We start from the raw sequence: 93,707 nt of genomic DNA, 5'->3' as shown, positions 1-93,707 counted from the left end.
GCCGCACCGTCGCTCCCACAGGGGTTAGTGGGTGTACGCAAAATCTGCGAGCAACCGAAATCACTGTGGGAGCGAGCTTGCTCGCGATAGCGGTGGGTCAGTCACATCGATGCTGGCTGTAAGGACGCTATCGCGAGCAAGTCGGATCGCCGCACCGTCGCTCCCACAGGGTTAGTGGRTGTACGCAAAATCTGCGAGCAACCGAAATCACTGTGGGAGTGAGCCTGCTCGCGATAGCGGTGGGTCAGTCACACCGATGCTGGCTATAAGGACGCTATCGCGAGCAAGCTCGCTCCCACAGGGGTTAGTGGRTGTACGCAAAATCTGCGAGCAACCGAAATCACTGTGGGAGYGAGCCTGCTCGCGATAGCGGTGGGTCAGTCACACCGATGCTGGCTGTAAGGACGCTATCGCGAGCAATCTCGCTCCCACGACTCAGGCGGTTTGTGGATGCTGATCGTTGATCTCGTACCAATCCGCTTTCGAGCCGACACAAACATGTTTTTGCTTGCGTGTTCGTAGCGGCGTATCCAGCGAGCCGAGGGCAATCGAAACCCACTCGGAAAACGCGCCTGTCGAGTCAGTCCAGAACAGCGAAGATCCGCAGCGGGAACAGAACTGCCGCGTGACACCTTTGGACGATTCAAACGCCTGCAGCGAATCTGTGCCGGTCATGATCGACAGCGTCGAGGCGGGTGCGCTCGCGTAGGTCGCAAACGCAGCCCCATGGCTCTTTCGGCATTGGCTGCAATGGCAATGGGTGACGGCATTCAGCTCGGTCGACAAGCCATATTTGATGGCGCCGCAGAGGCAACTGCCTTGGTGAAATTCATCCATGTAATGTCATCTCCTTGTCGATAGTATTTTTGTTTCCTGCCGTGTTTTCTGCTGGTCGAAATCGGTCTAAAAGCCCGGTTGGCAACTGTGCCTGTTTTGCTATCCTCAACCTTGTAGGTGAAGACGCAGACTGATGCGCAAAAGGATAGCAAGGAGACGTGGGGCGCGTTCCGAAGGGTACACGGTTAGAAAGATCCCCGCGCTGGGATCCAGCCCTTATGCCGTGTGAAGCAGAAGAGTTCCATTACAGTTTCACGGCTCTTTTGTGGGAGGCCTGATAAACCTTGTAAGCCGGAGACCAGCACCGGCCACCTACTTACATTCACCCGCGAAGCCCGCCCAGTGCGGGCTTTTTAATGCCCGCAAAGTCGGTCTGGCCAGTGGTTCAGGGCGCGCCAAACAACATTGTCCAGTAAACACCGTTGTCGCTGCGCGCGTTGGCGGCGTAAGCGGCGCCGACCTGGGTGAACATCGGGTTCATCAGGTTGGCGCAGTGCCCGGGGCTGGCGAGCCAGCCGGCCATGGCCTTGCTCGGTGAACCTTGCCCGGCGGCGATGTTTTCACCGATCTGCCGGCCACGGTAACCAGCGGCTCTGGCGCGGTCGTAGGGCATGTCGCCGTCGGGGTCCTGGTGGGCGAAATAGTTGCCATAGGCCATGGCCTTGCTATGGCCCTGGGCTGCGGCGCCGAGGGAGGCGTTCCAGGTCAGCGGCCGCGCGGCGGCGAAACGCTGGCGACCACACAGGCGCGGTTTGGCCCGGGCTGCGTTGACCTGTGCCAGCAACGCCTGGCCGGCGCTGCGAGGATCGCTGGTTTGCCCGTCGAGCACCGGCCGTGCCAGCACCACTTGCCACTCACTCCCGGCGCGGCTGACGCCGATGTCGGCGTATTGGTTGTCGAGCAGTGCGGCGCAATGCTCGTCCTGGAACATATCAAAGGCCTCTTCGGCATCCCGCGCACCCACCACACGGATCGACCGCACCATTGTGGCCTGATAGCCGGAAGCCTTTAACCGGTCCCGCAACCCACCGCCATAGCCAACGGGCAGGGCCAGGTTCGATTTGAGCGTCAGTGGAGATAAACGTTGCGCGGGTCGCCGGTCGCAGCGTTGCGGATGAGCACGATAGTCGTTGATGGCGTCCACCAGTTGCCGTTGCCCATCGGCGTGGGCGGGGCTGGCAAAAACGGGGAACAGGGAAAACAGGCACAGCGAAGAAAAGCGCAAGGCAACGACAGTTTGGCGCATGGACGGACAACTCGGATGAGATGACGACGATAGGAGGGGAAAAATGCTCGGGTATGACCGGGGTCTGGAGACAAGGTTCACGGCGTGAGCGAACCTGTTTGTGGCCGGAACCGAATGTCCGACGAAGGGTAGGACTTCTGTGGGAGCGGGCTTGCTCCGGGCGGCGTTCCGACGAAGGCGGCGTGTCAGACGACATTGATGCTACCTGACACACCGCTTTCGCGAGCAAGCCCGCTCCCACAGGTTTTGTGTACACCAGTGACCCGCAGCGGTCCTGAATCGATCAATCCATGCAGGCGTACACCACCAGTTCCACCAGCATTTCTTCCCGGGCCAGCCCTGCCACCACCATGGCGGCGCGGTTAGGGTAGGGCGCCTGGAAGTACTCGGCGTAGACCGCATTCACGGTTGCCAGGTAGCTGCGGTCGGTCACGTAGATCAGCACTTGAGTGACCGCGTCCAGCGAGCTGCCGGCGGCTTGCAGGGTGTGGCGCAGGTTGTCCAGGGTCTGCCGGGTTTGCGCTTCGATGCCGCCGTTCACCACCTGGCCCTGGCGGTCGATGGGGATTTGCGCGGTGTACAGCGTGCCGTTGCCGACAACCGCCCATTCCAATGGCGCGCGCGAGGCAAAGAGGTCGGTCTTGATTGCCTGTTTCATTGATGCTTCCTGATGCGGGTTTGAGGGTTTTACCGGGCGTCGCTGCCTTCGCCGGCTCCACGGCGACGGGATTCTTCGGTGCTTTCCACCAGCACCCGTTCACCCAGCTTCTTCAACTGGGCCCAGACTTCATCATTGACCTGAAGCCCGCCCGCGGGTGTCGGCTGACTGTGTTCAAACGTCGGGGCCGCGTCTTCGGCACTCAGGCGTGGCAGCAGCGCGAAGTGCCGGGAAATCAGCACGTTGATGCTTTGCTCATCGCCCTGCGCTGGTTGCGGCAGGTCATACACCCGCAAGGCCGGGCTGGTGTGGCCGGCGCTGAAGGTAGCCACCAGTTCTTGCCGGGCATCGCGCCAGTACACACAAAAATTCAGACCTTGTCCGGCACAGCGCGCCAGGTAGCCCAGCAGCAGAATGCGGTTGTGACAATGGCGGACGCGGATCAGCGCACTGCCACCGCGCAAGGCCTTGCTCACCCCCAGTTCGATGGCCTGGGCGGCGCAGCGCAACACGCTCTGGCCATGGGCATCGAGCGTCAGTTGCGTGGCGTCTTCGTAGCAGGTTTCGATGGGGCGATCGACTTCATCGTGAAGGAAGTCCAACGCCTTTTTCAGCGCACCGATACCATCGAGGCCTTGCTGTTGCAGCCTGGCGATCATCTCGGCGGCGTCGTCGCAATCACCGGGTGCAAAACCGATGCCTTCGAAGGCCTTGCGGCAGATCACCTGGATTTCATTGAGCGATACACGCATTTCAGAGTGCTCCGGCAGCGTTGGTCAGTTCAGGCATGACGGCAAAATTCCAGTCGTCAGGGAACGGCTGGCCGATCTCGCTGACCAGCGGTGCCCCCTGAAACAAGGTGATGCGCACCCAACGGCTGGACTTGGGATCGAACTTGCCGGCGCCGAAGAACGCCAGTTTGCAGCGCAGCAAGTGGATCGGCAGCATGCTGCGGTCCATCAGGTTGGCGCGGATCTCCCCGAAGGCGCAGCGGGCCATGCCTTGCAGGCGGCAGACAGTGCCTTTGAACTGCGGCAGTTCCAGCAGAAAGTGTGCGGTCAATTGCCGTGGGTGTTGCTCGCGGTAGGCAAGCAGGGCGCGATGACAACGTTGAATGTTGTGCGCAATCCCCAACTGCATTTCTTTCTCGGCACCTGGCTCCATGGCCCGTTCACCCAGGCGTGGTTCTTCCTTTTCCGCCGAGCGATACCAGAAAAAGTGGTTGGCCTCGGCACCGCTCAAGTCGTACTCGAACGCCCAGCGGTACTCGGTCTCGATGAGGTCGCACAGCTCTTCCAGCGGCATCTCGGCGTTCAGGCGAAAACCCTCATTGACTGACATCTGCTCCGCCAGGGGATCGACCTGTTCGGGGTACAACTCCAGCAGCAGGCTGACCACCAGCTCCTGGCAACCCGCGCCGACATTCACTTCGGCCCAGGCTTGCAGCCGCGACCACAAACCCGCGTTGACGGACTGGCCCGTGAACCACTCGGCCAGTTGTTCGAGATCGGCCAGCGTCTGCTGGTCGATGCCGCTTTGCCGTTGGTCCTCGGTGCTGGTTTGCTGCAAGTGCTGACGGGCCCGTTGCAGCAACGCCTGAAAGCGCTGGGTATGAGGCAAGTCGGCCGCTTGCGCCACCACTTGTGCCAGTGCGGTCTCCCTGGCCCACACCCATTGGTCGACCAGTTGCGGGTGATTGATCAGGAACGGCGCCATGCCCAACCCCGTGGAATTGCCGACCCCAAGGTAACGCTGCAGGGCGGGATCCAGACCCACTGCCCGCTGTGGGTTGCGCGCCCGGGCCATGTGCTCGATCTGCTCGATGCTGAAATGCCGCAACAGGTACACGGTAAACATTTGTGCGCTGAACGGTTGTGTGAAGTCCGCAGTGCCTTGCAGGCAACTGAAGTCGGCGATGCCGAACTTGCCGTTGCCGTACACCGCGGTGGTGCGATACAGGTAGCCGACCTCGGCCAGTTGCCGTGGGTCTGGCTGACAGCCTTCGGCCAGCGCTTCAAGGAAACGCTCGAAGTTGCGCAGGCTGCGGTTGGCCCGTGACAGCACCAGCACTCGCGAATCAAAACGCCCGGCTTCCTGTAGCGGTACATTGCGTCGCAAGTCGGCCAACTGCTGTTCGTCGACATCACCGGCAAGCAGGACAAAACTGACATCCCACTGATCGGCGATGACCCGGTCGCTGCGCTTTTCCGGCGGCAGGTACATCGAGAAAATCACGCAGTGATAGTGGGCACTGGCGGTGTCGATGCGGTAGATCGCTGTCCCGAAGCCCTCGGCATCCAGGTCGAAGCAGGTGCGCTGGATGCGCCACTGCTCGTTCATCATCCGCCGCATGCTGCTGCGCACGAAACTCAAGCGGCTCTGAAAGTGGCTGCCCAGCCGCTCCAGGTCCATGACCCGGGCGGCGGGCCGCAAGGCCGAAGAGGTGTCTGTGTCGGTGTGCGACATCATTGCTATTCCTGAACTGTTCATCATCAGACTGCCTGTTCGCGAGCCATCTGCCGGGCGATGCGCAGTGCATCCCAGAGCGACGGCAGGATCAGCAGTGAAACCGGTACGGCGGTGATTACGATAAAGGATTGCAGCGCCGTGACCCCACCCGAACCAATGGTGATCAACACCACGGCGGCCAGGCCCATGCCGATGGCCCAGAATGCGCGCAGCCATGCCTTGGGCTTGTCATTGCCGGGCTCATCATTGCGGGACATGGCCATCGCCACGGTGAACGCCATTGCATCGCCGTTGGTGGCCACGGAAATGAAGCTCAGGAACAGGAACAGCGCCGAGATCAGGCCACCCAGGGGCAGGTTCTGGGTCACGCCCAGCAGCAGGTCTTCGGGCTGCGCGCCGTGGGCGGTGACGATGCCCGGCGTCTGCAACTCCATGCCGATGCCGGCGCCACCGACCACGGTGAACCAGAACATGGTCACCAGCGGGGCGATGATCGACAGGGTCATGATCACTTCGCGGATGGTCCGGCCACGGGAAATCTTCGCCACATACAGGGCAACCATCGGCGCGTAGCCAATGAACCAGCCCCAGTAGAACACCGTCCACCAGTCGAGCCATTTCGGATCGGCGCGGAACAGGGTCATCGGAATGAACTGCTCAAGGTGCAAGGCAAACGCGGTGGGAAAGCCGCCGAGAATGAACGCGGTGGGCCCGAGCAGCACCATGAACACCGCCAGGCCGATCATCAGCCAGACGTTGATCTCACTGACGAATCGGATGCCCTTGAGCCCGACCAGGCAGGACGTGGTGTACATCACCGTGACCAGCACGATGGTGATGGATTGCACCACCAGGTCATTGGGAATGCCCCAGACCGAGTGCAACGCGCTGCTGATCTGCAGGCCGAGGAAACCGATCGGGCCGATGGTGCCGGCGACGACGGCGATGATCGAGGTGGCGTCTGCCAGGGTGCCGATCGGTCCCTTGAGCGCGCGTTCGCCGAACAAGGGATAGAGCAAGGTGCGCGGTGCCAGTGGCAAGCCTTTGTCGTAATGCAAATGCATCAGCACGATGGCCAGCAGGCTGCCCAGCACTGCCCAGGCCAGGAAGCCCCAGTGCACGAACGATTGCGCAAGCGCAGCGTGTGCGGCGGCTTCGGTGTGCGGTTGCACCCCGGCGAACAACGGTGGTGGGCTGGCGAAGTGCATCATCGGTTCCGCTGCCGCCCAGAAGGCACCGCCGCCGGCGAGCAGGGCGCACATGATCACGGCGATCCAGTTGAAGGTGCTGGAGTCGGGCCGCTGATCAACGCCGCCCAGTCTGACGCGCCCGCACTTGCTGAAGCAGATGATCAAGCTCATGGCAAAGGTCGCGAGCATCAGGATCTGCCAGTACAACCCGAAGAACTTCGTCGACCAGGCGAACAGCGTGTTCACCAGCAGCGACACGCCATCGATGTCGACCAGTGCCGCGATCAGGAAGGCGCCGAGGAAGCCGCCACTAATGAGGAACAGCGGCCAGTCGATGTCTTTTTTTGGCGGTGCAAGGTCCAGTGGCTGGACGTCGGCTTGCAGGGTGTCGGATGTTTTCATGATGCCTCCAAAATACGCGCCTGGGGCTGTGCATCGCCGGTCGGGGAGATGAACGGGAGGCTATTGTTGTTATTTTTCATGCTGTCCTCACGGTGTCGATCAAGAGTCAGTTTTGCGCCGTCGTAGCGTTTTCCAGCAGGCGCAGCCAGTTGAGTCCCATGATGTTGCGTACCTCGTCCTCGGCGAAGCCACGGTCGCGCAGGCCCTGGGCGATCACCGGGAAATCCCGGCTGTCGCGGAACCATTGCAGCGGTGCCGGCCAGTTGGCGTTGTCCTTTGATCCTTCGCCGTAATCCTTGTCTTTGCTCCAGCGCCCGTTGCGCATCCATTCGAGCACTTGCAGGGGTTGTTGCTGGCACAGGTCGGTGCCGATGCCGATGTGTTCGACGCCCATCAATTCCGCGGTGCTGGCGACCATGTCGCAGAAGGATTCCAGGGTGCAGCCCGACGCACCCTTGAGGTGGAACGGGTAAGTGCTGAAGCCCAGCAGGCCACCGGACTCGGCGATACCGCGCAACACCGCGTTGGATTTGTTGCGCTTGGCCGCGTGGAAACTCGACGGGTTGGCGTGGGAGACGATCACCGGCCGGCTCGACAGCTCGATGGCTTCCAGGGTGCTGCGCTCGGCGCTGTGGGACATGTCGATCAGCATGCCGACGCGGTTCATCTCGCGAATCACCTGGCGGCCGAAACGGCTGATGCCATTGTCTTCGGTCTCGTAGCAACCGCTGGCCAGCAGGCTCTGGTTGTTGTAGGTGAGCTGCATGATCAGCACACCGAGCTGGCGGAAAACCTCCACCAGGCTGATGTCGTCTTCAATCGGCGAGCAGTTCTGGAAGCCGAAGAAAATCCCGACGCGGCCTTCCTGATGCGCCAGACGAATGTCCGAAGCCTCGCGTACCGGACGAATCAGCTGCGGCCAGGTTTCGAAGCGGCGGTTCCACTCGCCGATTCGCGACAGGGTTTCCCGGGCGTTCTCGTGGTAGGCGATGGTGGCGTGTACCGCGCTCAGGCCACCTTCCTGCATCTGGCGAAAGATCTCTTCGTTCCAGTGGGAATATTGCAGGCCGTCGATCATCAATAAGTCGTGCATGCTGATCTCCCTTTCAAGGTCGCACGTAGGTGGTCTTGACCACCGTGTAGAACTCGCGGGCGTATTGCCCTTGCTCGCGTGGCCCGAAGCTGGAGGCTTTGCGGCCGCCGAACGGCACGTGGTAATCGGTGCCGGCGGTGGGCAGATTGACCATGACGCAACCGGTGCGGGCCCGGCGCTTGAAGTCGCTGGCATGACGCAGCGACTGGGTGATGATTCCGGCGGTGAGGCCGTATTCGGTGTCGTTCAACACGGCGAGGGCTTCTTCGTAATCGTTGACCCGGATCACACAGGCAATCGGCCCGAAGACTTCCTCGCGGTTGATGCGCATGTTGTTGTGACTGTTGATGAACAGGGCGGGGCGCATGTAGTGCCCGGCCGGTTGCAGGTTCAGCAATTCGCCGCCCTCGACCAGGGTCGCACCTTCGTCTTCGGCCAGTTGCAGGTAATGAAGGTTCTGCTCCAGTTGTCGGGCTTCGGCCACCGGGCCGATCTGCACCCCTTGTCCGAGGGCATGGCCGACTTTCAACTGACGCATGCGCGCCACCAGTGCTTCGACGAAACGGTCATGGATGCCGTCGCAGACGATCAATCGCGAAGAGGCCGTGCACTTTTGCCCGGTGCCGAAGAAGGCGCCGTTCAACGCGCATTCCACGGCGATGTCGAGGTCGGCGTCATCGAGCACTACCAAGGCGTTCTTGCTGCCCATTTCCAGTTGGCAACGCACCAGATTGCTGGCGGTGGCGACCGCGACGCGGCGACCGGTTTGCAGGGAACCGGTGAAGGTCAACGCGTCGATGTCGGCGGACTGGATCAGGCTTTCGCCGACCACAGCGCCGCTGCCCATGACCAGGTTGAAGGTGCCGGCGGGCAAGGCCTGACGGCTGATGATTTCAGTCAGGGCCCAGGCGCTGGCCGGCACCAGGTTGGCCGGTTTGAACACGACTGCGTTGCCGAAGGCCAGGGCCGGTGCAATCTTCCACGCGGCGGTGGCCATGGGGAAATTCCATGGCGTGATGATGCCGACTACGCCCACCGGTTCACGCTGGACTTCGATCTCGATGCCGGGACGTACCGAGGCGGCCGTCTCGCCCATCTGACGCAGCACTTCAGCGGCGTAGTAGTGGAAGAACTGCGCGGAGCGATTGACCTCGCCGATGCCCTCGGCCAGCGGCTTGCCTTCTTCCCGGGAGAGCAGTTCGCCGAGCTCTTCCTTGCGCGCCATCAACTCGTTGCCGATGGCCATCAACACGTGCTGGCGCTGTTCCAGGCCGCTGAGGGCCCATTGTGGTTGGGCGTTGCGGGCGGCGGCGATGGCATCCAGCGTCTGTTCGGCGCTGGCCTGATGGTAATGGCCAATGAGGTCTTGAACATCCGAAGGGCTGTGGTTGGCGATGACGCCTTGGCCTTCGCACCAATTACCGCCGATGTAGTTTTTGCAGGGTTGCAGTGCCATGGGAACCTCCGATTGCGTTGGCTCCATCTTGAGAGTATTAGTCTGCAAATAAAAATTAATAATAAATATGAAACGATAAGGAAAACTAACCATGCTGCCCGAACTGAAGATTACCCAACTGCGCTATTTCGTCCTGGTTGCCCAGTTGAAAAGCTTTCACGGCGCGGCGAAGCAGGCCTATCGCACGCAACCGGCACTGTCCCTGGCCGTGCGCGAGCTGGAGCAAAAGCTCGGCCAGCCGCTGTTCGAAAAGGGTGGCAAAACCGAACTGACGCCATTCGGTGAGCACTGCTTGCCGCTGTTCCAGGATTTGCTCGCGCATCACGACCGCATCGCCCGCGAAGTCAGCTTGCTGGCGCGGCATGAAATCGGTCAGGTGAGCATCGCTACGGTGCCTTCGGTGGCCAGTCGGTTGTTGCCGCATCTGCTCGCACGGTTTGTCAGCGAGCACCCGAAAATGCAGATCAGCATGCAGGATGGCAACGCCGACAGCGTCCAGCAGTTGTTGGTCCAGGGGCAGGTGGACTTTGCGATCAGCAGCGTTTGGGCGGCGGACGAAAACATTGAGTTCGTGCCGATCCTGAGTGATCGGGTGGGAGTGGTCTGCCGCCACGATCATCCGTTGGTTGCGAACGGCGAGGCATTGCATTGGTCGAGCCTGCAAGCCTACCCGCTGGTGCGCAATGGCACGTCGCGCTTGCTCGCAGGCACGGAAGCGGCGGGGTTGCTGGACAGCAGTCTGCTGTTCGTCTCCAACATGATTTCGCTGATCGCGATGCTGGAAGAGGGCATCGGTATCACGACGCTGCCGTCCCTGGCGTTCCCGCAGGGCAATGAGAAACTGGCGTTCCTGCCGCTTTCTGAACCACGGGTGGAACGCCAGATCGGCATCCTGTGCCGTAAGGGGCACAGCCTGTCGCCGGCGGCATCCGAGTTGATGAGGTTTCTCAAAGCGAACATGCAGATAGTCGATCTGTAGGGTCAGTCTCCGAGTGGCGGCTCCGGGCTTTCTGTCGGTCGCAGCCTGAAGCGACAGACATGCCCGCCGCGCACCATGCATTCGCTGTGCTCGACTTCACCGCCGCCCAGTGCGCCGATCAAGGCCAGGTCCAGTTCGCAGACCACCGGGTGCTCGGCGGCCAGGCGATGGAACACGCAGTTATGGGCGACGATTTCCGGGGTGCCGCCTGAACGAAAAAACACCTCGGCTTCGTAGCCCGCCTGGTTCATGTGCTGGACGATCCTGGCTTCATCCACGACCTGTTGTTCCCGGTCCAAAGCCAGTTTTCGGCCCATGCTGCGCATCAGTGAAGTCAGGGCTTGAGGACCGATGATGCCCGCTACTTCATCAATCAATACGCTGGCCAGTAGCTGATAGTGGCGAGGGAACTGCTCCCGCGCGTGGTCGGTGAGCCGATACAGCTGCTCCGGACGACGGCCCGTCGGACGGGTGTCGCCGCGCAGCACCAGATCGTCACGCTCCAGCGCCGCCAGATGTTGGCGGATCGCCGTGCGCGTGACGGCCAGATGTTCAGCCAACTCGTCAATGCTCATGCCGCCCGCATGGTGCAGCAGTGCATTGAGCAGGTCCTGCTGTGTTCGGCCCAGTCCTTCCAGCATGGGATGCCCTCGCGCGGTATCAGAACTTGTCCGGGAATTGCTTGACCAGCGCGCCGGTCAACGCGTCGGCCAGGGCCAGGATGTGCGTGCGCATCATCGCCCAGGTGCGGGCTTCGCCGGTGTAATCGTGCGCGGCAAACTCATCGATCTGGGCGACGTGGTGACCGCCATGGGCTGACAACATGTTGACCAGTGTGGCTTCAGGCAGATTGGGGTTGGCGGTGGCCAGGAAAGCCGCAATCGCCTTGGCATTGCTGGTCAATTCGGTGACCGCAGCCTGCTTGCCTTTCGCGTCTTTCGCGACGGTGGCGTCACTGTAGTGTTTCACCGCGCCCCAATGACCGGCAAGCAGCTTGAGCAATTGATCCGCCGCCGGTTGGCCGTAGAGCGGGGCGATGCTGTTGGCGATTTTGGTGGCGTTGTCGACGACCTGGTCCGCCGCGACTTTGGCTTGCTTTTTGTCGGCGGATTGGTTGGCCAGCGCGTAGTTCCTGATCCAGAAAATGTGTTCGACCCAAAGGTCTCGCAAGGCCAGGCGCGTGGTCAGCGCGGGGCTATCGGCAGCGGCAGCGGCGGGGGATACGGGGGGAGTCTGGCTCCAGACCGGTTGCGCACAGAAAGCCAGCAGGAGCAAAGCCAGGGTTTTGATATTCATGACGGCACCCTCTGAGAGTGGGAACGTTCGACAATATCAATATAGGCATAAAAATATGTTTTTATTGGGTGGAGGCGAATTCTCGGATGAACGGCCACAAAAACTGGTGTTCCCGTTACAACCCTTCCTTCAGCGCCTTCAAGTACTCCGGGCTTTCGCTGATCGAGTTATGCTCCGTACCCGGTATCACCTGCAGTGACGCCACGCCTTTGGCGAAGTGTGTGTACAAACGCTCGGTGCTCGAACGCGGAATCACTTCATCATGCTCGGCGGCAATCAGGCGAGTCGGCACCGTGATACGGGAGGCGTACTGCCAGGACGGGTATTTGTCCTTCAACAACCAGCGCACCGGAAACCAGCGGAACTGTCGGGCGGCGAGCCCTTCGAGGCTGTTGTAGGGCGTGATCAATACCAGCCGTGCCACCGGGCGCTGGCTGGCCAGGCGCACGGCAACGCCCGAACCCAGGCTGCGTCCGACCACCGCCACATGCGGATGGCTGGCATGCACCTGGTCGAACAACGTGATGGCGTCGCGGGCAATGGCCTCTTCGGAAGGCGAGCCGGAACTCCCGCCATAGCCACGGTAATGCAGCAGGTACAGGGCGTAGTCAGGGAACGCTTGGGAGAACTCGGGCAAGTTGCGCGAGACGTCTTCGGCATTGCCGCCAAAATAAATCAGCGCGTTGGGACCCTCGTGAGGGCGGACGGAGACCAGCACCTGTGCGTCCGCGACCGGCAGGGTGAGCAGCGCCCCGGATGTCCCGACGGCGCGAGGCTGCGGGTAGTAAATAAGTGCCCGTTGAAACACGAACAGCGCCACGCACAGCGCCAGGTACAACGCAGCGACGATGACGACGAGTAACACCAGGGGGCGCGACATTCGACTAACGTTAGTGGGCGGCATTGACTGCTCGGGGTTAGAACGCGGCTACTGCCGGAAGGCTTTCAGAGTGTAGTCAATCGACTCATGGCGCGGGTTATCCGGAGTGTCGACGCGATGGACCGAATCCCGGCGACTGGTGAGAAGCGTTTTATGAGCCATCCTGAGGGTTGACCCATAGAGAAATACTCACGCTGACTGCCGGTGCTTCGGCGGTCTTCGGCAGGTGCGCAACTGGCGCCGTCGACGGGAACAGGAGGCTAGACCATGCAGACCCGCGCCATTCCTTCCAGCAACGAGTCCTTGCCGATCGTAGGGTTGGGCACTTATCGCGGATTCGATGTCGAGCCTTCGCAACCGGCCTGCAAAGATTTGCCTGCAGTGCTGGATGCGTTGTTCGACAAGGGTGGCAAGCTCATCGACAGCTCGCCGATGTACGGTCGCGCCGAACAGACCACTGGTCAATTGCTGTCGATCCATGAGCCGCGCTCACCGGCGTTCCTGGCCACCAAGGTGTGGACCCGCGGGCGCGAAGAAGGCATCGCGCAGATGGAACAATCCTTCGCCCTGTTGCAGACCGACCGGATCGACCTGATGCAGATCCACAACCTGCTGGACTGGCAGACGCACTTGCCGACCTTGCGCCACTGGAAGGAAAAAGGGCGCATTCGCTACATTGGCATCACCCATTACACGGCGTCGGCCTATGAAGAAGTGGAAGCGGTACTCAAGGCCGAGCCGCTGGATTTCTTGCAGATCAACTACGCGCTGGATGATCGCGGTGTCGAGAAACGCCTGCTGCCGTTGTGCCGCGAGCGTGGGGTGGCGGTGATCTGCAACCGGCCGTTCGGCGGTGGCGGCTTGTTAGCCAGGCTGAAGGAAAAACCGCTACCGGGCTGGGCGGCGCAAGTCGGGGTCAAGAGCTGGCCGCAACTGGCGCTGAAGTTCCTGCTGTCGCATTCGGCGGTGACCTGCGTGATTCCGGGCACCGGCAACCCGCGCTACATGGCGGAAAATGCCCGGGCCGGTTTTGGCCCGATGCTGACCGATGCCCAGCGCCAACAACTGATTGCGCTGGTGGGCTAGCGACTTGTTCAACCCGTTCCGGCGAGTCGTCGAACCTCTCCTATACTGATTCGCGTCCATGCCGCGGGAAGTGCATTCACTGTTCTGGCGGCGTCCCTGTCCATCACTGCAAGGAGATCGAACATGGCAATCCGCATTGGCGACGAAGCACCGGATTTCACCGCCGACACCACCGAAGGCACACTCAATTTTCACCAATGGATCGGCGATGGGTGGGCCATCCTGTTTTCCCATCCCAAGGATTTCACCCCGGTATGCACCACCGAACTGGGTTACCTGGCCAAACTCAAGCCGGAATTCGACAAGCGCAACACCAAGGTCCTCGGGCTCAGCGTCGACCCGGTCAGTGACCACAACCGTTGGGTCGGTGACATCGCCGAGACCCAGGGCACGGCGGTCAACTATCCGCTGATCGGCGACGAAAACCTGGTGGTGGCCAAGCTCTACGACATGATCCACCCCAATGCCAGTGGCGGCGCGCGCACAGCGGTGGACAACGCCACGGTGCGTTCGGTGTTCATTGTCGGCCCGGACAAGAAGGTCAAGGCCATGCTGATCTACCCGATGAGCGCCGGGCGCAATTTCGATGAAGTGCTGCGGCTGCTCGACTCTCTGCAACTGAATGCCAAGCATACCGTTGCCACGCCGGTGAACTGGCGGCCGGGTGAGGATGTGATCATCCCGACGTCGGTGTCTGACGAGGACGCGAAGAAGAAATATCCGGATGGTTTCAAGACCTTGAAGCCTTATCTGCGTACCGTGGCGCAACCGAAATAGTCAGCAGCAGTGATACCGCCATCGCGAGCAAGCTCGCTCCCACAGTTGACCGGGTTGGAATGTATGTTTATGAACGACTCGAAACCCCTGTGGGAGCGGGCTTGCCCGCGAAGGGGCCGGAATTGCAGGCCGAGTAATTTCTGTCAAACCAGATACTTTTTAAACCACCCCAACGTCCGCTCCCACGCCAGTTTGGCTGCCGCCTCGTCGTAGCGCGGCGTGGAGTCGTTGTGGAAACCATGGTTGCAGCCCGGATAAATGTAGGCCTCATAGATCTTGCCCCCGGCCTTCAACGCTTTTTCATAGGCGGGCCAGCCTTCGTTGATCCGCGTATCCAGTTCGCCGTAGTGCAGCATCACCGGGGCCTTGATCCGGGGCACTTCCTCGGCCGTTGGCTGGCGGCCATAAAACGACACGGCGGCGCCCAGTTCCGGATAGGCCACGGCGGCTGCATTGGTCACGCCACCGCCGTAACAGAACCCGGTGATGCCGACTTTTCCACTGGCGGCAGGGTGTTTCATCATCCACTCGACGGCGGCGAAAAAGTCGTTCATGAGCTTTTCCGGGTCGACCGTGGCCTGAAGCTCGCGGCCCTTGTCATCATTGCCGGGATAACCGCCGACCGAACTCAGGCCATCCGGGGCCAGAGCGATGAAACCGGCCTTGGCCAAACGCCGGGCCACATCTTCGATGTACGGGTTGAGCCCGCGATTCTCGTGCACGACCACCACCGCCGGCACCTTGCCGGTGGCCTTGGCCGGGCGCACCAGATAACCGCGAACCTGGCCATGGCCCTTGGGCGACGGGTAGGTGATGTATTCGGGAACAATGTCCGGATCGGTGAACTCGACCTGCTCGGCCAGCGCGTAGTTGGGGCTTAGAGCCGCGAGCAGGGCACTGGCGGTCAAACCTGCGAAGGCAAATAACGCCGCACGATCGAGAAACTCCCGACGATCGATCTTGCCGTGGGCGTAGTAGTCGTACAGTTCCAGCAGTTCGGGGGCGAAGTCTTTGGCAGTTAGGCGGGTCATCGGTGCAACTCCTCTCTGCTGGTCTAACACGGACCCCTGTAGGAGCGAGCAGGCTCGCTCCTACAGGGTGGAAATGGTGATGCCAAAATCTCATTTCACGCACTGCGCCCCGGCCTTCGCTACCTGCGCATCCTGCTCGGCCTTGACGCCCGACACGCCGACTGCACCAATCACCTGGCCATCGAAAACAATCGGCACGCCACCCTCCAGCGAGGTCAGCAACGGTGCTGACAGGAAAGCGTAGCGCCCGGCGTTTACCATGTCCTCATAACTTTTCGATTCGCGCCGCCCGAGGGCCGAGGTGCGCGCCTTTTCGGTGGCGATGTAGGCACTGCCGGGCGCGCAGCCGTCGAGGCGTTCGAGGGCCAGCGGGTGGCCGCCGTCATCGACCACCACTATGGTCACGGCCCATTGATTGGCCTGTGCTTCGGTGCGCGCGGCTTTGATGATCTGCTGGACTTCGGTCTGGCTCAGGACGGCTTTGCGGTTCATGGGCAGCTCCAGTATTCGGTTAAGGCAGGGCGGCTTCGACCAGTTCGATCCAGTGCCGCACCGGGGTTCGGCCCGCGCCGTCGAGGTGCGACTGGCAGCCGATGTTGGCCGTGACAATGACTTCGGGATGGCCGCTTTCCAGGGCGTTTAGCTTGTTGTCGCGCAGTTGTCGCGACAGTTCGGGCTGGGTCAGCGAATAGGTGCCCGCCGAACCGCAGCACAGGTGCCCGTCGGGGACGGACGTCAGGTTGAAACCGAACCTGGTCAGCAGTGCTTCCACGGCACCGCCAAGTTTTTGCCCGTGTTGCAAGGTGCAGGGGCAATGGAAGGCCAGGCGTTGCGAGGCGTGGATGCCGAGCTTTTCCAGTGGTTCGTCGCGCAGCACTTCCACCAGGTCCCGGGCCAGCGCACTGACCCTCTTGGCCTTGTCGGCATAGGCCGGGTCGCTGGCGAGCAGATGGCCGTAATCCTTGATGAAGGCGCCGCAACCGCTGGCAGTCTGCACAATCGCTTCGGCGCCTTTTTCGATGCCCGGCCACCACGCGTCGATGTTGCGTCGGGCGCGATCGAGGCCGGCGGCCTGGGCGTCCAGGTGGTAGTCCACGGCGCCGCAGCAACCGGCTTCGCGGGTCGCGATGACACTGATCCCCAACCGGTCCAGCACCCGCGCCGCCGCGGCATTGGTGTTGGGCGACAGGCTGGGCTGTACGCAGCCTTCGAGCATCAGCACCTGACGCTCGCGCAAGGTCGTTGGCCGCGGCTTGGCCGGGTAGACACTGCGCGGCAACTTGCTTTGCAGGGTGCCGGGCAGCAGCGCGCGGAACACCTGACCGCTATTGATCAAGCCCTTGAACACATCGGGACGCGGCACGGTCTGACGCAACCCCTCGCGCAACAGGCGCTGACCGAGCGGGCGCGGCACCGCCGCATCGACCACCGCCCGCCCGATGTCCAGCAGGTTGTGGTAATCGACGCCCGACGGGCAGGTGGTTTCGCAGTTGCGACACGACAGGCAGCGGTCCAGGTGCTGTTGGGTCTTTTGCGTGACTTCGTTGCCTTCCAGCACTTGCTTGATCAGGTAGATGCGGCCCCGTGGCCCGTCCAGTTCATCGCCGAGCAATTGATAGGTCGGGCATGTGGCATTGCAGAACCCGCAGTGCACGCAAGTGCGCAGAATGCTTTCGGCTTCTGCGGCACGGGGCAAATGGCTGGCGCTTTCGCTCAAGGTCGTCTGCATGGTTCAAAGCTCCGCGTACAACCGTCCGGGGTTGAAGATGCCCCGTGGATCGAGTTGTTGTTTCAGGTTGCGGTGATAACGCAGCAGCGCCGGGGGCAGCGGATGGAACGGGGTGTCGGTCAGGCCGTGGCTGAAGCAGGTGGCATGGCCGCCGACCTCGTCGACGACCTTGCGGATGAACGCCGCTTCGGCATCGGATTTCAGCCAGCGCTGGGCGCCCCCCCAGTCGACCAACTGGCGACCCGGCAGCGACAGGCTCGGTGTGTTGTGCGGCAGGGACAGGCGCCAAAGCGGCTGGTCTTCATCGAAGAAACTCAAGCGCTGTTCGTTGAGATCGTCCCACCAGCAGGCCTCCAGCCGTTCGCCACCGAGGCGCTCATGGGCCGCCGCCACCGAACCTTCACCGCCTTCAAGCCGCAGGTGCAGGCGTTCGCCGTCATGGCAGGCGGCGCTGATCGGCAGCGGCTGCTGGCCCCATTCCGCCAGGCGCAGCAAGGCCCGTTCAGTGTCCATTTCCAGGCTGATACTCAAGGATTGCCGGGGTTTTGGCAGCACTTTAAGGGAGACTTCGGTGATCAACCCGAGGCATCCGTAACTGCCGGCCATCAGGCGCGACAGGTCGTAGCCGGCGACGTTTTTCATCACCTCGCCACCGAAGCGCAGCAGCTTGCCTTGCCCTGTGATGACCCGCGTGCCGAGTACGAAATCGCGTACCGAACCGGACCACGGGCGCCGAGGCCCGGACAGTCCGCAGGCGATCATGCCGCCGACGGTAGCGCCGTCGCCAAAGGACGGTGGCTCGCAGGGCAGCATCTGTTGCGCGGCGTCCAGCACCTGCGACAGTTGCGACAACAACGTGCCGCAACGGGCGGTGACCACCAGTTCGGTCGGGTCGTAACTGACGATGCCCCGGTGCGAGCGGGTATCGAGAGTTTCCCCGGCCGTGGTGCGGCCGAGAAAGGCTTTGCTGTTGGAACCCTGGATGCGCAACGGCGTGGCGTTTTCCAGCGCCTGATTCACCTGCTCCAGGAGCAACTGGCTGTCATCGAAATCTTCAGGGCTGCGCATCAGAAACGCTCCAGCTCAGGGAAGGGCAATTGACCGCCATGTATGTGCATTGCACCGAATTCGGCGCAGCGGTGCAGAGTCGGAATGTTCTTGCCGGGGTTGAGCAGGCCGCTCGGGTCGAAGGCGGCTTTGATGGCATGGAACAGGGTCAGCTCATCGCTGTTGAACTGCGCGCACATCTGGTTGATCTTCTCGCGACCCACGCCGTGTTCACCGGTGATGCTGCCGCCGACTTTCACGCACAACTCCAGAATCTTGCCGCCCAGGGCTTCGGCGCGGTCCAGCTCACCGGGTTGATTGGCATCGAACAGAATCAACGGATGCATGTTGCCGTCGCCGGCATGGAACACGTTGGCCACCCGCAGGCCGTATTCGTTCGAAAGCTCGGCGATGGCATGCAGCACGCCGGGCAACTCGCGACGGGGGATGGTGCCGTCCATGCAGTAGTAGTCCGGCGAGAGGCGGCCCACGGCCGGGAAGGCATTCTTGCGCCCGGCCCAGAAACGCACGCGCTCGGCTTCGTCCTTCGCCTGGCGCAGCTCGATTGCGCCGGCCTGTTGCAGCACCTGGCGCACCCGGTCGCAGTCATCGGATACGTCGGCTTCAACGCCATCGAGTTCGCACAGCAGAATGGCCTGGGCGTCCACCGGATAACCGGCGTGGATGAAGTCCTCGGCGGCGCGGATGGCCAGGTTGTCCATCATTTCCAGGCCACCGGGGATGATGCCGGCGGCGATGATGTCGCCAACGGCGCGCCCGGCTTTCTCCACGGAGTCGAACGCCGCCAACAGCACTTTGGCGGTCTGGGGTTTGGGCAGCAGTTTGACTGTGACTTCGGTAATCACCCCGAGCAGGCCTTCGGAGCCGGTGAACAGCGCCAACAGATCGAAGCCGGGGGCGTCGAGGGCGTTGGAGCCCAGGCTCAAATGCTCGCCATCGACAGTGAGGATGTCGACCTTGAGCACGTTGTGCACGGTCAGGCCGTACTTCAGGCAGTGCACGCCACCGGCATTTTCCGCGACGTTGCCACCGATGGAACAGGCGATTTGCGAGGATGGATCCGGCGCGTAATACAGGCCGAACGGAGCTGCCGCCTGGGAAATCGCCAGATTGCGCACGCCGGGCTGAACCCGTGCAGTACGGGCGGCGGGGTCAATACTCAGGATGTTGTTGAAGCGCGCCATCACCAGTAGCACGCCTTTCTCCAGGGGGAGCGCACCGCCGGACAACCCGGTGCCCGCGCCCCGGGCCACCACGGGGACCTGCCGTTCATGGCAGACCCGCAGCACCCCTTGGACTTCGTCGATGTACCGGGGCAGCACCACCAGCATCGGGGTGGTGCGATAGGCCGACAGCCCATCGCATTCGTAGGGCTTGAGTTCTTCCTGCTGATGCAGGATTTCCAGATTCGGCAACCGGGTTTGCAGGGCGTGCAACAGCCCCTGTTTGTCGACGTCGGGCAAGGCGCCGTCAACGCGTTCATCGTAGAGAATGTTCATGGGATCACGATTCTCGCTGGAGGCCACTGACCTTCATCATTGGCCCGTCAGGCTCAGCTGTCCATGGGATCGTTGTCTGCTCGACGGACGATTCATTCAATAAAAAACACTCGCCAATGTGGGAGCGGGCTTGCTCGCGAAGGCGGTGTGTCAGACGGCAATGTCTTCGACTGACACTCCCTCTTCGCGAGCAAGCCCGCTCCCACAGGGATCAGGTTCAAGCAGAATTACGCGTGTATTCGATTAATGCCCACCCACCACCATATGGCTGAACGGCGCGACATAGGCCTGCAACGTCACCAGGCCACCGACCAGAATCGCCAGCACAATCGAGTGGAAAAACACGTAGCGCAGGATTTCCCCTTCGTGGCCGTACCAGCGGGTGGCGGTGGAGGCGACCACGATCGACTGGGCGTCGACCATCTTGCCCATGACCCCACCGGAACTGTTGGCGGCGGCCATCAACACCGGGCTGATGCCCAGTTGCTCGGACGTCACCCGTTGCAGGCCACCGAACAGCACGTTGGACGCCGTGTCCGAACCGGTCAACGCCACGCCGAGCCAACCAAGCAGGGTGCCGAACATCGGGTAGAAAATGCCCGTCGCGGCGAAGGCCAGGCCCATGGTCGCATCCAGGCCCGAGTAGCGCGTGAGGAAGCCCAGCGCGAGCATCGCCGCAATGGTGATCAGCGAGTAACGCACCACCCACAAGGTGCGCAGATACTGGCGAATCAGTTGCGGGATCGAGTAACCCATCAGCAAACCGCCGATGATCGCCGACAGCAGAATGCCGCTGCCGGTGGCGGTGAACCAGGTGAACTTGTACACCGCCTCTTCGGTTTTCGGCGCGGGCACCACGGGCGGGACTTTCTCGACCTGCAAGTGCAGGGTGGTGAAGGTCACGACCGGCGCGAACAGCGGGTTCGCCTCGCGCAGTGGTTTACCCTGGGGATCGAGCTTGGCGGCGCTGGTTTGCGGGTCGATGGCAGGGCGGGTGTCGAAAGTGTTTTTGAATCCCTGGGTGCCCCAGATGAACACGAAGACCGTGAGGATGATCCACGGCATCCACGCCCGCATCACTGCCGGTTTTGCCTCATTGGCAAAGGTTGCAGTGGGTACAGGCTTTTCCTCGTGCTCGGCGTCGATCTTCGAGTTGTCGACCCGGCCGGTCAGGGCGGCGGAAGTGTGCACGGTGGCCGGTTTCCACACCCTGAGGAAACCGGTCAGGCAGGCCATGGAAATCAGCGCTGCGATCACGTCCACCAGCATCGGCCCGTGATAGTTGGACACCAGGAACTGCGGCACGGCAAAACTGACCCCGGCCACCAGGATCGCCGGCCAGATTTCCAGCATCTTGCGCCAGCCGGCAAAAGCCCAGATCAGCCAGAACGGCACCAGCACCGAGAAAAAAGGCAACTGCCGGCCGACCATCATCGACAGCTCCATTTCATCCAGCCCGGTGACCTTGGCCAAGGTGATGATCGGCGTGCCGAGGGCGCCGAACGCCACGGGGGCGGTGTTGGCGATCAGCGCCAGCCCTGAAGCGGCGAGCGGCGAAAACCCCAGCCCGATCAGAATCGCCCCGGTCACCGCCACCGGCGTACCGAAACCGGCCGCGCCTTCGAAAAACGCACCGAAGCAGAAGGCGATCAAGAGCAATTGCAGGCGCCGGTCATCGGTGATCCGCGCCAGGGAGTCCTGCAACACCTTGAACGAGCCGTTCTCGGTGGTCAGTCGGTGCAGGAAGATGATGTTCAACACTATCCAGCCAATCGGCAGCAGGCCGTTGGCCGCACCGAACAGCGCCGCGGAACCGGCCATGTTCGCCGGCATGCCGAAGGCGAAGATCGCGATCAGCAAGGCCGAGGCCAGGGCGAGCAACGCCGCCAGGTGCGCCTTGACATGGAAAAACGCGAGGGACGCCAGCATCACCACCACCGGTACGGCGGCCATGAGCGTTGAAAGCACCGGGTTACCGAACGGATCGTAGACTTGCTGCCAGACCATGTTCCACCTCTGCATTTTATTGTTGGACGTGCAGATCCCCTGAGGGGAGGTGGGCTTCAGTATAGGTGGCATTGCGCCTCTGTCAGGGCAGGCCTCCGGTCCAGCGGGTCGGCGCGGTTCCGGGGGCTGAGCTAGCATGGCGGGTAGGGTTTGAATTCAGCGACGGGAGGAGCGCAGCCATGACCGAGCGCCATCTGCTTCACACGGAAACGTTATCGAACGGATGCAGCATCAAGGTCAGGGCCGAGATATTGCGGGACGGTTCGTTGGGCATGTTCATCGGTGTCTATTGGCCGGACGGCACAGCCATCGATGAAAACCACGATCCACGGCCGCACATGCTGGACATGGAAGCGGCGATGGATTGGGGGATCGATATTGCCAAGGGGATTGGCAATAGCCAGCGAACGTTGTGAGCGGTTCCCGTCCGTGCCCGGGCGACCGGTGGTCGCTGTCAGAATCCGAACGAACGGGCCGAGGCTTTTGCCAGTTCGACATCCAGCAGATGCTCGACCAGCACGTCATTCAAAAAACGGAACTGATCATTGAGCCCGACCACTTCGTTGCTGAAGTGATGATCGGCTGCCGGGATCAGCAACGCCTCGAACTTCTCGTCGAACAGCAGAGTCAACTCTTTACGTGACTCGAATTTCTGCGTGTAGAAATTGTTCCCGAACACCGGAAAACGCACGGCGAGGGTGACAGTGTGAATCATGATGTTTGCTCCTCGCTCATGATGTACCAGGCAAACACGCCCAATGTGAACGCCGTCAGGGCCAGGCAGGTCAGCAAATGGATCAGCATGATGTTCCCCTCCGATTCGGGGTTTCGTGTTGGCTTGGGATCGATCCTACGCTGACGGCCAGCAAGCGGAAGGCAATCGCGGCGATGGTGATTATCGATGCGAGTGATGTTTTTTTTGCGCTGTTGATGCGGGCCCTTTCGCGGGCTCCGGGACACCGCCACCTATACTTAAACCGAAGGTTTCGCGTGTCGGGCATTTCGCCCGGTGCCAACTGCAGGAAGCCGCCATCTTGAACCTGCGTTCGCTGATCATTGCCGTGCTGGTGGTGTTGGCGGGGTGTGCCACGCCTGTGCGCGCGCCGGTGGAAGTGGCACCAGTCATCATTCCTGCCAGCACCTGGCAACAAGTGGACCGGGAGATCGTCACCGCGTCGCAGGCTGCCACCGAGCAGGCCAGAATCTACGCCCGCGGCGCCATGGATTACTGGCGCACACGGGTCTATGAATTGACCGAACAGAATTTCATTCCGTGGTTCAGCAGTTACTGGACCCAGGAATGGCTGTCGATGAAGGTCAGCTGGTACACCATCAGCGCCAAGGGTGAGCAGGACGCCGTGGAAAAACGCCTGGCGGCGTACCTGCTCGAAGCCTATCAGGATAAGGTCCTGGCCCCGGCGGCCGTGGAAGTCGATCCCGATGCGATTCTCGGCCTGGCAGCGGCGTTCTATGTCGACATCCTCAAGGAAGAGCTGCAGAAAATCTCCAACCGCCACGGCGTGCCGATGGCCCAACTCAACGGGCGCATCCAGAAAGTCCCGGCCATCGCCCTCGGGCCTCCGCCGACGAGGGACGCCTCGTTGTACCAGGTCGTGCGCACCGAACCGCTGAACTCCTTGCCGGCCTTCGCCGCGCTGATCGACAAAGTCCATAAGGCCGGTGGCGACAAGGGGGTGGGCTCGACCGAAACCGCGATGGCGCCGGTGGCCAGGCGCGCCAGCCGGCGGATGGAAGCCGAGATGGCCCCGCGCGGGGCCGCCAGCGCCGTGGCCGCAGCGACCGGGAAACTGGCCGGTGGCTTGATCACGCTAGGGGTGGCTGGCATTCGCGCATTCATCCAGGCCTTTGACCGGCCCGATAGCGAGGCGCTGATTCGCCGTAGCCTGGGCAATACCTTCGACAAGGCCTGGACCAAACTGATGCAGAGCCCGACCAGCGGCGTCATGGCCTGCACGCTTTACATGGCGGCGCAGATCGAAGGCAGCCTGGGCGGCAGCGCACAACCGCCGGTCGGTTTGAGCGCCGGCACTGTCGATCGGACGCCAGCGCAACCGACTAACCTGCAGCACACCCCATGACCCAAGGAGAAAAACGAATGTCTTACGTCGATGGATTCATCGCTGCCGTACCCACCGCCAACCGTGAGCAATACATCAGGCACGCCAAAGTCGCTGCCTTGGTCTTCAAGGAAAACGGTGCCTTGAGCGTGGTCGAATGCTGGGGCGAGGATGTCCCGGAAGGCAAGGTCACCTCGTTTCCAATGTCGGTGAAGCTCAAGGAGGGCGAAACCGTTGCCTTTGGCTGGATCGTCTGGCCGGACAAGGCCACCCGTAATGCCGGGATGGAAAAGATGATGCAGGACCCGCGCATGAAGCCGGACGTCAATCCGATGCCCTTCGACGGCCAGCGCATGGTCTACGGCGGGTTCGAAATACTCCTCCAGGCCTGACGCCGGCCGTGGGATCACTCCGGCGTCGGGGTGATCCTGCAACTCTTGCGCTGCCGGATCTCGTCGTCCGTCGGCCGCTCGCGGATGAACTCGAAGCGCGGCTCACCTTCGCTGTAATGCACCAGCCAGCCCCATTCCAGCTTGAGCTCATCCTGACCTGGCTCGGGCGGTGTGGCCCACCATGGCTCTTTGCTGATGATCTGTCGCATGGCCCCCTCCGGTATTTCGGGATGCTAGAACTATAACGCGCCTGCCCCACGGCGCCAGAAATGCGCTGGCCGGTACGCGAGGGTTGAGTACACTCAGGCAGTCTTCCCAGGAGGTGTCCGGCATGAACGACGAAACCCGCGAGCCGTTCAAGCGTCTGTTCTTTGCGCTGAACTGCACCCCGGCCCAGCGTAGGGACATCGCCCAGTGGCGCAGCGCGCTGCAACTGCGCAACGGACGGCCGGTGCCGGTGGAAAACTTTCACCTGACGCTGAAGTTTTTGGGGGCGGTGGGTGTGGCGCAGATCGCCGAGATCTGTACCGCTGCGGCGTCCATCCGTACCCCGGGCGAGCGCTTGACGGTGGTGCTGGATCGGCTGGACGTGTGGCGCAGGGCAGGGGCATTGGTGCTGGCACCGGAGCAGGCGCCCCCAGCATTGCTGCGATTGGTGTATGCCCTGGAACAGGCGATGTTGCCGTTCGGCCTGGAGCAAGCACCGCGAGAATACCGCCCGCACTTGACCCTGGCACGGGACTATCGGGCGCCGGTACCGGAGTCCGCGACACCGCCCGGGTTCCTCCTGCGGGCCGATCGATTCACCCTGTTCGAATCCCACAAGGGCCGCTATCGGGCGCTGGCCGAATGGCCTTTGATTGATCCCCAATAAAAAAGGCGCCCGAGGGCGCCAAACTTCACCTGAGCCGAGGGAGCCAGGTGAGGCCGTTCTACTGCAGGAGAGGCAGCGGTGGTAAGGCGCTGCATGAACGGAAAGTGTTGAACACTCACCTATCCAATGTGGGAGCGGGCTTGCTCGCGAAGAGGCCGGCACATTCAATAGAGATGTCGACTGACCTGACGCCTTCGCGAGCAAGCCCGCTCCCACAGTTGATCGGTGGGGTTCTGGATTACTGACCCAACTTCACCTTGGTCCAGCCACGGGTCATGATCCGCTGAACGGCAATCGGCTGGTCCGGTACGGCATACAACGTCGCCATCACCGCTTCCGACGGGTAGGAACCCGGATCGTTGCGGATCGCTTCATCCACCAGTGGCGTGGCCGCCGCGTTGGCGTTGCTGTAGCCGATGTTGTTGGTGATATCGGCAATCACGTCCGGACGCATCAGGAAGTTCATGAACAGGTAGGCGTTCTCGACGTTGGCGGCATCGCGCGGGATGGCGAGCATGTCGTAGAAACTGGCGGCGCCTTCTTTCGGGATGCTGTAGTCGATCTTCACCTTGTCCCCGGCTTCCTGGGCGCGAGCCTTGGCCTGCAGCACGTCGCCGGAGTAACCGACGGCCACGCAGATGTTGCCGTTGGCCAGGTCCGAGATGTATTTCGAAGAATGGAAGTACGCCACGTTCGGGCGAATCTTCATGAACAGCGCCTCGGCTTCGGCGATGTGCTGTTTGTCCTGATCGTTCACCGGGTAGCCCAGGTAGTGCAGGGCGGTCGGCAGCATTTCTGTGGGCGAATCGAGGAAACTGATGCCGCAGGCCTTGAGCTTCTCGGCGTTTTCCGGTTTGAACAGCAGGTCCCAGGAGTTGGTCGGGGCGTTGGCGCCGAGCACTTCCCTGACCTTCTGCGGGTTGAACCCGATGCCGATCGAGCCCCACATGTACGGGATGGCGTGGGCGTTATCGGGGTCGCTCGCAGAGGCGTTTTTCAGCAGCACCGGGTTGAGGTTTTTCCAGTTCGGCAGCTTCGATTTGTCCAGCGTCTGGTAGACACCGGCCTTGATCTGCTTGGCCAGGAAGCTGTTGGACGGCACGACGATGTCGTAGCCGGATTTACCCGCCAGCAGGCGCGCCTCGAGGGTTTCGTTGCTGTCGAACACATCGTAGGTCACCTGGATGCCGGTCTCGTCTTCGAACTTCTTGACGGTGTCCGGGGCAATGTAGTCCGACCAGTTGTAGACGCGCAGAACCTTGTCATTGGCCTGGGCGCCAGTGGTGATCGCGCCCAATAAGGACAGTGTCAGCAGAGTCCTGCCAAACATTTTCATCGGTACAACTCCATTTCTTTTTTATTCAAATACACAAAACAATTGCAGTCCTGGCACACCCCTTGTAGCAGCTGGCGAAGCCTGCGTTCGGCTGCGTGGCAGTCGTAAAACCCGCGAACTCAATCTTCCTGATAGAACCGCAGTGTCTGAATTTACGACTGCTTCGCAGCCGAACGCCGGCTCCGCCAGCTGCTACAAAACGTGTGTGTAGCAGGCCCTTAGGCCGTCGCTTCTGCCATCTGCTTTTTCGGTTGCTGCCAGGATTCGCTGGCGGTCTGGTCCATGGCTTCCTGGATCGCGCGTTTACGGGTGGCTTCGGCACGGCGGCTGAAGTACCAGACCATGAAGGTCACGATCGACACCGCCAACAGGATCAGGCTGGCCACGGCGTTGATCTCGGGCTTGACCCCAAGACGTACCGCCGAGAACACTTCCATCGGCAGGGTCGTGGACCCCGGACCGGACACGAAGCTCGCCAGCACCAGGTCATCCAGGGACAGGGCGAACGACATCATGCCGCCAGCCGCCAGTGACGGCGCGATCATCGGAATGGTGATCAGGAAAAACACCTTGAATGGCTTCGCACCCAGGTCCATGGCCGCTTCTTCGATGGACAGGTCCAGCTCGCGCAGGCGGGCGGAGACTACCACCGCAACGTAAGCGGCACAAAACGTGGTGTGGGCGATCCAGATGGTGACGATGCCACGCTCCTGCGGCCAGCCGATCAACTGCGCCATGGCCACGAACAGCAGCAACAGCGACAGACCGGTGATCACTTCAGGCATCACCAGCGGCGCGGTGACCAGGCCACCGAACAGGGTGCGCCCCTTGAAGCGGGTAACGCGGGTCAGCACGAACGCTGCCAGGGTACCCAGCGCCACCGCCGCGACGGCGGTGTAGCAGGCGATTTCCAGCGAGCGCACCACTGAGCCCATCAGTTGGCTGTTGTCGAGCAAACCGGCGTACCACTTGATCGACCAGCCGCCCCACACCGTCACCAGCTTCGAGGCGTTGAACGAGTAGATCACCAGAATCAGCATCGGCAGGTAGATAAACGACAGGCCGAAAATCAGCATGAACTTTGAAAATCCGAAGCGTTTCATCCCCGTGCCTCCATCTCTTTGGCCTGGCTGCGGTTGAACAGCAGAATCGGCACAATCAGGATCAACAGCATCACCACCGCCAGGGCAGACGCCACCGGCCAGTCGCGGTTGTTGAAGAACTCTTGCCACAACACGCGGCCGATCATCAGGGTTTCCGGGCCGCCCAGCAGTTCCGGAATCACGAACTCACCCACCACCGGAATGAACACCAGCATGCAGCCGGCGATGATGCCGTTCTTGGCCAGCGGCACGGTGATTTTCCAGAAACTGTTGAAGGTGCTCGAACCCAGGTCCGACGCCGCTTCCAGCAGGCTCTGGTCGTGCTTGACCAGGTTGGCGTACAGCGGCAGCACCATGAACGGCAGATACGCATACACCACACCGATATAAACAGCGGTGTTGGTGTTGAGGATCTCGATCGGTGCCGACGTCAGCCCGGTCCACATCAGGAACGCGTTGAGCAGACCGTTGTTGCTGAGGATGCCCATCCACGCGTAAACGCGGATCAGGATCGCGGTCCAGGTCGGCATCATGATCAGCAGCATCAGGACGTTTTGCGCTTCCTTGCTGGCCTTGGTAATGGCGTAGGCCATCGGGAAACCGATCACCAGGCACATCAGTGTGCTGAACAGCGCGACCTTCAACGAACCGAGATAAGCCGAGAGGTACAGCTCATCCTGGCCCAGCAGGGTGTAGTTGCCGATGTTGAGCAACAGCTGGAATTTCTGCTCGGCGTAGGTGTAGATCTCCGAGTAGGGCGGAATGGCCAGGGCCGCTTCCGAGAAGCTGATCTTCATCACCAGGAAGAACGGCAACATGAAGAACAGGAACAGCCACAGGAACGGAATCCCGATGACAAACTTGCGCCCGCTGGGGACCCACCTTAGAAATTGCTGATTGAAGGTTTTCATGCGCGCAGTACCACGCCGCTGTCGTCTTCCCACCACACGTAGACCTGATCGTCCCAGGTCGGACGCGCACCACGGCGTTCGGCGTTGGCCATGAACGACTGGACGATCTTGCCGCCAGGCAGCTCGACGTAGAACACCGAGTGGCCGCCGAGGTAGGCGATGTCATGCACCTTGCCGCTGGACCAGTTGTAGCGGTTCTCGGGCTTGACGGTGCTGACCAGCAGTTTTTCCGGGCGGATCGCGTAGGTGATCGACTTGTCCTGGACCGAGGTGCTGACGCCGTGACCGACGTAGATCTTCTGCTCCAGGTCCGGACTGTGGATGATCGCGTGACCTTCCAGGTCCTCGACAACGGTGCCGTCGAAGGCGTTCACGTTGCCGATGAATTCGCAGACCATGCGGCTGACAGGCGCTTCATAGATGTCCACCGGGCTGCCGATCTGGGCGATCCAGCCCAGGTGCATGATCGCGATGCGCTGGGCCATGGTCATGGCTTCTTCCTGGTCGTGGGTCACCATCACGCAGGTCACGCCAACGCGTTCGATGATTTCCACCAGCTCCAGTTGCATTTGCGAGCGCAGCTTTTTATCCAGTGCGCCCATCGGTTCATCGAGCAGCAGCAGCTTCGGACGCTTGGCCAGGGATCGGGCCAGGGCCACACGCTGACGCTGGCCGCCGGACAGTTGATGCGGCTTGCGCTTGGCGTACTGGGTCATGTGCACCAGGCGCAGCATTTCCTGCACCCGGGCTTCGATTTCGGCCGCTGGCAAACGGTCCTGCTTGAGGCCGAAGGCGATGTTCTGCGCCACCGTCATGTGCGGGAACAGCGCGTAGGACTGGAACATCATGTTGATCGGTCGTTCGTACGGCGGCATGTCGGTGATGTCGACACCGTCGAGCAGAATCCGGCCTTCGGTCGGGCGCTCGAAACCGGCGAGCATGCGCAGCAGGGTCGATTTGCCGGAACCGGAACCCCCGAGCAGGGCGAAGATTTCACCCTGGTGGATTTCCAGGGACACATCGTCCACGGCTGTGGTTTCGTCGAATTTCTTGGTGACGCGATCGACTTTCACCAACACCTTTTTCGGTGCCTGGTGACCTTCAAGAGCCTTCCTGTAAATGCTGGAGGCGTTTGCCATGTGAAACTCCCAACAGGTTTCAGTCGCCCGGCCAATACGGCCCGGCTTAATAGTGGATTGCAAACCCGTGAAGCCGGTTCGCGCTGGCCCCTTGTAGGAGCGAGCCTGCTCGCGATGGTGTGTCAGCCACTGTGGTGTCGACTGACACCCCATCGCGAGCAGGCTCGCTCCTACAAAGATCTGCGCTCTCCCGTTCGGGTTTATTCGGCGCCGCCGTCCTGGCTGCCTGGGTCGTACTTGTTGTTATTGCAGTGTGTTGTTTTCGCGAGCGGGGCACGCAAAAGTGCCTGCCCGCTCGCGGTGGGCAGTTAATCGTTGAATGTGGGTATCAGGTCGTCAGCTCGAGTGACGCAGCGCCGCCCGTTGTCGGCAGGCATCGCCGAACGCCTGGAAAATACTCAAATAAGGAGGGTTGTTCAGGACCTGCCATTCGGGGTGCCATTGCACGCCGAGGGCAAAGGCTTTGCTGTGCTCGACCGAGATCGCCTCGATCAGGCCATCGGGCGCGACGGCTTCGGCGCGCAGGCCGGGCGCGAGGCGGTCGATGCCCTGGCCATGAATCGAATTGACCTGGAACACCGCAGGCAGGTCCAGCGCTTCGAACACACCGCCAGGCTGCACGTTCACCGCATGGGCCGGCGCGTATTGCACGGCCAGGTCCGGATGGTTGGCCTCACGATGATCGAGCAAGCCAGGCAGTTCATGGACTTTCTGATGCAGGCTGCCACCGAACGCCACGTTCATTTCCTGGAAACCGCGGCAGATGCCGAGGACCGGAACGCCGGCAGCGATAGCCGCGCGGATCAACGGCAGGGTGGTGCGGTCCCGTTGCGGATCGTGCTCCGTACCGGGGGCGCTGTCGGGGCCTTGATAGTGGAAGGGTTCCACGTTCGAAGGCGAGCCGGTCAGCAACAGACCGTCGAGCTGCGGCAGCAGGTCATCGATTTCGGTCAGGTCGCCTAAGGAAGGAATAACGACAGGCAGCCCCAGCGCCGCAACGCTGACAGCACGCAAGTACTTGTCACCGCTGATGTGGTAGGGGTGCAGGCCAATCTGTTTGACGCACGCAGTAACGCCGATCAATGGCTTGAATGCCATTTTTATCACCTCGAAGTTTCACACTTGAACGAGCTTTTCCGGAGCTTAGCCTTGTTGATTTTAATTAACAACTCTCATGTAAAAAATTCTAAACGCCGCACGTCCGATCTTCAGGGTTTACGCGTGTTTGAGGGCGTATCTGGCACTCTCGTCCTTCTGAGAGGCCCGAAAATAAACGCTGAAAGGCCAGGTGTTCGCTATTGACTTCACTTTGCCTTTCGGATTGACTGGGCTCGTGAAAGGGCGGTGAACATAATAATTAACAGTAGAAAATAGGTGCATCATGTCGGTCCCTCTGCGTGCCGTTCAACTCAACGAAGCAAACGCATTCCTTAAGAAACATCCTGAGGTTTTGTACGTCGACCTTCTGATTGCGGATATGAACGGTGTGGTGCGCGGCAAGCGCATCGAGCGCACCAGTCTTCATAAGGTTTACGAGAAAGGCATCAACCTGCCGGCGTCTCTGTTCGCTCTGGACATCAATGGTTCTACGGTGGAAAGCACCGGCCTGGGTCTGGACATCGGCGACTCCGACCGGATCTGCTACCCAATCCCGGGCACCCTGAGCATCGAACCCTGGCAGAAGCGCCCGACCGCGCAACTGCTGATGACCATGCACGAACTCGAAGGCGAGCCATTCTTCGCCGACCCGCGTGAAGTGCTGGCTAATATTGTGCGCAAGTTCGACGACATGGGCCTGACCATCTGCGCCGCGTTCGAACTGGAGTTCTACCTGATCGACCAGGACAACGTGAACGGTCGTCCGCAATCGCCACGTTCGCCGGTATCCGGCAAGCGTCCGATGTCAACCCAGGTGTACCTGATCGACGACCTCGACGAATACGTCGACTGCCTGCAAGACATCCTCGAAGGCGCTAAAGAGCAGGGCATTCCCGCTGACGCCATCGTCAAGGAAAGCGCCCCGGCGCAATTCGAAGTCAACCTGCATCACGTGGCTGACCCGATCAAGGCCTGCGACTACGCAGTCCTGCTCAAGCGTCTGGTGAAGAACATCGCCTACGACCACGAGATGGACACCACCTTCATGGCCAAGCCGTACCCGGGCCAGGCGGGTAACGGTCTGCACGTGCACATTTCGATTCTCGACAAAGAAGGCAACAACATCTTCGCCAGCGAGGATCCCGAGCAGAACGCCGCGCTGCGACACGCGATCGGCGGTGTGCTCGAGACCCTGCCGGCGCAGATGGCGTTCCTTTGCCCGAACGTCAACTCGTACCGTCGTTTCGGCGCACAGTTCTACGTGCCGAACTCGCCGAGCTGGGGCATCGACAACCGTACCGTAGCGGTACGTGTGCCGACCGGTTCGCCAGACTCGGTGCGCATCGAACACCGCGTGGCCGGTGCCGACGCCAACCCGTACCTGTTGATGGCTTCGGTCCTGGCAGGCGTGCACCACGGCCTGACCAACCAGATCGAGCCGGGCGCCCCGGTGGAAGGCAACAGCTACGAGCAAAACGAGCAGAGCCTGCCGAACAACCTGCGCGATGCCCTGCGCGAGCTGGACGACAGCGAAGTCATGGCCAGATACATCGACCCGCTGTACATCGACGTGTTCGTGGCGTGCAAGGAAAGCGAGCTGGCCGAGTTCGAGAACTCCATCTCTGACCTTGAGTACAACTGGTACCTGCACACCGTTTGATGGCGTTGGAGGTGCACACACATCCTGTGTGCGCCGCCAACCCCTGTGGGAGCGAGCTTGCTCGCGATAGCGGTCTGGCATTCAACATAGATGTCGACTGAATCACCGCTATCGCGAGCAAGCTCGCTCCCACAGGGATTGCGGTTTTTTCAGATATTTTTGATCACTGGCATTCGGCCCGGCTGATCACCTATTCCCCTGCGTCGAGTCACAACCATGACAAACACTCGCAGCGATTGGGAGCAACGCTTCCAGTCCCTAACAATCGAAGGCCGCGCATTCATTGACGGCCAGTACTGCGCGGCCGCCAGTGGCGCTACGTTCGAATGCTTAAGCCCCGTCGACGGTCGTTTCCTGGCGAACGTCGCCAGCACCGACGAAGCCGACGCCAATGCGGCGGTCGCAGTAGCGCGCCGCACGTTCGAATCCGGCGTCTGGGCCAACCTGGCCCCGGCCGAGCGCAAGCGCATCCTGATCCGTTTCGCCGACCTGATCCTGGCGAACCAGGAAGAGCTGGCCCTGCTCGAAACCCTCGACATGGGCAAGCCGATCAGCGACTCCATGAGCATCGACATTCCAGCGACCGCCAATGCGATCCGCTGGACCGCCGAAGCCATCGACAAGATCTACGACGAAGTCGCCGCCACGCCCCACGATCAGCTTGGTCTGGTGACGCGCGAAGCGGCCGGCGTGGTCGCGGCCATCGTGCCGTGGAACTTCCCGCTGATCATGGCCAGCTGGAAATTCGCCCCGGCCCTGGCGATGGGCAACTCGTTCATCCTAAAGCCTTCGGAAAAATCCCCGCTGACCGCGATCCGCATCGCGCAGCTGGCACTGGACGCCGGCATTCCGAAAGGCGTGTTCAACGTCCTGCCGGGCTACGGCCACACCGTCGGCAAGGCGCTGGCGTTGCACATGGACGTCGACGTGCTGGCCTTCACCGGCTCCACGGTGATTGCCAAGCAGCTGATGATCTACGCCGGGCAAAGCAACATGAAACGCGTCTGGGCTGAAGCGGGGGGCAAGAGCCCGAACGTGGTGTTCGCCGACGCGCCGGATTTGCGCGCGGCAGCACAGGCAGCGGCCAGTGGCATCGCCTTCAACCAGGGCGAAGTCTGCACCGCCGGTTCGCGTCTGCTGGTGGAGCGTTCGATCCGCGAGCAGTTCATTCCATTGTTGGTGGRAGCCCTGCAAGTCTGGAAACCGGGTCATGCGCTCGATCCTGCGACCACCGTCGGCGCGGTTGTCGACCAGCGTCAGCTGGACAACGTATTGCGCTACATCGAAGTCGGCAAACAGCAGGGCGGTCAACTGATCGCCGGCGGCAGCCGCACCCTCGAAGACACCGGTGGCCTGTACCTGGAACCGGCGATTTTCGACGGGGTAACCAATGCCATGACTATCGCCCAGGAAGAAATCTTCGGCCCGGTGCTGTCGGTCATCACCTTCGACACTGCTGAAGAAGCCTTGGCGATTGCCAACGACAGCATCTTCGGTCTGGCCGCAGGCGTGTGGACCAGCAACCTGAGCAAAGCCCACACCTTCGCCCGTGGCCTGCGCGCCGGCAGCGTCTGGGTCAACCAGTACGACGGCGGCGACATGACCGCGCCGTTCGGCGGGTTCAAGCAGTCGGGTAACGGTCGGGACAAATCGCTGCACGCGTTCGACAAGTACACCGAACTCAAAGCGACCTGGATCAAGCTCTAACACCTTTTAAGCGGCGGTCGCCGGCACGTTGCCGGCGGCCATCGGAGAAACCTATGAAACACAGCTCTTCTAATCAACAGCATGTAAACAGCTACTACGCCGCCACCCGCAACTTCACCGGCGACTTTCCGGTGCTGGAAGGCGCGGTGGACTGCGACGTCTGCGTGATCGGCGCCGGCTACACCGGCCTGTCCTCGGCGCTGTTCCTCGCCGAAGCGGGTTACAGCGTGACCGTGCTGGAAGCGGCCAAAGTCGGCTTCGGCGCCAGCGGTCGCAACGGCGGCCAACTGGTCAACTCCTACAGCCGCGACGTCGATGTCATCGAAGAGCGCTACGGCGACAAGACCGCCGAAGTGCTCGGCAGCATGATTTTCGAAGGCGCCGACATCATTCGTCAGCGCATACAGCACTACGACATCCAGTGCGATTACCGTCCCGGCGGCATCTTCGCGGCGATGAACAAGAAGCAACTCAAGGGCCTGGCCGAGCAGAAGAAGAGCTGGGAACGCTACGGCAACAAGAACCTGAAGATGCTCGACGCGGCCGATATCAAGCGCGAAGTCGGTTCCGACGCCTACGTCGGCGGCCTGCTGGACATGCAGGGCGGTCACATTCACCCGCTGAACCTGGCACTCGGTGAGGCTTCGGCGATCATCGGCCTGGGCGGCAAGATCTACGAGCAATCGGCGGCAGTGGAAATCAGCTACGGCGAGCCGATCACCGTGCGCACTGCAAAAGGCGTGGTGAAGGCCAAGTACCTTCTGATCGCCGGCAACGCCTACCTGCCGCAGGGCCTGGACAACCGCGTGACCAGCAAGAGCATGCCGTGCGGCTCGCAGATCGTCGTCACCGAGCCGTTGTCGGAAAAGCAGGCCCGCAGCCTGATCAAGAACAACTACTGCGTCGAAGACTGCAACTACCTGCTCGACTACTACCGCCTCACCGCCGACAACCGCCTGCTGTACGGCGGTGGCGTGGTCTACGGTGCGCGCGAACCGGACGACATCGAGCAACTGATCCGCCCTAAGATCCTCAAGACCTTCCCGCAATTGAAGGACGTGAAGATCGATTACCGCTGGACCGGCAACTTCCTGCTGACCATGTCGCGCATGCCGCAATTCGGCCGTATCGAGAAAAACGCTTACTACATGCAGGGCTACAGCGGACACGGCGTGACCTGCTCGCACCTGGCCGGCAAACTGATCTCGGAAATGATCCGCGGCGACGCCGAGCGCTTCGACGCGTTTGCCTCCTTGCCGCACATGCCAATGATCGGCGGGCGCACCTTCTCGGCACCGTTGACCGCCCTCGGCGCCGTGTACTACTCGCTGCGCGACCGTTTCGGCATCTAAGCTTTACCTCGCCGGCGGCATCCCCCCAAAGGGTGTCGCCGGCTTTTTAATACCTGAAACACCGCCGTCCCCTGTAGGAGCCAGCCTGCTGGCGATGAGGCCATATCAGCCAAAACAGATGTCGCCTGACACACCGCTTTCGCGAGCAGGCTCGCTCCTACAGGTTGTTTTATTCTGCCGTTTATCGAACCTGCTGAGCATTACCAACAAACGTGATTTAATAGCCGCTTTTCACGTTTCCGGGACCGGAAAACGGCGTGATCCGCGCCTGCACTCCACCCCTCCATTATCCCCGTAGGAGCGAGCCTGCTCGCGATGGCGCCGGTTCAATCAACATCAATGTTGAGGCTAAAATCGCAATCGCGAGCAAGCTCGCTCCTACAGGTTGGCGCATAAGGCTGTCATGGACACGGGCTCACGACTCAAATTAGTACGCGAAAGCTACAAACTGTCCCAGCGCGAGCTGGCCCGGCGTAGCGGCGTCACCAATGCCACCATCTCCCTGATCGAACAGAATCGAGTCAGTCCTTCCGTCAGCTCCCTGAAGAAATTGCTGGAGGGCATCCCCATGTCCCTGGCCGACTTCTTCACCTTCGATCAGCCACCGCGCGAACACCAGTACGTCTTCCGCGCCAGCGAACAGCCCGACCTCGGCCGTCATGGCCTGCGCCTGCTGCTGATCGGCGCGTCCGTGCCGAGCCGGCAGATGCGCTTGCTGCGCGAGCAATACGCGCCGGGCGCCAGTTCGGGTGAAGAGCCGATCGTGCATTCCGAAGGCGAGGAGTGCGGGTTGGTGACCCGTGGCACGGTTGAGTTGACCGTGGATGGCCAGGTGAGTGTGCTGAACGCCGGGGATGGCTATTACTTCCCGACGACCTTGCCGCACCGGTTTCGCAATATCGGGGCGGATGAGGCGGAGATTATCAGCGCGAACACGCCCGCCAACTTCTGATAAATGGCTGACCCGGTGACGCGTTGTCAGGTCGGGCAATCGGTCCCTCCAGACGGAAGCCATCAGGATCAGGCAATGAAAACCCGCGCATTAACGCGGGTTTTTTACGACTGGAATTTGCTTATTGCGCCTTGGATGTTTCAAACCCCCGCTGCTCAATCACCCCAAACACATCCCGCACATCCTGAAGCAGAATCCGCGAAATGTTGGTGACGGTGTTGATGTCGTTTTCGGCGTAGTCGGGGAGGCTGGTGCAGGCCATGAGGTTGAGGTATTGCAGGACGGCGTTGAGGCGTTCGGCGGCGCAGTTGTGGAGTTCGCGCAAGGGCGCGTCGCTGTCGATGAGGAGGACGGGGTAGCTGGTGGCGATTTGTTTCATGGGGGTGAAGTGGCGGGGTGGGTTTTGCATTGTCATAAGGTAGAACTCTTCAAGGGATCATGAAGTGCCACCTTTTGCTGCGAAACAAATGGGTGGCAGCTATGTGCGGGTTCGCAGACCGGAGAAGAGTGAAGCCCGGCAGACCCGAAGGTCTCCCACACACAGCCGCCATAAAACGAAACGGCGGCAAATTTTGCCACAGTTGTCATTTAGCGGTGTGCCATCTTCTATAGGGCTGCGAAACCCAATCGCCAATTCAAGTCAGCGACGGGCGCACATTAGGCATCGACTTCGACGGCTGCAACCGACCTGTAGGACGCCAAATGCCCCCTGTGGCGAGGGAGCTTGTCGGATCGCCGCACCGTCCCGTTCGGCGGCTCTGCCGCCGTAAAACCGGGCACTGCGGTGAGTCTTAGGAAATGGGGTGCAAAGGACTAGGGCCGCTTCGCAGCCCAGCGGGAGCAAGCTCCCTCGCCACAAAGGGACCAGTCCTACAAATTTTTCAGACTTCAAGATTGAACGTTCGTCGGATGGCGGGTTGCTACCATCGCAATTGCCTGCCGATATCAACACGGCTGTTACGCTTGGTCGTTGCAGTGCCCGAGCCCCGTTCCTGCTCACACTGCAAGGGTAATCACGGATTGCGACATCCATTCCTGTCGGCAACCTGCACGGAGGCAGGCGATGGTGATCAAAAGCATGGCCGATTCGACTGCGGCGGGGGTTCCCGTGCCGCTCGATCGGGAATAAATCGAGCGGGTGCTGGCGCTGTTGCTGGCCAGCCCGTTGTTTGCCAAATCCAGGCGCATGGGCAGCCTGTTGCGCTTTCTGGTCGAGCACGACCTTCAGGCCTGTAATACGCCGCTGACCGAACACGCCATCGGCATCGCGGTGTTTCGTCCTGATCCGGCAGTGTATTGCACGGGCGACGATCCTGTGGTGCGAGTGCAGGTGGGGCGCTTGCGGCGCAAGCTCGCAGCGCATTACGCCGGCAACGGCCAGCAGGACCCGGTGCGCTTGAGCATTCCACCCGGGTGTTATCGCTTGACCTATCAGCGGCTACGGCCCAAGGGCGTCGGCACTCGCCATCCTGTGGTCCAGAACTCTAGGGGCGAGGGGCAGGGCGGCTAAGTGTCTTGGTGTTACAAGCGGGTATCGGGGGTGTATCAGGGGCTGAATCAGCTGGGCAGCCGATCGGCCGCCCCGCCTTGACCTCAGGCGGCCTTGGCATCGGCCCAGACGAAGTTCCAGCTGGTGCGTTTGCCCTTGGCGATCTCGATCAGCTTGTTCTCGTACACCGTGTGATTGACCACACCGGTGTAGGTCAGGGTGCGGGCGGCATTGGTCCCGGTGACCTCGCCCGGCTTGCCGCCGGACTCGACCATGGCTTTTTTCATGTCGGCTTCCGACGGGGCGCTGCTCTGGTTTTTTTCAACTTTGACGAAACTCATGATTCACCTCTTCCGTGATGGGGGGATCGGTGTCGGCGCGGGCCGACAAGTTGACGACCCTGTTCCACACCGACGGCCATACTCTATTGGCCAGTTCGGCGGCGCAGAAGTGACAACTGCGGCGCTGAGGTAACAATCGGGAAACAGCACCACGCATTGAAGTATCTGCGACGTATCAAGCGTGGATTCACATCGAAGAAGGTTGCGGCGTCACTTCTCGATAAACCCGCGGATCGCCGCAATGGTCTGCGTTGGCGCGTCAATAGCGTCTGAATTTCAGAGAATCTTCCCACCACGAAGGAACGACTCATGTACAAGACTCGATCATTGATTGCAGCAATCACCTGTTTGACCCTGATCAGCGGCTCGGTGACGGCGCTGGCCGATCCCGGTAACGGCCAGGGTAACGGGAAGGTCAACCATGGCAACCAGGGCGGTCATGGCAACAAGAACAAGAATTCCGGTGGCGGGGACTGGAGTAATGGCCCGAGCATCAACCGGGGCAGCGTGCTCGAGATCATTGGCGTGAATACGGGCTACTGGAGCCCCGGTCCTGATTTGCCACCGGGTATTCAAAAGAACCTTGCCCGAGGCAAGCCGCTTCCTCCCGGCATCGCCAAAAAACTCGATGGCCGACTGGTCGGCAGGCTACCCCACTATGATGGCTACGAATGGCAGCAAGTCGGCACGGATCTGATCCTGGTTGCGCTGGCCACCGGGCTTGTCTATGAGATTCTCGACGGTGCGTTTGATTGACAGGTGAATGGCAGCCTGGCCGTCTGTCGTCAAGCGTGAACTGTCCGGGGGCTATCGCGTCATACGTCACGCGATATCAACCACTTACGGAAGCAATCATGCTTTTTAAAAACAAGAGTCTCGTTGCTGTAATGTCATGCGCCATGATGCTTGCAGCCGCCCCTTTGCTGCCTAGTGGCCTGTCGATCATGGGTTCCGCATACGCGAAGGACGGTGGCGGTGGCGGTGGCGGAAACGGTGGCGGAAATGGCGGCGGTGGCGGTGGCGGAAATGGCGGTGGAAACGGCGCAGGCCACGGCGGCGGTATGGGTGGCGGACACGCCGGTACAGGCCACTCCGGCAGTAACGGCCGCGGCAACGGGCTGGACAGCGACCATGCCGGCAAGTCCGTGCGGGACCATGGTATCAGCGGGAACCATTTCGGTAGTGACCGCAATGATGATAACGGTCATGGCACCACGACCTCAGGCATCGCCCATTCCAAGGATACTCGCGGCATCTCCAGGGCCAGGGCCATTTCGGCCTCGACGCCAGGTGATCACAACACCAAAGGCTTGAGTAAAGCCGGACTGTCGACCTCGAAAAAAACCCATTGAGTTCGCGGTTGTAGACATCAGTTCGGAAAAGCCAAAACCCGCTGAGAGGCGGGTTTTTTGCAACTGGAATTTGATCGCCGGACATGGCGCAGCTCGCTTCCCACCCGGCATATCATTCATTTGTGGCACCAAAGTTGGCCGCACAACGGGCACTGCACGGACAGAAAACGAGCCGCCCGGACACATCGCGCAGTGATTTGCGTCCGCGGGCGATTTGTCATGTTCAGCGTCATTTCAATGTAGATATTAGTCAGCCCAACGCGATTTCAATGAGGCTGCACTGTGTTCCAACGACTTGTGTGTTCGCTGTCTGTTTTGAGCCTGTCCATCGCTGCCGCCCAGGCTGCCGAGACTGTCCCCCTCAACACGCCACGCCTGAAGAGCATCGACAATTTCCGCGATGTTGCGGGTCTCACCACCGCGTATTCCACCGCCAATGACGGCACGATGCGTGGCGGGGTGTTTTACCGCTCCAACGCGCTGACCCCGTCGGCAGCGGATCTGGCGACCCTGAACGGTCTGGGCATCAAGGCTGTCTACGACCTGCGCACGCCCAGCGAGATCGCCGCCACGCCCGACACGATGCCCACTGGCGCGACGTACACCAATATCGACATCATCGGCGGCTCCACTTCCGGGGCGAATATCACCAATATCGCGTTCCACAGCGCCGCCGAAGCCACTGCGATGATGCAGGACACCAACCGCGATTTCGTCAGGAACGCGGGGATGCGCAGCGAGTTCAACCAGCTGTTCAATGAACTGGCCGCGGTCGACGGTGCCGCGCTGTTCCATTGCACGGCCGGCAAGGACCGTACGGGCTGGACCGCCGCTGTGCTGCAAAGCATCGCCGGGGTCGACGATGCCACCATCATGAGCAACTACCTGGCGACCAACGACTACACCGCCGCGCGTATCAAGGCGACCCTGGCGGCGATGCCACCGGGCATGGCGACCATCTACGGGCCGTTGATCGGTGTGGAGGCCAGTTACCTGCAGGCCGGCCTGGACCAGGTGACCGCGCAGTACGGCACGATGGACAACTACCTCAAGCAAGGCCTCGGCCTGTCCCAGGAAACCATTTATGTGTTGCGCGGCAAGATGGTGTTCTACAACAGCTTGCCTGGCGCGTCGGACCTGGCCGGCAACGCCGCGGCCGGCGCGCAGTTGTTGCAACAACTGCAGAACAGCAACCTGTCGGGCACCTACAGCGCCTACAACTATTATCTGCAATCGGCTATCGATGCGCGCAGCCTCGGTGGCGTCGAGTCCACGGTCGGCGGTCAGGTGCATGCCGACGCTGCCAGCTACCTGCTGCGCCAGGGCGCGATGATCGAGCAGGCTGCCGCGCCCTTCACCAGCGGCATCGACCTCAAGGCCGGGCAATATCGCCTGTGGAGTACCGCCCTGGCGGGGTATCTGGGTACCGATGGCTCGTCTCAGGCCTCCAGCAGCAACGAGCATAGCCAGGGCATGATGATTGGCCTGACCCAGCGTTTTTCCGAACAACTGAGCGCCCATGCCGGTTTCGGCTACAGCAGCGGCAATGTCGGTGGCGCGGGTGGCGAGGCGGATACCGACCTGACCTTCTTCAGCGTTGGTGCTCGCTTTGCTCCGAACGGTCTGGAGCGCGGCCTGTTTGTGGATGTCGATGCCAGCGCCGGCTATCTGGATTACGAGAGCAAGCGCGAACTCGGCGGCGGCCTGGGCACGGCCAAGGGCGACAGTCATGGCAACCTCACCGGCGCGACCCTGGCACTGGGTTACCGTGTACCGGTGAACGGCGTGACCCTCGAGCCGAGCCTCGGTGTGCGGGTCAGCCACGTCAACCTGTCGGGCTTCCAGGAAAAAGGCAGCGAGCTGGCGCTGGACGTCGATGGCATCCACCAGACCCGCAAGAGCGCGGTGGCCAACCTCAACGCATCCTTTGCACCGGTCAGCCTGGGCGCCTGGCAACTGGTGCCGGGGGTGCAAGTGGGCTACGAGCATGTGCTGGGCGACCATGAAATCGACAGCGAAGGGCATCTGCTGGGCCTGGACGTTGAACAGCAAGCCGCCTTCGACAACCGTGACCAGTTCACCGGTGGCGTCAACGTCATGGCCAACCTGGGACCGTGGAGCGTGGGTGCGCAAATCGGCGCCAGCGGTGGCGGCGACAGCCATGGCTTCAATGGCGGGCTGAAGGCCAGTTATCTGTTCTGACGATCAGATTAAAACAATCTGTAGGAGCGAGCTTGCCCGCGAAGGCGGACTAGCAGCCGACGACGAGGGTGGCTGACCTTCCGCCATCGCGAGCAAGCTCGCTCCCACAGTGGTTTTGTGTCGTACACGGGATTTGTGCTCGACACTGGTCAATGGTGGGAGCGAGCTTGCTCGCGAAGGCGGACTCACAGCCAACGAAGAGGGTGGCTGACATACCGCCATCGCGAGCAAGCTCGCTCCCACAGTGGTTTTGTGTCGTACACGGGATTTGTGTTCGACACCGGCCAATGGTGGGAGCGAGCTTGCTCGCGAAGGCGGACTCACAGCCAACGAAGAGGGTGGCTGACATACCGCGATCGCGAGCAGGCTCGCTCCTACAGTGGCTTTTTGTCGTACACGGGATTTGTGTTCGACACCGGTCAATGGTGGGAGCGGGCTTGCTCGCGAAGGCGGACTCACAGCCAACGAAGAGGGTGGCTGACATACCGCCATCGCGAGCAGGCTCGCTCCTACAGTGGCTTTTTGTCGTACACGGGATTTGTGYTYGACACCGGTCAATGGTGGGAGCGGGCTTGCTCGCGAAGGCGGACTAGCAGCCGACGACGAGGGTGGCTGACCTTCCGCGATCGCGAGCAAGCTCGCTCCCACAGTGGTTTTGTGTCGTACACGGGATTTGTATTCGACACCGGTCAATGGTGGGAGCGGGCTTGCTCGCGAAGGCGGACTGGCTGTCGACGACGAGGGTGGCTGACCTTCCGCTCCCACAAATCCTCAACTGGTCGCCATTGGCCGCGTTCGCAGGCCCTTTTTTACGTCTGTGGGGCTGAGGCCGTAGGCACTCTGGAAATACTGGCAAAACCGGCCGACATTGCTGAAGCCGTGTTGCAAGGCCACCTCTGTCACCGATGGCGACGCCCCCTGAGACAGTGCGGCAAAGGCGCGCTCCAGGCGTACTTGCCGCTGATAGGCAACGATCGAAGTGCCCATGAAACGCTGAAAACCTTCCTGCAATGCGCGCAGGCTGACGTTGGTCAGCTGCGCCAGTTCCGTGCCGCTGGCCAGGTGGTCGGGATGCGCCTGAATGTACTCGACGGCCAGCTTCACATGCCGCGGCGCAATCAGTGGGGAAGGGCGCTGAAGGGCTTCGGTGAAGTTGTGCGGCCAGGTTTCGAGCACCGCATCGACCAGCATTTCGCGAAGGCGCGAAGGCATCAGCGAACCGGTGTTGATCAGCAGGTCGAACTCGGTGCCCGTGGCCAGTTCGATCAATGCCCGGATGCCCTGCAAGGCCGATGCCTTCAGATCCACCACCGGTTCGAAATGCACCTTTTGCAGGATGGGTTTGCCCAGCAGCGTCGACAGGCGCTCGGTGATCAGCCGACGGCTGATCGAAATCCCGTGCTGCGCATGATTGTCGACAAAGCGCGCCGAGCGGACCTCGGCCTTGTCGATCGCCAGGCCGACCTGGGCAAAACCTACCGACTCGGTAACGTGATTGAAGATGATCTTGCCGGCGGTGGGAATGACGAAGGTGATTTCATCAAGGGGCGCGGGAAAAGCCACCGTGAAGTCACCGCGATAGTGCATGCGACGAAAACTGACACCTTCATGCCTGCCATAGACCCCACCGATGATGATGTCTTTCGGCGGTGGCGGAGAGTCGGAATAAAGGTTGCCGAACAGGTTCGAGAACAACGCGCCAAAGTCGTCGCAGCTCATGTCGTTGGACCTGATGATGATTTGCTTGCGCGTCGTGCTTGAGTACACCTGGAGTGTCACCTTGAGCGGATGGGCAAAGCCCTGGTACAGGGAACGGGCGATCGGAGATCGAGCGGGTGCGGTTCGCAAAAGCGTCAGGACGTTATCAGTGAGTAATGACAGGTTTGTGACCGGGGCTTTTGCCAGTGTCGTCGCTGGACCTGTTTGCACTCACCCGACGCCACCGCTCGCACTGAACAACCGGTGGCACGAGCGGTACCGGGGCGTGGGCCGATCTGGAATGGCCGTGGCTATTTCATCGGCTCTCCTGACTTGATATCCCCGCAAAAAATATCGACGTTGCCATCGGTCGAAGCCGTTCGCACGAGCACCGAATATTCGCCGGCAAGCAGGGTTTGCAACGGGACAGGTGCGGTTCTGGAAAAAGTCCAGCCGCGTATGGGTTGGCGTTCGGTGTTGACGGTGTCGTTCATCGCGTAAGCGACTGCCCCGGGTTGCTGGCAACTGCCTTTATTGATGAAGGAGTAAAGACGCAAGGGCAGGGATGCCCCCATTGGAACACCGCTGACGAAGAAACTGAGCCCGGTTTTCTGRTCATAGCCTGTCAACGTGACGTTGCCGATCTGACCAGTGTTTTGCCGGGTGGCGACCAACGTTACGTTCACACCGTGGTCCGATGAAGTGGCGCAGCCGAAAAGGCTTGCCGTCACCATGAGTGCTGCCACTGAGATTTTGAGCTTCATTGCCAAACTCCTGAGTTGAAGAACTGCAATGGGGGAGTTAGCGGGTATAGCGCATTTATCGCCTTTGTGACGTCGTCCATATAAGGCTTTCTATTTTTGAACGGTGATGTTGGGGCGGCTGTCTCCTTCGCCAGCCATGTGGCGGCGTAGTCGTGCAAACCAGCTACATTTGTAACTGGTCGAGCTTGCGTGAATTGCCTGCTGGCACACGCACTTCGATGCCGACGAAGGTTTGCAATGGTTGCGCGTGCAGTTAAAGGATTGTGCGGTCAGTTGAGCCCACTCATCATCCGCATGGACGATTGGCGACTGGAGTGACTGATGAATCCACAAGGCAGCCATCCGCAAGAGCGGATTCCAGGCACTCCTCGGCGGGGTAGCGTGCGCAGCCTGTTGATCCCGCAATGGCTCGGCAGTTACCGGCCAGACTGGCTGCGGGGTGATGTGGTCGCCGGGCTGACGGCGGCAGCCGTGGTCATTCCCAAGGCGCTGGCGTACGCCACCATTGCCGGCCTGCCGGTGCAGGTCGGGCTGTACACGGCGCTGGTGCCGATGGTGATCTACGCCGTGCTCGGCACGTCACGCCCGCTCAGCGTCAGCACCACGACCACCCTGGCCATTCTCGCCGGCTCCGCATTGGGCCAGATCAGCCCCGATGGCGATGCGGCGACCTTGCTGGCGGCTTCCGCCACGCTGGCCCTGATGGTGGGCGCGATCCTGATCGTCGCCGGGCTGCTGCGCCTGGGCTTCGTCGCCAATTTCATTTCCGAGCCGGTGCTGGTGGGTTTCAAGGCCGGCATCGGCGTGGTCATCGTGCTCGACCAGTTGCCCAAGCTGCTGGGTACTCACATCGACAAAGGCGGCTTCCTGCACAATCTGCTGGCCACGGTCCAGAGCATCGGTCATGCCTCGCTGCCGACGGTGGCGGTCGGTGTGTTCATGGTCCTGCTGCTGGTGGGCATGAAGCGATTTACACCGCGACTGCCTGCACCCTTGATTGCGGTGGCGCTTGGCATTATCGGCATGAGCCTGTTTGGCCTGGAGCGCTTTGGTGTGTCCGCCGTCGGCGTGGTGCCGATCGGGTTGCCCGCGCCAACCCTGCCGCAATGGTCGCTGGCCGAAACCCTGTGGCCTTCGGCGATGGGCATTGCGTTGATGAGTTTCACCGAAACCATCGCGGCAGGGCGCGCGTTCGCCCGCAGTGACGAGCCTGCACCGCAACCGAACCGGGAGCTGCTGGCCACAGGCGTTGCCAACATCGGCGGGGCGTTTCTCGGGGCCATGGTCGCCGGTGGCGGCACCACCCAGACGGCGGTGAACCGCCTGGCCGGCGCCCGTTCGCAACTGGCCGCACTGGTCACTGCTGCATTGGCATTGGGCACTTGCCTGTTGCTGGCACCGCTCATTGGCCTGATGCCCAATGCCACGCTCGCTGCCGTGGTGATTGTGTATTCGGTGGGCCTGATCGAGCCGGCGGAATTTCGCGAGATCATGTCGGTTCGCCGCACTGAATTTGCCTGGGCCGTGGTGGCCATGATCGGCGTGATGCTGTTGGGCACGCTGCAAGGGATCGTCGTGGCGATCGTGGTGTCGTTGCTGGCACTGGCCTATCAAGTCTCGGACCCACCGGTGTACGTCCTCGGGCGCAAGCCAGGCACCAATGTGTACCGGCCGCAGTCCGCCGAACACGTCGACGACGAACACTTTGACGGGCTGCTGTTGCTTCGGCCCGAGGGGCGGGTGTTCTTCGCCAATGCCGAGCGCATCGCCGAGAAGATCCGGCCGCTGATTGATGTGGCGACTCCCAAAGTCGTGGTCCTGGACCTGCGCAGCGTGTTCGATCTGGAATACACCGCGCTGAAGATGCTCACCAGTGCGGAGCAACGCATGAGCGAGAAAGGCATCTCGCTGTGGCTGGTAGGTATGAGTCCGAGCGTCTGGAACATGGTCATCAAGGCACCGCTGGGTCGCAAGTTGGGCGAGGCGCGCATGTTCTTGAATCTGGAACTGGCGGTTGAGCATTACCAGCGCAGTCGGCGCTGAATGAACGCGGCCGGGCGCATTCCGGGCGCGGTGCGAAGCATTGAAGGAGGTAACGGGCATGGCAAAGAAGGCTGCAACGAAGAGCAAACCGGTTGAAAGCGGCAAGCTCAAGAACAAGGTTTATCTCGAGGAACTGGCGCGGCTGCATGTCGAGATGGTCAAGCTGCAGGAGTGGGTGCAGCACACGGGTGCCAAGGTCTGCATCGTCTTTGAGGGCCGTGATGGCGCCGGCAAGGGCGGGACCATCAAGGCGCTGACCGAGCGGGTCAGTCCGCGGGTGTTCCGGGTGATAGCGTTGCCGGCACCGACCGAGCGGGAAAAAAGCCAGATGTATGTGCAACGTTATCTGCCACACATGCCGGCGGCCGGTGAAGTGGTGATCTTCGATCGCAGCTGGTACAACCGCGCCGGTGTCGAGCGGGTCATGGGGTTTTGCAGCGACGAGCAGGTGCGCGCGTTTCTCACCGTGGTGCCGCGAGTCGAGCATGCACTGGTCGAATCGGGAATCATCCTGATCAAATACTGGCTTGAAGTGAGCCAGGAAGAGCAGACCCGACGACTCAAGGCGCGTATCACCGACGGGCGCAAGATCTGGAAGCTGTCGCCCATGGACCTCAAGTCCTATAACCGCTGGTACGACTACTCCCGGGCCCGGGACGATATGTTCGAGGCCACCGACACCGAATTCGCCCCTTGGCGGGTCGCCAACTCGAATGACAAGCGGCGGGCGCGACTGAACATCATCAGCGATGTGCTGCGCAGCATTCCTTACGAGGATGTACCGCGGGCAAAAGTGAAACTGCCCAAGCGCCAAAGTCCCGGTAACTATCGGGATCCGAACTATCCGTTCAAGTACATTGCGGAAAAATTCTAGAGTCCCGCATAACTGTGCTGTTCGTGCCCGGTCTTCAAGGCTCGGGCACGGCAGTCGTGAAATCGCCTCCCCCGCTTTTCCCGAGTTAACCGATCATCCGCTGTCTCAACGGCTATGCCGACCAGCAACTAAAACACGCCAATAATCTTTGTGTAGGAAATTTCCTTAGTTGTGTGGGAAATAGCTATTTAGAGAGTGGGTAAGTTCTGAGTGCAATGTAAGATGCTTCTAAATATTGCTTTGGTGGATGGAATGGCTTTGTAAGATGGTTCACTATTGCATCTGGCAGTGTTTGAGTATTTGTTTCTGCAGTTGCGATCTCCTTTGAAAAGGCTCATCTTTCGCAGCCGAAGCAAACTTGCATACTATGTCCGTTTGTCTGATTGCGTATTGTCGGCTCAACTCCTGAGTTCGATTGTGTAATTGAATTTTTGTAACGCTGTATGTTGCTACAAATATCCAAGGAGGATTTATGGCTTCTGGTAGTTTTCAAAGCGAAGTGCCCAAGGCACGAGTCAACATCAAGCTCGATTTGCATACGGGCGACGCACAGAAAAAAGTCGAATTGCCGCTCAAGTTGATGGTGATGGGCGACTACAGCAACGGCAAGGAACAGCGGCCGTTATCCGAGAGAAGCAAGGTCGCAATCGACAAGAATAATTTCGATAGCGTGCTGGCCGGGTTTTCTCCCGAGGTCAAGCTGGCGGTGGCCAACACCCTGGTGGAGGATGCCGGCGAAACGGCGGTCGATCTGGGTTTCCGGAGCATGAAGGACTTCGAGCCAGAACAAGTGGCTCGGCAAATTCCGCAACTGCGCGCACTGTTGGCAATGCGTAATCTGCTGCGCGACCTCAAGTCCAACCTGTTGGACAATGCTACGTTCCGTCAGGAACTGGAGCGTATTCTCATGGACGAGGCACTGAGTGACGAACTGCGAGGTGAGTTGGCTGCACTGGCTTCGGAGCAAATTCGTTAATTCACCTCGGTTCGTTTAAAGGGAAGTTTAAAAATGTCTATCGAACATTCTCACGCGCAATCGCGCGGCACTACAGTGTTGCCTGAAGAAAACCAAGGCGTGTATGGCGCGTTGTTTGGCAAGATCAATCTCAACCCGGTAAAAGTGCTGGGCGAAATTGAAGTGTTTCAAAGTTCCGAGGCACTGTCGGACGTTTCTGTCGATGAACGTGTGACTGCCGCTGTCAGTGTTTTTTTGAAATTGATCAAACAGTCTTCACGCAAAGTCCGGCGTCTGGACAAGACACTGCTGGATGAACATATTGCATCGCTGGATGCACAAATCAGCCGCCAACTGGACGCCGTGATGCATCACCCGGATTTCCAGCGAGTCGAGTCCACCTGGCGCGGTGTGAAATCGTTGATCGATCAGACCGATTTCCGCCAGAACGTGCGCATCGAATTGCTTGATGTCAGCAAGGGTCACCTGGTCCAGGATTTCGAGGATGCACCGGAGATCGCGCAAAGTGGTCTGTATGTGCATACCTACACCCAGGAGTACGACACCCCGGGTGGTGAGCCGATCGCCGCTGCCATTTCCAACTTCGAGTTCGACCGCAGCCCGCAGGACATTGCCTTGCTGCGCAATATTTCCAAAGTCTCGGCAGCCGCGCACATGCCCTTCATTGGCTCCGTCGGTCCGGCCTTCTTTGGCAAACGCTCGATGGATGAAGTCGCTGCCATCAAGGACATCGGCAACTACTTTGACCGTGCCGAATACATCAAGTGGAAAGGGTTCCGCGACAGCGACGATGCCCGTTACATCGGCTTACTCATGCCCCGAGTGCTGGGCCGTCTGCCGTATGGCCCTGACACCGTACCGGTGCGCAGCTTCAACTACATCGAAAGCGTCAAGGGGCCGGACCACGACAAGTACCTGTGGACCAACGCCTCGTTTGCCTTCGCTGCCAATATGGTCAAGAGCTTCATCGCCAACGGCTGGTGTGTACAGATCCGCGGTCCGCAGTCTGGCGGCGCGGTCACCGGTCTGCCGATCCACTTGTACGATCTGGGCACTGGCAATCAGGTGAAGATTCCCTCGGAAGTGATGATTGCGGAGACTCGCGAGTTCGAGTTCGCCAACCTCGGCTTCATCCCGCTCTCGTACTACAAGAACCGTGACTACGCGTGCTTCTTCTCGGCCAACTCCACGCAGAAACCGGCGTTGTACGATACCCCGGAGGCCACCGCCAATAGCCGGATCAATGCGCGCCTGCCCTACATCTTCCTGCTGTCACGCATTGCCCATTACCTGAAGCTGATCCAGCGCGAAAACATCGGGACCACCAAGGACCGGCGTTTGCTGGAGCTGGAACTGAACAAGTGGGTCGGTGGGCTGGTGACCGAGATGAAGGATCCGGGCGACAACTTGCAGGCTTCTCACCCGCTGCGCGCTGCCAGGGTGAGCGTCGAAGACATCGAGGACAACCCGGGTTTTTTCCGCGTCAAGTTGTATGCCGTGCCGCATTTCCAGGTGGAAGGCATGGACGTCAACCTGTCTCTGGTTTCGCAGATGCCCAAGGCAAAAGCCTGAGTCCTGTCCAAACCCAAACCACTGCGCAGGGATTCGACCTCATGAAAATCGACCGCCCCTTGTGGGCCGCGGGGGCATTGCTGTCCCCGCAGCAATTCCAGCAGCAGGCACGCTGGGAAGCCTGGGCCAATGAGCGTCTGGCTCATCTATCCCTGGTGCACCCCTGGGGCGTCCAGGGCGTCGCGTTTGACCTGGAAGCACTGCGCCTGGGCAAGCTCAAGGCCACTCGCCTGTGCCTGCGCATGCCCGACGGCACCATGATCGACTCCGACCATGTCGATCGACTGCCCCACGGTCTGGAGCTGTCGCGCCTGCTGTCCGACGATATTCAGGCGGCGACATTGGTCCTGGCTTTGCCACTGGAACAGGCCAATGGCAACAACTGCCTGTTCGACGCCGACAAGGCCGATCGACCGACCCGGTATCGCCAGGACTGGCGTCAGGTACAGGACATTTACGCCGATGAAGTGCAATCGATCGGCGTACTGGAACACCTGCTGAGCCTGCGCTTCGATCACGACGAGAACGGTGATTACCTGACCTGCCCGATCGCGCGCCTGGTGCGTGACGGGCAGGGTGCCTGGAGCCTTGATCCTGACTATGTACCGCCGCTGCTCAGTTTCGCGGCGCACCCGGGGCTGTTGACGCAACTGGATAACCTGTTGACCCAGTTGTCCTCCAAGCGTAAGCGGCTGATGGGCATGCGACGGGAGAGTAACCAGCGAATGGCCGACTTTGCCGTGGCCGACGTATCGTTGTTCTGGTTGCTCAATGCCTTGAACACCTACCAGCCGGTATTGGCCGATCTCAAGGCCTGGCCTGCGCGACATCCCGAGCAAGTCTATCTGGAGCTGACAAAACTGGCCGGCAGTCTGCTGACCTTTTCTCTCGAACACGATGTCGAGCAGATTCCGCCTTACCACCACGAACACCTGGAAAGTGTGTTCCCGCCGCTGTTGCGCATGATCTCCACGTTGCTGGAGGCCAGTCTGCCTTCCCGGGTCATCGCCCTGACACTCGAAGAGAGCGCAGCCAACCGTTGGCAGGTCCGACTTGACGACGCCCGTTTGCGCGAGCCCGACAGCGCCGACTTCTATTTGTCGGTGCGTTGCCGCTTGCCAGCCGTGCAATTGCAGAGTCAGTTCCCGCGACTGTGCAAGATTGGTACGCCGGATGAAGTCGATCACCTGGTCAATGCCGCGCTTGATGGCGTGCCGTTGCAGTCCCTCAGCCATGTACCGGCGGCCATCCCCCTGCGTCTGGAAAATCAGTACTTCGCCCTTGATCTCAACCATGCCAAGGGGCAAGCCATTCGGGACCAGGGCATCTGTGCCTTCTACGTCCCGAGCACCCTGGCCGAGGTGAAACTTGAACTGTTCGCGGTACTGCGCGCATGAACCTGATCGAAGCGAAAAAACAGGCCGCAATGACGGTAGACATCGACTCGTTGTTGCAAGACAGCTACCTGCTGGTGGTCGAGTTGCGGCAAGGGGCCTCGGCGCAAAACAGCGATGAGGTCAAAGCGCTTTGCGTAAAGCAGGTCGAGCACGTTCGCCAGCGGCTCATGGATGCCGGCCTGGCACAGCGCAGTATCGACCATATCAGCCACGCTCAATGCGCGCTGCTGGATGAAACCATGCTCAACCGCGCCAACAACGATGAACATTCCCGGTGGGCCAGTGAACCCTTGCAAGCGAAGTTTTTCAATCGCCACCAGGCCGGGGAATTCCTGTACGAGGACATGCGCGAGGTACTGCGTGAACCCGCGCCGGACCTGCATGTGCTGACGACCTTTCAGCGGGTTTTGACCCTGGATTTTCGTGGCCGTTATCGCGATGACAATGACCCCGAGCGCGAACAACTGCTGGCCGACCTGAATGCCCGGGTCGCCCCGCTGAAGCTACGTCAGGCATTAACCGCACCCCTCAGCGCCAGCCATGGAGCAATGGCGCTGCGCTGGTTGCGCTCGCCGCTGGTCAACGTCCTGGCTGCCAGTCTGTTGCTGGTCGGTGTCTGGTACGGGCTCGACCAGCTGTTGAGTGGTCTGGTTGCGACGCTGTTATCCGCGCAAGCCTGAGGTGGAGCCAATGACGCTCAAACTCAAACAAGGGCTTTGGCTGTGGGCAGGTGCACTGGCCCTGATGCTGCTGGCCATCATCCCGCTTGGCGGATGGGGCCGTGTCGCCCTAGCCATGATCGTTGTCGGTTGCGTTGCGCTCGCCTGTGTCCGGGCTGCACGTCAACGGCAGTTACTCGGTCCGGTCGACAACCTGGCGTTGCCACCGGCGGCGTATCGTCATCCAGTGGTACTGGTGTGTGGTGATGGCCTGGCCGGCCTTTTTGGTGAAGCGTGCAACGACCATCCGGCGTTGCACATGACCGAGCAGGGCTGTTACCTGCGGGTCTCCCGTGCGGAACAGCTTCCGGGGTTGACTGACAGTGTCCTGGCCCTGCGTCCCGAGTGGGTTGGCCAGCTCAGCCTGATGTTCATTGTCAACCCGTGCGAGCACACCGATGCCGCGGTGTTGGCCGGCAAAGTGCGCACGTTCAATCACCAGGCCGGGCTGATTCGACAACGTGGCATTGCACTGCCGCTGATGCTCGTCAGCTACCTGCAATCTTCGGCAAGCAAGGGGGCCTGGTTCAGTTGGGAAGCCGGCCAGGATACCTGCAACATTCGTGAAGGGGGGACGTGCCTTGGCCCCAGCGACTGGCATCGGCTGCCCGCTGAAAATGCAACTCACACTCGGCGGTTGCAGGCCAGCGTCCAGCTCAACAGTGCTGCTGCCTGGCTGGATGAATATGTGCTGGCGCACTTCGCCAGCCGTGAAGGTCGCCATCCTGCCGGCCTGCCGCTGGTTTGCGCCAGTACCTTCGTACCGACACTGCCCGGGATGATGACCGGTAATCTGTGGCGGCAATGGCTGCGGGGCAAGACCGGGCTGCCGGACGCGGATGCGCAGGTGCAAGCGCTGGATGCGTCGTTACCGTTCCCTGATCCTTTGCTGAATCTGCTGCCGCTACAGGCTCAGCGTTTGCCGATGCGTCGCGCAAGCGTGATCGCCTTGTGGCTGTTCGCGGTAGCCGCCGTTGTCGCCCTGACCAGCTCGGCCTGGCAGAACACCCTGCTGCTGCGTCAGGTCAGTGATGACCTGCGGCGTTATGCGTCCATTGCCCCGACGGAGCGTCGCGATCAACCCGAATTCGCCCAACGGGAAGAGGCTTTGAGCGTGCTGCGCGAGGACGCCGTGCGCCTCGACAGTTACTACCGTCAGGGCGAGCCCCTGGCGCTGGGCCTTGGCCTGTATCGCGGCGAACAATTGCGCGCAGGGCTGCTGTCGACCATCGCCAACCACAGGCAACCGTCGACGAGCCCGATGCCGGCACGCGCGGCGCGAACCGTACGCCTGGACAGCCTGTCGCTGTTCAGCAGCGCCAGCGCCCGACTCAAGCCGGAATCGACCAGGGTACTGATCGACGCCCTGGTCGGCATCAAGGCCAAGCCCGGCTGGCTGATCGTTATCGCCGGGCATACCGATGCCGTGGGCAGCGACGAACACAATCTGCAGTTGTCCCGTGCCCGCGCGGCGGCGGTGCGTGAATGGATGCAACGCATGGGTGGCATCCCCGACAGCTGTTTCGCCGTGCAGGGCTTTGGCAAGAGCCAGCCCATCGCCAGCAATGACACCGAGGCGGGGCGTCAAGCCAACCGTCGCGTCGATATCCGTCTGGTGCCGGAAGTGGGGGCCTGCGCGCTTCCCGCGGTCGGAGCCGACGTACACCCCCCTGTCGCAAAAGCGGCATTTTTGGTTCTGAGATAAGGAGCTTCACATGGCAACTCCCATACACCTGTGGCTGACAGATGACGGCGGCGCGGACGTTAAAGGTTCGAGCGACGTGCAAGGGCGCGAAGGCAGCATCGAAGTAGTCAGTCAGGATCACGACGTGTCCGTCCCCACCGATGACAACACCGGCAAGTTGACCGGCGCACGGGTCCATGCGCCTTACACGTTTACCAAGGTAGTCGATGCTTCCAGCCCCTACCTTTACAAAGCGGTAACCACCGGCCAGACCTTTAAAAAGGCTGTATTCAAGTTGTATAAAACCAACGAGGCCGGTCAGGAAGTCGAGTTCTTCGTCACCACGCTTGAAAATGTCAAGGTGGTAAAAGTTTCCTCGAAAATGCACGACATCAAGGATTCGACGAAAGCGAAGTACAACCATCTGGAACAGGTTGAGTTGCGGTACGAGAAAATCACCTGGCTCCATAAGGACGGCAACATCGAGCACGATGATTCGTGGAAGGAACGCCACAGGGGGTAACGCTGGACGACCAGCAGGCAGGCTTCTGCCTGCTGGTTCCGGTGTGCTCGGTTGAGCGTCTGCTCGCGGACATTCAACCCAGCCCATCCAGACACTCTACCTGGTCAAAACCGACCACAGGCTGGACTTCCAGCACAAGGATGTTTCCCCATGCCCCATCACTCCACGCGCTTGCTTCGCCGACTCAATCCTTACTGCGCACAAGCGCTCAGCGCGGCGGCTTCGTTGTGTCAAAGCCGTGCCCATGGCCGAATCAGCATCGAACACTGGCTGCTCAAGTTGCTGGAGCAAGGCGAGGGCGACCTGACCCTCATTGCGCGCCGCCATGAGTGGGACATGGATGCGCTTTGGCGCGGCTTGCTCGATCATCTCGACACGCTGCCGCGCAGCGTGCAGGGCAAGCCGCAGTTGTGCGGCAAGTTGCAAAAACTCATCGAGAAGGCCTGGCTGCGTGCATCGCTGGAGGGTAACGACAACCTGCGTTCGGCACACCTGCTCGGCGCATTGCTGGAGAGTCCGGACCTGCTGGCTTGCGAAGCGGCCTGGTCAATACTGGGCCTCAGCGAAATCCAGTTGCAGCAGTTGTTTGCCTTGCTCGACCATCACTCCGAGGAGCGCCCGCAGGTACAACAGCAAAGCGCTTTGGACCTGCTCCCGGTGACGCCGCTCCCCAACGGTGGCGAGCACGATGCCTTGCAAGCGGTGCTGGACAGATTCACCCAGGACGTCACCGACAAGGCGAGGGCAGGGCAGATCGACCCGGTGTACGGGCGTGACGATGAAATCCGCCTGGTCATCGACATCCTCAGTCGCCGGCGCAAGAACAATCCGATCCTGGTCGGTGAGCCCGGCGTGGGCAAGACGGCGCTGGTCGAAGGCCTGGCCTTGCGCATCGCCGAAGGCAACGTTCCGGACAGCCTCAAGTCGGTCAGCGTGCGCACCCTTGACCTGGGCCTGTTGCAAGCGGGCTCCGGGGTCAAAGGTGAATTCGAACAACGTCTGAAAAATGTCATCGACGCTGTGCAGCAATCGGCCAACCCGGTGCTGCTGTTCATCGACGAAGCCCACACCCTGATCGGCGCCGGTAACCAGGCAGGTGGGGCGGATGCCGCGAACCTGCTAAAGCCCGCCCTGGCCCGTGGCGAATTGCGCACCATCGCCGCGACCACCTGGAGCGAATACAAACAGTACTTCGAACGTGATGCCGCGCTGGAGCGGCGCTTCCAGGTGGTCAAGGTCGACGAGCCGGACGACGCCAGCGCCTGCCTGATGCTGCGCGGTCTCAAGGCGCGCTATGCCAGCCATCACGGCGTGCACATTCAGGACGCGGCGGTACAGGCCGCCGTCAGCCTGTCGCGGCGTTATCTCACGGGCCGCCAGTTGCCGGACAAGGCCGTCGACCTGCTCGACACGGCCAGCGCACGCGTGCGCATGAGCCTCGACTGCGAACCCCAGGTGCTGGTCCGGCTCAAGGCCCGGCACGCCGCCTTGGCGCTGGAACAGCAGGCGCTTGAACAAGACGCGCAACTCAATGGCAGCGCCGCCAGCGAACGCTTGACGTTGATCGCCGAACAACAGGCCGAACTGCAGCAACAGCAAAACGATCTGCTGGACCAATACCGTCATGAACTCGACCTGACCCGGCAATTGCTTGACGCACGGCAGGCCGAACCACTGTGCAGCGACCTCTGCGCGCAGCTACAGCAACGGCTGCTGCAGGCCCAGGGCAACCGGCCGATGCTGTCTCTGGACGTCGATGCGCGCAGCGTCGCCGAAGTGATCGCCGACTGGACCGGCGTGCCCCTGGGCAGCCTGCTCAAGGACGAACAGGCCAGCCTGTTGGCCCTGGAACAGCAATTGGCCGAGCGGGTGATTGGCCAGGAACATGCCCTCGGTGCTCTGGCCCAGCGTTTGCGCGCGGCCAAGACCGGTTTGACCGATGAACAGGCACCGCTGGGTGTGTTCCTGCTGGTCGGCACCAGCGGCGTCGGCAAGACCGAAACCGCACTGGCGCTGGCGGACTGCCTGTTCGGCGGCGAAAAGTCGCTGATCACCCTCAACCTTTCCGAGTACCAGGAAGCCCACACGGTCAGCCAGCTCAAAGGTTCGCCACCGGGCTACGTCGGTTACGGCCAGGGTGGCGTGCTGACCGAGGCGGTGCGCCAGCGACCCTACAGCGTGGTGTTGCTGGATGAAGTGGAGAAGGCCCACCGCGACGTGCTCAACCTGTTCTATCAAGTGTTCGACCGTGGCTTCATGCGCGATGGCGAAGGGCGCGAAATCGACTTTCGCAATACCGTCATTCTGATGACCTCCAACCTCGGCAGCGATGAACTGCAAAGCGGTTTGCAGGAACACCCCGACGCCTCCGACAACACGCTGCACGAATGGCTGCGACCGATTCTGCGCGAGCACTTCCAGCCGGCCTTGCTTGCCCGCTTTCAGACTCTGATCTACCGCCCGCTGCTGGCCGATGCACTCAAGCGCATCGTCGGGCTCAAGCTCGCCCGGGTCGCCAAGCGTCTGCAACGCCACTACGGCCTGACCTGCCAGATCGACGATGGACTCCACGCCGCACTGGTCGCCGCCTGCCTGCTGCCTGACACCGGTGCACGCAACATCGACAGCCTGCTCAATCAGCAGATTCTTCCGGTCCTCAGCCAACAGCTCCTGCAACGTCAGGCCGCGAAGCACAAAGCCCTCGGCGTGACCTTGGGCTACAGCGACGACGAGGGCATCACCTTGCAATTTACCGACGCACAGGACGCGTCGTCATCCACTGCCACGGAAGCCTGACCATGAGCACCGCACTGCGCACCTTCTTCGACCATAGCCGCCACAAACTGCAAGTCGACGGCCTCGACACCGCCCTCGACGTCCTTGCCTTCAAGGGCGAAGAACACCTCAGCCAGCCGTTCACCTACACCATCGAATTCACCGCCAGCCACCTCGACCTCGGCGCCGGGCAACTGCTCGGCCAATACGCCCAGTTCAGTCTGCACGCCGCGCCGTCCACCGTGCCCGTGATGGCCTGGGAAGTGCCCAARCCGGYCAAASCGCTGCGCACGTTTTWCGGCGTGATCAGCGGCTGCCAACGCCTGTCCGGCTCGGTCGACGAAGCGCGCTACGAAATCACCCTGCAACCGCGCCTGGGACGGCTCGCCCGCGGCCRGMAAACGCGCCTCTACCTGCAGCAATCGGTGCCGGAAATCGTCGAGAGCATCTTGCGCAACCGCCACGGCTTTCTCGGCCAGGACTTCTTCTTCCGCCTGCACCGCGAGTACCCGCGCCGCGAACAGGTGATGCAGTACAACGAAAGCGACCTGGMCTTCATCACCCGGCTGCTSGCCGAGGTCGGCATCTGGTACCGCTGCACCAGCGACCAGCGCCTGAACATCGACGTCGTCGAGTTCTGCGACGACCAGCGCGGCTACCAGTTCGACGTCGCCTTGCCGATGCGCTCGCCCTCCGGCCTGAGCAGCAGCGGCGAGGACGCCGTCTGGGCCCTGCAAACCCGCCACCAGGTGGTGGAACAGCAGGTCAGTGTGCGCGCCTATCACCCCCGCGACGCCCGCGCCCACCTCGACGGCGAAGTCGACCAGACCCGCGGCGAGCCGGCCGCCCATGGCGCGCCGCACACCTACGGCGAGGCCTACCACTACGCCGAGCCCTACMGCGTGCTCGGCAACGCCTACCACCAGGACGAAGACCTGCTCAGCGAAAGCGGYTWCTTCTACGCGCGYCTGCGCCACGARCGYTACCTCAACCAGCAGACYCACCTCAGCGGCACCAGCAGCAGCGCCACCCTGGCCCCCGGCCAGGTGCTGAACATCAGCGGCGGCGCCCCYCAGGCCTTCGCCCCCGGCGCGGTGCTCACCGGCCTCACCACCCACGCCGCCCGCGACCGCAGCTTCGAATGCCAYTTCCAGGCCATGCCCTACGCCGAACGCCTGTGCTTYCGYCCGCCGATCCCGCCCAAACCGCAAATCGCCGGCACCCTSCCGGCRCGGGTCACCAGCCCCAAGGCCAACGACCCCTACGCCGACATCGACCTGGAAGGCCGCTACCGGGTCAAATTCCTCTTCGACCGCGACACCTGGAAACCCGGCCAGGMMAGCAAATGGCTGCGCCAGGCCCGCGCCTACGCCGGCGACACCCACGGCCTGCACCTGCCGCTGATCTGCGGCACCGAAGTGGCGATCGCCTTCGAACAGGGCGACCCSGACAAACCCTACATCGCCCACGCCCTGCACGACGACCAGCACCCCGACCACGTGACCCTCGGCAAGCGCGACTACACCCGCAACGTGCTGCGCACCCCGGCCAACAATAAATTGCGCATGGAAGACCGGCGAGGGGAGGAGCACGTCAAGCTCAGTACCGAGTWTGGSGGCAAGAGCCAGCTGAATCTGGGGCATCTGGTGGATGGCAAAAAGCAGAAGCGGGGGGAAGGGTTTGAGCTGAGGACGGATGAGTGGGGCGCCATTCGTGGCGGCAAAGGCCTGTTCATCAGTGCCGATGAGCAGGCCAAGGCGCAGGGGCAAGTCCTGGGCATGGAGCCAGCATCCAACCTTATCGAAGGGGCTAAGCAGCAAATCGCCGACTGGCAAACCATTGCCCAAGCCCACCACAGCCGACAGCCTGCCATCGACGGTCTGCACCAACTACAAGCGGACGCCAAGGACCTGTCCGCCCCGGCCATCCTCCTCAGCGCACCCAAAGGCATCGCTGCGGTCACGCCGGCCAGCCTGCTGTTCAGCAGCGGCGACGCGATGTACCTGCAAAGCCAGGACGAAATCAACCTCGCCGCCGACCAGCGCCTGTCGGCACACGCCAGGAAAAGCATTTCCCTGTTGAGCCAGGAGGAAGGCATGCGCCTGGTCTCCGGCAAGGGCCCGCTGGAAATCGAATCCCACGGCGATCTGATGAATCTGATTGCCCAGCAGGACATCACGATGCAGTCGGTGCAGGGGCATCTGCAGTTGACTGCCCAAAAGAGCATCACCCTCGCGTGTGGTGGCGCTTACTTCCGGATAACGGAGGAAGGCGAGATACAGATTCACGGCCCGGGCTTGATCTGCGTCAAGGGTAAGCACCGGATCAATCCCCCGACCAGTGAGGACTTCCCGCTTCCCGAATTGCCCGGTTCGGTGTGCAAGGAGTGCCTGAAGAGGGCGCAGGCCGCCGCGCTGGGCTTCGTACCCAGGGGGGCACAGGCATGACCTCTGTCCGAAGCGATACCTGGATCGAACTGCTGGAAGCTTGCTGTGCCCAGTCTTCCATTACCTGCCTGGACATCATCATTGACCAGGCCGCCAGCAACGCGCCGATGCTCGGCAGCGTGCTCAGTGTCGAACCTTCGCTGCCCTGGCACTCGTTGTTCAGCGAGTTGCCGGAGGCCGGTGCCGAGGAGCTGGCGCCGTTGCTGGTGCGGGTTGATCTGGCGGTCCCCCTGCAACGGCAATGGCTCATCGGCCTGATGCAAGCCCTGAAAGGGCGCTCGCAATTGCTGGTGCTGGCCTCCAACTGGCCGTTCCAGGCGCTGGCCGAATACCTTGGTCGATGCCTGGAAGCACAGAGCGGCGGATATCCGGGTCTGCTGCGCTACTACGACCCGCGCCTGTTCCCGTTGTTGTTCAGCCATGTGCTTGAACCCAATCAGCAACGCCTTCTGCTACGCCCGGCGGTGTTCTGGAGCTGGCTGGATCGCGATGGCCTTCCCCAGCGGCTGGCGGGTGCCTGCGATGAACCTGCATGGCCAGAAGAACGGCGCCCCATCGTCCTGAGCGACAGCCAGCTGGAAACCCTTGGCTGTGCCAGCGATGCCACCTCGGCGATGGTGAATCTTGGCGAGGCATTGCCGCCGCAATTGAGTGCCGAGCAGCAGTTTCAGACGTGCTACGCAGCCATGCTCGAGGCTACCCAGGCCGGATTGATATCCACCACTGAGCGTGAAGCCTACACCCTCGATCGGTTGCGCAACGCCTGCGTGCCCCTGCCCAGCGAACCCAGGAAATGAACCTCATGCGCACATTCATAAACCATCGTTTTCGCGTCGCCATGCTCGGCACGCTGGTAGGCCTGTTGCTCGTGCAAAGCGCCCACGCCGGCACGCTTGAAGCGGTCAATCACACCCATTGGGCCATCAACCGCTTCAGCGTTGATGGTCGCTCGGGGATCGACATTGTCGGGCCGTACCAGGGCGGGGGTGGGGGGTGTTGTTACGTTGCTCCGTCGCGGTGGCAACCGGGGATGACGGTGCGTGTTGATTGGGAGACTGGAGCCGGTAGTTCAGAGGGTTTTCCCGGATTTGGCGATTGGGATAATTTTTTGATTTGGAAGAAAGAAATAGAGTCGCAAAAGCGCCGTCACAGCAAAGTCGTCCCCATCCCAGACTACACCGGCCAAAAAACCTGCGGCCTCACCGTACATTTTCTGCCTTGCGAAAAGCTTCAGGTCACCACCTCTTGTTACGCCTACGGCAATCCCGAATACCCGATCAAGACACCACTGCACCTGCCGGAGCCTCAATCATGCCCGAAGTGAAACATGCCAGCGTCTGCTATCTGCCAGCGTTCCCGCTGGAGGGGCGTTTGCCTCGCCGAGCGCAGCAGGTTCAGCAAAACCTCCATCGTCAGCGCCAGCCGGAGCGGGACTACCATGACGCCCTGTGCCTGGCCGCCGGCCGCCGCGTGATGGCGCCGTGTAGCAAGACCTTGCACATCAGTCTGTTTTTCGACGGCACCGGCAACAACCTCAACAACGACCTGTACGAATCCGCCATCCCGCACCCGACCAATATTGCCCGGTTGTTTCGCGCGACTATAGGCGACGGCCATGCCGGCGGCACTGCGCACAGCGACAAAGCCCGGCGGTTGGTCGATGCGGCGGGTACGGGCTATGGCCAGTATTACAAATACTACATGCCCGGTGTAGGTACACCTTTTGCGGAAGTGGGTGACCTGGATTACACCTTTCTGGGGCTGGGCGTCGCCCGATACGGCGAGGAGCGGATCAGCTGGGGCCTGCTGATGATCATCGATGCCCTGCGCCGCGCGCTGGGCCTGCCACGGCTGGACGACGCCAGCCTGATGGCCTCGGTCAAGGCCATGGGCACCCTGTCGGGCGTCGAATGGGCGAGTGGCTTCGGCAACCGTTACCGCGAATTCAACAAACAGTTCGCGGCCATCGCCAAACCGCTGCGCATTGCCTTGAGTCAGCCGCAGCCCGGCATGTCGAAGCTGTTGGGCATCCGGCTGTATGTCTATGGTTTTTCCCGCGGCGCGGCAGCGGCGCGGGCATTTGTCAGTGGCTTGAACCAGCTGTTATCGGGTGAGGCATCGACGCCGTCGCTGACGCTAATGGATTTGACACTGCCCGTCAGCGTGGAGTACCTGGGGTTGCTGGATACAGTGGCTTCGGTGGGTCTTGCCGATATTGTGCCGGGGGCGAACGGGCATATGAGCTGGGCCGATGGCAATCAGCAGTTGCCCGGTGGCGAGCTGGTCAAGCGCTGTCTGCATCTGGTGGCCAGCCATGAGCAGCGATTGTGTTTTCCGTTGGAGTCGATCCGGCGTGCGAGCGGTGAGTACCCGGTCAATTGTGAGGAAGTGATTTATCCGGGGGTACATTCCGATCAAGGAGGGGGGTATCCGCCCGGAGATCAGGGCAAAGCCATTAGCAAGGACAACATCGAAGGCGATGGTCTGCTGCTGTCGCAGATAGCTTTGCACGACCTCTATGCCGATGCCTTCGTGCATGGTGCACCGTTAAAAGTACCAAAGGATGCTTTGCCAATAACGCTGCGCGATGAGCTTTGGAGAGCGATGGAACCAGATGTGGTGCTTGAGTTCATCGTTGCTCCAACTCTCGTCCACCGCTTTAACGCCTGGCGCCAGCTAACGCTGGGGCTTCCATCTGTTTCCCAACCCCTGTCCATCGAACAGACCGAACGCTACCACCCCATCCCGGCCAACGACACCCTGGAACAAGCCGTTCGCGATCAATTGGCCTGGATCACCGCCTGGCGCATCGACCGCTACGCCTTTGCCAGTTTGTTGGAAACGCCTTTCTACCGTCAGGCCAGCGATACCCAGGCCGATAAAACCGTCCGCAAAGAGGCAAAGGAAAAACACAACAAAAAACAGGCTGCCGTCGAAACGCGCCGTAAGCAACAACAGACCCGCGAACGCATCTCCGGTACCCCCAAAAAACCTCTGGAGCCCGGACTCCCGGACTTCGATGCCGACATGGCGCAAACCCAATTGCGCGAAGCGGCTGAAGAGTTCAGTGCGCACTACCGTCGCATTGGCGTGCAGGCTTCCCCTGCGGCAAGTGTGGCAAGACTGGTGCTCTTTCCGGTGTTGCTCCCGAGTGTGATCACCGCCGTGGCGCGGGCAGAGCGCGAGCAGATGAAAGCGGCAGGACAACTAAAGGTCAGCCAGTTGTTCCCGCCACCGCAATACGAGAGAAACCACCTCAATGAAAATTTTCGCGGCAACGTCGACGAAAGCCGCAACGCCGCTCAACCAGAAGGACTGCTGCGCGCGCTGTTCGACGATCAGGTCCACGATTCTCGTGCCTGGTTTCTCTACGAGCTGATGGGGCGAGAACCCTTCGGCAGTTACTTCATCGAGCGCATGGTGTTTTTTGGTGATACCGGCAAAAGGGACTTGGCGCTGTACGGTGAAAACGATGCCGCAACCCTGGCGGATGCCACTGCTCGGCCTGCCACTGACACTGCCCGTGCACAGCAGCCACCACTGACGGATCCCCAACGCCTGGCCGAGGTCCACCAGGCCATCGATGCCATCTGGGAAGACTTTTACGCCAAGGTTGGTGAGGTGAACGATGGGCAGGTTTGATCCGGTTTTTCGACACTCAATAAAAAAAGCAACCCCCAGAGGCAAGCTCAATTCGCGCCGCGCACGAATGGGCGTCCTCGGTGGGCTGGTCGCCGCCATGCTCATGCAAGGGGCCCAGGCCGGCACGCTTGAAGCGGTCAATCACACCCACTGGGTGATCAACCGCTTCAGCGTTGATGGTCGCTCGGGGATCGACATTATCGGGCCGTACCAGGGCGGGGGTGGGGGGTGTTGTTACGTCGCACCGTCGCGGTGGCAACCGGGGATGATGGTGCGTGTTGATTGGGAGACTGGGGTGGCTTATTCCGATGATTTCCCCGGTTTTGCTGACGAGGCAAAATACGATGCATGGCTCGACAAAATCGATGCACAAAAACGCAAGCACACCAAAGTCGTCCCCATCCCAGACTACACCGGCCAAAAAACCTGCGGCCTCACCGTGCACTTCCTACCCTGCGACGAGCTTCAGGTCACCACCTCCTGCTACGCCTACGGCAGCCCCGAATACCCGATCAAGACCCCGTTGCATTTGCCGCAGCCGCAGTCATGCCCAAATTAATCTGCATCAACACTCGAGAGGTGAAGCAATGAAGCCGGTAATACGTCAGGGAGACACGCTGCACGAATATGGAGGCGAAGTGCTGGAGGGGCTTTACGAGTGTTACGGCAAGCCCGTTGCCTGTCAGGGCCATGCCGTGCGCTGCAACCTGCACGGCCCAACCGAGATCGCTGAGGGTAGCGATCTGCTGCATTACGACGGTCGCCCGGCGGCACTGGATGGCCATCGCTGCAGGTGTGGATGCACGTTGGTCAGCTCAATGCCCGATGCGCTGGTGTCCTCATGAATACGGCTCCGAAATTCGATCCCTATCCATTGGAACGTGCGCCTGATTTTCCATGGTGGTATGCCATCGGCGCAGGTCTGTTTGTATTGGCGTGCGCTGGCGCTATGCAGCTGGACTTTGGATCTTTTTACAATCCAGTTATGCGATTTCTGCTGATTGCGAGCGTGTTGGCGCCATGGCTACTGATATTTCTGTTGCGTGTGTTGTTCTACCGACTCAATCGCCACAATTCGCAATGCTATGCCGAAACGTCCCAGCAGATACAACAAGCCTGGTGGGTACGCCATCGCCAGACGGTGGCGCTGATCGAGGCTGTGTTGGTGGGGGGAGGCAGCAGCGATCCGGAGCACAGGCAAGCCCTGTTCAGTGCGGACCACCAACCCCCGGCACCTGCAATGACGCCGGACGGTGCGACGATTCGCCTGCTTCAGGTGTTCGGTGACGAGGTCGTCGAGCGCGAATAGCAGTTGGCGAAGTTACTGGTTTTACAGTGGCAGGCACAACGACCTGAGCCGGGCCCATTACAGCCTTTGGCTTGCTACTGGCAAGGGTCCCTGTCGGCTTGGCAAGCCTTTGTCGAGCAGATGGGGAAAACCTTTGCGCAGGTTCAACTGCCCGAGCAACCCGAATCCTGGCAGGGGATTGATAGCCTGGATTCGATCATAGACCGAATGCAGGGCGCCCCTTCGGATGCACGAATTCTTTGTGCCGGCTGCCAAACTTTGCCGGCTCGGCCGGACAGTCGCCTGCCGGCGGGGGAGGCCGCGGTGCTTTGGCTGTTCGGCCAGGAAGGTGGCTTGCGTTTTTCTCGAGGCGAATGGTTCGACGCCGAAACTGAACTTCTGCCAACGGTGGCTGAGCGTGCTCTGCAACAGAGCGAGATAACGTCACCTCCGCAAGCCTGTGTGTCGTTCTCCCAGCCGGATGTGCCAAGTCTGTCACTCCACGGCTGGAACACCAAACAGAACGTACAAGATGCCAACTTCGGCGACCTGGAAGGCCTGCAGACCATGGTCGTCCAGACCCTGGCTGCCTGGTACGTGGAGCAACATCAGGTGCCCTGTGCCTGGTTGGCGAACGATCCTCATCACACCCTGGCCCTTGGAATTGTGAAGCCCGATGACTCAAACAGTTGAATCTCCGAAACTATCCCCATGGAGTACTGCGTTATTGCTGGCAGTGGTCCTGGCTCTGCTGATTGCAATGGGAGGAGTGGTCTGGTGGTTGTGGAATGGAGCGCAACCTGTCACTCACAGCGTGTTGCTGGATTTGCTGCTCAAGGGCGCATTGCTCTGGACGCTGCTGTTCGTCATGGCGGTGTTGACCTGGCAGATTGTGCAGAACGGGATACGCAAGCTTGTGAGCGGCTCCCAGAAGTTGCCGCCTGCGCCCCCCGTCGAGACTGATGCGCAAAAACAACAGGCAGAAATGAGCGAGGAGCTGCGCGAGCAACACGGCCTGCTCTGGCGGTTCAAGGTTCGTGTGTTCCTGGTCGTCGGCGAACCCGAGCAGATCAACGCCATCGCCCCCGACCTGGCCAAGCATCATTGGCTGGAAGGTCACGACACCGTCCTGCTCTGGGGCGGTAGTACGCAAACCGCTGCCAGCGACAGGGTACTGAACCTGTGCCAATGGCTGAGTCGCTGGCGTGCCCTCGACGGCGTCATCTGGGCCCTCAACAAACCACAAAGCGCCGACCCCCGCGCCATGGAACACGGCATACGCCACCTGCAAACCCTGGCACGCAAGCTGCGCTGGCAGCTACCGCTGCACCTGTGGCAGGTCTGCGACAGCCAGTGGAAACAGGACCAGCGCCCGACCCAACCGGTCGGTTGCCTGCTATCCATGCCCGTGACGCCGCAGGCGGTGGAAGGCGCGCTGGACAACCTGGTACAACCCCTGCGCTACGCCGGCTGGTTGCAGATGCAAGACTCGGCGAATAACGATTTTCTGGTACGCCTGGCCCGCGATCTGCAGGTCGAGGGCATTGCCCGCTGGCGTCAGGCGTTGGCGCCGATATTTCGTATCTTTGCCCGGAGCGTGCCGTTGCGCGGCTTGTGGTTCAGCCTGCCGTTGCCGGGCGGCGCGGAAGATGCCGGGCGTCTGTGGCATGTCACGCCGCCCTGGGAGGGCGTGCTCGGCGACAAAGCCGTGCACCGTCGCCGCCTGGGCTGGGGCGCCGTGCGCATCGGCTACGCAACGGCCCTGGCCCTGATCGCCGTGTGGGGCGCCGGCCTGCTGCTGTCGTTCGCCACCAACCGTGTGCAGATCGCGCAGGTTCAGACCGTATTGACCACCCTCGAACAATCCCAAAGCGTCGATGAACAATTTCTGGCGTTCAACGAACTGGTCCGCGAACTGGCGCGCCTGGATTACCGTGTCGAACACGGCACGCCCTGGTACCAGCGCTTCGGCCTGAACCAGAACGATCAACTGCTGGCCACCCTGTGGCCGCGTTATGTCGAGGCCAATAACCGGCTGCTGCGCGACCCGGTCGCGGCCACTCTGCAGCAACAACTCAACGCGCTGCTCAAGCTCGCGCCGGACAGCCCCGAACGCAGCAAGCGTGCCGGTGTGGCCTACGCCCAGCTCAAGGCCTACCTGATGCTGGCGTGGCCGGAAAAAGCCGACGCGGCTTTCCTCGCGCAAACCCTCGGTGCAGCGCAACCGCTGCGAGCCGGAGTTTCGCCGGGACTCTGGCAGGGCCTGTCGCCGACCCTGTGGCAGTTCTATGCCGAGCAACTGCCGGCCCATCCGGCCTGGCGCATCGAGGCCGACGCGCGGCTGGTGGCCCAGGCCCGGCAGGTGCTGCTCGGTCAACTCGGCCAGCGCAATGCCGAGGCCAGCCTGTACCAGAGCGTCCTCGACGGCGCGGCCAATCATTATCCGGCTCTGAGCCTGCCACAGATGGTCGGCGACACCGAGGCCTCGGCGCTGTTCGCCACATCGGCCGAAGTGCCCGGCGTGTTCACCCGCCAGGCCTGGGAAGGCCAGGTGCGGCCGGCCATCGCCGCCATCGCCGAGGCCCGTCGCGAGGAGATCGATTGGGTGCTCAGCGACAATCCCGCCAGCCTCGCTGTCGAATTGAGCCCGGAGCAACTGCGCGAGCGCCTGACCGAACGTTACTTCCAGGACTACGCCAATGCCTGGCTGGACTTCCTCAACCACCTGCGCTGGCAGCCGGTCGACAGCCTCGGCGAGGTGATCGATCAACTGGCGCTGATGAGCGACGTGCGCCAGTCGCCGCTGATCGCCCTGATGAACACCTTGGCCTGGCAGGGGCAGGCCGGCACACGCGGCCAGGCCCTGGGCGATTCGTTGATCAAGTCGGCGCAGAAGCTGATCGCCCAGGACAGCGTGCCGCCGATCGAGCAGTCGCTCGGCGGTCCTGGCGGTCCGCTGGACGCCACCTTCGGGCCGTTGCTGAGCCTGCTGGGCAAGGACGCCGAAAACAAAAACGACAGCGAGCGCCTGAGCCTGCAAGCCTTTCTCAACCGGGTCACGCGGGTGCGCCTGAAGCTGCAACAAGTGAGCAACGCGCCCAGCCCGCAGGCGATGACCCAGGCCCTGGCGCAGAGCGTGTTCCAGGGCCACAGCGTCGACCTCACCGACACCCAGGCCTACGGCAGCCTGCTCGCCGCCAGCCTCGGCGCCGAGTGGGACGGGATCGGCCAGACCCTGTTCGTGCAGCCGCTGGAGCAGGCCTGGCAACGGGTGCTGCAACCGTCGACGGCGGGCCTCAACCGCCAGTGGCAACGGGCGATCGTCAACGACTGGCAGGGCGCCTTCGCCGGCCGCTACCCCTTTGCCGCCACCAGCAGCGATGCCTCGCTGCCGATGCTCGGGCAAATGATCCGCGCCGACTCCGGGCGCATCGAACAGTTTCTGCAGCAGCAACTGGGCGGGGTGCTGCGCAAGGAGGGCAGCCGCTGGGTGGCCGATGCCCGGCACAGCCAGGGCCTGCGTTTCAACCCGCAGTTCCTCAGCGCCGTCAACCAGCTCAGCCACCTCGCCGACGTGCTCTACACCGACGGCGGCATGGGCCTGAGCTTTGAGCTGCGGGGCAAAGCCGTGCGCGACGTGGTGCAGACCACCTTCGTGCTCAACGGCGAGAAACACCACTACTTCAACCAGAAAGAGCGCTGGCAACGCTTCAGCTGGCCAGGCTTCAGCAGCCACCCGGGCACCAGCCTGACCTGGACCAGCGTCAACGCCGGCGAGCGCCTGTACGGCGATTACCAGGGCACCTGGGGCTTGATCCGCCTGCTCGAACAAGCCCGGGTCACGCCACTGAATGACAGCGACAGCCAGTACCGCGTGCAGCTCAAGGCGCCGGATGGCATCGACCTGACCTGGAACCTGCGCACCGAACTCGGCGCGGGGCCGCTGGCGTTGCTCAAGTTGCGCGACTTCAAGTTGCCGGCGCAGATCTTTCTCGGCGAGGGCACTAACGCGCAGCCCTATGCGCAGAACGGGAGTTACCCATGAGCCTGCTCAAATTGATCACTCGTTGCCTGGGCGAACGTGACCCTCTATCACTTGCCCGCACCGAAGCCGATCGCTGGCAATCCTGGTTGCAGCCCATCAGCACGCAGTCTCCGGTCGGCGAGGATCCGGGGTACGACGATGATTTCCAGCATATGCGTGAAGAGGTCAACAAGCTCTCTGGCGCGGATGTCGACGAGGTGATCCAGCTGGCGCAGAAGCTGATCAGCCAGCGCTGCAAGGATTTGCGCGTCGCCACTTATTACCTGTGGGCGCGGCTGCAGAAGGATGGTGAGGCGGGGTTGGCCGATGGCCTGAGTCTGCTGGCCGCGCTGGTCGAGCGTTACGCCGGCGACGTGCTGCCCGTACGGTCCAATAGCCGCAAGATGGCTCTTGAGTGGTTGACCAGCGGCAAGGTGCTGGACAGCCTGTCGCTGTACCCGGAAGTGGTCAAGGCCGAAGCGGAGCGCACGGTGGCGGCGCTGGCCTGGCTGGAGCGTGGGCTGGAGGCCTGGCCGCAGGATCAACGGCCGCAACTGGGCGCGCTGTATGGGGCGTTGTCCGCGCGATTGGCGCAGTCCGGCGGGGTGGATGCGCTGGTGCCGCAGAACAGTGCCAGTCGTGAGTCCGGTAGTCCGGCCAGCACACCGGGCGCCACGGTCATCCAGTCCGGACGCGATCTGCTGGACAGTGGCCGGACCCTCGCAGGTTATCTGCGCGACCAGCCACAAGGCTGGCTGGCGGCGCACCACCTGATGAAGAGCCTGCGCTGGGATACCTTGCACCAGGCACCACTGCAGGACGCCAGCGGCATGACGCGCCTGTCACCGCCTCGAGGCGAATCCAGGGCGCAACTCAAACGCCTGTATCTGCAACAGAGCTGGAGCGAATTGCTCGATCAGGTCGAGCGGACGTTCGCCGAGGGCGTCAACCACTTCTGGCTGGACCTGCAGTGGTATCTGGTCCAGGCCCTGAGCAAACAACCGGCACCGCAGGACGGTTGGGCCGACATCGTCAAGCGCGACCTGGGCATGTTTCTCGAGCGCCTGCCGGGGCTGGAAGTGTTGAGCTGGAACGACGGTACGCCTTTTGCCGACGAGACGACCCGTGAGTGGATCAGTCAGCACGTCAGCGGCAATCAGTCCCGGCAGTGGTTGCCCGCACCGGCCCCGGCGGCGGTGTTTGCCGATGTTGAGATTCTGTCGCTGGAGGCCGAGGCACTGGCGCAGGCCGACAGCGACGGTGTCGAGCATGCGCTGGCCTGGCTGGCCGAGCGCCCCGGCATCCATACCGGCCGCCAGCGCTGGCTGCTGCGCCTGTTGATGGCGCGAGTGGCCGAGCAATGTGGCAAGAGCGACCTGGCCATGCATCTGCTGGGTGAACTGGATGCCACGGCCCAGCGCCAGGCGTTGGCGGACTGGGAGCCGGAGCTGAATTTCGAAGTCAAGGCACGCCTGCTCAAGCTGACACGCTTGAAGGCGCAGCGCAGTGATGCCGACAAGACCACGCTGGGTCAGCGCATGGAGGTGTTGCTCGCGGCGCTGGTCGCCATTGATCCGGTACGCGCCGCGGTGCTGTGCGGTTGAACCTCATTCATCAGGATTTTTTTAACATGGACAATCTGACACTGCGTTATTTCGACGCCGAGATGCGCTACCTGCACGAAGCCGGCCAGGAGTTTGCGCAAGCCTTTCCGGACCGGGCGGCGCAACTGGCCCTGGACAAGCCTGGCGCGCGCGATCCCTATGTGGAACGCCTGTTCGAAGGCTTTGCCTTCTTGATGGGGCGCTTGCGCGAAAAGCTCGACGACGACTTGCCGGAGCTGACCGAGGGTCTGGTCAGCCTGTTGTGGCCGCATTACCTGCGCACCATTCCATCGCTGGCCATTGTCGAACTGGCGCCTGAACGGGCACAGATGAAGCGCAGCGAGGTGATCGCGGCCGGCTTCGAAGTGTTGTCGCAGCCCATCGGGCCGCAGCGCACCCGTTGTCGCTACACCACTACCCAGGACCTGATGCTGCAACCCATCGACCTGGAATCGGTGCGCCTGGACCACGAGCCCGACGGACGCTCGGTGCTGCGCCTGCGCTTTGCCTGTGGCTCGTTGAGCGACTGGAGCGAGGTCGACTTGAGTCGGCTGTCGCTGTACCTCAATGCCGATGCGCCATTGGCCAGTTCACTGCATCAGGCACTGACCCTCAATGCCCAGGCCTTGTATGTGCGCCTGCCGGGGGAGGCGCCGCGTTATCCGCTGGCCGGCCATTTCGCACCCAAGGGCTTCGCCGATGAGGACCGCTTGTGGCCCAAGGGCGACAGCGCGTTCAGTGGGTATCAGTTGCTGCTGGAATATTTCACCTTCCGCGAGAAGTTCATGTTCGTGACGCTCCATGGCCTGGAGCAGGTGAGCATCACACCGGGCATGCCCTGGTTCGAACTGGAGGTGGTCTTGCGCGAGTCGTGGCCGCAAGCGTTCAACCTGACTGCTGAACACATTCGTCTGCATGCGGTGCCGGTGATCAATCTGTTCACCCTGGAAGCCGATCCGATGACGCTTGCGCCGTTGCAATCCGACTACCTGCTGCGTCCCATGCGCCTGCAGGACGGCCACACCGAAATTTACTCGGTGGATGGGGTCACCGCATCGAAGAACGCCGAGYGTTATGACTACGTTCCATTCAGCAGTTTTCGTCACAAGGGCGGCATGCTGCGCGACGAGGCCCCCGAGCGTTATTTCCATACGCGTCTCAAGCGTGGCGCCAATGGGTTGCACGATACCTGGCTGATCCTGGGCGGCGACGGCTTTGATCAGGATCGGCTGCAGGCGAGCCAGAGTCTGTCCCTGCAATTGACCGGTACCCACGGCCAACTGCCGCGCAAGGCATTGCAAAGCACCTTGCTCGATACACTGGCCAACTCCACCCAGACCGGTTTGCGGGTGCGCAATCTGAGCGCCCCGACCTTGCCGTGTTATCCGCCGAACCGCGACCGGTTCCACTGGCGGGTGCTCAGCCACCTGGGTTCGAATTTCCTGCCGATGCTCGATAACGCCGAAGTACTGCGCGGCACCCTGGCGCTGTACGACTGGACGGACAGCGAGCTGAACCGTCGTCGCCTGGCGGCCATCGTCGAGGTCAATCACCACCTGGTGCAGCGTTTCGAAAAAGGTTTTCTGCTGCGCGGCGTGGACATCGAGGTGACCCTTGACGCCAATGGTTTTTCCGGCGAGGGCGACATCAGCCTGTTCGGCGAAATGCTCCATCGTTTCTTCGCTCTGTACGCCGATATTCACCTGTTCAACCAGCTCACGCTGATCCTTCAACCTTCTGGAAAGTGCCTGCGATGGAACGAGAACCACAGTCAGCGTATTCCCGGCTGAAAGCCAGCGGGTTACTCGAGGCGCTGGACGGGAGGGTGGCCGAGGCCAATCTGTATCGTTTCTGCCAGTTGCTCGAACAGGCCCTGCCGGATCACCCGCCACTGGGCAGCACCAACCACCCGGCGGATGACCAGGTACGGTTCCGCCCCGACCCCGGCATGGGATTTCCCGCCAGTGAACTGAAGGCCATCGAAACCGACGCCAATCAACCGCTGCACCCGGCGACGGTGCGCACGCGCCTGCTGGGGTTGTACGGCGTGGACTCGCCATTGCCGACGACTTTTGTCGACGACATTGCCCAGCGCCGCGAGGGGCATGAAGCGCTGGAAGCCTTCCTCGATATTTTCAACCACCGGATATTCACCCAGTTCTACCGGATCTGGCGCAAGTATTCGTACCCGGCCACCTTCGAAGCGGGCGGCAGCGATGCAACTTCGCAATGCCTGCTTGGCCTGGTCGGGCTGGGCATTCCCGGCACGGCCAAGCGCATTGCCACGCCGGTTTCACGGTTCCTTGCGCTGCTCGGTGTGATGCGTATGCCCACCCGTAACGCCGAAGGCATCACGGCGTTGGTGACGTTGCTCGCACCCGGGACGCGGGCCCGGATCACGCCGCACTGGCCGCAGAAAATTGCCTTGGCGCAGCCGGCGAGTCTGTCCGCGAGTCACCCGGTGAGTCTGTCCCGGGGTACCCCGCTGGGGGGGACTGGCTACGACGCCAACAGCCAGTTGCATCTGGCGTTGTTCACCCGGGACCAGGACGAAGCACGCGGCTGGTTGCCCGATGGCCAGTTGTACAACGATTTGCTGGTGCTGCTGCGGGTGTACCTGGGCTGGCGTTGCACCGCGAAGCTGCAGCTGTCGCTGCCAGTGCGCAGCCTGCCGCAACCGGTGTTGGGGCGGGTGCCAATCCTGTTGGGGATGACCGGCATGCTGGGCTCGGGCTGTGACACCTGGCAAGGCTCGGAGCACGACACGATCACCATCAATCTGGGGCGCTACCAAGGCCTGTCGAAGAACACTCGGAACAGGGAAATACAGCATGTCGCGTACCGTTGGTAATTCATTGATGCTGGCGACGCTGGCGGCAGTGCTCGCCGGCTGCGGGGTGACTCAGTCAGTCACGCAGGGCACCGCCTCCGCCACCCGGTCGATTTTCTACAAGCAGGTGAAAACCCTGCATCTGGATTTCAGTGCCCGCACCGCGATCAACACCGATGTCACGGACATGAATGCAATGTCGGTCCCGACGCTGGTGCGGGTCTACCAACTGAGCGACAGCAAAGCGCTGGAGAGGGCTTCCTACGACAGCCTGCTCGGTGGCGACGAGCAAGTGCTCGACAGCGACTTGCTCGACACCCGGGCGTTGGTGATCAAACCGGGCGAAGGCGCGCAACTGAATGTGCCACTGGACAAGGACGCGCACTTTGTCTCGGTGGTGGCGTTGTTCCGCAACCCCGATACGCAGATGAATACCTGGCGCCTGACCTTGACTCGCGATGACCTCGACCCGGAACGGGCGCGGATCATCGAACTGGGGGACAACCGATTGACCTTGCGCGCGTTGGCTCGGGAGTAACCGATGACCGAGTTCAATCCTTCACTCTATGAAACGCTGCTGCAGAACTTCAACGGCGACCTGGACCTGTATCAGGTCAGCGAAGAGGACCAGCACACGCTGTCGGTACTGGATAACCTGCGACGCATCCTCAACAGCCGGGCGGGTGCACTCGCACACCTGCCCGATTACGGCCTTCCCGACATGGGCCAGATCCTGCAGGGTTTGCCTGGCTCGGCTCATCGGCTGATGGGGGCCATGCAGGACACCTTGATCAAGTACGAGCCGCGCCTGGCGACCGTGAACATCGAGTTGCTCGAGCAGACACTGCCGGGTCATCTGGAGTACAGCCTCGATGCGCTGCTCAAAAGCGGCCAGCAAGTCACCTTCGGTACCACCGTGGCACCGGAAGGCAAAGTCCTGGTGCGACATTTGAAACGACAGCAATGGTTGTCGTAATCGTGAACCTGTATGGCAAGGGAGGCTGACGGTGTTATTTGAAATGCGTATTCGGCTGGGCGGTGATCCGCGCGGTTTTGGTGAGTTCGTGTCGCTGCGCCAAGAGCTGGCGAAGTTGAGTCACCCGGCCTGTCCCGACGTGGACTGGGCCAGGGTGGAACAGTGGTGTCTGACGCTGTTCGAGCGGAACGGCGCGGACCTGCAAACGGCGGCTGCGTTTGCCTTGGCGCGCAGTCAGCGCCACGGCCTGGAAGGCATGGCGCAGGGGGTGGCGCTGATCGAGTCATTGTGTTGCCAATGGCCGGCCTTATGGCCGCCCATGGCGTCGGTTCGCCTGGATATCCTGGCCTGGCTGTTCGTGCAATGGCAGCCGTTGCTGCGCAACAGGGCGTTGAGCGCGCAAAACTTCCCCGCATTGCTTGAGCTGGACACCGAACTGGCGCGTTTGCAGCAGCGTCTGGATCAACAGGCACAACCGCCTCTGGTCGCATTGCACGCCTTGCGCCAGCAGATCGAAAGCCTGGTCCAGCGTACGCAGCGCAGCAGCGTTGCGCTCGGTACCTTATCGCTGCCACCAAGGGAACCGGCACCGTCGCTGTTGATGCCCGTGGTGATTTTGCCACCCAACCCCATGCCTGAAATGCAGCCGGCCAGGCGTCGCGTTGCCCTGTGGCTGGGCGCGGCAGCCGCCATGGCTGGCCTGGTCAGCGGCGCTTGGTGGTTGGGCACCACCGGGGCAGTCGAGCGGCGTATTACGCAACTGTTTGAGCCGGCACAAACGATTGTCGAGCCTGTGCGTCTGGACAGCCTGTCGCTGTTCGATGCCGGGAGCGCCGAGCTCAAGCCGGGCTCGACCAAGATCCTGATCAGCGCCCTGGTCGGCATCAAGGCCCAGCCCGGCTGGCTGATCGTCATTGGCGGACATACCGATGGCCGTGGAAACCCGCAGGATAATCTCCTGCYCTCCCACGCGCGTGCCTCTGCCGTACGTGACTGGATGCAACGCATGGGCGACATCCCCGACAGTTGTTTTGCGGTCCAGGGCTTTGCCGCCAGCCAGCCGGTCACCAGCAATGACAGCGAATCCGGGCGCGCGGCCAACCGACGCGTCGAAATCAGCCTGCTGCCCCAGGCGGGAGCCTGTGGCCAGGAAACGCTGGGGGAGCGTCCTGCGCAAGCGTGAGGGTGAATGCAAAATCGGGCGCTGCCTGCACATCTTGACGCCTCACGACCTGTCGATCAGGCGTGTACCAGCGCAATGGTGAACGAGACCACGATCATGCACGCAAAAGCAAAATTGATATTCATGAAGTTTCCATCCAAAACATGAGTGACGGCGCCATCTTGAACAGGTCACAGGAAAATAAAAAATTCAGCGTAATGATTTGAAAGATCGAAAAAAATGATAATTGGGGGTGTTTGCCCGGCCGCCCGTTTGTGTTTATCCCGTGCTTTGGCTAATCTCGCCTAAACGCGCAACTACACGCACAAACGAGCAAAAACATGCACGACAACCATTCCTCTGCCGAACTTCCGTCAGTTCGCCGGCAAAAAATCCTGTTGATTCTCGAACGTGACGGCAAGGTCATGGCCTCGGAGTTGAGCCAGCATTTCGCGGTGTCCGAAGACACCATCCGCCGCGATCTGGCAGAACTGGCCAGTGCCGGCCTGGTGCAGCGGGTGCACGGCGGGGCGTTGCCGCGGCCTAGGGATACGGGCAAGGACTATTTCACCCGGATCAGCGAAACCGATGAGGTGAAAGCCCATCTGGCGCAACTGGCTGCGCGACGGGTGCAGGACGGTCAGATCGTGGTGTTCGACTCCGGTACCACCACCTTGCAGATCGCGCGTTCGCTGCCGACGGATATCGCCATTACCGCGGTCACCGCGTCGCCGATGACCGCCATCACGCTATCCGAGTACAAAGGCATCAAGGTGATTCTCGCCGGCGGTCAGCTCAACCCGGCGACGATGTCGGCCAGCGGCCACGAAACCCTGCGGCTGCTGGCGGGCATCAAGGCCGATCTGCTGTTTACCGGGGTGTGCGCGATTCACCCGCAGGTGGGCTTAAGCTCACTGCATTTTGATGAAGTGCCGGTGAAACAGGCGATGCTCGATTGTGCCTCCCATGTGATTGCCGTTACCACGGCGGACAAACTCGGCGCGGTGGAGCCGTTTGTGGTCGCGCCTTGTAACCGCGTGCATACGCTGATCACCGAGCAGCATGTGGCGTCAGGCAATGTTGAGGATTACCGGGCGCTGGGGATCGAGGTGGAGCAGGTTTGAGCATTTTTTGCTGGCAGATGTATTGACTGTTCCGACCTCTTCGCGAGCAGGCTCGCTCCCACAGAGATCGATGTCGACCACAAATATCGAGGCCGGCAAACAATCCTTGTGGGAGCGAGCCTGCTCGCGATGGGGCCAGCCCAGGCAACATCCATGTTGAAGGTGCCGGCCAACAACCTCAGCGCAAACGCTCCAGCATCTGGTAGTACCACATGCCGGCAGCCAGCATCGGGTTGCCCAGCAGGTCGCCCAGGGGCACGCGGATGTGCTGGCAGGCGGCGAAGGTGTCGAACTGCTCCAACTGCCCGGTGATCGCCCGGCCCATGATTTCGCCCATGATGTGGGTGGTGGCGATGCCGTGGCCGGAGTAGCCCTGGCAATACCAGACGTTGTCCGACAGCTTGCCCAGTTGCGGGATGCGGTTGATCACGATGCCCATCGCGCAGCTCCACTGGTAATCGATGGCCACACCTTTGAGTGCCGGGAAAGTCTGCTCGATGCACGGGCGCAGTTCGGCGGCGATGTCGCGCGAATCCTTGCCGCTGTAGTTGGCGCCACCACCGAACAGCAGGCGACCGTCAGCGGTGAGGCGGTAGTAGTCGAGCACGAAGCGGCAGTCGTAGACCGCCAGGTCTTCGGGGTTGATCTGTTTGGCCAGATCGCCCAGTGGCGCGGTGGTTACGATGCCGCCCATGGCCGGGAAGATCTTGCCCTTGAGCTTGCCCGGTTCCAGCTTGTGGTAGACGTCGCCGGCCAGCAGTACCTGATTGGCGTCGATGTGCCCGTGGGCGGTGCGTACGCCGGGGCTCTGGTGAAGGCCATCGCCGTGGATGATCTCCAGCACTTCGCTGTTTTCGAAGATCAACGCGCCCAGGCTTTCGGCTGCGCGGGCCTCACCGATGCACAGGTTGAGCGGGTGCAGGTGCAGGTTGCGGGTGTTCTTGATCGCGCCGTGGTAGAGGTCGCTTTGCAGCAGGTCGCGTACCTGGCTGCGATCGAGCAGGCTGACCTCGTCGCCCATGCCACGGTGCACCGCTTCGTTGTAATCCTTGCGCAAGCCGTCCATGTGCGCGGGTTTGTACGCGGCGTGCAGGTGGCCGCGCTTGAGGTCGCAGGCGATGCCGTATTTTTCCACACGCTGCTGGATGATCTGGTGCCCGCGCCAGCGCAGGTTCCAGATGAAGTCGTCGACGTCATTGCCGATGGTCCGGCGCATCTGTTTGCGCATGGCTTCGTCGCCCGACAGGCTGCCAGTAACTTGGCCGCCGTTGCGCCCGGTAGCGCCCCAGCCGATCTTGTGGCTTTCGACGATGGCGACCTTCAGGCCTTTTTCCGCCAGCTCGACGGCGGTGGCGACACCGGTGAAACCGCCGCCGATGATCACCACGTCAACCCGGTGCCGGCCTTGCAGCGTCGGGTAATCGGTGTCCTGGTTGAGGGTGGCGGTGTAGTAGGAGTTGCAACGTTGAGTCATGTCGGTGTCCAGGCAGAATGGGGAGAAACTCAATGCCAGTCAGTCAAAGTGCGCAACCTGTAGGAGCGGAATGACACTCCGCTATCGCGAGCAGGCTCGCTCCCACAGGGATTGCATACGCTGAGCAAATGCAGGGATAGCGAAAGAAGGGGGCTCGCCGATCAGGCGAGCAGGGCGCTATCCGGCGGACGTGCGGAGTGACGCAGTTTGGAACGGCGCAGGGCCATGGGCAGGTTGACGATGCGCTTCATGCAATGCCGTCCACGGCCAGCAGCGAGGTGGCCAGGAGCGAGAGGTTCAGCAGGTGCTGTTCTGACGGCGAAGTACGCATGGCGCAGGTTTCCGGCGGCGGAAATCGTCGGTGGCGAGCAGGACAAGCCATCCGGGGGATGGCTGGATACTAGGGAGGATTGTGGCGCGTGTAAATGTTTGATTCAGAACATCAGGTGCACACCGGGGCCGATCAACACCTCGCAATGCCGGAGCGCGTTGGATAGTCGCCTGATACTGCGTATCTGCCCAGCGCTCGACGGCTGATCGGTCGCTGTCACGGGCATCGACCCAGCGAGCGCCGGACGCCACGTCTTCGCGCTTCCAGAACGGCGCGTCGGTTTTCAGGTAGTCCATGATGAATGCGCAGGCTTCGAAAGCGGCTTGTCGATGTTGGCTGCTGACGCCGACAAACACGATCGGCTCGCTGATCGACAACGGGCCGATCCGATGCACGATCTCCACGGCCCTCAGTGGCCATCGGGCCCTGGCATTGTCGATGATTGTTTGCAGCGAACGTTCGGTCATGCCCGGGTAGTGCTCCAGAAACAACCCGGCGACTGCCTCACCCTGGTTGATGTCGCGCACGTAGCCGACGAAGTTGACCACGGCCCCCGTGCCCGGATCGTTCGCCTGCAGACTGTCGATCAACTGGCTGATGTCGAACACTTCACGCTGGACCCGAACCGTCATGTCTCAACCCCCGGTGACGGGTGGAAAAAAGGCGATCTCGTCATAGTCCTCGATCACCTGATCCGGATGGCACAGCGCCTGGTTCAGCGCACACATCAGGTTGTTTTCACCGAGCACATGGCTCCACACCTCACCGCGAGCCATCAGCAGTCGGCGCACGTCTTCGATGGTCTTGAGGTTGTCGGTCAGGGGTAGTTTTTCACCGCCCAGGTTGAGCTGCTCGCGGTAACGGGCGAAGTAATTGATCAGGATCATAGTGCGTCCTCGAACTTGAAATGACCGGAGCGGCCACCTTGTTTACTGAGCAGGCGGATGTCATCGATGACCATGCCTCGGTCCACTGCCTTGCACATGTCGTAGAGAGTCAGTGCCGCCACGCTGACGGCGGTGAGGGCTTCGAGTTCGACCCCGGTCTGGCCCTCGACGCGACACGTGCCGAGGATTTTCACGCTGTCCGGTGTGCAGGCCTTGAGTTCGATGTGGATCGAACTGAGCAGCAAGGTGTGGCACAGCGGAATCAGCTCATGGGTTTTCTTCGCCGCCATGATTCCGGCGATTCGCGCCACGGCAAACACATCGCCTTTGGGGTGGCCGTCGCTTTGAATCAGCTTCAGGGTTTCCGGACGCATCCGCACCCAGGCCTGGGCCTGGGCTTCCCGCAGCGTCGGGGTTTTTTCGCTGACATCGACCATGTTGGCGCGACCCTGGCGGTCGAGGTGGGTCAGGCCATTGGGCGGTGAATCCGAAATATCTGTCATGGGAAGTTCCTGCGCTTGCCGGCGCGGTGATCAGGTGAAGGCATCATGCCGGGCTGTAAATGCGCGGTGCGTTGCGGTGGGGTACGTGAATCAGGTTGAGGCGATGTTTGATCGCCCATTGAACGGTCAGGGCGGTGGGTGCCGACAGACTGACCAGCGTGCCGAGCCTGGCCCTGACGGCTTTGTGGATCAGTTCCAGGCTGCAACGGCTGGTGACCACCGTGAAGCCGCTGCGGCTGTCGATGCCGGCGTGTTGCAGGGCGCCGATCAACTTGTCCAGCGCGTTGTGGCGGCCAATGTCTTCTCGGCAGATCAACGCGTTGCCTTGGTTGTCGAAGTACAGCGCTGCGTGCAGCGCGCCGCTGCTGCGGGCCATTTGTTGTGCCTGTTCGATGCGGCTGCGAATGTCGATGAAGTGCTCGGCGGGCGGCAGGGGAACCGGGTCGAGAATGTCCAGTTTTGGCAGGGCCTGCTCCAGCGCTTGCACTCCGCATAGTCCGCAGCCACTGGTGCCGGCCATTTGCCGACGATGGTTCTTCAGCGCCCAGAACGCGCGGCTGGAGATCTGCACGTCTGCTTGAACGGCCTGGTCGAATCGGGTGAGGCGCAGGTCGTAGATTTCGCGCGGGTCCCGAACGATGTCGTTGCTGACGCTGAAGCCACGGATGAAGTCTTCGAGGTTGCCCGGCGATACCATCATCACGGCCTGGCTCAAACCGTTGTAGGTGATTGCCAGTGCGATCTCGGCGGCCAGCGCCGCCTGACAGACTGACGCAGCGTTGTCGTACTCGCGAAAGTTCACACTCAGCGGTTTGGGTGCAGGGGCGTTAGTGTCGCTTCGATAATCGGCTTGTTCAACTTGGCACAACATGAAAAGAACCTCGAAGCGCTGAATTAAGTTCAGGCTACGGGTAACTGTTCAATGCGTCCAATCGCTTGTTCCGATGCGCCGATTGGTGATGTCTATCAGGCTGGTAAAAGATGCCTCGTTCGGTTTTATATAAAGCCGGAATTTGATCAGTTAGTCCGGCTGAATAACGTTCGTGCTTCGGCGAAACACTTCTCGGCAATCGCCGAGCGCGGTTCGGTCTTGCGCATCACCAGGCCCAGGGGCGCGAGCACGCTGGCATCCGGCAATTCGATGAACGACAGGTGTTCGATGGGTTCTTCCAGGCCGCTGTCCAGTGGCATGATCGCGCAGCAGAAACCTTCGTGAATCGCCTGCAGCAGCTGGTAGGTCGAATCGCTTTCCAGGATCGGCTGCGGGTCCAGTCCGCGGCTGCGAAAGCTCAGGTCGATGGATTTGCGATAGTGCATGCCGTTGCTGAGCATCCCCAAGGGCAGCTCTGCGGCGTCCTCCCAGCTCATTTGTGTGCCGTCGAAATGGAAGTGACGGGTGTCGTACAGCAGGCCGACGCGGGTCTCGCCGATTTCGAAAAACTCGAAGTAGCTCGGGTTTACGTGATCGAGGTAGCACACGCCCAGGTCCAGCTGATTGTTGCCAAGGCCCTCGATGATCTGGTCGGAACTCAAGGAAGACAGGCTGTACTTGAGTTCGGGAAAGCTGCGGGACAGGCCCTGAATGTAGGTGACGGGGTTGAAGCTGCTGAGCGGCACCAGCCCCAGGCGCAAGTTACCGACGAGTTGGCCCCGGCACGCGGCGGCCTCGGCGAAGAGCCCGTCGTGGGCGGCCAGCAGGGTCCGGGCCCACGCCAGTACGCGTTCGCCGGCCTGGGTAAAACCCTCGAAGCGCTGGCCCCGGGTGACCAGCACCAGGTCCAGTTCATCCTCCAGATTGCGCAGGCGCATCGACAGCGTGGGCTGGGTGATGTGGCAGCGCGCCGCGGCCTGGCCAAAGTGGCGGGTCTGCTCCAGGGCGATCAGGAACTTTAGTTGTTTGATGTCCATGACGGCACCTGCTGGCGGGGGAGTGAGGGGTAAGTATTGACTCAAGTGCGCAAGACACAAGGCGAGGCGGAAAACGTGAGGTGTGGACGATCTCATTGTCGTCGGTGTGCGTCCAATCACTGGTATCTAAGGGGGTATCGATGGGCTCTATCACTGATGCCTTTTATGGTCTTTTTATACTGATAGATCGGCTCGATAGTCTGGTTGGTTAGAGTGATTGGACACAGTTCGATTTATCGAATTAGTCTCCGGAAGTTATTTGATTTAGCTATTTAATTTAGCTATTTAATTCATGCCTGCCGGAGAATTCCATGAGCGTCAAACCGGATGCCTTGTTTATACCCCTGAATATTGCCGTGCTGACAGTTAGTGATACCCGTGAATATGCCAATGACACCTCCGGCCAGTTACTCGTCAGTCGTTTGCTGGAAGCCGGCCACACCCTGAGCGAGCGCAACCTGCTCAAGGACGACCTTTACAAGATCCGCGCGCAGGTGGCGAACTGGATTGCCGACGACGGCATTCAGGTGGTGCTGATCACTGGCGGTACCGGGTTTACCGGTCGCGACAGCACACCCGAGGCAGTCGCCTGTTTGCTGGACAAACAGATTGATGGCTTCGGTGAACTGTTTCGGGCCATCTCGATCCTCGACATTGGCACCTCCACAGTACAAAGCCGGGCATTGGCCGGGCTGGCCAATGGCACGCTGGTCTGCTGTCTTCCGGGTTCCACGGGCGCCTGCCGCACCGCCTGGGAAGGCATCCTCGCCGAACAACTCGACGCTCGCCACCGGCCATGCAATTTCGTGCCGCACCTCAAGCCTGTGCAAGCCTGCGGGACGCGGGGATGAGTCATTCATCCTTGATGCCGGTGGAGGACGCCATCGACTGTTTGCAGACAATGGCCGAGGCACGGTGGATTGAAGACAGTGAAGCGGTGCCGCTCAGTGCCGCCAGGCAACGGGTACTGGCCAATGACCTGGTGGCGACTCTCGATCTGCCGCCGTGGCCGAACAGCGCCATGGACGGGTATGCCCTGAATATCGAGGGTTGGGATGGGGAACCGCTGGCCGTGTCGCAGCAGGTATTTGCCGGTCACGCCCCCGAAGCCCTGGCACCGGGAACCTGCGCGCGCATTTTCACCGGCGCCCCGGTTCCGCCGGGTGCCGACTGCGTGGAGATGCAGGAGAACACTGAGGTACTGGATGACGGACGTATCCGCTTCAAGCAGCCACTGAGCGCCGGCAACAACATCCGCCCGCAAGGCCAGGAGAACCGCGTTGGCGATGTGCTGCTGCATGCCGGCAAGCGCCTCGGTCCGTTCGAACTGACGGTCGCGGCGGCACAGGGCTGTACCCAGGTGCAGGTGGTGCGGCGACCACGGGTGGCGTTGTTGTCCACCGGCGATGAACTGCTCGACCCGGGCACGCCACTCAAGCCCGGCAGCATCTACAACAGCAACCGCACGCTGTTGAGCCATTGGTTGAATGCGTTGGGTTGCGAGGTCATCGATGCCGGCATTCTTCCCGACGCGCCACGCCAGACACGGCTTAAACTCGAACAGTTGCAGCACGCGGCTGACCTGATACTCACCACTGGCGGCGTGTCCGCCGGTGACGCCGACTGCCTCGGCCAGGTGCTGCGCGAGTGCGGCAAACCGTTGCTGTGGAAACTCTCGATCAAACCCGGCAAACCATTGACCGTGGGCCACTTCGGCCGCGTGCCGGTGATTGGCCTGCCGGGCAATCCGACATCGGCGTTGGTCACTTTCGGCCTGTTGGCCCGGGTTTATCTGTTGCGGATTCAGGGCGTCGAAGACGTCGAGCCTTTGAGCTTCCCGGTCAGGGTCGGCTTTGCCTGGCCCAAACCCGGGAGTCGCCGCGAGTACCTGCGGGCGAAACTCGAAGCCGGTCGAGCGGTGCTCTATCCGAACCAGAGTTCAGGCGTGTTGCTGGGCGCATCCTGGGCCGACGGGCTGGTGGAAGTGCCGGAAGGCTGCACACTGGAAGTGGGCGACACGGCGCGGTTCATTCCCTTCAGCGAGCTGTTCTGACACTGCCCCCTTGTGGGAGCGAGCCTGCTCGCGAAGAGGCCGGCACATCCAATAGAGAGGTCGACTGACCTGACGCCATCGCGAGCAAGCCCGCTCCCACAATTTTGATCTTCAGTGAACGCCAATCCCACGGCCGGCCACAATCCCTGTGGGAGCGGGCTTGCCCGCGAAGGGGGCGGCACATTCAACAGAGATGTTGCCTGACCCACCGCTATCGCGAGCAAGCTCGCTCCCACAGGTCCTGTGTGTTTCTTTAGTCTCAATTCAACACAAAATCCACCGGCTCCAGTTGTGGCGGCAGTTCCGTCACGCCCAGGGCAGCCAGCACATCGCGTTCGATGTTGCGCACGATGGCGTCGGTGGGCAGGTCGTTTTCGTCGCGGCCGAACGGGTCTTCCAGCTCGTCGGCAATCGCATCCAGGCCGAAAAAGGTGTAGCTGACAATCGCGGTGAAAATCGGTGTCAGCCAGCCCAGGGGTTCGGCCATGGCAAACGGCAAGAGGATGCAGAACAGGTAGATGGTGCGGTGCAGCAACAGGGTGTAGGGGAAGGGTAGCGGGGTGTGTTTGATGCGTTCACAGACCGCCTGGGCGTGGGTCAGGCTGGCCAGGTGGTTGGCCATTAGCGTGTAGCGCCAGTCGTTGATCGCCCCGGACTCGTTGAGTGCCGAGCACTGCTGACCGACCTGCATCAGGATTTGCCCGCTGATGTCCGTGGTGTCGCCCTTGGGCATCGGGTGCAGCCAGTCGCCACTGGCAGCCAGTTCGTTTTCCCGGCGCAGCCGCGCGTTGAGGGCATGGGCGAAGCCGCAGAGGTTGCTGAGGATCGTGTGTCGTTCAGCCACATCCTTGATCACCAGGGTTTCACGAATCATCGAGCGGATTTCCACGATCACTTCGCCCCACGCCTTGCGCGCTTCGTACCAGCGGTCGTAGCAGGCGTTGTTGCGAAAGCTCATGAAGATCGACAACGACAAACCCAGCAGCGTGAAGGGCGTTGCGCTGACCTTGGAAAAATAGCTGGGGTGCAAGGTTTCGATGAGCACGATGGCCGAGGCGAGCAACGTCACCATCAGGCTGCGCCAGGCAATGCGCTTGGCGATCGAACCCTTGAGGGACGTCAGGACGCCGATCAGGTTGGGTTTGGGTCTCACGATCATGGGTTTCAGCCGCCCGTCATGTTCATGAAGCGAACGACCTGAACATCGTCGTTCACTTCGAAGTTGTGCCGATAAGGCTTGAGTTTCATCGCCTCGATAATGGCTTTTTCCAGGCGCTCGGGCTGTCCGGGGTGGCTGCGCAAGACAGCCTTGAGATCCACGGCGTGCTCATTGCCCAGGCACAGCAGCAGACGTCCTTCCACGGTCAGCCGCACCCGATTGCAGGTGCCGCAAAAGTTGTGGCTGTGGGGTGAGATGAACCCCAGGCGAATCTGCGGCGCCTCGGCCAGGCGCCAGTAGCGCGACGGACCCTGGGTCGACTCGGCGGAATCAATCAAAGTGTAGCGTTCGGCGATGCGTTCGCGGACCTGGGCACTTGCGAAAAACGACTCGGCGCGGCTGTGCTCGTCGATGGTGCCCAACGGCATTTCTTCGATGAAGGAGATGTCGAGGTTGCGGTCGATGGCGAAGCTCACCAGATCATTGATCTCATGATCGTTGCGGCCCTTCATCACCACGCAATTGAGCTTGGTGTTGCGAAAGCCCGCCTGGTTGGCCGCGTCGATGCCCTTGATGACCTGTTCCAGATCACCGGTGCGGGTCAGTTCGCGAAAACGTTGCGGGTCCAGGCAGTCGAGGCTGATGTTGAGGCGCTTGACCCCGGCCTCGAACAACGGCCCGGCCAGTTTGGCCAGCTGCGAACCGTTGGTGGTCATGCACAGTTCACGCAGGCCGGGCAGGGCGGCGATCTTCTCGCACAGTTGCACCACGCCCGGACGGATCAGCGGCTCGCCTCCGGTCAGGCGGATCTTGCGGGTGCCCAGGGCGACGAAGCTTTGCGCCAGTTGATAAATCTCTTCCAGGGTCAGCACCCGTTGCCGGGGCAGAAACTGCATGTCCTCGGCCATGCAATACACGCAACGGAAATCGCAGCGGTCGGTGACTGACATCCGCAGATAGTCCACGCGCCGGGAGAAGCCATCGATCAAGACTCGTTCTGACATGACACCCTCGCTTGGTACTGCATGCGTTGAATGGACATTCCGTTAAACGGGTTTTGTCTTTGTAGGAGCGAGCCTGCTCGCGATGGTCGTTAACGATTACGCGTGCTTGCTGGCTGAACGCGGTGCTCTTGAGTCCATCGCGAGCAGGGCTCGCTCCTACAGGTATTGCGCTGATAACGGATTTGATGAGTGCAGGCTAAGAGCAACTTGTCGGCCCGTCCAATCACTATTGGCAACCGGTTGATCGAGTGCATCTATGATGGATAAAGTTACTGTGAAAACGGATGTTTAAATATTTCAAATAATTGAAAAATAACAATAAATATCGATGATAAATATCCTCGATCATGTGGTCGTAAATAGCGATTAGACAATAATTAATCCCTGTTCATATGCTTTTCTCCGTCAAACGATCAATGGCCTGAATCAGGTCACGGAGAAGTACCATGTCTCAAGTCGACCGCTACAAACCCTACAAAGGTGCCGCCGCCGGTTGGGGTGCACTGATCGCTGTTACCAGGAACTGGCTGGGCAGTGAAAACGCGCTGAAGAATATTCGCGCCATGCTCAAGACCAACCAGAACGGCGGGTTCGACTGCCCCGGTTGCGCCTGGGGCGAGTCGCCGGAAAACGGCATGGTCAAGTTCTGCGAAAACGGCGCCAAGGCGGTTAACTGGGAAGCCACGGGCCGTTTGGTCGACCCGGCGTTTTTCAACAAATACAGCGTCTCGGCGCTGGCCGAGCAGAGCGATTACTGGCTGGAGTATCAGGGCCGCCTGACCCACCCGATGCGCTATGACCCTGCCACCGACCGCTACGTGGAAACCACTTGGGACGAAGCGTTTGCGCTGATCGCCCGGCATCTCAACGCGCTGGAATCGCCGGACCAGGCCGAGTTCTACACCTCGGGCCGGGCCAGCAACGAGGCCGCCTTTCTCTATCAGTTGTTCGTCCGTGCCTACGGCACCAACAACTTTCCCGACTGCTCGAACATGTGCCACGAAGCCAGCGCGGTGAGCATGATCGAAAGCCTCGGCGTGGGCAAAGGCACCGTGGTGTTTGACGACCTGGAGCATGCCGACGCGATCTTCGTCATCGGCCAGAACCCCGGTACCAACCACCCGCGGATGCTCGAACCGTTGCGCGAAGCGGTCAAGCGCGGTGCGCAGGTGATCTGCATCAACCCACTCAAGGAGCGCGGACTGGAGCGCTTCCAGCATCCGCAGCACCCGATTGAAATGTTGATGAATGGCTCCGAACCGACCAACACCGCTTACTTCCGCCCGGCACTCGGCGGCGACATGGCGGTCATGCGCGGCATGGTCAAGTTCCTCTTGCAGTGGGAGCGTGAAGCGCAGGCCACCGGCGGCGAGCCGGTGTTCGACCATGAGTTCATCGCCGAACACACCTCGGGAATGGATGCCTACCTGGCCGAAGTCGACGCGACCAGCTGGGAGCACATCGAGCAACAGTCGGGCATGCCTTTGGCTGACATCGAACTCGCCGCCCGCATGTACGCCCGGGCCAAGCGGGTGATCATGTGCTGGGCGATGGGCCTGACCCAGCACACGCACTCGGTGCCGACGCTACAGGAAGTCATAAACCTGATGTTGCTGCGCGGCAATGTCGGCCGGCCCGGCGCGGGCCTGTCGCCGGTTCGTGGTCACAGTAACGTGCAGGGCGACCGCACCATGGGCATCAACGAGCTGGCACCCACCGAGTTGCTCGATGCCCTGGAAAAACGCTTCTCCTTCAAGCCGCCGCGTGAGCATGGTCACAACACCGTGATGGCGATCGGCGCGATGGAGCAGGGGCGTTCGAAAGTGTTTATCGCCCTGGGCGGCAACTTCGCCCAGGCCACCCCCGACACCCCGCGTACCCACGCTGCATTGCGCAAATGCGATCTCACCGTGCACATCGCCACCAAGCTTAACCGCAGCCATCTGGTCACCGGTCGTGATGCGCTGATCCTGCCGTGCCTGGGCCGCACCGACATCGACCTGCAGGCCGAAGGACCGCAAGGCGTGACCGTGGAAGACACTTTCAGCATGATCCACATCTCCCACGGCCAACTGAAACCGAAGTCGAAACACCTGCTGTCGGAACCGGCGATCATCGCCGGCATCGCTGCCGCGACACTGGGCAAGCACCCGATCGACTGGAACTGGGCCATCGGCGACTACGGCCGCATCCGCAACATGATTGCCGACACCATTCCCGGCTTCGAAGATTTCAACCGGCGTTTGCTGCACCCGGGCGGTTTCCACATGCCCAACGACGCGGCCAGACGCATCTGGAAAACCGCCAGCGGCAAAGCCCAGTTCACCCCGAGCGTGCTGCCGCAGCACCTGATCAGCGAGGGTGTGCGCAACCTGGCGGTCAAGCCGCACCTGATTCTGCAGACCATGCGCTCCCACGATCAGTACAACACCACGCTGTATGGCCTGGATGACCGCTACCGCGGGGTGTACGGCATGCGCGACGTGGTGTTCGCCAACGAGCAGGACATTCGCCGGCTGGGTTTCGAGCCGGGGCAGAAGGTCGACCTGGTGGCGCTGTGGGACGACGAACGCGAACGTCGGGTCAGCGGTTTCACCCTGATCGCCTACGACATTCCGGCCGGTCAGGCGGCCGCGTACTACCCGGARACCAACCCGCTGGTGCCGCTGGAAAGTTACGGTGACCGCACCTTCACCCCGACTTCCAAGTTTGTCGCCATCCGGCTGGAGCAGGCCAAGGCCAGCAACCTGATTTCGACCTCCGCTGCGTAGTGCCGATCACACAAGACTTTGTGGGAGCGAGCTTGCTCGCGATTGCAGGGTGCCAGGCGCCATTGATGTTGAAGGTGCCGGCCTCATCGCGAGCAAGCTCGCTCCCACAGTTCTAAATCCGCGATGAGGATATCGACATGTTTAACCTGGAGGCACTGGACCTGGCGCGCATTCAATTTGCGTTCACGGTTTCGTTCCACATTATCTTTCCCGCCATCACCATCGGGCTGGCCAGTTTCCTGGCGGTGCTTGAAGGCTTATGGCTGAAGACCCACAACGACACCTATCGCGATCTCTACCATTTCTGGTCGAAGATCTTCGCCGTCAACTTCGGCATGGGCGTGGTCTCGGGGCTGGTCATGGCCTACGAGTTCGGCACCAACTGGAGCCGCTTCTCCAACTTCGCCGGCAGCATCACCGGGCCGTTGCTGACCTATGAAGTGCTCACGGCGTTCTTCCTCGAGGCCGGGTTCCTCGGGGTCATGCTGTTCGGCTGGAACCGGGTAGGGCGCGGCTTGCACTTTTTCTCGACGGTCATGGTCGCCATCGGCACCCTGATTTCGACCTTCTGGATTCTTGCGTCCAACAGCTGGATGCAAACGCCCCAGGGCTTCGAGATCGTCGACGGTCGCGTGATGCCGCTGGACTGGCTGGCCATCGTGTTCAACCCGTCGTTCCCGTACCGACTGGCACACATGGCGATTGCCGCGTTCGTGGCCACGGCGTTCTTTGTCGGCTCGTCGGCGGCGTGGCACCTGCTGCGCGGCAACGACACCCGGCAAGTGCGCAAGATGCTGTCGATGGCGTTGTGGATGGCGTTGATCGTCTGCCCGATCCAGGCAGTGGTGGGTGACGCCCACGGCTTGAACACCCTGGAGCATCAACCGGCGAAAATCGCCGCAATTGAAGGGCACTGGGAAAACAACGGTAGCGAAGCGACGCCGCTGGTGCTGTTTGGCATCCCGGACATGCAGGCCGAGAAGACCAGGTACGCCATCGAAATTCCCTACCTGGGCAGCCTGATCCTGACCCACAGTCTCGACAAGCAGATCCCGGCGCTCAAAAGCTTCCCGAAAGAGGATCGCCCCAACGCGACGATTATTTTCTGGAGCTTCCGCGTCATGGCCGGTCTGGGCATGTTGATGGTGCTGGCCGGCGTACTCGGCCTGGTCCTGCGTCGCAGCGGTGCCATCTACCGCAATCGCTGGTTCCTGCGCCTGATGTTGTGGATGGGGCCAAGTGGCCTGATCGCCATGCTGGCCGGGTGGATCACCACCGAAGTCGGGCGTCAGCCGTGGGTGGTGTATGGCCTGCAGCGCACCGCCGATGCCGTGTCGAATCACAGCGTCGCGCAACTGAGCATCTCGCTGGCACTGTTCGTGGTGATCTATTTCTCGGTATTCACAGTGGGCATCGGCTACATGATGAAACTGGTCGGCAAAGGGCCACAGCCGCATCACGGACATCCCGTCGACGGGCATTCCGATCAGCTGATCACACCGCGCCGGCCGCTGTCTGCCGACGCCGAAATCCTCGAAACCGACGCCCGCGTCAATTGAAGGAAGGGAGTTGAATCATGGGTATTCAAGGTATCGATTTATCGCTGATCTGGGGCGTGATCATCGCCTTCGGCGTGATGATGTACGTGATCATGGACGGCTTCGACCTGGGGTTGGGCATTCTGTTTCCGCTGATCCCGGATGCGAAGGAGCGCGATGTGATGATGAACACCGTGGCACCGGTCTGGGACGGTAACGAAACCTGGCTGGTGCTCGGTGGCGCGGCGCTGTATGGCGCGTTCCCGCTGGCCTATTCGGTGATTCTGGAAGCGTTGTACCTGCCGCTGATCCTGATGTTGTGCGGCTTGATCTTCCGCGGTGTGGCGTTCGAATTTCGTTTCAAGGCCAGCCCTGAAAAGCGTCATGTGTGGGACATGGCGTTCATCGGCGGTTCGCTGCTGGCGACGTTCTCCCAGGGTGTGGTGATCGGCACTTACATCGCTGGTATCCCGGTGGTCGACCGGCAGTTCGCCGGTGGTTCGCTGGACTGGCTGGCACCGTTTCCGCTGTTCTGCGGTGTGGGTCTGATCGTCGCTTATGCGCTGCTGGGCAGCACCTGGTTGCTGGTCAAGACCGAAGGCATGCTGGAATCGCGGATGCGCCTGTTCACCCGGCCCCTGGCCTGGCTGCTGTTGGCGGTGATAGGGGTGATCTGTGTGTGGACGCCGATTCTCCATCCGGACATCGCCACGCGCTGGTTTGCCCATGCGCACCTGGCGGTGTTCGGTGGCCTCGCGGTGCTGGCCTTGCTGGCGATGTTCGGCCTGCTCAAAACCCTGCGCCAACGCCACACCCATTGGCCGTTCGCCTTCACCCTGATGCTGGTGTTCCTGGGCTACATCGGTCTGGCGTTCAGCATCTGGCCGAACATCGTGCCGCCGTCGATCAGCCTGTGGGCCGCGGCGTCACCGGCGACCAGCCAGTTGTTCATCCTGATCGGCGCGCTGTTCATATTGCCGATCATCCTGATGTACACAGTCTGGAGCTACTACGTGTTCCGCGGCAAAGTGAGGATTGGCGATGGCTACCATTGATTCGAATCAAACGGCACCTGCGCGCTGGTACAAGCGCCTGGGATGGCTGGTGGTGATCTGGCTGGGCGCGCAGCAGGCCCTCTTTTGGGGCCGCTTCGCAGCCCAGCGGGAGCAAGCTCCCTCGCCACATTGTTCGTGCCAGGTTCAGTTCTTACTGCGCCCCAAACATCGCCGTCCAGTAAATCCCCGCATCGCTCTTCGGATCGGTCGCATACGCCGCGCCCAACTCGCGGAACTGCGGGTTCATCAGGTTGGCGCAATGGCCGGGGCTGGTCAGCCAGCCTTCGACCACCTTGCGTACGCTGTCTTGCCCGGCGGCGATGTTTTCGCCGATCTGCTGGAAGTCGTAGCCGGCCAGTTCCGCGCGGTCACCCGGTGTGCGGCCATCGCGGTCCTTGTGATCGAAGTAGTTGTGGTTGGCCATGGAGCGGGAGTTGCCTTCGGCGGCGGTGGCCAGTGTGGCGTTCCAGGCCAGCGGCGGCGCGGCGGCGAAGGATTGCGGGCCGCATTGACGCGGCTTGGCCCGTGCGGCGTTGAGTTCGATTAGCAGCTTCTGGCCCTCGGTCTGCCAGTCGCCCAGTCTTGCGCTCAACAATGGACGTGCGACCACGATGCGCCATTGCCGGTCCTGGCGGCTGACGCCGACATCAACGAATTGCGGGTCGAGGACGATCTGGCAAAAACTCTCCTGAATCGCTTTCATCGCCGAGGCTGCATCGCGGGGCCCGGACAGGCTGATGGCCTGCACATTCTTCATGGGATAACCCGCAGTAGCCATGGCCTGCTGCAGATCACCGATGCTCGGGGCGGTCAGCACCAGGCGCGGGTCGGCCGACAGCGGCGGCAGCTCCGAGGAGACCTGGCCTGCACAGCGTTGCAGTTGGCTGCGGTAGACGTTGATCGATTCGATCAATTGCGTTTCGTCCGTCGCCACGGCATTGGCGGCGAATACCAGGCCCAGTGACAAGCCGGCAAAACGCATTGCGGATGAGATGAAACCCATGAAAATCCCCCTTGAGCAGATTGCACCCATGATGCGCGAAGTTGACCCATCCAGGACAACGGATTTATCCAGAGTGTAGTGGGGGTGGGTGAAACCATTTCACTACTACACTGAGTCGAACCACTCACCGAGTGACATCGATCATGCGCTTTGACTGGATCGCCACCTGCCTTGCCCTCACTTTGCTGGCCGGCCCGGTATCCGCTACGGATCAAGCGCAAAAACAGCAAGCGGCCGAGAACAAGGCTGAGGTGCTGGAACAGAAAGCCGCCGAGAACAACAGCCCCGCACCGGCGCCCAAGGCTGAAGCGATTACCCCGTCCGAAGTCCAGGCCGTCGACCCGGCGGGCGCCGCGCCGCTGGATGACGCGATCACGTGCCTGGCCCGCTCCATTTACTGGGAAGCCAGGGGCAAGGATTCCGCCGACATGGAGGCGGTGGCCAACGTGGTCATGAATCGCCTGGGCCACGAGGGCTTTCCGGATACGGTGTGCAAAGTGGTCAAACAGGGCTCGGAAACCAAGAGTTGCCAGTTCTCCTGGTGGTGTGACGGTAAATCCGATTCGGTCCAGGAAGAGGTGCCTTACACGATGGCCAAGGAGATCGCGCGCAAGGCCCTGAACAAGGAACTTCCGGATCGCACCCAGGGTGCCCTGTATTTCCATGATCGTACCGTCAAGCCGGATTGGGCCAAGGAGTACATCAAGACCGTGGACATCGGCTTGTTCCGGTTTTACAAGCCACATGACAAATCGGCCAAATAGTAGGGGTCGATTCGGCCAATTATGGTTTTTTTTGCTGAAGTTGCGTGAGGCGTTATCGAAACTGAAATGTTTCTGTTTTATAAGCTTCATAACGTAACCTTGCGCGAATAACGCCATAAGCAGGAACTACACATGAAGCTGACAAGGGTCTGGATCAGTAATCTCGCGCCGATCACGGCGCAATTACCGGTGTGCGTCGTATGACTGTTCTGGTCACCGGTGCAGCCGGTTTCATCGGTTTTCATACGGTCCAGCGTTTGTGCCGCGAGGGTCAGGACGTCGTCGGTATCGACAACCTCAACGACTACTACGACATCGAGCTCAAGCACGCACGCCTCAAGGTGCTGGAGACTCTGCCGGGATTTCGTTTCCAGAAGATGGACATTGTCGACAAACCGGCCCTGATGAGCTTGTTCCGGGAGCACGGTTTTACCGAAGTGGTGCACCTGGCGGCTCAAGCCGGGGTGCGCTACTCGCTGGACAACCCGGATGTCTATGGACAATCGAACCTGGTGGGTTTCCTCAATGTGCTGGAAGCCTGTCGGCACCATCGCCCCGAGCATCTGATCTACGCCTCGAGCAGTTCGGTGTATGGCACCAACAGCAAGATGCCGTTCAGTGTCGAGGATCCTGTCGAACATCCCGTTTCGCTGTACGCCGCCAGCAAGCGCGCCAATGAACTGCTGGCGGAAAGTTACTGCCATTTGTATGGCTTGAAAGCCAGTGGCCTGCGCTTTTTTACCGTCTACGGTCCGTGGGGCCGTCCGGACATGGCGCTGTTCAAGTTTACCGACGCCATCCTCAAAGACCTGCCCATCGATATTTACAACGAGGGGCAGATGTCGCGCGACTTTACCTACGTCGACGACATTGTCGAAGGTATCGCCCGACTACGCCCAAAACCACCGGTACCGGTAGGCTCCGCCGCCGGGGTAAACCGGCTCTTCAACATCGGGCGTGGCATGCCGGTGGCGTTGCTGGATTTCGTCGACTGTCTGGAATCTGCCTTGGGCCTGCAGGCCCGGCGAAACTACATGCCGATGCAGGCCGGTGATGTGGTCAAGACCTGGGCCGATGTCTCGGCACTGGCCGAGTGGGTAGGCTTCAGCCCGCAGGTGACGCTCGAAACCGGCGTCGGCGAGTTTGTGAAGTGGTATCGGCAGTTCTATCAGATTTGAAGCGTTCGCCTCTGATCTCGAAAAAATCAAAAAGGGCGAGAGAGACTCCATGAGCCAAGACATTTTTGTATCCGTACTGATTCCCGCTAAAAACGAAGCGAACAACCTCAAGCCGCTGCTTGAGGAAATCCGCGTGGCGCTGGCCGATGAGTCGTACGAAATCATCGTCGTCGACGATGGCAGCACCGATGCGACCCTGCATGAGCTGCGGCAGATCCGCCACGACGGCTTGAACACTTTAGATCCGCCACGACGGCTTGAACACTTT

At 61.2% G+C, this 93,707-nt stretch carries 83 protein-coding genes and 2 pseudogenes; 48 read left to right on the top strand and 37 right to left on the bottom strand.

Annotated features, from left to right (window positions below):
• Positions 1–435: 435 nt before the first annotated feature.
• From AB4Z35_RS15655 to AB4Z35_RS15620, 8 genes are all read right to left on the bottom strand, one after another.
• Positions 436–837, bottom strand: coding sequence for a GFA family protein (locus AB4Z35_RS15655; RefSeq protein WP_442098003.1), 402 nt, complete (start codon positions 835–837; stop codon positions 436–438).
• Positions 838–1,222: 385 nt separating this feature from the next.
• Positions 1,223–2,083: a CAP domain-containing protein gene (locus tag AB4Z35_RS15650; protein WP_442098002.1), complete on the bottom strand. Its 861-nt coding sequence runs from the start codon at positions 2,081–2,083 to the stop codon at positions 1,223–1,225.
• Between the two features lie 283 nt (positions 2,084–2,366).
• Positions 2,367–2,741, bottom strand: coding sequence for a RidA family protein (locus AB4Z35_RS15645; RefSeq protein WP_007996616.1), 375 nt, complete (start codon positions 2,739–2,741; stop codon positions 2,367–2,369).
• A 29-nt stretch (positions 2,742–2,770) separates the two neighbouring features.
• Positions 2,771–3,493 carry a DUF3726 domain-containing protein gene (locus tag AB4Z35_RS15640; protein WP_442098001.1) on the bottom strand — a complete coding sequence of 241 codons (723 nt, stop codon included), beginning with the start codon at positions 3,491–3,493 and terminating at the stop codon, positions 2,771–2,773.
• 1 nt (position 3,494) lies between these two features.
• Positions 3,495–5,210, bottom strand: a complete 1,716-nt coding sequence (locus AB4Z35_RS15635; RefSeq protein ID WP_442097999.1) for a hypothetical protein — start codon at positions 5,208–5,210, stop codon at positions 3,495–3,497.
• Positions 5,211–5,233: 23 nt separating this feature from the next.
• Complete coding sequence (locus tag AB4Z35_RS15630; protein ID WP_442097997.1) at positions 5,234–6,802, bottom strand: BCCT family transporter; 1,569 nt, start codon at positions 6,800–6,802, stop codon at positions 5,234–5,236.
• A gap of 106 nt (positions 6,803–6,908) precedes the next feature.
• The gene (locus tag AB4Z35_RS15625) at positions 6,909–7,895 is read right to left on the bottom strand and encodes a dipeptidase (RefSeq protein ID WP_007996609.1); all 987 of its coding nucleotides are present in this window, start codon (positions 7,893–7,895) and stop codon (positions 6,909–6,911) included.
• Between the two features lie 13 nt (positions 7,896–7,908).
• Positions 7,909–9,351 (bottom strand): aldehyde dehydrogenase family protein, encoded by a 1,443-nt coding sequence (locus AB4Z35_RS15620; protein ID WP_442097996.1) that lies wholly within the window; start codon positions 9,349–9,351, stop codon positions 7,909–7,911.
• A gap of 91 nt (positions 9,352–9,442) precedes the next feature.
• On the opposite strand from AB4Z35_RS15620, the gene AB4Z35_RS15615 reads away from it, so the two are divergent.
• The gene (locus AB4Z35_RS15615; protein ID WP_442097994.1) at positions 9,443–10,330 is read left to right on the top strand and encodes a LysR family transcriptional regulator; all 888 of its coding nucleotides are present in this window, start codon (positions 9,443–9,445) and stop codon (positions 10,328–10,330) included.
• Between the two features lie 2 nt (positions 10,331–10,332).
• On the opposite strand, the gene AB4Z35_RS15610 is transcribed toward AB4Z35_RS15615, so the two are convergent.
• From AB4Z35_RS15610 to AB4Z35_RS15600, 3 genes are all read right to left on the bottom strand, one after another.
• Positions 10,333–10,971: a helix-turn-helix transcriptional regulator gene (locus tag AB4Z35_RS15610; protein ID WP_442097993.1), complete on the bottom strand. Its 639-nt coding sequence runs from the start codon at positions 10,969–10,971 to the stop codon at positions 10,333–10,335.
• 19 nt (positions 10,972–10,990) lie between these two features.
• Positions 10,991–11,626 carry a hypothetical protein gene (locus AB4Z35_RS15605; protein WP_442097992.1) on the bottom strand — a complete coding sequence of 212 codons (636 nt, stop codon included), beginning with the start codon at positions 11,624–11,626 and terminating at the stop codon, positions 10,991–10,993.
• A gap of 115 nt (positions 11,627–11,741) precedes the next feature.
• On the bottom strand, positions 11,742–12,530 hold the full coding sequence (locus tag AB4Z35_RS15600; RefSeq protein ID WP_442097990.1) for an alpha/beta hydrolase: 789 nt from the start codon (positions 12,528–12,530) through the stop codon (positions 11,742–11,744).
• Between the two features lie 243 nt (positions 12,531–12,773).
• On the opposite strand from AB4Z35_RS15600, the gene AB4Z35_RS15595 reads away from it, so the two are divergent.
• Both AB4Z35_RS15595 and AB4Z35_RS15590 read left to right on the top strand, forming a co-directional pair.
• Positions 12,774–13,592 (top strand): aldo/keto reductase, encoded by an 819-nt coding sequence (locus AB4Z35_RS15595; protein ID WP_442097988.1) that lies wholly within the window; start codon positions 12,774–12,776, stop codon positions 13,590–13,592.
• 123 nt (positions 13,593–13,715) lie between these two features.
• Positions 13,716–14,369, top strand: coding sequence for a peroxiredoxin (locus AB4Z35_RS15590; protein WP_056727305.1), 654 nt, complete (start codon positions 13,716–13,718; stop codon positions 14,367–14,369).
• Positions 14,370–14,512: 143 nt separating this feature from the next.
• Here AB4Z35_RS15590 and yghX read toward each other — a convergent pair whose 3' ends face one another.
• From yghX to AB4Z35_RS15560, 6 genes are all read right to left on the bottom strand, one after another.
• A complete protein-coding gene (gene yghX / locus AB4Z35_RS15585) occupies positions 14,513–15,400 on the bottom strand; it encodes a YghX family hydrolase (protein ID WP_442097987.1) in 888 nt (295 codons plus the stop codon).
• Positions 15,401–15,490: 90 nt separating this feature from the next.
• Positions 15,491–15,892: a heme-binding protein gene (locus tag AB4Z35_RS15580; protein WP_442097985.1), complete on the bottom strand. Its 402-nt coding sequence runs from the start codon at positions 15,890–15,892 to the stop codon at positions 15,491–15,493.
• Positions 15,893–15,911: 19 nt separating this feature from the next.
• The gene (glcF, locus tag AB4Z35_RS15575) at positions 15,912–17,129 is read right to left on the bottom strand and encodes a glycolate oxidase subunit GlcF (protein ID WP_442097984.1); all 1,218 of its coding nucleotides are present in this window, start codon (positions 17,127–17,129) and stop codon (positions 15,912–15,914) included.
• Positions 17,130–17,132: 3 nt separating this feature from the next.
• Entirely contained in the window at positions 17,133–18,197 is a 1,065-nt protein-coding gene (gene glcE, locus AB4Z35_RS15570; protein WP_442097983.1) for a glycolate oxidase subunit GlcE, read from the bottom strand.
• Positions 18,197–19,696, bottom strand: a complete 1,500-nt coding sequence (gene glcD, locus AB4Z35_RS15565) for a glycolate oxidase subunit GlcD (protein WP_442097981.1) — start codon at positions 19,694–19,696, stop codon at positions 18,197–18,199. The genes glcE and glcD overlap by 1 nt, the downstream gene beginning before the upstream one ends.
• Positions 19,697–19,939: 243 nt before the next feature.
• Positions 19,940–21,703 (bottom strand): L-lactate permease, encoded by a 1,764-nt coding sequence (locus AB4Z35_RS15560; RefSeq protein ID WP_442097979.1) that lies wholly within the window; start codon positions 21,701–21,703, stop codon positions 19,940–19,942.
• A gap of 179 nt (positions 21,704–21,882) precedes the next feature.
• Between AB4Z35_RS15560 and AB4Z35_RS15555 the strand changes: the two genes are divergently transcribed.
• Complete coding sequence (locus tag AB4Z35_RS15555) at positions 21,883–22,119, top strand: hypothetical protein (RefSeq protein WP_007999989.1); 237 nt, start codon at positions 21,883–21,885, stop codon at positions 22,117–22,119.
• A 38-nt stretch (positions 22,120–22,157) separates the two neighbouring features.
• Here AB4Z35_RS15555 and AB4Z35_RS15550 read toward each other — a convergent pair whose 3' ends face one another.
• Positions 22,158–22,418: a hypothetical protein gene (locus AB4Z35_RS15550; RefSeq protein ID WP_442097977.1), complete on the bottom strand. Its 261-nt coding sequence runs from the start codon at positions 22,416–22,418 to the stop codon at positions 22,158–22,160.
• A gap of 319 nt (positions 22,419–22,737) precedes the next feature.
• On the opposite strand from AB4Z35_RS15550, the gene AB4Z35_RS15545 reads away from it, so the two are divergent.
• Positions 22,738–23,802: a hypothetical protein gene (locus AB4Z35_RS15545; protein WP_442097975.1), complete on the top strand. Its 1,065-nt coding sequence runs from the start codon at positions 22,738–22,740 to the stop codon at positions 23,800–23,802.
• 17 nt (positions 23,803–23,819) lie between these two features.
• Positions 23,820–24,173, top strand: coding sequence for a DUF1428 domain-containing protein (locus AB4Z35_RS15540; RefSeq protein ID WP_007999982.1), 354 nt, complete (start codon positions 23,820–23,822; stop codon positions 24,171–24,173).
• 14 nt (positions 24,174–24,187) lie between these two features.
• Here the strand turns inward: AB4Z35_RS15540 and AB4Z35_RS15535 are convergent, their stop codons facing one another.
• Positions 24,188–24,382 carry a hypothetical protein gene (locus tag AB4Z35_RS15535; RefSeq protein WP_007999980.1) on the bottom strand — a complete coding sequence of 65 codons (195 nt, stop codon included), beginning with the start codon at positions 24,380–24,382 and terminating at the stop codon, positions 24,188–24,190.
• 122 nt (positions 24,383–24,504) lie between these two features.
• Here AB4Z35_RS15535 and thpR point away from each other — a divergent pair, with 122 nt between their 5' ends.
• Positions 24,505–25,047, top strand: coding sequence for an RNA 2',3'-cyclic phosphodiesterase (gene thpR / locus AB4Z35_RS15530; protein WP_442097973.1), 543 nt, complete (start codon positions 24,505–24,507; stop codon positions 25,045–25,047).
• Positions 25,048–25,285: 238 nt separating this feature from the next.
• On the opposite strand, the gene AB4Z35_RS15525 is transcribed toward thpR, so the two are convergent.
• The 5 genes from AB4Z35_RS15525 to AB4Z35_RS15505 all read right to left on the bottom strand — a co-directional run bounded on the left by AB4Z35_RS15525 (position 25,286) and on the right by AB4Z35_RS15505 (position 30,634).
• Positions 25,286–26,383, bottom strand: coding sequence for a polyamine ABC transporter substrate-binding protein (locus AB4Z35_RS15525; RefSeq protein WP_442097971.1), 1,098 nt, complete (start codon positions 26,381–26,383; stop codon positions 25,286–25,288).
• 218 nt (positions 26,384–26,601) lie between these two features.
• On the bottom strand, positions 26,602–27,486 hold the full coding sequence (locus AB4Z35_RS15520; RefSeq protein ID WP_442097970.1) for an ABC transporter permease subunit: 885 nt from the start codon (positions 27,484–27,486) through the stop codon (positions 26,602–26,604).
• Positions 27,483–28,397, bottom strand: coding sequence for an ABC transporter permease subunit (locus tag AB4Z35_RS15515; protein WP_442097968.1), 915 nt, complete (start codon positions 28,395–28,397; stop codon positions 27,483–27,485). Before AB4Z35_RS15515 ends, AB4Z35_RS15520 begins: the two co-directional genes overlap by 4 nt.
• Positions 28,394–29,536 carry a polyamine ABC transporter ATP-binding protein gene (potA, locus tag AB4Z35_RS15510; RefSeq protein ID WP_057396704.1) on the bottom strand — a complete coding sequence of 381 codons (1,143 nt, stop codon included), beginning with the start codon at positions 29,534–29,536 and terminating at the stop codon, positions 28,394–28,396. Before potA ends, AB4Z35_RS15515 begins: the two co-directional genes overlap by 4 nt.
• A 336-nt stretch (positions 29,537–29,872) precedes the next feature.
• Complete coding sequence (locus AB4Z35_RS15505) at positions 29,873–30,634, bottom strand: gamma-glutamyl-gamma-aminobutyrate hydrolase family protein (protein WP_442097966.1); 762 nt, start codon at positions 30,632–30,634, stop codon at positions 29,873–29,875.
• A 283-nt stretch (positions 30,635–30,917) separates the two neighbouring features.
• Here AB4Z35_RS15505 and AB4Z35_RS15500 point away from each other — a divergent pair, with 283 nt between their 5' ends.
• The 4 genes from AB4Z35_RS15500 to AB4Z35_RS15485 all read left to right on the top strand — a co-directional run bounded on the left by AB4Z35_RS15500 (position 30,918) and on the right by AB4Z35_RS15485 (position 36,305).
• A complete protein-coding gene (locus AB4Z35_RS15500; RefSeq protein WP_007999968.1) occupies positions 30,918–32,294 on the top strand; it encodes a glutamine synthetase family protein in 1,377 nt (458 codons plus the stop codon).
• Between the two features lie 216 nt (positions 32,295–32,510).
• Complete coding sequence (locus AB4Z35_RS15495) at positions 32,511–34,001, top strand: aldehyde dehydrogenase (protein WP_442097965.1); 1,491 nt, start codon at positions 32,511–32,513, stop codon at positions 33,999–34,001.
• A 53-nt stretch (positions 34,002–34,054) separates the two neighbouring features.
• The gene (locus AB4Z35_RS15490) at positions 34,055–35,353 is read left to right on the top strand and encodes an NAD(P)/FAD-dependent oxidoreductase (RefSeq protein ID WP_007999963.1); all 1,299 of its coding nucleotides are present in this window, start codon (positions 34,055–34,057) and stop codon (positions 35,351–35,353) included.
• Positions 35,354–35,756: 403 nt separating this feature from the next.
• Positions 35,757–36,305, top strand: coding sequence for a cupin domain-containing protein (locus AB4Z35_RS15485; RefSeq protein WP_007982140.1), 549 nt, complete (start codon positions 35,757–35,759; stop codon positions 36,303–36,305).
• A 121-nt stretch (positions 36,306–36,426) separates the two neighbouring features.
• Here the strand turns inward: AB4Z35_RS15485 and AB4Z35_RS15480 are convergent, their stop codons facing one another.
• Complete coding sequence (locus AB4Z35_RS15480; protein WP_442097963.1) at positions 36,427–36,720, bottom strand: fructose-bisphosphate aldolase; 294 nt, start codon at positions 36,718–36,720, stop codon at positions 36,427–36,429.
• Between the two features lie 648 nt (positions 36,721–37,368).
• On the opposite strand from AB4Z35_RS15480, the pseudogene AB4Z35_RS15475 reads away from it, so the two are divergent.
• A pseudogene (locus AB4Z35_RS15475) lies at positions 37,369–37,785 on the top strand (hypothetical protein); the annotation flags it as partial.
• A 113-nt stretch (positions 37,786–37,898) separates the two neighbouring features.
• Here the strand turns inward: AB4Z35_RS15475 and AB4Z35_RS15470 are convergent.
• Positions 37,899–38,135 (bottom strand): hypothetical protein, encoded by a 237-nt coding sequence (locus AB4Z35_RS15470; RefSeq protein ID WP_007982133.1) that lies wholly within the window; start codon positions 38,133–38,135, stop codon positions 37,899–37,901.
• A gap of 309 nt (positions 38,136–38,444) precedes the next feature.
• Between AB4Z35_RS15470 and AB4Z35_RS15465 the strand changes: the two genes are divergently transcribed.
• From AB4Z35_RS15465 to AB4Z35_RS15455, 3 genes are all read left to right on the top strand, one after another.
• On the top strand, positions 38,445–38,891 hold the full coding sequence (locus AB4Z35_RS15465; protein ID WP_442097962.1) for an anti-virulence regulator CigR family protein: 447 nt from the start codon (positions 38,445–38,447) through the stop codon (positions 38,889–38,891).
• Between the two features lie 98 nt (positions 38,892–38,989).
• Complete coding sequence (locus tag AB4Z35_RS15460; RefSeq protein WP_442097961.1) at positions 38,990–39,487, top strand: hypothetical protein; 498 nt, start codon at positions 38,990–38,992, stop codon at positions 39,485–39,487.
• A 282-nt stretch (positions 39,488–39,769) separates the two neighbouring features.
• A complete protein-coding gene (locus AB4Z35_RS15455) occupies positions 39,770–41,689 on the top strand; it encodes a tyrosine-protein phosphatase (RefSeq protein WP_442097959.1) in 1,920 nt (639 codons plus the stop codon).
• A gap of 771 nt (positions 41,690–42,460) precedes the next feature.
• Here AB4Z35_RS15455 and AB4Z35_RS15450 read toward each other — a convergent pair.
• Positions 42,461–43,408, bottom strand: a complete 948-nt coding sequence (locus tag AB4Z35_RS15450; protein ID WP_442097957.1) for a helix-turn-helix domain-containing protein — start codon at positions 43,406–43,408, stop codon at positions 42,461–42,463.
• 290 nt (positions 43,409–43,698) lie between these two features.
• The gene (locus AB4Z35_RS15445) at positions 43,699–44,151 is read right to left on the bottom strand and encodes a hypothetical protein (protein WP_442097955.1); all 453 of its coding nucleotides are present in this window, start codon (positions 44,149–44,151) and stop codon (positions 43,699–43,701) included.
• Between the two features lie 321 nt (positions 44,152–44,472).
• Here AB4Z35_RS15445 and AB4Z35_RS15440 point away from each other — a divergent pair, with 321 nt between their 5' ends.
• The 25 genes from AB4Z35_RS15440 to AB4Z35_RS15320 all read left to right on the top strand — a co-directional run bounded on the left by AB4Z35_RS15440 (position 44,473) and on the right by AB4Z35_RS15320 (position 75,811).
• Positions 44,473–46,194, top strand: coding sequence for a SulP family inorganic anion transporter (locus tag AB4Z35_RS15440; RefSeq protein ID WP_442097953.1), 1,722 nt, complete (start codon positions 44,473–44,475; stop codon positions 46,192–46,194).
• Positions 46,195–46,252: 58 nt separating this feature from the next.
• On the top strand, positions 46,253–47,068 hold the full coding sequence (ppk2, locus tag AB4Z35_RS15435; protein ID WP_442097951.1) for a polyphosphate kinase 2: 816 nt from the start codon (positions 46,253–46,255) through the stop codon (positions 47,066–47,068).
• 472 nt (positions 47,069–47,540) lie between these two features.
• Positions 47,541–48,044, top strand: coding sequence for a type VI secretion system contractile sheath small subunit (tssB, locus tag AB4Z35_RS15430; protein ID WP_442097949.1), 504 nt, complete (start codon positions 47,541–47,543; stop codon positions 48,042–48,044).
• A 33-nt stretch (positions 48,045–48,077) separates the two neighbouring features.
• Positions 48,078–49,616: a type VI secretion system contractile sheath large subunit gene (gene tssC, locus AB4Z35_RS15425; RefSeq protein ID WP_442097947.1), complete on the top strand. Its 1,539-nt coding sequence runs from the start codon at positions 48,078–48,080 to the stop codon at positions 49,614–49,616.
• A 41-nt stretch (positions 49,617–49,657) separates the two neighbouring features.
• Positions 49,658–51,013, top strand: coding sequence for a type VI secretion system baseplate subunit TssK (gene tssK, locus AB4Z35_RS15420; protein ID WP_442097945.1), 1,356 nt, complete (start codon positions 49,658–49,660; stop codon positions 51,011–51,013).
• Positions 51,010–51,693, top strand: coding sequence for a type VI secretion system protein TssL, short form (gene tssL / locus AB4Z35_RS15415; protein ID WP_442097944.1), 684 nt, complete (start codon positions 51,010–51,012; stop codon positions 51,691–51,693). Before tssK ends, tssL begins: the two co-directional genes overlap by 4 nt.
• A 10-nt stretch (positions 51,694–51,703) precedes the next feature.
• Entirely contained in the window at positions 51,704–53,437 is a 1,734-nt protein-coding gene (locus tag AB4Z35_RS15410) for an OmpA family protein (protein WP_442097942.1), read from the top strand.
• A 10-nt stretch (positions 53,438–53,447) separates the two neighbouring features.
• The gene (locus tag AB4Z35_RS15405) at positions 53,448–53,939 is read left to right on the top strand and encodes an Hcp family type VI secretion system effector (RefSeq protein ID WP_442097940.1); all 492 of its coding nucleotides are present in this window, start codon (positions 53,448–53,450) and stop codon (positions 53,937–53,939) included.
• Between the two features lie 150 nt (positions 53,940–54,089).
• On the top strand, positions 54,090–56,735 hold the full coding sequence (gene tssH / locus AB4Z35_RS15400) for a type VI secretion system ATPase TssH (protein WP_442097938.1): 2,646 nt from the start codon (positions 54,090–54,092) through the stop codon (positions 56,733–56,735).
• A gap of 2 nt (positions 56,736–56,737) precedes the next feature.
• Positions 56,738–59,161 carry a type VI secretion system Vgr family protein gene (locus AB4Z35_RS15395; RefSeq protein WP_442097936.1) on the top strand — a complete coding sequence of 808 codons (2,424 nt, stop codon included), beginning with the start codon at positions 56,738–56,740 and terminating at the stop codon, positions 59,159–59,161.
• Positions 59,158–59,958, top strand: a complete 801-nt coding sequence (locus AB4Z35_RS15390) for a DUF4123 domain-containing protein (RefSeq protein ID WP_442097935.1) — start codon at positions 59,158–59,160, stop codon at positions 59,956–59,958. The genes AB4Z35_RS15395 and AB4Z35_RS15390 overlap by 4 nt, the downstream gene beginning before the upstream one ends.
• A gap of 5 nt (positions 59,959–59,963) precedes the next feature.
• Entirely contained in the window at positions 59,964–60,485 is a 522-nt protein-coding gene (locus AB4Z35_RS15385) for a DUF3304 domain-containing protein (RefSeq protein WP_442098005.1), read from the top strand.
• Positions 60,473–62,803 carry a T6SS phospholipase effector Tle1-like catalytic domain-containing protein gene (locus AB4Z35_RS15380; RefSeq protein WP_442097933.1) on the top strand — a complete coding sequence of 777 codons (2,331 nt, stop codon included), beginning with the start codon at positions 60,473–60,475 and terminating at the stop codon, positions 62,801–62,803. The genes AB4Z35_RS15385 and AB4Z35_RS15380 overlap by 13 nt, the downstream gene beginning before the upstream one ends.
• A 67-nt stretch (positions 62,804–62,870) precedes the next feature.
• Positions 62,871–63,362 carry a DUF3304 domain-containing protein gene (locus AB4Z35_RS15375; protein ID WP_442098004.1) on the top strand — a complete coding sequence of 164 codons (492 nt, stop codon included), beginning with the start codon at positions 62,871–62,873 and terminating at the stop codon, positions 63,360–63,362.
• Positions 63,363–63,390: 28 nt separating this feature from the next.
• Positions 63,391–63,648, top strand: coding sequence for a PAAR domain-containing protein (locus AB4Z35_RS15370; protein WP_407801923.1), 258 nt, complete (start codon positions 63,391–63,393; stop codon positions 63,646–63,648).
• Positions 63,645–64,112 carry a hypothetical protein gene (locus AB4Z35_RS15365; RefSeq protein WP_442097931.1) on the top strand — a complete coding sequence of 156 codons (468 nt, stop codon included), beginning with the start codon at positions 63,645–63,647 and terminating at the stop codon, positions 64,110–64,112. Before AB4Z35_RS15370 ends, AB4Z35_RS15365 begins: the two co-directional genes overlap by 4 nt.
• Before the next feature lie 3 nt (positions 64,113–64,115).
• Positions 64,116–64,784, top strand: a complete 669-nt coding sequence (locus AB4Z35_RS15360; protein ID WP_442097929.1) for a hypothetical protein — start codon at positions 64,116–64,118, stop codon at positions 64,782–64,784.
• A 34-nt stretch (positions 64,785–64,818) separates the two neighbouring features.
• Positions 64,819–68,136, top strand: a complete 3,318-nt coding sequence (locus AB4Z35_RS15355) for an ImcF-related family protein (RefSeq protein WP_442097927.1) — start codon at positions 64,819–64,821, stop codon at positions 68,134–68,136.
• Complete coding sequence (gene tssA / locus AB4Z35_RS15350) at positions 68,133–69,719, top strand: type VI secretion system protein TssA (RefSeq protein WP_442097925.1); 1,587 nt, start codon at positions 68,133–68,135, stop codon at positions 69,717–69,719. The genes AB4Z35_RS15355 and tssA overlap by 4 nt, the downstream gene beginning before the upstream one ends.
• Before the next feature lie 26 nt (positions 69,720–69,745).
• Entirely contained in the window at positions 69,746–71,509 is a 1,764-nt protein-coding gene (tssF, locus tag AB4Z35_RS15345) for a type VI secretion system baseplate subunit TssF (RefSeq protein WP_442097923.1), read from the top strand.
• Positions 71,473–72,570, top strand: a complete 1,098-nt coding sequence (gene tssG / locus AB4Z35_RS15340) for a type VI secretion system baseplate subunit TssG (protein ID WP_442097921.1) — start codon at positions 71,473–71,475, stop codon at positions 72,568–72,570. The genes tssF and tssG overlap by 37 nt, the downstream gene beginning before the upstream one ends.
• A complete protein-coding gene (gene tssJ, locus AB4Z35_RS15335; protein ID WP_108232366.1) occupies positions 72,551–73,087 on the top strand; it encodes a type VI secretion system lipoprotein TssJ in 537 nt (178 codons plus the stop codon). Before tssG ends, tssJ begins: the two co-directional genes overlap by 20 nt.
• A 3-nt stretch (positions 73,088–73,090) precedes the next feature.
• Positions 73,091–73,525: a type VI secretion system baseplate subunit TssE gene (gene tssE / locus AB4Z35_RS15330; protein WP_442097919.1), complete on the top strand. Its 435-nt coding sequence runs from the start codon at positions 73,091–73,093 to the stop codon at positions 73,523–73,525.
• Between the two features lie 43 nt (positions 73,526–73,568).
• On the top strand, positions 73,569–74,708 hold the full coding sequence (locus AB4Z35_RS15325) for an OmpA family protein (RefSeq protein ID WP_442097917.1): 1,140 nt from the start codon (positions 73,569–73,571) through the stop codon (positions 74,706–74,708).
• A gap of 320 nt (positions 74,709–75,028) precedes the next feature.
• Positions 75,029–75,811: a DeoR/GlpR family DNA-binding transcription regulator gene (locus tag AB4Z35_RS15320; RefSeq protein ID WP_442097916.1), complete on the top strand. Its 783-nt coding sequence runs from the start codon at positions 75,029–75,031 to the stop codon at positions 75,809–75,811.
• 178 nt (positions 75,812–75,989) lie between these two features.
• On the opposite strand, the gene AB4Z35_RS15315 is transcribed toward AB4Z35_RS15320, so the two are convergent.
• From AB4Z35_RS15315 to AB4Z35_RS15290, 6 genes and pseudogenes are all read right to left on the bottom strand, one after another.
• Complete coding sequence (locus AB4Z35_RS15315) at positions 75,990–77,285, bottom strand: NAD(P)/FAD-dependent oxidoreductase (RefSeq protein WP_442097915.1); 1,296 nt, start codon at positions 77,283–77,285, stop codon at positions 75,990–75,992.
• Positions 77,286–77,801: 516 nt separating this feature from the next.
• A pseudogene (gene moaE, locus AB4Z35_RS15310) lies at positions 77,802–78,248 on the bottom strand (molybdopterin synthase catalytic subunit MoaE); the annotation flags it as partial.
• A 3-nt stretch (positions 78,249–78,251) separates the two neighbouring features.
• Entirely contained in the window at positions 78,252–78,503 is a 252-nt protein-coding gene (locus tag AB4Z35_RS15305; RefSeq protein ID WP_442097914.1) for a MoaD/ThiS family protein, read from the bottom strand.
• A complete protein-coding gene (gene moaC / locus AB4Z35_RS15300; RefSeq protein WP_442097913.1) occupies positions 78,500–79,006 on the bottom strand; it encodes a cyclic pyranopterin monophosphate synthase MoaC in 507 nt (168 codons plus the stop codon). The genes AB4Z35_RS15305 and moaC overlap by 4 nt, the downstream gene beginning before the upstream one ends.
• A 43-nt stretch (positions 79,007–79,049) precedes the next feature.
• Complete coding sequence (gene fdhD / locus AB4Z35_RS15295) at positions 79,050–79,877, bottom strand: formate dehydrogenase accessory sulfurtransferase FdhD (RefSeq protein ID WP_442097912.1); 828 nt, start codon at positions 79,875–79,877, stop codon at positions 79,050–79,052.
• Between the two features lie 146 nt (positions 79,878–80,023).
• A complete protein-coding gene (locus AB4Z35_RS15290) occupies positions 80,024–80,914 on the bottom strand; it encodes a LysR family transcriptional regulator (protein ID WP_007982109.1) in 891 nt (296 codons plus the stop codon).
• Positions 80,915–81,225: 311 nt separating this feature from the next.
• Here AB4Z35_RS15290 and moaB point away from each other — a divergent pair, with 311 nt between their 5' ends.
• Both moaB and AB4Z35_RS15280 read left to right on the top strand, forming a co-directional pair.
• Positions 81,226–81,765 carry a molybdenum cofactor biosynthesis protein B gene (gene moaB / locus AB4Z35_RS15285; RefSeq protein WP_007976036.1) on the top strand — a complete coding sequence of 180 codons (540 nt, stop codon included), beginning with the start codon at positions 81,226–81,228 and terminating at the stop codon, positions 81,763–81,765.
• On the top strand, positions 81,762–82,967 hold the full coding sequence (locus AB4Z35_RS15280; protein WP_442097909.1) for a molybdopterin molybdotransferase MoeA: 1,206 nt from the start codon (positions 81,762–81,764) through the stop codon (positions 82,965–82,967). Before moaB ends, AB4Z35_RS15280 begins: the two co-directional genes overlap by 4 nt.
• Positions 82,968–83,226: 259 nt before the next feature.
• On the opposite strand, the gene AB4Z35_RS15275 is transcribed toward AB4Z35_RS15280, so the two are convergent.
• Together AB4Z35_RS15275 and moaA are read right to left on the bottom strand one after the other, a co-directional pair.
• Complete coding sequence (locus AB4Z35_RS15275) at positions 83,227–84,126, bottom strand: bestrophin family protein (RefSeq protein WP_442097907.1); 900 nt, start codon at positions 84,124–84,126, stop codon at positions 83,227–83,229.
• A gap of 5 nt (positions 84,127–84,131) precedes the next feature.
• Positions 84,132–85,130, bottom strand: a complete 999-nt coding sequence (gene moaA / locus AB4Z35_RS15270; protein WP_442097906.1) for a GTP 3',8-cyclase MoaA — start codon at positions 85,128–85,130, stop codon at positions 84,132–84,134.
• A 446-nt stretch (positions 85,131–85,576) separates the two neighbouring features.
• Here moaA and AB4Z35_RS15265 point away from each other — a divergent pair, with 446 nt between their 5' ends.
• The 3 genes from AB4Z35_RS15265 (at position 85,577) to cydB (ending at position 90,494) form a co-directional block, all read left to right on the top strand.
• Positions 85,577–87,901 carry an FdhF/YdeP family oxidoreductase gene (locus tag AB4Z35_RS15265; protein ID WP_442097905.1) on the top strand — a complete coding sequence of 775 codons (2,325 nt, stop codon included), beginning with the start codon at positions 85,577–85,579 and terminating at the stop codon, positions 87,899–87,901.
• A 137-nt stretch (positions 87,902–88,038) separates the two neighbouring features.
• Positions 88,039–89,460: a cytochrome ubiquinol oxidase subunit I gene (locus AB4Z35_RS15260; protein WP_442097903.1), complete on the top strand. Its 1,422-nt coding sequence runs from the start codon at positions 88,039–88,041 to the stop codon at positions 89,458–89,460.
• 17 nt (positions 89,461–89,477) lie between these two features.
• Positions 89,478–90,494, top strand: a complete 1,017-nt coding sequence (cydB, locus tag AB4Z35_RS15255; protein WP_310064542.1) for a cytochrome d ubiquinol oxidase subunit II — start codon at positions 89,478–89,480, stop codon at positions 90,492–90,494.
• Positions 90,495–90,645: 151 nt separating this feature from the next.
• On the opposite strand, the gene AB4Z35_RS15250 is transcribed toward cydB, so the two are convergent.
• On the bottom strand, positions 90,646–91,497 hold the full coding sequence (locus AB4Z35_RS15250) for a CAP domain-containing protein (protein ID WP_442097901.1): 852 nt from the start codon (positions 91,495–91,497) through the stop codon (positions 90,646–90,648).
• Between the two features lie 143 nt (positions 91,498–91,640).
• On the opposite strand from AB4Z35_RS15250, the gene AB4Z35_RS15245 reads away from it, so the two are divergent.
• The 3 genes from AB4Z35_RS15245 to AB4Z35_RS15235 form a co-directional block, all read left to right on the top strand.
• A complete protein-coding gene (locus AB4Z35_RS15245; RefSeq protein WP_442097899.1) occupies positions 91,641–92,261 on the top strand; it encodes a cell wall hydrolase in 621 nt (206 codons plus the stop codon).
• A gap of 200 nt (positions 92,262–92,461) precedes the next feature.
• Entirely contained in the window at positions 92,462–93,439 is a 978-nt protein-coding gene (locus AB4Z35_RS15240) for an NAD-dependent epimerase (RefSeq protein WP_442097897.1), read from the top strand.
• 49 nt (positions 93,440–93,488) lie between these two features.
• Positions 93,489–93,707 (top strand): glycosyltransferase (locus AB4Z35_RS15235; protein WP_442097895.1); only part of this gene is annotated, 219 nt, incomplete at its 3' end.

This window comes from Pseudomonas sp. KB_15 (assembly GCF_052114525.1).
In the GTDB taxonomy this organism is placed as follows: domain Bacteria; phylum Pseudomonadota; class Gammaproteobacteria; order Pseudomonadales; family Pseudomonadaceae; genus Aquipseudomonas.
The sequence above is the reverse complement of the archived record's forward strand: the minus strand, read 5'-3'. Positions and strand labels throughout refer to the sequence as shown.

Excerpts from the sequence above, each read along its gene's own strand:
- tssL (WP_442097944.1), top strand. The coding sequence starts at position 51,010 with ATGAACCTGATCGAAGCGAAAAAACAGGCCGCAATGACGGTAGACATC.
- AB4Z35_RS15365 (WP_442097931.1), top strand. The coding sequence starts at position 63,645 with ATGAATACGGCTCCGAAATTCGATCCCTATCCATTGGAACGTGCGCCT.
- AB4Z35_RS15315 (WP_442097915.1), bottom strand. The coding sequence starts at position 77,285 with ATGACTCAACGTTGCAACTCCTACTACACCGCCACCCTCAACCAGGAC.
- tssJ (WP_108232366.1), top strand. The coding sequence starts at position 72,551 with ATGTCGCGTACCGTTGGTAATTCATTGATGCTGGCGACGCTGGCGGCA.
- AB4Z35_RS15555 (WP_007999989.1), top strand. The coding sequence starts at position 21,883 with ATGACCGAGCGCCATCTGCTTCACACGGAAACGTTATCGAACGGATGC.
- AB4Z35_RS15540 (WP_007999982.1), top strand. The coding sequence starts at position 23,820 with ATGTCTTACGTCGATGGATTCATCGCTGCCGTACCCACCGCCAACCGT.
- AB4Z35_RS15590 (WP_056727305.1), top strand. The coding sequence starts at position 13,716 with ATGGCAATCCGCATTGGCGACGAAGCACCGGATTTCACCGCCGACACC.
- AB4Z35_RS15280 (WP_442097909.1), top strand. The coding sequence starts at position 81,762 with ATGAGTCATTCATCCTTGATGCCGGTGGAGGACGCCATCGACTGTTTG.
- yghX (WP_442097987.1), bottom strand. The coding sequence starts at position 15,400 with ATGACCCGCCTAACTGCCAAAGACTTCGCCCCCGAACTGCTGGAACTG.
- potA (WP_057396704.1), bottom strand. The coding sequence starts at position 29,536 with ATGGCAAACGCCTCCAGCATTTACAGGAAGGCTCTTGAAGGTCACCAG.
- AB4Z35_RS15635 (WP_442097999.1), bottom strand. The coding sequence starts at position 5,210 with ATGATGTCGCACACCGACACAGACACCTCTTCGGCCTTGCGGCCCGCC.
- glcD (WP_442097981.1), bottom strand. The coding sequence starts at position 19,696 with ATGAACATTCTCTACGATGAACGCGTTGACGGCGCCTTGCCCGACGTC.
- AB4Z35_RS15375 (WP_442098004.1), top strand. The coding sequence starts at position 62,871 with ATGGGCGTCCTCGGTGGGCTGGTCGCCGCCATGCTCATGCAAGGGGCC.
- AB4Z35_RS15465 (WP_442097962.1), top strand. The coding sequence starts at position 38,445 with ATGTACAAGACTCGATCATTGATTGCAGCAATCACCTGTTTGACCCTG.
- moaC (WP_442097913.1), bottom strand. The coding sequence starts at position 79,006 with ATGACAGATATTTCGGATTCACCGCCCAATGGCCTGACCCACCTCGAC.
- AB4Z35_RS15655 (WP_442098003.1), bottom strand. The coding sequence starts at position 837 with ATGGATGAATTTCACCAAGGCAGTTGCCTCTGCGGCGCCATCAAATAT.
- tssG (WP_442097921.1), top strand. The coding sequence starts at position 71,473 with ATGGAACGAGAACCACAGTCAGCGTATTCCCGGCTGAAAGCCAGCGGG.
- AB4Z35_RS15275 (WP_442097907.1), bottom strand. The coding sequence starts at position 84,126 with ATGATCGTGAGACCCAAACCCAACCTGATCGGCGTCCTGACGTCCCTC.
- AB4Z35_RS15630 (WP_442097997.1), bottom strand. The coding sequence starts at position 6,802 with ATGAAAACATCCGACACCCTGCAAGCCGACGTCCAGCCACTGGACCTT.
- AB4Z35_RS15440 (WP_442097953.1), top strand. The coding sequence starts at position 44,473 with ATGAATCCACAAGGCAGCCATCCGCAAGAGCGGATTCCAGGCACTCCT.
- tssC (WP_442097947.1), top strand. The coding sequence starts at position 48,078 with ATGTCTATCGAACATTCTCACGCGCAATCGCGCGGCACTACAGTGTTG.
- tssE (WP_442097919.1), top strand. The coding sequence starts at position 73,091 with ATGACCGAGTTCAATCCTTCACTCTATGAAACGCTGCTGCAGAACTTC.
- glcF (WP_442097984.1), bottom strand. The coding sequence starts at position 17,129 with ATGCAGACGACCTTGAGCGAAAGCGCCAGCCATTTGCCCCGTGCCGCA.
- moaA (WP_442097906.1), bottom strand. The coding sequence starts at position 85,130 with ATGTCAGAACGAGTCTTGATCGATGGCTTCTCCCGGCGCGTGGACTAT.
- AB4Z35_RS15245 (WP_442097899.1), top strand. The coding sequence starts at position 91,641 with ATGCGCTTTGACTGGATCGCCACCTGCCTTGCCCTCACTTTGCTGGCC.
- AB4Z35_RS15490 (WP_007999963.1), top strand. The coding sequence starts at position 34,055 with ATGAAACACAGCTCTTCTAATCAACAGCATGTAAACAGCTACTACGCC.
- AB4Z35_RS15290 (WP_007982109.1), bottom strand. The coding sequence starts at position 80,914 with ATGGACATCAAACAACTAAAGTTCCTGATCGCCCTGGAGCAGACCCGC.
- AB4Z35_RS15535 (WP_007999980.1), bottom strand. The coding sequence starts at position 24,382 with ATGCGACAGATCATCAGCAAAGAGCCATGGTGGGCCACACCGCCCGAG.
- thpR (WP_442097973.1), top strand. The coding sequence starts at position 24,505 with ATGAACGACGAAACCCGCGAGCCGTTCAAGCGTCTGTTCTTTGCGCTG.
- AB4Z35_RS15610 (WP_442097993.1), bottom strand. The coding sequence starts at position 10,971 with ATGCTGGAAGGACTGGGCCGAACACAGCAGGACCTGCTCAATGCACTG.
- AB4Z35_RS15405 (WP_442097940.1), top strand. The coding sequence starts at position 53,448 with ATGGCAACTCCCATACACCTGTGGCTGACAGATGACGGCGGCGCGGAC.
- tssB (WP_442097949.1), top strand. The coding sequence starts at position 47,541 with ATGGCTTCTGGTAGTTTTCAAAGCGAAGTGCCCAAGGCACGAGTCAAC.
- AB4Z35_RS15305 (WP_442097914.1), bottom strand. The coding sequence starts at position 78,503 with ATGATCCTGATCAATTACTTCGCCCGTTACCGCGAGCAGCTCAACCTG.
- AB4Z35_RS15625 (WP_007996609.1), bottom strand. The coding sequence starts at position 7,895 with ATGCACGACTTATTGATGATCGACGGCCTGCAATATTCCCACTGGAAC.
- AB4Z35_RS15505 (WP_442097966.1), bottom strand. The coding sequence starts at position 30,634 with ATGGCATTCAAGCCATTGATCGGCGTTACTGCGTGCGTCAAACAGATT.
- AB4Z35_RS15320 (WP_442097916.1), top strand. The coding sequence starts at position 75,029 with ATGCACGACAACCATTCCTCTGCCGAACTTCCGTCAGTTCGCCGGCAA.
- AB4Z35_RS15370 (WP_407801923.1), top strand. The coding sequence starts at position 63,391 with ATGAAGCCGGTAATACGTCAGGGAGACACGCTGCACGAATATGGAGGC.
- ppk2 (WP_442097951.1), top strand. The coding sequence starts at position 46,253 with ATGGCAAAGAAGGCTGCAACGAAGAGCAAACCGGTTGAAAGCGGCAAG.
- AB4Z35_RS15250 (WP_442097901.1), bottom strand. The coding sequence starts at position 91,497 with ATGGGTTTCATCTCATCCGCAATGCGTTTTGCCGGCTTGTCACTGGGC.
- AB4Z35_RS15580 (WP_442097985.1), bottom strand. The coding sequence starts at position 15,892 with ATGAACCGCAAAGCCGTCCTGAGCCAGACCGAAGTCCAGCAGATCATC.
- tssH (WP_442097938.1), top strand. The coding sequence starts at position 54,090 with ATGCCCCATCACTCCACGCGCTTGCTTCGCCGACTCAATCCTTACTGC.
- AB4Z35_RS15560 (WP_442097979.1), bottom strand. The coding sequence starts at position 21,703 with ATGGTCTGGCAGCAAGTCTACGATCCGTTCGGTAACCCGGTGCTTTCA.
- tssK (WP_442097945.1), top strand. The coding sequence starts at position 49,658 with ATGAAAATCGACCGCCCCTTGTGGGCCGCGGGGGCATTGCTGTCCCCG.
- AB4Z35_RS15525 (WP_442097971.1), bottom strand. The coding sequence starts at position 26,383 with ATGAAAATGTTTGGCAGGACTCTGCTGACACTGTCCTTATTGGGCGCG.
- AB4Z35_RS15385 (WP_442098005.1), top strand. The coding sequence starts at position 59,964 with ATGCGCACATTCATAAACCATCGTTTTCGCGTCGCCATGCTCGGCACG.
- AB4Z35_RS15485 (WP_007982140.1), top strand. The coding sequence starts at position 35,757 with ATGGACACGGGCTCACGACTCAAATTAGTACGCGAAAGCTACAAACTG.
- AB4Z35_RS15550 (WP_442097977.1), bottom strand. The coding sequence starts at position 22,418 with ATGATTCACACTGTCACCCTCGCCGTGCGTTTTCCGGTGTTCGGGAAC.
- AB4Z35_RS15240 (WP_442097897.1), top strand. The coding sequence starts at position 92,462 with ATGACTGTTCTGGTCACCGGTGCAGCCGGTTTCATCGGTTTTCATACG.
- AB4Z35_RS15470 (WP_007982133.1), bottom strand. The coding sequence starts at position 38,135 with ATGAGTTTCGTCAAAGTTGAAAAAAACCAGAGCAGCGCCCCGTCGGAA.
- AB4Z35_RS15260 (WP_442097903.1), top strand. The coding sequence starts at position 88,039 with ATGTTTAACCTGGAGGCACTGGACCTGGCGCGCATTCAATTTGCGTTC.
- AB4Z35_RS15450 (WP_442097957.1), bottom strand. The coding sequence starts at position 43,408 with ATGAGCTGCGACGACTTTGGCGCGTTGTTCTCGAACCTGTTCGGCAAC.
- AB4Z35_RS15500 (WP_007999968.1), top strand. The coding sequence starts at position 30,918 with ATGTCGGTCCCTCTGCGTGCCGTTCAACTCAACGAAGCAAACGCATTC.
- AB4Z35_RS15390 (WP_442097935.1), top strand. The coding sequence starts at position 59,158 with ATGACCTCTGTCCGAAGCGATACCTGGATCGAACTGCTGGAAGCTTGC.
- AB4Z35_RS15520 (WP_442097970.1), bottom strand. The coding sequence starts at position 27,486 with ATGAAACGCTTCGGATTTTCAAAGTTCATGCTGATTTTCGGCCTGTCG.
- AB4Z35_RS15615 (WP_442097994.1), top strand. The coding sequence starts at position 9,443 with ATGCTGCCCGAACTGAAGATTACCCAACTGCGCTATTTCGTCCTGGTT.
- moaB (WP_007976036.1), top strand. The coding sequence starts at position 81,226 with ATGAGCGTCAAACCGGATGCCTTGTTTATACCCCTGAATATTGCCGTG.
- AB4Z35_RS15460 (WP_442097961.1), top strand. The coding sequence starts at position 38,990 with ATGCTTTTTAAAAACAAGAGTCTCGTTGCTGTAATGTCATGCGCCATG.
- AB4Z35_RS15480 (WP_442097963.1), bottom strand. The coding sequence starts at position 36,720 with ATGACAATGCAAAACCCACCCCGCCACTTCACCCCCATGAAACAAATC.
- AB4Z35_RS15595 (WP_442097988.1), top strand. The coding sequence starts at position 12,774 with ATGCAGACCCGCGCCATTCCTTCCAGCAACGAGTCCTTGCCGATCGTA.
- AB4Z35_RS15645 (WP_007996616.1), bottom strand. The coding sequence starts at position 2,741 with ATGAAACAGGCAATCAAGACCGACCTCTTTGCCTCGCGCGCGCCATTG.
- AB4Z35_RS15640 (WP_442098001.1), bottom strand. The coding sequence starts at position 3,493 with ATGCGTGTATCGCTCAATGAAATCCAGGTGATCTGCCGCAAGGCCTTC.
- AB4Z35_RS15600 (WP_442097990.1), bottom strand. The coding sequence starts at position 12,530 with ATGCCGCCCACTAACGTTAGTCGAATGTCGCGCCCCCTGGTGTTACTC.
- AB4Z35_RS15605 (WP_442097992.1), bottom strand. The coding sequence starts at position 11,626 with ATGAATATCAAAACCCTGGCTTTGCTCCTGCTGGCTTTCTGTGCGCAA.
- AB4Z35_RS15380 (WP_442097933.1), top strand. The coding sequence starts at position 60,473 with ATGCCCGAAGTGAAACATGCCAGCGTCTGCTATCTGCCAGCGTTCCCG.
- tssA (WP_442097925.1), top strand. The coding sequence starts at position 68,133 with ATGAGCCTGCTCAAATTGATCACTCGTTGCCTGGGCGAACGTGACCCT.
- AB4Z35_RS15650 (WP_442098002.1), bottom strand. The coding sequence starts at position 2,083 with ATGCGCCAAACTGTCGTTGCCTTGCGCTTTTCTTCGCTGTGCCTGTTT.
- AB4Z35_RS15410 (WP_442097942.1), top strand. The coding sequence starts at position 51,704 with ATGACGCTCAAACTCAAACAAGGGCTTTGGCTGTGGGCAGGTGCACTG.
- fdhD (WP_442097912.1), bottom strand. The coding sequence starts at position 79,877 with ATGTTGTGCCAAGTTGAACAAGCCGATTATCGAAGCGACACTAACGCC.
- glcE (WP_442097983.1), bottom strand. The coding sequence starts at position 18,197 with ATGCGCAGCCCTGAAGATTTCGATGACAGCCAGTTGCTCCTGGAGCAG.
- AB4Z35_RS15620 (WP_442097996.1), bottom strand. The coding sequence starts at position 9,351 with ATGGCACTGCAACCCTGCAAAAACTACATCGGCGGTAATTGGTGCGAA.
- AB4Z35_RS15515 (WP_442097968.1), bottom strand. The coding sequence starts at position 28,397 with ATGAAAACCTTCAATCAGCAATTTCTAAGGTGGGTCCCCAGCGGGCGC.
- cydB (WP_310064542.1), top strand. The coding sequence starts at position 89,478 with ATGGGTATTCAAGGTATCGATTTATCGCTGATCTGGGGCGTGATCATC.